Origin of the sequence: Streptomyces sp. NPDC006339 (genome assembly GCF_040612775.1) — a bacterium.
In the GTDB taxonomy this organism is placed as follows: Bacteria; Actinomycetota; Actinomycetes; order Streptomycetales; family Streptomycetaceae; genus Streptomyces.
Map to the genome: position 1 here is coordinate 55,765 of NZ_JBEXQW010000018.1, position 88,816 is coordinate 144,580.

Annotated in this window: 80 protein-coding genes, 3 tRNA genes and 1 pseudogene (1 of these 84 cut by a window edge); 42 read left to right on the plus strand and 42 right to left on the minus strand. The window is 72.4% G+C overall.

From position 1 onward, the window contains the following. Both ABZ135_RS16715 and ABZ135_RS16720 read left to right on the plus strand, forming a co-directional pair. A protein-coding gene (locus tag ABZ135_RS16715) for an RNA polymerase sigma factor SigF (protein WP_356696278.1) crosses the window boundary here: on the plus strand, positions 1–663 show its 3' portion. 378 nt of this gene lie to the left of the window's left edge; the window shows 663 of its 1,041 coding nt (coding positions 379–1,041); its start codon lies beyond the left edge, outside the window; its stop codon occupies positions 661–663. A 62-nt stretch (positions 664–725) separates the two neighbouring features. Then, a complete protein-coding gene (locus ABZ135_RS16720) occupies positions 726–1,508 on the plus strand; it encodes a hypothetical protein (RefSeq protein WP_356696280.1) in 783 nt (260 codons plus the stop codon). Here the strand turns inward: ABZ135_RS16720 and ABZ135_RS16725 are convergent. The 4 genes from ABZ135_RS16725 to ABZ135_RS16740 all read right to left on the minus strand — a co-directional run bounded on the left by ABZ135_RS16725 (position 1,489) and on the right by ABZ135_RS16740 (position 3,683). Then, entirely contained in the window at positions 1,489–2,379 is an 891-nt protein-coding gene (locus tag ABZ135_RS16725) for an alpha/beta hydrolase (RefSeq protein WP_356696282.1), read from the minus strand. The two genes, ABZ135_RS16720 and ABZ135_RS16725, sit on opposite strands and share 20 nt — an antisense overlap. Beyond that, on the minus strand, positions 2,376–2,948 hold the full coding sequence (locus tag ABZ135_RS16730; RefSeq protein WP_356696284.1) for a TetR/AcrR family transcriptional regulator: 573 nt from the start codon (positions 2,946–2,948) through the stop codon (positions 2,376–2,378). Before ABZ135_RS16730 ends, ABZ135_RS16725 begins: the two co-directional genes overlap by 4 nt. A gap of 69 nt (positions 2,949–3,017) precedes the next feature. Then, a complete protein-coding gene (locus tag ABZ135_RS16735; protein WP_356696425.1) occupies positions 3,018–3,263 on the minus strand; it encodes a hypothetical protein in 246 nt (81 codons plus the stop codon). Between the two features lie 36 nt (positions 3,264–3,299). Continuing rightward, positions 3,300–3,683, minus strand: coding sequence for a hypothetical protein (locus tag ABZ135_RS16740; protein ID WP_356696286.1), 384 nt, complete (start codon positions 3,681–3,683; stop codon positions 3,300–3,302). Between the two features lie 123 nt (positions 3,684–3,806). Here ABZ135_RS16740 and ABZ135_RS16745 point away from each other — a divergent pair, with 123 nt between their 5' ends. Further along, on the plus strand, positions 3,807–4,754 hold the full coding sequence (locus tag ABZ135_RS16745; protein ID WP_356696288.1) for a helix-turn-helix transcriptional regulator: 948 nt from the start codon (positions 3,807–3,809) through the stop codon (positions 4,752–4,754). Continuing rightward, positions 4,723–4,827, plus strand: a pseudogene (locus tag ABZ135_RS16750) (DUF397 domain-containing protein); the annotation flags it as partial. The gene ABZ135_RS16745 and the pseudogene ABZ135_RS16750, both read left to right, overlap by 32 nt. Before the next feature lie 1,301 nt (positions 4,828–6,128). Here ABZ135_RS16750 and ABZ135_RS16755 read toward each other — a convergent pair. Beyond that, complete coding sequence (locus tag ABZ135_RS16755) at positions 6,129–6,362, minus strand: hypothetical protein (RefSeq protein WP_356696290.1); 234 nt, start codon at positions 6,360–6,362, stop codon at positions 6,129–6,131. 199 nt (positions 6,363–6,561) lie between these two features. Here ABZ135_RS16755 and ABZ135_RS16760 point away from each other — a divergent pair, with 199 nt between their 5' ends. Both ABZ135_RS16760 and ABZ135_RS16765 read left to right on the plus strand, forming a co-directional pair. Next, positions 6,562–7,005 carry a MarR family transcriptional regulator gene (locus tag ABZ135_RS16760; RefSeq protein WP_356696292.1) on the plus strand — a complete coding sequence of 148 codons (444 nt, stop codon included), beginning with the start codon at positions 6,562–6,564 and terminating at the stop codon, positions 7,003–7,005. A gap of 28 nt (positions 7,006–7,033) precedes the next feature. Continuing rightward, positions 7,034–8,635: an MDR family MFS transporter gene (locus tag ABZ135_RS16765; RefSeq protein WP_356696294.1), complete on the plus strand. Its 1,602-nt coding sequence runs from the start codon at positions 7,034–7,036 to the stop codon at positions 8,633–8,635. A 94-nt stretch (positions 8,636–8,729) separates the two neighbouring features. On the opposite strand, the gene ABZ135_RS16770 is transcribed toward ABZ135_RS16765, so the two are convergent. The 8 genes from ABZ135_RS16770 to ABZ135_RS16805 form a co-directional block, all read right to left on the minus strand. After that, entirely contained in the window at positions 8,730–9,524 is a 795-nt protein-coding gene (locus tag ABZ135_RS16770) for a TetR/AcrR family transcriptional regulator (RefSeq protein WP_356696296.1), read from the minus strand. 36 nt (positions 9,525–9,560) lie between these two features. Further along, positions 9,561–11,180: an MFS transporter gene (locus ABZ135_RS16775; protein ID WP_356696298.1), complete on the minus strand. Its 1,620-nt coding sequence runs from the start codon at positions 11,178–11,180 to the stop codon at positions 9,561–9,563. Between the two features lie 105 nt (positions 11,181–11,285). Then, positions 11,286–12,032, minus strand: a complete 747-nt coding sequence (locus ABZ135_RS16780) for a response regulator transcription factor (protein ID WP_356696300.1) — start codon at positions 12,030–12,032, stop codon at positions 11,286–11,288. Positions 12,033–12,124: 92 nt separating this feature from the next. Next, positions 12,125–12,994, minus strand: a complete 870-nt coding sequence (locus ABZ135_RS16785; RefSeq protein ID WP_356696302.1) for an amidohydrolase family protein — start codon at positions 12,992–12,994, stop codon at positions 12,125–12,127. Then, positions 12,981–13,352, minus strand: a complete 372-nt coding sequence (locus tag ABZ135_RS16790) for an antibiotic biosynthesis monooxygenase (protein ID WP_356696304.1) — start codon at positions 13,350–13,352, stop codon at positions 12,981–12,983. Before ABZ135_RS16790 ends, ABZ135_RS16785 begins: the two co-directional genes overlap by 14 nt. Positions 13,353–13,586: 234 nt before the next feature. Continuing rightward, the gene (locus tag ABZ135_RS16795; protein WP_356696306.1) at positions 13,587–14,444 is read right to left on the minus strand and encodes a DUF2797 domain-containing protein; all 858 of its coding nucleotides are present in this window, start codon (positions 14,442–14,444) and stop codon (positions 13,587–13,589) included. A gap of 76 nt (positions 14,445–14,520) precedes the next feature. Then, positions 14,521–15,600, minus strand: a complete 1,080-nt coding sequence (locus ABZ135_RS16800) for a Bro-N domain-containing protein (protein WP_356696308.1) — start codon at positions 15,598–15,600, stop codon at positions 14,521–14,523. A 56-nt stretch (positions 15,601–15,656) separates the two neighbouring features. Further along, positions 15,657–16,298, minus strand: coding sequence for a histone deacetylase (locus ABZ135_RS16805; protein WP_356696310.1), 642 nt, complete (start codon positions 16,296–16,298; stop codon positions 15,657–15,659). 171 nt (positions 16,299–16,469) lie between these two features. On the opposite strand from ABZ135_RS16805, the gene ABZ135_RS16810 reads away from it, so the two are divergent. Then, entirely contained in the window at positions 16,470–16,880 is a 411-nt protein-coding gene (locus tag ABZ135_RS16810) for a hypothetical protein (protein ID WP_356696312.1), read from the plus strand. Positions 16,881–16,882: 2 nt separating this feature from the next. After that, a complete protein-coding gene (locus ABZ135_RS16815; RefSeq protein ID WP_356696314.1) occupies positions 16,883–17,176 on the plus strand; it encodes a hypothetical protein in 294 nt (97 codons plus the stop codon). Between the two features lie 23 nt (positions 17,177–17,199). Here ABZ135_RS16815 and ABZ135_RS16820 read toward each other — a convergent pair whose 3' ends face one another. Next, the gene (locus ABZ135_RS16820) at positions 17,200–17,601 is read right to left on the minus strand and encodes a DUF6578 domain-containing protein (RefSeq protein ID WP_356696316.1); all 402 of its coding nucleotides are present in this window, start codon (positions 17,599–17,601) and stop codon (positions 17,200–17,202) included. A 44-nt stretch (positions 17,602–17,645) separates the two neighbouring features. Between ABZ135_RS16820 and ABZ135_RS16825 the strand changes: the two genes are divergently transcribed. The 3 genes from ABZ135_RS16825 to ABZ135_RS16835 all read left to right on the plus strand — a co-directional run bounded on the left by ABZ135_RS16825 (position 17,646) and on the right by ABZ135_RS16835 (position 20,044). Further along, the gene (locus ABZ135_RS16825) at positions 17,646–17,915 is read left to right on the plus strand and encodes a hypothetical protein (protein ID WP_356696318.1); all 270 of its coding nucleotides are present in this window, start codon (positions 17,646–17,648) and stop codon (positions 17,913–17,915) included. 104 nt (positions 17,916–18,019) lie between these two features. Beyond that, positions 18,020–18,379 carry a hypothetical protein gene (locus ABZ135_RS16830; RefSeq protein WP_356696320.1) on the plus strand — a complete coding sequence of 120 codons (360 nt, stop codon included), beginning with the start codon at positions 18,020–18,022 and terminating at the stop codon, positions 18,377–18,379. A 492-nt stretch (positions 18,380–18,871) separates the two neighbouring features. Next, positions 18,872–20,044: an AAA family ATPase gene (locus ABZ135_RS16835; RefSeq protein WP_356696322.1), complete on the plus strand. Its 1,173-nt coding sequence runs from the start codon at positions 18,872–18,874 to the stop codon at positions 20,042–20,044. Positions 20,045–20,771: 727 nt separating this feature from the next. Here the strand turns inward: ABZ135_RS16835 and ABZ135_RS16840 are convergent. Beyond that, a tRNA-Arg gene (locus ABZ135_RS16840) sits at positions 20,772–20,844 on the minus strand. Positions 20,845–21,145: 301 nt separating this feature from the next. Further along, positions 21,146–21,239, minus strand: a tRNA-Ser gene (locus ABZ135_RS16845). Positions 21,240–21,449: 210 nt separating this feature from the next. Here ABZ135_RS16845 and ABZ135_RS16850 point away from each other — a divergent pair. Beyond that, entirely contained in the window at positions 21,450–21,914 is a 465-nt protein-coding gene (locus ABZ135_RS16850; RefSeq protein ID WP_356696324.1) for an SSI family serine proteinase inhibitor, read from the plus strand. A 153-nt stretch (positions 21,915–22,067) separates the two neighbouring features. After that, entirely contained in the window at positions 22,068–26,189 is a 4,122-nt protein-coding gene (locus ABZ135_RS16855) for a PAS domain-containing protein (RefSeq protein ID WP_356696326.1), read from the plus strand. A 258-nt stretch (positions 26,190–26,447) separates the two neighbouring features. On the opposite strand, the gene ABZ135_RS16860 is transcribed toward ABZ135_RS16855, so the two are convergent. From ABZ135_RS16860 to ABZ135_RS16890, 7 genes are all read right to left on the minus strand, one after another. Further along, positions 26,448–28,100, minus strand: a complete 1,653-nt coding sequence (locus ABZ135_RS16860; protein WP_356696328.1) for a long-chain fatty acid--CoA ligase — start codon at positions 28,098–28,100, stop codon at positions 26,448–26,450. Positions 28,101–28,306: 206 nt separating this feature from the next. Then, entirely contained in the window at positions 28,307–28,918 is a 612-nt protein-coding gene (locus ABZ135_RS16865) for a SigE family RNA polymerase sigma factor (protein ID WP_356696427.1), read from the minus strand. Positions 28,919–29,294: 376 nt separating this feature from the next. Further along, positions 29,295–30,461: a lipid-transfer protein gene (locus ABZ135_RS16870; protein WP_356696330.1), complete on the minus strand. Its 1,167-nt coding sequence runs from the start codon at positions 30,459–30,461 to the stop codon at positions 29,295–29,297. Beyond that, a complete protein-coding gene (locus tag ABZ135_RS16875) occupies positions 30,458–30,862 on the minus strand; it encodes a MaoC family dehydratase (RefSeq protein ID WP_356696429.1) in 405 nt (134 codons plus the stop codon). The genes ABZ135_RS16870 and ABZ135_RS16875 overlap by 4 nt, the downstream gene beginning before the upstream one ends. Before the next feature lie 119 nt (positions 30,863–30,981). Next, positions 30,982–32,172, minus strand: coding sequence for an acyl-CoA dehydrogenase family protein (locus tag ABZ135_RS16880; RefSeq protein WP_356696332.1), 1,191 nt, complete (start codon positions 32,170–32,172; stop codon positions 30,982–30,984). 1 nt (position 32,173) lies between these two features. Further along, on the minus strand, positions 32,174–33,286 hold the full coding sequence (locus ABZ135_RS16885; protein ID WP_356696334.1) for a bifunctional MaoC family dehydratase N-terminal/OB-fold nucleic acid binding domain-containing protein: 1,113 nt from the start codon (positions 33,284–33,286) through the stop codon (positions 32,174–32,176). Next, positions 33,283–34,467 carry an acyl-CoA dehydrogenase family protein gene (locus ABZ135_RS16890; protein ID WP_356696431.1) on the minus strand — a complete coding sequence of 395 codons (1,185 nt, stop codon included), beginning with the start codon at positions 34,465–34,467 and terminating at the stop codon, positions 33,283–33,285. The genes ABZ135_RS16885 and ABZ135_RS16890 overlap by 4 nt, the downstream gene beginning before the upstream one ends. Positions 34,468–34,689: 222 nt before the next feature. Here ABZ135_RS16890 and ABZ135_RS16895 point away from each other — a divergent pair, with 222 nt between their 5' ends. Then, positions 34,690–35,619, plus strand: coding sequence for a bifunctional DNA primase/polymerase (locus ABZ135_RS16895; RefSeq protein WP_356696336.1), 930 nt, complete (start codon positions 34,690–34,692; stop codon positions 35,617–35,619). Positions 35,620–35,714: 95 nt separating this feature from the next. On the opposite strand, the gene ABZ135_RS16900 is transcribed toward ABZ135_RS16895, so the two are convergent. The 4 genes from ABZ135_RS16900 to ABZ135_RS16915 form a co-directional block, all read right to left on the minus strand. Continuing rightward, positions 35,715–36,158, minus strand: a complete 444-nt coding sequence (locus ABZ135_RS16900; RefSeq protein ID WP_356696338.1) for a hypothetical protein — start codon at positions 36,156–36,158, stop codon at positions 35,715–35,717. Positions 36,159–36,255: 97 nt separating this feature from the next. Beyond that, the gene (locus tag ABZ135_RS16905) at positions 36,256–36,507 is read right to left on the minus strand and encodes a hypothetical protein (protein WP_356696340.1); all 252 of its coding nucleotides are present in this window, start codon (positions 36,505–36,507) and stop codon (positions 36,256–36,258) included. Next, on the minus strand, positions 36,504–36,905 hold the full coding sequence (locus ABZ135_RS16910) for a DUF5958 family protein (RefSeq protein WP_356696342.1): 402 nt from the start codon (positions 36,903–36,905) through the stop codon (positions 36,504–36,506). The genes ABZ135_RS16905 and ABZ135_RS16910 overlap by 4 nt, the downstream gene beginning before the upstream one ends. 191 nt (positions 36,906–37,096) lie before the next feature. Then, positions 37,097–37,183 (minus strand) — tRNA-Ser (locus ABZ135_RS16915). A gap of 211 nt (positions 37,184–37,394) precedes the next feature. Here ABZ135_RS16915 and ABZ135_RS16920 point away from each other — a divergent pair. Continuing rightward, positions 37,395–38,213, plus strand: coding sequence for a hypothetical protein (locus ABZ135_RS16920; protein WP_356696344.1), 819 nt, complete (start codon positions 37,395–37,397; stop codon positions 38,211–38,213). Positions 38,214–38,252: 39 nt separating this feature from the next. On the opposite strand, the gene ABZ135_RS16925 is transcribed toward ABZ135_RS16920, so the two are convergent. Further along, entirely contained in the window at positions 38,253–39,641 is a 1,389-nt protein-coding gene (locus tag ABZ135_RS16925) for a trypsin-like peptidase domain-containing protein (protein WP_356696346.1), read from the minus strand. A gap of 151 nt (positions 39,642–39,792) precedes the next feature. On the opposite strand from ABZ135_RS16925, the gene ABZ135_RS16930 reads away from it, so the two are divergent. From ABZ135_RS16930 to ABZ135_RS16940, 3 genes are all read left to right on the plus strand, one after another. After that, positions 39,793–40,614 (plus strand): glycerophosphodiester phosphodiesterase, encoded by an 822-nt coding sequence (locus ABZ135_RS16930; protein ID WP_356696348.1) that lies wholly within the window; start codon positions 39,793–39,795, stop codon positions 40,612–40,614. A gap of 193 nt (positions 40,615–40,807) precedes the next feature. Next, positions 40,808–41,413 carry an ATP-binding protein gene (locus ABZ135_RS16935; RefSeq protein WP_356696350.1) on the plus strand — a complete coding sequence of 202 codons (606 nt, stop codon included), beginning with the start codon at positions 40,808–40,810 and terminating at the stop codon, positions 41,411–41,413. A 401-nt stretch (positions 41,414–41,814) separates the two neighbouring features. Then, positions 41,815–42,801: a DUF5926 family protein gene (locus ABZ135_RS16940; RefSeq protein WP_356696352.1), complete on the plus strand. Its 987-nt coding sequence runs from the start codon at positions 41,815–41,817 to the stop codon at positions 42,799–42,801. Positions 42,802–43,031: 230 nt separating this feature from the next. Here the strand turns inward: ABZ135_RS16940 and ABZ135_RS16945 are convergent, their stop codons facing one another. Continuing rightward, positions 43,032–43,703: a hypothetical protein gene (locus tag ABZ135_RS16945; RefSeq protein WP_356696354.1), complete on the minus strand. Its 672-nt coding sequence runs from the start codon at positions 43,701–43,703 to the stop codon at positions 43,032–43,034. Positions 43,704–43,900: 197 nt separating this feature from the next. Beyond that, on the minus strand, positions 43,901–44,464 hold the full coding sequence (locus tag ABZ135_RS16950) for a bifunctional DNA primase/polymerase (protein WP_356696356.1): 564 nt from the start codon (positions 44,462–44,464) through the stop codon (positions 43,901–43,903). A gap of 1,419 nt (positions 44,465–45,883) precedes the next feature. Here ABZ135_RS16950 and ABZ135_RS16955 point away from each other — a divergent pair. After that, positions 45,884–47,290: a PP2C family protein-serine/threonine phosphatase gene (locus ABZ135_RS16955; protein WP_356696358.1), complete on the plus strand. Its 1,407-nt coding sequence runs from the start codon at positions 45,884–45,886 to the stop codon at positions 47,288–47,290. 145 nt (positions 47,291–47,435) lie between these two features. Beyond that, positions 47,436–48,908 (plus strand): aminopeptidase P family protein, encoded by a 1,473-nt coding sequence (locus ABZ135_RS16960; RefSeq protein ID WP_356696360.1) that lies wholly within the window; start codon positions 47,436–47,438, stop codon positions 48,906–48,908. A 151-nt stretch (positions 48,909–49,059) separates the two neighbouring features. On the opposite strand, the gene ABZ135_RS16965 is transcribed toward ABZ135_RS16960, so the two are convergent. Then, complete coding sequence (locus tag ABZ135_RS16965) at positions 49,060–49,521, minus strand: ATP-binding protein (protein WP_356696362.1); 462 nt, start codon at positions 49,519–49,521, stop codon at positions 49,060–49,062. A gap of 240 nt (positions 49,522–49,761) precedes the next feature. Here ABZ135_RS16965 and ABZ135_RS16970 point away from each other — a divergent pair, with 240 nt between their 5' ends. The 9 genes from ABZ135_RS16970 (at position 49,762) to ABZ135_RS17010 (ending at position 59,476) form a co-directional block, all read left to right on the plus strand. Then, positions 49,762–50,595, plus strand: a complete 834-nt coding sequence (locus ABZ135_RS16970; protein ID WP_356696364.1) for a hypothetical protein — start codon at positions 49,762–49,764, stop codon at positions 50,593–50,595. Between the two features lie 153 nt (positions 50,596–50,748). Continuing rightward, the gene (locus ABZ135_RS16975; RefSeq protein ID WP_356696366.1) at positions 50,749–51,534 is read left to right on the plus strand and encodes a YcnI family protein; all 786 of its coding nucleotides are present in this window, start codon (positions 50,749–50,751) and stop codon (positions 51,532–51,534) included. A gap of 31 nt (positions 51,535–51,565) precedes the next feature. Further along, positions 51,566–52,279, plus strand: a complete 714-nt coding sequence (locus tag ABZ135_RS16980; protein ID WP_356696368.1) for an SCO family protein — start codon at positions 51,566–51,568, stop codon at positions 52,277–52,279. Further along, the gene (locus ABZ135_RS16985; protein WP_356696370.1) at positions 52,276–52,776 is read left to right on the plus strand and encodes a copper chaperone PCu(A)C; all 501 of its coding nucleotides are present in this window, start codon (positions 52,276–52,278) and stop codon (positions 52,774–52,776) included. Before ABZ135_RS16980 ends, ABZ135_RS16985 begins: the two co-directional genes overlap by 4 nt. Positions 52,777–52,802: 26 nt before the next feature. Further along, on the plus strand, positions 52,803–54,770 hold the full coding sequence (locus ABZ135_RS16990) for a copper resistance protein CopC (protein ID WP_356696372.1): 1,968 nt from the start codon (positions 52,803–52,805) through the stop codon (positions 54,768–54,770). A 4-nt stretch (positions 54,771–54,774) separates the two neighbouring features. Continuing rightward, positions 54,775–56,061, plus strand: coding sequence for an iron uptake transporter deferrochelatase/peroxidase subunit (efeB, locus tag ABZ135_RS16995; protein WP_356696374.1), 1,287 nt, complete (start codon positions 54,775–54,777; stop codon positions 56,059–56,061). 40 nt (positions 56,062–56,101) lie between these two features. Then, positions 56,102–57,037, plus strand: coding sequence for a prephenate dehydratase (gene pheA, locus ABZ135_RS17000; protein ID WP_356696376.1), 936 nt, complete (start codon positions 56,102–56,104; stop codon positions 57,035–57,037). A 346-nt stretch (positions 57,038–57,383) separates the two neighbouring features. Continuing rightward, positions 57,384–58,673, plus strand: coding sequence for a serine--tRNA ligase (gene serS / locus ABZ135_RS17005; protein ID WP_356696378.1), 1,290 nt, complete (start codon positions 57,384–57,386; stop codon positions 58,671–58,673). Further along, positions 58,670–59,476 carry an HAD family hydrolase gene (locus ABZ135_RS17010; RefSeq protein WP_356696380.1) on the plus strand — a complete coding sequence of 269 codons (807 nt, stop codon included), beginning with the start codon at positions 58,670–58,672 and terminating at the stop codon, positions 59,474–59,476. The genes serS and ABZ135_RS17010 overlap by 4 nt, the downstream gene beginning before the upstream one ends. On the opposite strand, the gene ABZ135_RS17015 is transcribed toward ABZ135_RS17010, so the two are convergent. Together ABZ135_RS17015 and lpdA are read right to left on the minus strand one after the other, a co-directional pair. Beyond that, entirely contained in the window at positions 59,415–60,236 is an 822-nt protein-coding gene (locus tag ABZ135_RS17015) for a rhomboid-like protein (protein WP_356696382.1), read from the minus strand. The genes ABZ135_RS17010 and ABZ135_RS17015 overlap by 62 nt on opposite strands. Positions 60,237–60,305: 69 nt before the next feature. Next, complete coding sequence (lpdA, locus tag ABZ135_RS17020; protein WP_356696384.1) at positions 60,306–61,709, minus strand: dihydrolipoyl dehydrogenase; 1,404 nt, start codon at positions 61,707–61,709, stop codon at positions 60,306–60,308. Between the two features lie 135 nt (positions 61,710–61,844). Between lpdA and ABZ135_RS17025 the strand changes: the two genes are divergently transcribed. Both ABZ135_RS17025 and ABZ135_RS17030 read left to right on the plus strand, forming a co-directional pair. After that, positions 61,845–62,528, plus strand: coding sequence for an FCD domain-containing protein (locus ABZ135_RS17025; protein WP_356696385.1), 684 nt, complete (start codon positions 61,845–61,847; stop codon positions 62,526–62,528). A gap of 236 nt (positions 62,529–62,764) precedes the next feature. Next, positions 62,765–64,009, plus strand: a complete 1,245-nt coding sequence (locus tag ABZ135_RS17030) for an MFS transporter (protein ID WP_356696433.1) — start codon at positions 62,765–62,767, stop codon at positions 64,007–64,009. A 34-nt stretch (positions 64,010–64,043) separates the two neighbouring features. Here ABZ135_RS17030 and ABZ135_RS17035 read toward each other — a convergent pair whose 3' ends face one another. From ABZ135_RS17035 to ABZ135_RS17050, 4 genes are read right to left on the minus strand one after another with little or no spacing between them, the layout of a single operon-like run. Next, on the minus strand, positions 64,044–64,763 hold the full coding sequence (locus ABZ135_RS17035; protein ID WP_356696386.1) for an ABC transporter permease subunit: 720 nt from the start codon (positions 64,761–64,763) through the stop codon (positions 64,044–64,046). Between the two features lie 14 nt (positions 64,764–64,777). Continuing rightward, a complete protein-coding gene (locus ABZ135_RS17040; protein WP_356696387.1) occupies positions 64,778–65,689 on the minus strand; it encodes an ABC transporter ATP-binding protein in 912 nt (303 codons plus the stop codon). Positions 65,690–65,741: 52 nt separating this feature from the next. Beyond that, positions 65,742–66,638 (minus strand): ABC transporter permease, encoded by an 897-nt coding sequence (locus tag ABZ135_RS17045; RefSeq protein ID WP_356696389.1) that lies wholly within the window; start codon positions 66,636–66,638, stop codon positions 65,742–65,744. After that, a complete protein-coding gene (locus ABZ135_RS17050; protein WP_356696435.1) occupies positions 66,635–67,597 on the minus strand; it encodes an ABC transporter ATP-binding protein in 963 nt (320 codons plus the stop codon). Before ABZ135_RS17050 ends, ABZ135_RS17045 begins: the two co-directional genes overlap by 4 nt. A 225-nt stretch (positions 67,598–67,822) precedes the next feature. Between ABZ135_RS17050 and ABZ135_RS17055 the strand changes: the two genes are divergently transcribed. The 7 genes from ABZ135_RS17055 to ABZ135_RS17085 all read left to right on the plus strand — a co-directional run bounded on the left by ABZ135_RS17055 (position 67,823) and on the right by ABZ135_RS17085 (position 74,613). Next, on the plus strand, positions 67,823–68,686 hold the full coding sequence (locus tag ABZ135_RS17055) for a M24 family metallopeptidase (RefSeq protein ID WP_356696391.1): 864 nt from the start codon (positions 67,823–67,825) through the stop codon (positions 68,684–68,686). Then, positions 68,686–70,476: an SDR family oxidoreductase gene (locus ABZ135_RS17060; protein ID WP_356696393.1), complete on the plus strand. Its 1,791-nt coding sequence runs from the start codon at positions 68,686–68,688 to the stop codon at positions 70,474–70,476. The genes ABZ135_RS17055 and ABZ135_RS17060 overlap by 1 nt, the downstream gene beginning before the upstream one ends. Before the next feature lie 104 nt (positions 70,477–70,580). Next, positions 70,581–71,528, plus strand: coding sequence for a MerR family transcriptional regulator (locus tag ABZ135_RS17065; protein WP_356696395.1), 948 nt, complete (start codon positions 70,581–70,583; stop codon positions 71,526–71,528). Positions 71,529–71,617: 89 nt separating this feature from the next. After that, the gene (locus tag ABZ135_RS17070) at positions 71,618–72,166 is read left to right on the plus strand and encodes an RNA 2'-phosphotransferase (RefSeq protein ID WP_356696397.1); all 549 of its coding nucleotides are present in this window, start codon (positions 71,618–71,620) and stop codon (positions 72,164–72,166) included. A gap of 7 nt (positions 72,167–72,173) precedes the next feature. After that, positions 72,174–72,632, plus strand: coding sequence for a hypothetical protein (locus ABZ135_RS17075; RefSeq protein ID WP_356696399.1), 459 nt, complete (start codon positions 72,174–72,176; stop codon positions 72,630–72,632). 41 nt (positions 72,633–72,673) lie between these two features. After that, positions 72,674–73,576: an LLM class flavin-dependent oxidoreductase gene (locus tag ABZ135_RS17080; protein ID WP_356696401.1), complete on the plus strand. Its 903-nt coding sequence runs from the start codon at positions 72,674–72,676 to the stop codon at positions 73,574–73,576. Between the two features lie 185 nt (positions 73,577–73,761). Continuing rightward, positions 73,762–74,613: an HAD hydrolase family protein gene (locus ABZ135_RS17085; RefSeq protein ID WP_356696402.1), complete on the plus strand. Its 852-nt coding sequence runs from the start codon at positions 73,762–73,764 to the stop codon at positions 74,611–74,613. Positions 74,614–74,686: 73 nt separating this feature from the next. Here ABZ135_RS17085 and ABZ135_RS17090 read toward each other — a convergent pair whose 3' ends face one another. From ABZ135_RS17090 to ABZ135_RS17105, 4 genes are read right to left on the minus strand one after another with little or no spacing between them, the layout of a single operon-like run. Beyond that, a complete protein-coding gene (locus tag ABZ135_RS17090) occupies positions 74,687–76,399 on the minus strand; it encodes a GAF domain-containing protein (protein WP_356696404.1) in 1,713 nt (570 codons plus the stop codon). Between the two features lie 20 nt (positions 76,400–76,419). Continuing rightward, positions 76,420–80,310, minus strand: coding sequence for a thiol reductant ABC exporter subunit CydD (cydD, locus tag ABZ135_RS17095; protein ID WP_356696406.1), 3,891 nt, complete (start codon positions 80,308–80,310; stop codon positions 76,420–76,422). A 38-nt stretch (positions 80,311–80,348) separates the two neighbouring features. Next, a complete protein-coding gene (gene cydB / locus ABZ135_RS17100; protein WP_356696408.1) occupies positions 80,349–81,350 on the minus strand; it encodes a cytochrome d ubiquinol oxidase subunit II in 1,002 nt (333 codons plus the stop codon). 18 nt (positions 81,351–81,368) lie between these two features. Continuing rightward, positions 81,369–82,883, minus strand: coding sequence for a cytochrome ubiquinol oxidase subunit I (locus ABZ135_RS17105; protein ID WP_356696410.1), 1,515 nt, complete (start codon positions 82,881–82,883; stop codon positions 81,369–81,371). A gap of 202 nt (positions 82,884–83,085) precedes the next feature. Here ABZ135_RS17105 and ABZ135_RS17110 point away from each other — a divergent pair, with 202 nt between their 5' ends. Continuing rightward, positions 83,086–83,463, plus strand: a complete 378-nt coding sequence (locus ABZ135_RS17110) for a cyclophilin-like fold protein (RefSeq protein WP_356696412.1) — start codon at positions 83,086–83,088, stop codon at positions 83,461–83,463. Positions 83,464–83,514: 51 nt separating this feature from the next. Here the strand turns inward: ABZ135_RS17110 and hisC are convergent, their stop codons facing one another. Continuing rightward, positions 83,515–84,612 (minus strand): histidinol-phosphate transaminase, encoded by a 1,098-nt coding sequence (hisC, locus tag ABZ135_RS17115; RefSeq protein ID WP_356696414.1) that lies wholly within the window; start codon positions 84,610–84,612, stop codon positions 83,515–83,517. 378 nt (positions 84,613–84,990) lie between these two features. Here hisC and ABZ135_RS17120 point away from each other — a divergent pair, with 378 nt between their 5' ends. The 3 genes from ABZ135_RS17120 (at position 84,991) to ABZ135_RS17130 (ending at position 88,643) form a co-directional block, all read left to right on the plus strand. Continuing rightward, entirely contained in the window at positions 84,991–86,097 is a 1,107-nt protein-coding gene (locus ABZ135_RS17120) for a LacI family DNA-binding transcriptional regulator (protein ID WP_046908646.1), read from the plus strand. A 336-nt stretch (positions 86,098–86,433) separates the two neighbouring features. Continuing rightward, on the plus strand, positions 86,434–87,693 hold the full coding sequence (locus ABZ135_RS17125; RefSeq protein WP_356696417.1) for a metallophosphoesterase: 1,260 nt from the start codon (positions 86,434–86,436) through the stop codon (positions 87,691–87,693). Between the two features lie 161 nt (positions 87,694–87,854). Further along, on the plus strand, positions 87,855–88,643 hold the full coding sequence (locus tag ABZ135_RS17130; protein ID WP_356696419.1) for a hypothetical protein: 789 nt from the start codon (positions 87,855–87,857) through the stop codon (positions 88,641–88,643). Positions 88,644–88,816 lie beyond the last annotated feature (173 nt).

Consider the following 88,816-nt stretch of genomic DNA (forward strand, 5'->3'; position numbering starts at 1 on the left):
GAGCTCAACCTCCCCCTCGTGCGGTACGCGGCGGCCCGCTTCCGCTCCCGCAACGAGCCGATGGAGGACATCGTCCAGGTCGGCACCATCGGCCTGATCAAGGCGATCGACCGCTTCGACTGCGAACGCGGCGTGGAATTCCCGACGTTCGCGATGCCGACGGTCGTCGGCGAGATCAAACGCTTCTTCCGCGACACCTCGTGGTCGGTCCGCGTGCCGCGCCGACTCCAGGAGCTGCGCCTCGCCCTCACCAAGGCCAGCGACGAGCTCGCCCAGAAGCTCGACCGCTCCCCGACCGTGCCCGAACTGGCCGCGGTGCTGGGCGTGTCGGAGGAGGACGTGGTCGACGGGCTCGCCGTCGGCAACGCGTACACCGCCTCCTCGCTCGACTCCCCCTCCCCCGAGGACGACGGCGGCGAGGGCTCCCTCGCCGACCGCCTCGGCTACGAGGACACGGCCCTGGAGGGCGTCGAGTACCGCGAGTCGCTGAAGCCGCTGCTCGCCAAACTCCCGCCCCGGGAGCGGCAGATCATCATGCTCCGCTTCTTCGCCAACATGACCCAGTCGCAGATCGGCGAGGAGGTCGGCATCTCGCAGATGCACGTCTCCCGGCTGCTCACCCGCACCCTGGCCCAGCTCCGCGAGGGCCTGATCGCGGACTGAGTCGGGAGCGAATTCCCCCGTTTCGCTTCCTGGCTGACGCTACGTCAGCCACACTGGCGCCCATGTCCATGCGGCGAAGGAAGCGACCGGGACTCGTGGTGGTCGCGCTCTGCCTCGGCGGGGCGCTGACCGCGTGCGGAGCGGGTGACGACGGCGACGGCTACGCGGCGGTCGGCGCCGGCGCCGGGCAGAAGGGCGCCGTCCCACCCTCGGGATCGGTCACCCTGGTCCCCCTGGACCCCGCGGACCCCGGGCTGACCTCCAGCACCTCCCGCCCGTCACCGAGACCGACGACCGGCGACCGTGACGGCGGCGACCGTGACAGCGATCCGGGCGGTACGGCTCCGAGGCCGCCGGGCCCCGGCGGCGGTACGGCCACGGCCCCGCCCCCCGCGAGCGGCGGCACCACCCCGCCCCGTACCCCGGGAAGCCCCGCGAACCCGGCCGACCCCCACCCGACCGGCCCGCCCCGCCCGGGCACGACGACCCCGGCCCCCGGCCCCCCGTCGACGACACCACCGCCCACCCGCCCGCCGGCGCCCGCCCAGCTCACCCTCTCCGCGCCCGTTCTCACCGACACCGACCGCCGCTGGTGTGAGAACGTCACCGTCACCTTCCGCAACACCGGCGGCACGGCGGCCCGTTCGGGCACGGTCACCTTCACCACCCACGTCATCGGCGCGCTCGGCGTCCACTGGGCGACGCTCACGTCGAGCCAGCCCCTGCCGGCCCCCATCGAGGCCGGGACGACGCGGACGCAGACGTACAGGGTCTGCGTGGACTCCTGGCGGGTGCCGATCGGGATGCGCGTCGACACCCGGAAAGTCACGGCCGCATGGCAGTGACCGGGGAGAGCGTGCCGGGCGCGGCCAGCGTGGCGATCAGCAGCTCGGCGAACTCCTCCGGATGCTCGACACAGCCCACGTGCCCGCCCGGGAACGCGACCGTGGCGGCACCGGTCAGCTCCGCGAGCCGCCGGGCCGGACCGATCAGCGCCTCCTGACCGCCCGACTCGCGGCCGACGCCGAGGACCAGCTTCCCGGCGGCCGCGCGCAGCCCGTCGAGATCGGGGGCGGAGGAGGAGAAGGGGCACAGCACGTGCTCCAGGAAGACCGGCAGGTTGGCCGCCATGCGCGCTGCCATGGGCCGGATGGACGGCGGCAGCTCGGCGTCCTGCCGCTCGGGCCCCTGCCGGCGCCCGTCGGGCGTCTCGGCGAACCGGGCCATGGCGGGACCGAGTCCCTCGGTACGGAGGAGCTCGCGCACCTCGGCGAAGTGCTCCCGGTACGGGGCCGGGTCGGCGAGCAGCTCGACCAGGGGCGGCTCATGGGCGACGACCCGCGCGACGCGTTCCGGGTGACGGGCGAGGAGGTCGAGGGCGACGATGCCGCCGGAGCTGCTGCCGAAGACGTACGCGGGCTCATTGTCGGACACGACCGCGTCGAGGACGGCGAGGGCGTCCGCGCTCCACTCGGCGACCCGCTGGTCGCCGGCCGGCTCGTCGGGCGGCCCGTCGAGCGGGCTGCGGGACAGGCCGCGCTGGTCGTACGAGACCACGGTGTACCCGGCGGCGGCGAGCCGCCCCGCCATCCCCTCGAACAGCCCGGCGTCCCCGGCGCCACCGGGTATGAGGAGCAGGACGGGGCCGCTGCCGCGCGTCTCGTAATGGAGGGTGGCGCCCGGGACGGCGAGCCGGCCCGGCTTCACGGTGATCATGACGGGTTCCCCCAGTTCTCCAGGGTCGTGTGGAGCGCGTCGAGCGAGCGCGCCCAGGACGCGGCGACGGGGCGGGAGTGCGCGAAGCCGCCGCTCAGCTCGATGTGGATGTAGCCGTGGAAGGTGGCGCGCAGCAGGCGGCCGGCGTCGGTGAGGTCGGGTTCGTCGAGCCCGTAGCCGCGGAGCATCCCGTGGGTGAGCTCGACGGCCCGCCGGAAGACGGCGGTGTCGGCGACCTCGTCGAGCTCGATCCGCTGCTGGGTGGCCGCGTAGCGGCCGGGGTGGGCGAGCGCGTAGGCGCGGTAGGCGTCGGCGAAGGCGACCAGCGCCTCCCTGCCGGACCGGCCGGCCACGGCGGCACCGATGGCCTCGTTCATCTCGCCGGAGGCGAGGAGCGCGAGCCGCACGCGCAGGTCGCGGAGGTTTCTGATGTGCGAGTAGAGGCTCGCGTCCTTCACGCCGAAGCGGCGGGCGAGGGCCGAGACGGTGACCTTCTCGAATCCTTCCTCGTCGGCCAGCTCGGCGGCGGCACGGACGAGGAGGTCGGGGGTGATGCCGGCGCGGACCATGCGGGATCGGCTCCTTCCTAGGGGCTCTAGGTGAAAACCTAACACCCCTAGGAAGGCGGGCGAGCGGAATTACGGCCGGGGCGCGTCGGACACGTTGCCGTTGGAGCAGTTGTCGACGTCGTTGCCGGTCCACTCCCCGAGCGCGGGCACGACGGCCAGCTCCTGCAGACAGACGGCTCCCGCGGTGAAGTTCGAGTGGTCGGCGGCGTTCACTCCACCGCCGAAGTCGCCGCCCGGCTCGGGGGCGGCATGGGCGGGCGCGGCGAGGGCGAGGGCGCTGAGCGCGAGGGTGGCCGTGGCGGCCAGCTTCTTCATGGTCACGGCAGAGCCAACGATCCCGGGCCCGCCCTGTCACTCCGGGTGACCCGCCCGGAGGTGCCGGCGCAGCAGGACGTTCGCGTCCGTCTCGGCGCTCCAGTCGAAGCGGGCCCGGGCCGCGGCACGGGCTGCGGCGAGCTCGCCGCACTCGACACAGTGCGGCACGGGTACGGGCGGGCGGCTCAGGTCGTACGCCTTCCCCGCCCGCTCGTTCGCGGCGCGCACCCCCGCGCTCAGCCGCTCGGCCGGGGTCGCGGGCCGCACCTTCTCCGGGTCCGCCTGCCACTCCCGCCCCCCGCCGACCGGCCGCAGCATCGCGTACGGCCCGGCCTGCCCCCGGTACTCGCCGACCTTCCCGGCGACGAGGTCGTACAGGTACGCCCCCGGCTCGGCCCCGGACTTGGTGTGCCCTGCCATCCGTCGTTCCTCCCACGCTCACCCGTTCGGGCGATTACTCTCTGTGGTTCCAGCGTTGCTCAATGGGAGGTGTGGCCACAACGCCTGCCGCGTGCCAAGGGCCACTGTCACGAGGGGGACGAAGTGGCCCAGAAGAACGCGAGGGCGCAGACGGAGGCCGCGACGACGGCGGAGGTGTTCGGCGAACTCCTGAGGCACTACCGCGAGTCGGCCCGCCTGACCCAGAGCGCGCTGGCGAGCCGGATCCCGTGCGACCGCTCGATGGTGGCGCGGGTGGAGGCAGGGACGCGGGTGCCGACGTACGCGTTCGCGAGGACCTGCGACGAAGTGCTGGGAACGGGAGGGGTGTTAGCGAAGCTGTGGGGGAAGATCGACTGGTACCCGCAGGTCCAGCATCCGGACTGGTTCGGGCGCCGAGCGGAGATGGACGCCCAGACCGTGGCCCTGCGCGAGTACCAGGAGCAGTTGGTGCCCGGCCTGTTGCAGACGCCCGAGTACGCGCGGGCTCTCTTCTCCCGCGAAGTATCGGGCGCGGAACTGGACGACCGCGTGAAGGCGCGCCTGAGCCGCCAGCAGCGCTTCCTCACGGACGGCGGCCCGCTGTACGTGGTGGTGCTGGACGAGAGTTGTCTGCGGAACGTCCTGGGGAGCCCTGCCGTCATGCGGGACCAGTGCGCCCACCTGCTGGAGGTCGGGCGGCTCTCCAACATCCGCATTCACGTGGCACCGATCGGCCCCGACGGCATCGTCCGACCGAAGACGTCCATGTCGCTGATCACGCTCCCCGAGGGGGAGCACTGGGTGTACTCGGAATCGCTCGACGGCGGTCATTTCAGCGATGATCCAACCGTCATCAGCCGGCACAGCCGCACCTATGATGTGCTCCGAGCAGACGCTCTGTCAGCAGCCGAATCTGCCGCCTTGATCGGCGAGGCGATGAAGGGGTACGAGCACGATGCAGAGGATCGACCTGAGCTCGGCGGCCTGGATGAAGAGCAGCTACAGCGGAAGCGACGGCGGAAACTGCCTCGAAGTCGCCCCCGGATTCCCCGGCCTCGTCCCCGTACGTGACAGCAAGGCCCCGGAGGGCCCCGCCGTCGTCTTCGAGCGGGCGGCGTGGGAGACCTTCGTCCACAGCCTGTGACCGTACGGGCGGGCAGACCTCGGGGCGGGGGTTTCGTGGGGGCTTCTGGTCCGGCCGCCCTCTCTCCGAGCGTGGCCCCCTCCGCCCCCGCCTCAAGGGCGCTCCTTCGTCGCGTCGCTACGCGATTCCGCTGCGCTCCACCCTTGACCCGGTGACTCCGGGGTCCTTTTCACACTCGGAGGGCGGCCCGGGGGCGTGGCCACGCGGGGGACCGGGCATCGGCCGGGCGCCGTGGGCGGGGAGCGGGTCGGTGGGTGGGGGCTGGGCTCGTGGCGCGGGCCGGGGAGGATCTTTCCCGCCGTGAGGGGTGCGCGGCCGTGGAATGGGGCGGCCGAGGCCGGTTCGGCGGCCGACGGACGCCGTCCGGCCGAGCCTCATGCCCCGCTGGTCACGCCCGGTGGGCGGGACGGGCCGAGGGCGGTGCAAACCCCGCACTCCCGGTCGCCGGAATGCCTCTGGAGTCACACAACTCGCCTTCCGTCACACTCCGGCCCGCGAGTGACACCTTTGCACCGCCCGCAGTCCCAGTCGGCAGCCGGAGACGCCTCGCACGTCACAGAAGACAACTGACGTCCCACGACGGACCGGTGAGGGGCGGCTCGGCACCGCCGGGCGGTGCAAACGTCCCACTCGCGGTGCCGGAGGCACCTCCCCCGTCACAGCAGACCAATCCCGTCACACATCGGCCCGCGAGACGCACCTTTGCACCGCCCAACCCACACCGGCGGTGACCAGCGGGGCATGAACCCCAGCAGACCGACAGCCGACGGCCGCTGAACTCGCCCCGGCCGCCCCATTCCACGGCCGCGCACCCCCCACGACGAGAAGGTGCCCTCGGCCCCCGCCACAAACCGAGCCCCCACCCACACACCCGCACGCCGCCCACGGCGCCCGACCGCTGCCCGGCCTTCCGCCGGCCACGCCCCCCGGCCGCCCTCCGAGTGTGAAAAGGCCCCCGGAGTCACCGGGTCAAGGGTGGAGCGCAGCGGAATCGCGCAGCGACGCGACGAAGGAGCGCCCTTGAGGCGGTGGCGGAGGGGGCCACACTCGGAGAGAGGGCGGCCGCACCCCACGCCCCCACGAAACCCCCACCCCGACAAGCCAAGACCCGCACCCGAACCCGCACCCGAACCCGCACCCGAACCCGCACCCGAACCCGCACCCGAACCCGCACCCGAACCCGAACCCGAACCCCATCGCACCCCCATCCCCATCCGCCAACACGCGACCGGCCGCACCGGAGGCCCTGGTGGTAGGGCGTCCGGTCCGGCCGGTCACGGGTGGGCGAGGGGTCGGGGCGGTCAGCCCAGGGCGAGCCAGGCCACGCCCGCGAGGACGGCGATCGCGACGACGACGCCGACGATCAGGCCCACGCGGGGGCCGGAGGACTGGACCGCGGCCTGGTGCGGCTGCCGCTGCGGGGTGCCCTCGTCGACGAAGGCGCGGAACATCTGGGTGCTGCCGGCGGGGTCGTAGGAGCCCTCGGGGGTCTGTCCGCCGCCCTGGCCGTACGGTGCTTGGGGGTTGTGTGCCATGGGCCGGACCCTAGCGAAGTCCGGGTGGCGGTCCCAAGCCCCGCCCTCCCGCCCTGCCCCGTACCTGCACCTCCCCTCCCCCCTTTGCCGATTCTTTAGGACGCTTTGACCGATTTAGTTTGCCTGGAGCAACCATCCATCTCTATCGTTGCCCTAAGCAACAAGATGCCGAGATCCTTCCTGGAGCCTGGAGAAGTTCATGGAGACGAGGAGCCGGTACGAGGACCTGGCCCGCTCGGTGAGCGCGATCGGGGCCGTCAAGCGCGGGCTCGCCCGCGCGCTGCCCGTCGAGTGCCAGGGCGGGGCGGCGGCCGTCCTCGCCCTGGTCAAGCACCACGGCGACATGCGGACCAGCAGGCTGGCCGAGCTCATGGCCGTCGACATGTCCGTGTGCAGCCGCCATGTCGCCCACACCGTCGAGCACGGCTGGATCGAGCGGCTGCCCGACCCCGACGACAAGCGCTCCCGGATCCTGCGGCTCACCCCCGACGGCCTCGCCATGCTCGGCGAACTCGACCGGCGGGTGACCGACGCCTTCTCCCGCCACCTCGCGGAGTGGTCCGACGACGACGTCGAACTGCTCACCCACCTGCTCGTCCGCCTCCGCGACTCCTTCGGGGACTGCCGGGCCCACCACGCCTGAGACTCACGCAAAGGAAGCAAAGGAATTCATGGCAACCACCGCGCCTGACACGGGTGTACGGGAGGGCCGCACCGACACCGCCGGTGCCGACGCCTCCGGTGCCCCGATGACCCACCGGCAGATCATGGAGGCGCTGTCCGGGCTCCTGCTCGGCATGTTCGTCGCCATCCTGTCCTCGACGATCGTCTCCAACGCCCTCCCGCAGATCATCACCGACCTGGGCGGCGGCCAGTCCGCCTACACCTGGGTCGTCACCGCCGCCCTGCTGTCGATGACGGCGACCACCCCGCTCTGGGGCAAGCTGGCCGACCTCTTCTCCAAGAAGCTGCTCGTCCAGATAGCCCTGGTCATCTACGTCGCCGGGTCGATCGTCGCCGGTCTCTCGCAGAACACCGGCATGCTCATCGCCTGCCGCGTCGTCCAGGGCATCGGCGTCGGCGGTCTGACCGCCCTCTCCCAGATCATCCTGGCCGCCATGATCGCCCCGCGCGAGCGCGGCCGGTACAGCGGCTACCTCGGCGCGGTCTTCGCCGTCGCCACCGTCGGCGGCCCGCTGCTCGGCGGCGTCATCACCGACACCGACTGGCTCGGCTGGCGCTGGTGCTTCTACGTCGGCGTGCCCTTCGCGATCATCGCGCTGCTCGTCCTCCAGAAGACCCTCAAGCTCCCCGTCGTGAAGCGCCAGGTCAAGGTCGACTGGGCCGGCGCCCTCTTCATCAGCGCCGCCGTCTCCCTGCTCCTCATCTGGGTCACCTTCGCGGGCGACAAGTACGACTGGATGTCCTGGCAGACCGCCGCCATGGTGGGCGGCTCGATCGTCCTCGGCGCGTTCTTCGTCCTCGTCGAGTCCAAGGCGTCCGAGCCGATCATCCCGCTGCGGCTCTTCCGCAACCGCACGATCACCCTGGCCTCGCTGGCCTCGCTGTTCGTGGGTGTCGCGATGTTCGCCGGCACGGTCTTCTTCAGCCAGTACTTCCAGCTCGCCCGGGACGAGTCGCCGACGATGTCGGGCGTCCTCACCATCCCGATGATCGGCGGCCTGTTCGTCTCCTCGACCGTCTCCGGCATGGTCATCACCAAGACCGGCCGCTGGAAGGCATGGCTGGTCAGCGGCGGCGCCCTCGCCACCGGCGGCCTCGGCCTGCTCGGCACGATCCGTTACGACACGGAGTACTGGCACATCGGCGTCTTCATGGCGGTCCTCGGCCTCGGCCTCGGCATGATGATGCAGAACCTGGTGCTCTGCACCCAGAACCAGGTGGCCCCCTCCGACCTCGGCGCCGCCTCCTCCGTCGTCACCTTCTTCCGCTCCCTCGGCGGTGCGATCGGTGTCTCGGCGCTCGGCGCGGTCATGGCCCACCGGGTCACCGACTACGTCAAGGAGGGCCTGGCCGAGCTCGGCCCGAAGGCCGCGGGGGCCATGGGCCAGGGCGGCACCGGCGGCGGCATCCCGGACATGGACAAGCTGCCCGCCCCGATCCGTACGGTCATGGAGAGCGCGTACGGGCACGGTGTCGGCGACGTCTTCCTCTACTCGGCGCCGTTCGCGCTGCTGGCCTTCGTGGTGACGCTGTTCATCAAGGAGGTCGCGCTGAAGAGCAACACCGCGCAGACGGAGAAGGCGAAGTAACCGAACAAGGAACAAGGACTCCCGGCCGCGCTTCGAGCGGAGGCGCGGCCGGGTGGAGTACGGAGCGGCGGACAGGGGACGGTCCGCCGCTCCGTCATTGCTCGGTCGTCGCCTCCGTACGGCCGCGTTCCACCATGACCTCGATGCCCGCGATCAGGACCTCCAGCGCGTACGCGAAGTCGCGGTCCCAGATGTCGCTGACCTTGCCGTGCGAGGCGCGCTCGTCGAGGAGTTCCGCCATCGATTCGAGGTTCCCGATGAACTGCGGATCGTCCCGGAAGGCTTTGATCGCCTCGCCGTAGAAGTCGTCCTGCGACATCCCGGCCTCGTGGGCCTGGCGCTGGAACTGGGACTCGATCGTCCCGTACCCGTACACGAACTGGAAGACGGCCGACATCGCGCTCGGCTGCCGCTCGATCGGCAGCCCGGTGTCCCGGACCGCCTCGTGGATCTTGGAGCCGACGGCGATCGCGTGCGGGCCGATGTTCAGGTACTGGCCGGCGCACGGCGACATCCACGGGTGGCGCACCAGCATCCGGCGGTAGGCCAGGGCGAGCGCCTTGATCCGGTCCCGCCAGTCGCCGGCGGCGTCGACCTCGGCGAGGTCGATCTCCCCGTAGCAGGTGTCGATGGCGTACTCGATGATGTCGTCCTTGGTGTCCACGTACCAGTACAGGGACATCGCGGTGACGTTCAGCTCGGTCGCCAGCTTGCGCATCGAGAGCTTGGCCAGGCCCTCCTCGTCCAGCATCCGGATCGACGCGGCGACGATCCGCTCCCGGTCGAGCCCGGCCGGGCCGCCCCCGCTGCGGGCGGCCCGGTTGTCCCGGTTCTCCAGCCAGACGCTGGAACGCGCCGGGTTCTTGGCCCGATCGGCTGCCTTGACCATCGCGTTCCTTCCGTCCGTCAGTGGTCCGTGACCATGCTAGGCAGCCGGGGTCGGCTGGTCGGCCGATCCGGTGGTCCCGGCCGGCTCGCCGCCCTTGGTCCCGCCGCCCTTGGTCCCGCCGCCCTTGGTCCCGCCGCCCTTGGTCCCGGCACCGGCGTCGGCCCCGGCGTCCTGGGCCTCGGCGTCCTTGGCCTCGGCGCGCTCGGCCCGCTTCAGCAGGGCCGCCGCGACCAGACCGCCGGCGAAGACGGCGATCGCGCCGACCACCTGGCTGACCTGGAGGCCGGAGGCGAAGGCGTCGGAGATCGCCGCGCGCTCGCTCTCGCTGCCGGCCGCCGCGAGGGCCGCGGGCAGCGAGGTCGCGGTGACGGTGACGAGGGCGGCGAAGCGGGCGTTGAGGACGGCGCCGAGGACGGCGACACCGAGGCCGTTGCCGAACTCGGCGAGGGTGCCGTTGACGCCCGCGCCGACGCCGGCCTTCTCCGGCGGGATCGCGCTCATGATCGCGTTGGCCATGGCCGGGTTGGAGACGGCGAGACCGGTGCCCATGAGCACCAGGCCGAGCAGCATGCCCCAGTACGTGCCGTCGGTGCCGCCGCCGATCAGGGCGATCGAGCCGAGCCCGCCCGCCACCAGCGTCATGCCGACCGTGACGGTGAGCGGCGTGCCGAGCTTCATCACGATCCGCGGGCCGACACCGGTGAGGTTGAGCGCCACGACCGTCAGCGCGAGCGGCGCCATCCGCAGGCCGGCTTCCAGCGGCTCGTACCCGAGGACGAACTGGAGGTGCTGGGTGAGCAGGAAGAGCGAGCCGCCCATGCCGAACATGACCAGGATCGCGCCGGCGACCGCGCCCACGAACTTCTGGTTGCGGAAGAAGTGCATGTCGAGCATCGGATACGGGACGCGCAGCTCCCAGGCGGCGAAGGCGGCCAGCACGACGACGCCGATCGCGGCCGGGACCAGCACCTCGGCGGAGGTCCAGCCGTGCTCGGGGCCGGTGATGATCGCGTACACGGCGGCGGTCATGCCGATGGTGGAGAGCAGGGCGCCGACCAGGTCGGGGCGCTCGCCCTGCGGGTTCTTCGACTCGGGGACGAGCTTGAGGACGGCGATCAGGCCGATGAGCGCCACCGGGATGTTGATGAGGAAGATCATCCCCCACCAGAAGTGGTTGAGGATCGCGCCGCCGATCAGCGGGCCGGCGGCGAAGCCGAGCGAGCCGACGGTGGCCCACAGCGCGATGGCCTTGACCCGCTCGGAGTCGTCGAAGATCTGCATGACGACGGCGAGGGTCGTGGTCATCAGCAGCGCGCCGCCGACGCCCATGCCCGCGCGGGCGGCGATCAACTGCGCGGAGGACTCGGCGAGGCCGGCGGTCAGCGAGCCGATGCCGAACAGGGCGAGGCCGATGGCCAGCATCTTCTTGCGGCCGTAGCGGTCCGCCGCGTTGCCCGCGGTGAGCAGCAGGCCGGACTGGACCAGCGAATAGGCGTTGATCATCCACTGGATGTCGCTGGTGGAGGCGTGGAGTTCGGTGGTCAGCGAGGGGATGGCGACGCTGAGCACGGTGTTGTCGAGCAGCACGGTGAGCTGGGCGAGACAGATGACGCCGAGGATCAGCCAGCGCTGCGGGTGACCGCCGGTGGCCGTCATGGGCAACTCCTCTACGGTGTACGAGGCGCGAACTCGTACACCGTATAGGAATCTCTCTTACGCTGTATAGCGATAAGCCGTCCCCTCACGCGGAGGTCCGCCCGGCTACTCCCCCGGCTTGATCAGATAGCCGGCGCCACGGCGGGTGTGGATCATCGGGCTGCGGCCGGCGTCGATCTTCCGGCGCAGGTAGGAGATGTAGAGCTCGACGACATTGGCCTTGCCGCCGAAGTCGTACGACCACACGCGGTCCAGGATCTGCGCCTTGCTGAGCACCCGGCGCGGATTGCGCATGAGGAAGCGCAGCAGCTCGAACTCGGTGGCGGTGAGGTGGACGGACTCGCCGCCCCGGGTCACCTCGTGGCTGTCCTCGTCCAGGGTGAGGTCCCCGACCGTGAGCAGCGACTCGCCGCCGCGCGCCTGCGCGGCCCCCGACCGGCGGATGAGTCCGCGCAGCCGGGCCACGACCTCCTCCAGGCCGAAGGGCTTGGTGACGTGGTCGTCGCCGCCCGCCGTGAGTCCGGCGATCCGGTCCTCGACGGCGTCCTTCGCGGTCAGGAACAGCACCGGCACCTCGGGCAGCTCGCGCCGCAGCCGCCCGAGGACGGCGAGCCCGTCCATGTCCGGCAGCATCATGTCGAGCACGACGACATCGGGCCGGAACGCACGGGCCGTCCGCACCGCCCCGGCCCCGTCGCCCGCGCTGTGCACCTGCCAGCCCTCGTAGCGCAGGGCCGTCGACAGCAACTCGGCGAGGGATGCCTCGTCGTCGACGACGAGCACGCGGACGGCGGAGCCGTCGGGCCGGAACAGAGCGGTGCGCGAGCGGGGGGCGGGGGTGGTCGCTGTCATGACCGTCACGGTCCCGGGCCGCCCTGAGACACGTCTTTCGCTTGTCTGTGAATTCCCTGAGAAAGCCGGAAGCCGCCGCCGGCTTCGCGTCCTCAGAGGTGGAACAGCCGGGCGCCGTTGTCGTGGCAGACGGCCCGCAGCCAGTCGTCGCCGAGCCCGAGCCGTTCGAGGGCGTGGAGCTGGTGGACGTACGGATAGGGGATGTTGGGGAAGTCGGAACCGAGCAGGATCCGGTCGCCGAGCCCCTGCAGCCGCTTGAGCTCACCGGGCGGGAAGGGCGCGAGCCGCTCGCTGAAGTCGGTGAAGGCCATGGTGGTGTCGAGGTGGACGGCCTCGTACCGCTCGGCGAGGTCCAGGAAGTCCGCGTACTCGGGCATGCCCATGTGCGCGACGACCAGCCGCAGCCGGGGGTACCGGGCGAGCAGCCGTCCGACGTGCCCGGGTCCGGTGTACGCGCCGGGAGCCGGCCCGGATCCGCAGTGGATCACGATCGGGGTCCCCGCCTCGGCGAGGAGGCCCCACACCTCGTCGAGGAGCGGGTCGTTGGGGTCGAAGCCGCCGACCTGAAGGTGCACCTTGAAGACCCGGGCGCCGCGCTCCAGGGCCTGCCGGACGTAACCGGGGGCGCCGGGCTCGGGGAACAGGGTGGCGGTGTGCAGGCAGTCGGGCGTCCGGCCGGCGAAGTCGGCGGCCCAGTCGTTGAGCCAGGCCGCCATGGCCGGCTTGTGCGGGTAGAGCATCGAGGTGAAGGCCCGCACCCCGAACTCCCGGAGCAGCGCGACCCGGCGGTCCTCCTCCTCGCGGTAGGTGATGGGCCACTCGAGACCGGTGAGGGGCCCGACGGCGTCGAAGTAGGCCCACACCTTGTCGAGGACGCTGCGGGGCATGAAGTGGGTGTGGACGTCGACGAGCCCGGGGAGGCCGAGACGGCCGGCCCACTGCCGTACCTCAGTCGCGGTCATCGACCAGGTCCCGGTCGTGACGGCCTGCGCGGTCGAAGCCGTAGGTCCGCTCGACCTTGCCGATGTGGACGCGGTAGCTCTCGTACCAGTGCTCCCGGCCGTACCGCTTGGCGGCCATGTGCTCGGGGTGGTGCTGCCAGTGGGCGATCCCGTCGAGGTCGCGGAAGTAGGCGACGGTGATGCCGATGCCGCCGGGGGTGCGGGCCGCCTCGTAGCCCAGGAAGCCGGGGATGTCCCGGACGAGCTCGTTCAGCTTGGCGGCGGTCTCGGCGTAACCCTCGGGGGCGTCGGGCCGGATCGAGGTGAAGACAGCGGTGTAGTAAGGCGGTTCGAGGCCGCCCACGAGGTTCTGGGTCATGTGATCACCCTGCGGCGGGCCGGCGGGGGCTGTCCATGGATGCCGCCGGAAGGGATCCAAGACTTTACGGTTCAGCGCTTCGGCGGAGCTTCGGGCGGGCTTCGGCCGGGCTTCGGCCGTGCTTGGGCAGAGCTTCGGCAGGGCTTCGGCCATGCTCCGGCAGGGCTTCGGGCGGGCTTCGGCAGAGCTGTCTGCGCGGAGGAGCTGTGGGTCACCGCGTCGCCGCGCGGCGCCTCAGAAGAGCTGCTCCTGCCCGTGCCCGTCCTCGCAGCTCACCGGCACGGTGAGGGCCTGGTCCGGTGGCGCGGCCTCCAGGGCCCAGCCGCTCATGAGCCGGGTGTCGAGGGCGAGATGGCGCCCGCTCCGGTCGAGAAGATGCAGATCGGGCCCGGCGGCGGCGAGCAGTCGCCCGGCCACGACCCCGCCGGCGACGAGCTCGACGACGCTCCCGTCGTACGGGGGGAGGCCGGCGATCCCGAAGACCTCCCCGTGGTCGTGGACGCGGCAGGGCAGCGCCTCCAGGGTCTCGGCCCCGACGCCGACGCCGACGGCCCGCCCGTACAGCTCCGTGACCTCGCCCGCCCGCTCCTCGGCCGGCGGCAGCAGGTGCCGGACGGCCCGCTTGCGCGCGTACGGGATGCGGTCGGGCACGGCGAGGGCGTGCCGCAGCACCTCCTCGGTCCGCCGCGCGGCCATCAGCGGCCCACGCCCCAGCCAGGTGAAGGCGACCGCGCCCTGTTCGAGCAGGCGCGCGTCGCCGCGCCGCTCGGCGGTGATCCCGACCTTCACCATCCCGGGCCCGAACCAGGCGAGATAGACGCGGTACGGCCGGGGGTCGTCGGCGAGGGTGTCGGCCGCCACGGAGTGCGCCCGGTCGAGCCGCGTGCAGTCGGCGCACCGACCGCCGGTGCCGCGCCCGGGCACGGGAGCCGCCAGGGGGCAGGGATTCCCCCGGGCCCCGACGCACCGCCGCTCGCCGACGGCCCGGAAGGCGATGTCCCGCCCCCAGGTCAGCTCACTGACCCGGCCCCCTTCCCACCGCAGCCCGGGCACCCCGCCCCGCCACGAGATCCCGCCGCTCCGCCACACCATGGGTCCAGTGTCGTGCAGGGCACTGACAGGGGGGCGGGGGTGGGGGTGGGGGCGGGGCCGAGGGTGGGGGCGGTCGTCAGGGCAGGACGTACAGCAGACCGCCGTCGATGCCGTCGGTGCCGTCGATGCCGTCACCGGAACCGGAACCAGGGCCTCCGGCGCGGCGCATGCAGCCGTGGTCGACGAGGACGCGGACGCAGTCGCGGACGCGCTCGGCCGTGAGTCCGGTGCGGCGGGCCACGTCCTCCAGGCGGTAACGGACGCCACCGCGGACGAGCGCGGGTGCGAGGTAGGAGGCGACGGCGTGGACGTCGGCGCTCACGACGACGTTCCGGGCGCGCCAGGAGTCGACGAGTTGCTGGGGCGTGAGGGCGGTCCCGGGCCCCGGCCGGTCCGCACTCCCGTTTCGGTCCGCGCTCCCGCTCCGGTCCGCGCTCCCGCTCGGGGCCGCGCTTCCACTCCGGTCCTCGGAGCCCTTCTCGAGGAGTGCGTGCTGGGCGGGGAGCGAGCGCTGGGCGGGGACGGAGAGCCGTTCCAGCGACGCGGCGATCCGGTGGAGGTCACGCCCGGCCTGCCGCAGCAGTTCGAGGCGCTCGCTCTCCTCGTCCAGTCGCTCGCTGCACTCCTCCAGCCGTACGAGGGCGTCGAGGAGCGGCTGCGGCAGGACGAAACCGGCCGTGGGCACGGGGGACGGTTCGAGACCGTAGGACCCGTCGCGCTGTACTTCGGCGACGAGCCGGGCGACCCATGCCTTGAAGGGCGCGGCCTGTGCCTTCCTGGAGGCGTTGACGAGCTGGACGAGCCCTTCGAGGCAGACGAGCCGCGTCGACTTCTTGAGGCCGCGGGGGCGGGTCTTCGTTCTGCGGAGGGCCTGGTCGGGGTCGTCCTGGTGGTGGCGCTCGCCCCGCTGCCGGTCGTGGTCGACGTCATGGTCGACGTCGTGGTCGAGGTCGAGGGGGAGCTCGCCGAGCGTCGTGTGCAGGGCGTCCGCGACGTGCGCGCGGAGGGCCTGCCGCGCGCTGGCGTGACCGAGCTGACGGGCCACGTCCACGGCGGGGAACCAGTGCGATCCGTCCGGCAGCGTGAGCCTCCGCAGCCGCGCTCCGGTGGCGGCGTACACGAAGTCGTCGATGTCGATGGCGTCGACGGCGTTCATCGGACATCACCTCCACCCGCACGTTAGGCCGAGGGCATATTCAACTGACATGGAAATCAGTTCGGTTCACCCGAAGGTGTGGGTGGGAGACGGCCCGGTCCCCGGGCGAGGAGGGTGAGGACGTCGTCGGCGGTGAAGCGTCCGGCCGCTCCCGGGCAGCCGGCCAGATAGGCGGCGATCTCCTCGGGCGCCCAGGCCCCGGAGGCGTGCAGACCGGCGGCGATGCGCCGCACGTACGCCTCGGAGGGCTCCCGGAGTTCCACCTCGCCCAGGGCCCAGGGCGCGGTGAGGGTGAGCAGCGGGACGCCGTCGATGTCCCCGGCGCAGACCACCGTCTCGTACCGCCCGGGACCCAGCCTGACCCGCCCGCGGGCGACGGCCTCGGCCAGCTTGAGCTCCGTCTCCCGGTCCCGCGCGAGGGCGGTGCCCGGGAGGCGGTACATCTCCTGGGCGGCGATGTCGGAGAACTGCCCGGCGGTGATGAGATGCGCCCGCGCGTAGACGGTGCCGTGCGCCTCCGGATCGTAGAAGCCGCGTCCGCCGCCCCAGACGGGCGACTCGGTGGCGAAGTAGACGGCGCCGGGGAGCTCGACGGCCCGCGAGGCGAGGGGCGCGGCCGGTTCGCGGCACTTGAGGAGGTAGTGCGCGAGCCGTGCGCCGTCGGCGTTGGAGCCGTAGGCGGCGTACCAGACGTACATGCCGCCGGACGCTATCGGCTGCGGCGCGTGCGCCCTGCGGAACCGGTGGCCGCCCGCCTCACGGCGGCCCCGCACGAGGCGGGGGCCCGCCGGCACGGCCACCGGTCCATGTCCCCAAACTTGCGAGCACCCGGGGCCAGGGCAGCGTACGCCATCTGGGACAGTGATCCGGTGCTGCAGAACCCCGAGAACACCGTCTTCGTACGGGCCGCCACGCCCGTCCTCGTGCTGACCGAGGCGCCGATCCACGACGCCCTGCCGGCGCTGCCGGCCCTGCCCGAGCTGCCCGCGCCCGCCTCCGCGTCCGCCGACGGTGAGGTGCCGGTCTGCGAGGGCTGGGGCATCGTCCCGAGGCTCACACTGTGCGTGGTGGACGGGCCCGGCGACCACGGCACCATGATCCCGGCCCTGGCCGCCCCGGTCCTCGGCGACGGCGACCTGGCGGACTGGTGCGAGGACGCCGAACGCGCCGGCGGCGCCATCGTCGTCTCCCTCCCGACCCCGCTCCCGCCCCACTTGGACCTCCCCGCCCTCACCCGTCCGGGCACGTCCCGCGGCGGCTTCGTCCCCCTCCTCGGCTGACGATGGACCTGTCCGGCCGCGAGCTCCGTCTTCCCCTCGACGAGGCCGTCGCCGTCCTGCGCGACCTGGACGCGTTCGTGGTCTCCCTCGACCGCCTCGGCTCCCGGATGGCCTCGGGCACCGCCGACGCGCGCACGATCGGCGAGTTCGTCCTCACCCACGACGTCACCCGCCGCCTGTCCCACGCCCGCCACGTCCTCAGCGTCGCCCTGGACACCCAGCTCACCCCCGCCGAGAACGCCGCGATCGACACCCTCTGCGCCGAACCTCCCCTCCCCACCCCGGATCCCGACTGAGCCCCTACCCCGCCGGCCCCGCGTCACCGCCCGCGGGCCGCAGGCCCTTCCTCCTCCTCCGCCACCCGCCGGGCGGTCACCAGATACCCCGAGAAGCAAACGCCCGGCCGCGCCTTCGCCCACCCGTCGGCCTTCTCCACCGGCACCAGCACGGCAGTTCCGGGCACGGGGTGCGGCCCGGCGTCCGCCCCGTAACGGCAGTGGACCTCGGCGACCGCCAGCACCTCCAACCGCTCCTGCGCCCCCTGCGCATCCCCGTGATGCTCCTCGCGGAAGTCGATCCCCGCGGCCCGCTCGTCACCGACGATGTCGGCGTAGTCCTCCGGATCGACCTCCACCAGATTCCACGACACGACATCCCCCGGCGCGAAGCTCTGCCCGCAGCACTGCATCTGCCAGTCATCGACCCAGATCGTCACCGTCATCCCCCCATCGTCCCGCCACCCGCGCCCGGACTTACAGTTCGGCCATGCGCATCCCCATCGCGCCCTCCCACTGGCACGTACGCCTGAACAGCGGGGCACTGGCCCACATATGGGCTCTCGTGTACTCCGAAGAGGGCGGCGACTACCTCTTCGAGTCCCTCGCCGAGGACGTCTCACCCGAGGAACAAGCCGACCTCCAAATGACCGGCAAGGTCTCCCCGGACTCCACCACCGGCATGATCACCGTCGCCCGCCTCCCCACCCCCACCGTCCACGACATCCACACGGCCACCGCCGCCAACTGCTGCCCCTGAGCGCACTCGTCAGGATCCGAACTCCTGGCCCATAGCTCCAGCGATGACGCTTATGAGGGTTGCGGTATTGGCTGCTTTACCGCACGATCCGAACGGGGGTGACCATGGAACGGCATGTGCTGGAATCGCTGTTGATCGGCGATGACGAGGCGTCCGTGACAGCACTGGCCGCCCTCCGCCGCGGCGCGCCCTACTCGGTGGAAGAGCGGGTGCAACCCATTGGTGCGCATGCCGGAGTCTTCGAGCGCCGACTGCAACGCATGCGGATGCACGGATTCGAACCTCCTGGCCTGGAGCGAGCAGTGCAGCTCATCAGGGAACATGGCCGGCCTGTGCGCACCGCACTGATTGACCCTGAGAATCGGACACGATTCACCCTGCTCTTCCTCACCGAGGACGGCAGCGCGCTGGTCGCCGGCGTTAGCTGGCCCCTGCCGCCGGTTGCCAAGAAGCCACCGCTTTAGAGAGCGGGAGGGCGGTCCTGCGCCTGACCTGTGCAGACGCTGCAAGAGCTGATCGACACTCCAGTGCCGAACACTCCCCCCGTTCCCCATGGTTCACGCACGGTCCGGCACGGATATGGCACGGTCATGGCCCCGCTGGCTGCCAGTGCCTCGGAACAGCGTCCACCTGCGCACGCTCGGCATCCGAAGTGTCCAACTCTGTGGTGCATCTGCATCCCTGGCTTTGTCCGGGGACGGCCAGGTGTGAGCCCGGGACCCAACCGACGGTCAGGCTCCGCCGATGGCCAAGAGCGCCCTGCCAGCGCCGGCCGTTCGCACTCTTCCGACTCTGTTGGGCTGTTAAGGGGCCACTCCAGGGTCTGTTCAGCGGCGCGAGGTGGCGCAGTCACGTCGAAGCAGCGTCGCGCTCTAGTTCGGGGAAACTAGGGGCAGGAGCGAGACGTTGATGCTTCAATAGATCCGCAGTTGGCGATCTAGATTGGGGTGGACGGCATGGTCAAGGACACGCCGAAAATGCAGCGCTTCTTCAAGTTGGCGCAGGTTTTCACTCCCAGCGCCCCGGTGGCAAGTCGAAGCTTCTTTGCTGGCCGTGTTGAGCAGATTCTCGAAGTAACCACGGCGATTGCACAGCCTGGGCGCCACGTGATGCTCTATGGAGAGCGGGGGGTCGGCAAGACTTCCTTGGCAAATATTCTGCAGGAGATCCTGGAGCCCGTCTCCCCGGACTTCGGAAACGCCGTGCGAATTAACTGCAGCACACAAGATACCTTTCGAACCGTCTGGGTAAAGGTTCTCGAAGCAGCCGGGCAAGACGTCCCTGACTCTTGGGACCATGGAACTCCCGACCCTGACAGTGTGCGTGTCCAACTCCAGCGATTCCCGAAGCCAATCGTGGTAATCCTGGACGAATACGATCGAGTCGAAGATGACGAGTCCCTCTCGCTCATGGCAGACCTAATTAAGAGCCTTTCCGATCATCTGGTGCCAACGAAGCTCGTGGTTGTAGGTGTTGCAGACTCCATTGACCAGTTGTTCGGGGAGCACCAGTCGATTCAGCGAGCAGTTCAAGAAGTTCGAATGCCTAGAATGTCCCAGCCGGAATTGGCGGACATTGTAGATACTGGCCTCAAGGCGGTGGGAATGGAGATCGAAGATGTAGCTCGACAGCGTATCAGTCGACTCTCCGAGGGGTTCCCTCACTACGTTCACCTCTTGAGCCTCTATGCGGGTCAGAATGCTGTCGCCGATGATCGTCTAATCGTCACCAAGGGTGATGTGAGCGCGGCAATCAATCAAGCTATCGAGAAGCACTCCTTGGTGCGGGAATACCAGATGGCAATCCAGAGTCCTCGCCCTGGCACTCTCTTCTCTCGTGTACTAGCGGCATGCGCTTTGGCGGAGAAGAATCGACTCGGGCAGTTCACTGCCAGCGCAGTTCGGGAGCCGATGACTAAGATCATGGGGCGCCCGTACGAGATCCCCGCATTCGCCACCCATCTCAAAGCCTTCACAGAGATCGATCGCGGCTGCGTTCTCCGCCGAGAGGGTACGGAACGCCGGTACACCTACCGTTTCAATAACCCTCTCCTGCAGTCGTTCTCCATCCTGACGTCGCTTGCCGAGGGGGAAATCCCCGAGGATTACGCGGCGGAGATATTCGACTAGATCCTCGGGCGAGCCGTTGGGCGGGGCCGCAGAGCGGATGCTTGAACGGGTCGCCAGCAACCTAACCCCCCACTCCCGTTCCGCCTGCGTCGACCCACACACCGTGGAGCAGGCGCGGTGCCGGGCGTCCAGGTGGAGCACGCCACTTTACGAACGACCTGGACGCCCGGTGCCGTGTCTGCTCGGCTCCGCCTGGGTCGATGGCAGGCGGGACGGGAGTTCCCCCACCGCCACGCACCACCGGCCGGCACCCGCGTACGGCCCCCTTCCATCCCGGAGCCGGAGCGCCCCCGCCGGAGGCATCGCCTTGAGCCGCACCGGCGTACCGCCTTGGCCACATCGTGAGTTCGTCGCCCATCAACCCGAGTTGTCAGGCGTGCGGGCGGCGGCCGGGCTGGGGTGGGCGTAGGCAGGAGCGCAGGCCCGGGTGCCGGGCCGCGCGCGCCGCGCTGTGCGCGGCGGGTGTCTTGATGAGGAGCTCGCCCCGCGGCTCCCAGAGAGGAGGGACGGGCCGCCCAATGCCTCCGAGAGCCGCATCGCGAGAACCTCGGTCGGGCCGTGTCGGGGGTCGGTGAGCGTCGGTCGCGTTCCCCGCCCGCTGCCTCCCAAGCGCTCCGGATGCGACCGGCAGGCTGTCCGAAGGTGATCAGCACGGTCGCTGTACTTCGCTGCTGTACAACCCAAAAACGCAAGAGGCCCGGACTCTCGTCCGGGCCTCTCACCTGTGTGCACTCGGCAGGATTCGAACCTGCAACCTTCTGATCCGTAGTCAGATGCTCTATCCGTTAAGCTACGAGTGCTTGTCTTTGGTTTTCGTCTCCGCTCCCCGACCTTTCGGCCCGCTCGCGGCGACAGGAAGAACATTACATGACTGCCGCCGTCATGTGAAATCCATTGGCCACACCCCTTGTGACCTGCGAAAACGCCCGAGTCGATCAAGACGGGCGCCAGCCCGGCGGGTGCCGCCGGGGGGTGGTGGAGTGGCCGGAATGAGCGAAATGAGACCGGGGTCACACGCGGTGGGGGCGATGGCCCCGAGTGGCCGGCGCGGCCGGGCCGGGAACGGTTGAAGCCCCGGTCCAGGGGACCGGGGCTTCGTGGTGGCGGAGGCGGAGGGATTTGAACCCTCGATGGGCTTTAAGGCCCAAACCGCATTAGCAGTGCGGCGCCATAGACCGGACTAGGCGACGCCTCCATGCACCCCGCGCGTACGCGAGTGGTGCGTGCAGATGATGACACAGACGAGCCGGGTGCCACCAATCGCTTTCACCGTACTAGCCACCGGGGGCCCAGGGCAAAGCCCTCGCCCGGCGCATCCCGGTTGCGCAACGGAGCGCCGCCCGGAGCGTTAGGGAGGGAAGAACGCCCCGTCCGCCGTCCTCCGCCGCCCCGCCCAGGAGTCCGAATGCTGCGTCCCCTCCTCCTCGCGACCTTCGCGACCGTCACCTCCTTCGCGACCGCCCTCCCCGCCACCGCCACCCCCGCCGGCGCCGCCGGCGTGTTCGGACCGCTCCCCCCGCTGCCCCTCCTCTCCTCCCCCGACACGCTCACCGTGAGCATCGAGCGCAGCGGGCACGCCGACGCCGACGGCACGTTCGAGCTGGAGTGCGGCGGCACGCCCGGCGGGACGCACCCCGTCGCCGAGAAGGCATGCAAGCGGCTCGACCAGTTCGCCCAGGCCGGCGAGAACCCCTTCGCGCCCGTGCCGGAGGACCGGATGTGCACGCAGCAGCACGGCGGGCCGGCCACCGCGCACATCACCGGAAGCTGGCGGGGCCGCACGATCGACGCCCACTTCTCGCGGGCCGACGGCTGCGAGATCGACCGCTGGGAGAACCTCCGGCCCGTCCTCCCCCGCGTCAAGGGCTGAGCACAGAACCCCCACCCCATGTCCAGAGGCGGAGCCCCTCCCTCCCTTAGACTCCCTCCGTGACAGGCCGCGGGCCGAGGGGCAAGATGGGGCCGGCCGGCCACTAGGCAAGGGCTGCAGGCACATGCAGTGGTTTCAGGGAGGAAGCGTCTCGTGAGCAGCAGGCCATCCCGAGGCGCTGCTCGCCTCGCAGCCATACTCGACGCGCTCCCCGACGGCCTCGTGCTCGTCAACTGCAACGGCACCGTCGTCAACGCCAACACCATCGCCCTCGGCATGTTCGAGACGCCCGGCACCGCCCTCGTCGGCCGCGGGCTGCTCGACCTGCTGCCGGACTTCGACTCGCGCCTGATCCCCGGTTCGATGCGCCGCCCCGAGGCCGCCGACGACCGGGGCCGCACCCGCCCGACCCGGATGATGGCCCGCCGCACGGACGGCAGCGAGTTCCCGGTCGAGGTGACCAGCGCCAGCCTGGAGGACGGGCGCGAGGCGTACGACTCGTACAGCGGCTACACCGGCGACGAGCTGCTCATGCTGGTCGTACGGGACCTCACCGGCACCCTCGACACCGAGGCGGAACTCGCCCGCTCCCAGCGCCAGACCGAGATGATCCTGCGCGCCGCGTCCGAGGGCGTCGTCGGCACCGACACCGACGGCCGGGTCGTCCTCGTCAACCCCGCCTTCGCCCAGGTCCTCGGCTACCGGGCCACCGAGCTCGGCGGCGCCGAGCTGCACCCGCTGATCCTCGCCAAGCGCGCCGACGGCGAGCCCTTCCCGTACGAGGAGTCCCCGCTCGCCGACACCCTCAAGTCGGGCCGCAAGCACCGGGTCCGCGGCCAGGTGCTGTGGGCGAAGAACGGCGACCCGGTACCGGTCGACCTGACCACCGCGCCCGTACGGGACGGGGACCAGCTCGTCGGCGCCGTCATGACCTTCACCGACCGCAGGCCGTACCAGCAGCTCACCGAGCAGCACGCCGCCGAGCTCGCCGCCCTGGCCGAGCGGCACACGGCGGAACTCGCCGACCTGGCCGAGCGGCACGCCGCCGAGCTGGAGCGGCGGGCGGCCGAGCTGGCGGAGGAGAAGGAGCGGTACGCCGCGCTCTCCGCCCGGCACGAGCAACTGACGGCCGTCCTCGGCGGGTCGCTGCGCGGGCCCCTGGAGGAGCTGCGCACCGAGCTCGCCACCCTCGCCGCCGACGACGCCGGCCAGCTCTGGCCCGAGGCCAACCAGCTCCTGCACCACCTGGCCGCCGGCTACGCCCGGATGACCACCCTCGTCGACAACGTCCTCGGCTACCAGCGGCTCGACGCGGGCACGGAGTCCCTCGACCGGGGCGTGGTGCTCCTCGACGCGGTCGTGACGGCCGGCATCGACGGGGCCGTGGAGCTGATCGGGCCCGGGCGGGCCCAGTTCGCCGTGCACGCGCCGCCGATCGAGGCCGAGGTGGACACCGCGCGGCTCACGACCGCCCTCGCGCACCTCGTGGCGGACGTCGCCGGCGTCGACGCGACCGGCAAGAGCAGCAGGGCCGCGCAGGCCGGCGGCGTGGGCGGGGCCGGTGACACGACGATCGTCGTCGCCGCCGCGCAGCGCGGTGATGTCGTACGGATCGAGGTCCGCGGCCCGTACGCGGGTGGCGACCCCGTCCATCAGCCCATCGTGCGCGGCATCGTCGCCGCGCACGGCGGCGTCGTGCAGACCCACGAGGTGCCGGGCACGACCGGCAGCGCCTACGTGGTGGAGGTGCCGCTCGGCGCCGGGCGCGGGACCGTCGCCGCGCCCGAGCAGCCGCAGCTCCCCGAGGCGACCCGGGGCGCGCCGGCCCGTCCCGTACGTCCCGCCCTTCCCGCGCAGGTCTCGCCCGCCGCCCCGGCGCACCCGGCCGAGGGGGGCGCCGCCCCGGCCGAGGGTGACCACGCGACCGGCGGCGAACACGCGTCCCACGGCGGCCACGCGTCGGAGGGTGACCACGCGCCCCACGGCGACAACGTGACCGGCGGCGGGGGGCGGCGGCGCGCCCGCCGGGCCTCCACGGACGCCTTCCTGGACAGCCCGCTGACCCCGGAGGCCGGCGCCCTGCCCGAGCCGACCGGTCGCCGTCGCGGCCGCGGCCGCGCGGACGACACGCCCGCCGGTGGTACGCCGGGGATGCCGGGGGCGCCCGGGGTGCCGGGTGCGCCGGGCGCGCAGGAGATGACAGGTGCCGCGGGGGCTCCGGGGGTGCCCGGGGCTGCTGCGATGCCGGGTGCTGCGGGGATGCCGGGTGCGCCTGGGACTACGGGGACGCCGGGCGCTCCCGGGGCCTCTGGGACCCCGGTCGCCCCCGGGACTGCCGGCACACCCGGGATTGCTGGGGCTGCTGGGGCTGCTGGGGCTGCTGGGGCTGCTGGGGCTGCTGGGGCGACGGTCGCCCCCGGGGCCGCCCCTGGAACCCCCGTCGGCCCCGGGACCCCTGCCGACCTGATTCCCGCCCAGAACGTCCGCGGGTCGGCGGCGTCTTCCGGCACCGGCAGGCGCCGTGGCCGGCCCGCCGAGGGCTCCGTCGTGACCGCCGCCGAGAGCGCCCAGGGGCGTCCGGCGCTCGGGGACACCGTTCCGCCGCAGGGCGTGCCCGTCGAGGCCGCCCCCGCGTCGGCGCTCGCGCTGCCCGCCGTCGCGTCGCCGGAGCCGCCCGCGCAGCAGCCGACCGGGCGCCGGCGGCGTGCCCTGGCGGCCGCGCAGGAGCGGGCCGCCGCGGCCGAGGCGGGACCCCGGACGCCGTTCGCGCTGCCGCCGGCCGACGCCGACCGCGACGCCGACCAGGCCGCCGGTCCGGACCACGGGGCCGTACGGGCGCTGCCGGAGGACGAGCACGCGCCGCCGCAGGCCCACCCGCTCCCCGCCCGGCCCCTGCCCACGGCCACCCCCATGCCCGCGCCCGCGGCCACCACCACCGGGACCGGCACCGGCTCCGTACCGCTTCCGCCGGAGACCCCGGTGGCCGGTCCGTCGACCGGGCCCGCGCCGAAGGACTCCACGCAGGGGCGGGCGTTCAGCGTCCGTACGCTCGGCCAGGGCGTGCCCTTCGTCCCGCCGCCCGCCCAGCCCACCGGCCGGCCCTCGGCCCAGCCGCCCTCGGTCCAGGGACCCCAGACGGCCCCGCCCGGCTCTCAGCTCGGCCCGCAGCGAGGCCCGCAGCCCGCGACGCCCACGCCGCCGCCCGCCGCTCCCTCCGGGCGACGGCGCAAACTCGGCAACCCCGCCGAGGAGACCCGTACGACGGACGCCACGGCCACGCCGGCCCCGGGCACGGCCACGCCGGCACCGGCATCCGTACCGACACCGCAACCGACACCGACACCGACACCCACACCGGCGCCCACGTCCGCGACGACGCCGGCAGCGGCATCCGGGCCCAAGCTCACCCCGACGCCCGCGCCCGAGGGCCGTGCCTACGCCATAGGGGCGCCCGCCGAGGGTTCGGCGGAGGGGCCGGAGCCGCTGGACGGCCCCGGTGGCGCCGTGGAGGTGTCGAACCAGCCGCTGCCGCAGCCCGTCGACGACGAGCTGCCGCCGGAGCCGCTGGACAACCCACGCCGACTGCTCGTCTGGCCCGCCCCGGACGTCGCCACGCAGCAGGCGCTGAGCGACCGCGGCTACCGCCCGGTGATCGTGCACTCCCGCGAAGAGGTCGACGCGCAGATCGCCGCCTTCCCCGCCGCGCTCTTCGTCGACCCGCTGACCGGTCCCATCACCCGTACCGCGCTGCAGTCGCTGCGCCAGGCGGCCGTCGCCGCCGAGGTGCCGGTGCTGCTCGCGGCCGGGCTCGGGCAGGCGACCCGGGAGGCGGCGTACGGCGCCGATCCCGCCGTCCTGCTCAAGGCGCTGGCGCCGCGCGACAGCGAGCAGCACCCGTCGCGCGTGCTGCTGATCGAGGAGAGCGACGACATCGCGCAGGCGCTCGCGGCGACGCTGGAGCGGCGCGGGATGCAGGTGGCGCGGGCGGCGACCGACACGGAGGCGGTCACGCTGGCCGCGCAGATGCGGCCGAACCTGGTGGTGATGGACCTGATGCAGGTGCGCCGTCGCCGGGCCGGGATCATCGACTGGCTGCGCGCCAACGGCCAGTTGAACCGCACCCCGCTCGTCGTCTACACCTCCGCCGACCTCGACGAGACCGAACTGCCCTCGCTCTCCTCGGGCGAGACGGTGCTGTTCCTCGCCGAGCGGTCGACCAGCGCCGAGGTGCAGGCCCGGATCGTCGACCTGCTCGCCAAGATCGGCACCAACTAGCGAGACCGGCGGGCGGCGGACGGTGGTCGGCGGTGGCGGGCGGCGGACGGTGGTCGGCGGTGGCGGCCAGCGGGCGGTGGTCGGCGGGCGGCGGCGGCGGGCGGTGGTCGGCGGGCGGCGAGCCGCGACAGGCGACCGGCGACCGGCCACCCGCGACCGGCTCGTCGCCGTACGGACGGACACGCAGGTGTACGGGGAGGGCCGCGGGCTCCCGCCACCCTCCCCGTACACGCGACACACGGCCCCCGCTGCGGATCGCTAGAGCTGCGTCACGTCCAGCTCGCCGTCCGCGTACTGCTTGCGGATCACCTTCTTGTCGAACTTCCCGACGCTCGTCTTCGGGACGGCCGGCACGATCGCCCAGCGCTCCGGGAGCTGCCACTTGGCGATGCCGCCCTCGCCGGCGAGGAAGGCGCGCAGCTCCTCGTAGTCCGCGCTCGTGCCCTCCTTGAGGACGACGGTCGCCAGCGGGCGCTCGCCCCACTTCTCGTCCGGGACGGCGACGACGGCGGCCTCGGCGACGGCCGGGTGGCCCATGAGCGCGTTCTCCAGCTCGACGGAGGAGATCCACTCGCCGCCGGACTTGATGACGTCCTTGGCGCGGTCGGTGAGGGTGAGGTAGCCGTCGGCGCTGATGACGCCGACGTCGCCGGTCTTGAGCCAGCCGTCCGCGCTGAACTTGTCCTCGGGCCGGAACGGTTCGCCCTCGGCGCCGCCGTAGTAGGCGCCGGCTATCCAGTTGCCGCGGACCTCGAGCTCGCCCGCGGACTCGCCGTCCCAGGGCAGGATCTCGCCGCCGGGGCCGACCAAACGGCCCTCGACGCCGGCCGGGAAGCGGCCCTGGGTGACGCGGTACGGCCACTCCTCCTCGGCGGTCAGGCCGGCCGGCGGGTGGGCCATGGTGCCCAGGGGGGAGGTCTCGGTCATGCCCCAGGCGTGGCAGAGGCGGACGCCCAGCTTGTCGTACGCCTCCATGAGGGAGGGCGGGCAGGCGGCGCCGCCGATGGTGACCTGGGCCATGGAGGACAGATCGCGGGGGCGGGCGGTGACCTCGGCGAGCAGGCCCTGCCAGATGGTGGGGACGGCGGCGGCGTGGGTCGGCTTCTCGCGCTCGATCATCTCGGCGAGCGGGGCCGGCTGGAGGAAACGGTCCGGCATGAGCATGTTGATGCCGGTCATGTAGGTGGCGTGCGGAAGCCCCCAGGCCAGTACGTGGAACTGCGGTACGACGACCAGGGTCGTGTCCCTGTCGGTCAGGCCCATCGACTCGGCCATGTTGACCTGCATCGAGTGCAGGTAGATGGAGCGGTGGGAGTAGACGACGCCCTTGGGGTCGCCGGTGGTGCCGGAGGTGTAGCACATGGCGGCGGCGGCGCGCTCGTCCAGCTCCGGCCAGGCGTACGCGGTGGGGCGGCCGGCGATCAGCTCCTCGTAGTCGTGCACGCGCGGGGCCACGCCGTCGAGGGCGGAACGGTCGCCGGGGCCCGTCACGACGACGTGCTCGACGGTCGGGAGGTGCGGCAGCAGCGGGGCGAGAAGCGGGAGGAGGGAGCCGTTGACGATGACGACCCGGTCGGCGGCGTGGTTGACGATCCAGGCGAGCTGCTCGGCGGGCAGACGGAGGTTGAGGGTGTGGATGACCGCGCCCATGGCGGGGATCGCGAAGTACGCCTCGACGTGCTCCGCGTTGTTCCACATGAGGGTGGCGACCCGCTCGCCGGCGGTGACCCCGAGTTCGTCGCGCAGGGCGTGGGCCAGTTGTCCGGCGCGGGCACCGGTCTCCGCGAAGGTGCGGCGCTGCGGCTCGGCCTCTCCGGTCCAGGTGGTGATCGTGGACTTCCCGTGGATCCGCATCCCGTGCTCGAGAATGCGGGTGACGGTCAGTGGTACGTCCTGCATGGTGCTCAGCACGGCGTCCTCCCGGTGGGCGCTACGCGGCAGTAGGTGATGTGGGGGTGGGGAGATTCTGCGCACGTACCGAGCGGTATGTCACTACCCGAGAGTAGGGAAATTGCCAGTGATTGCTGGCACGGCCGGGGGAACTGTCGGTAACCCCCGTGGCCCCTGGAGTCCGGGAGGGTCCTACCGTACGTGGCCCCTTTGAGTCCGGGAGGGTCCTACCGTACGGGCGACAGCTCCGGGTCCTCGCGGAGCTTGCCCAGGGCGCGGGAGACGGCGCTCTTGACCGTGCCCACGGAGACACCGAGCACCTCGGCGGTCTGCGCCTCGCTCAGGTCCTCGTAGTACCGGAGGACGACCATCGCCCGCTGCCGGTCGGGGAGCTTCATCACCGCACGCCACATCGCGTCGTGCAGCACCTGCCGCTCCGCCGGGTCCGACTCCGCGACCCCGGTGGGCTCCGGCAGCTCCTCGCAGGCGAACTCGTCGACCTTGCGCTTGCGCCACTGCGACGTCCGGGTGTTGAGCAGCGCCCGGCGCACGTAACCGTCCAGGGCCCGGTGGTCCTCGATGCGCTCCCAGGCGACGAAGGTCTTGGCGAGCGCCGTCTGAAGCAGGTCCTCCGCGTCCGACGGGTTCGCGGTCAGCGAGCGAGCGGTGCGCAGGAGCACGGGCCCGCGGGCCCGCACGTACGAGGTGAACGAGGGGTACGCGGCATGCGGCGCCGCGGTGGTGGTGGTCGCGGTGCCGCCGTTCGCGGTGCCGTTCGCGGCGCCTTTCGCGGACCGGGGCGTGGGACGCGGGGCGGTACGGGTCGCCGTACGGGGCATGGAATGGGGCGCCGTACGGGGCGTGGGGCGGGTCGCGAGGCCGGCGGCGGAGCCGGGCGCGGGGCCGGTCTCGGGGCGTCCGGTGGCCGGGCGGCCGGCGACGGTCGAGGCGCCGGTGCAGACGGGGCCAGGGGGCGGCGGAGTCATGGCTCCACGCTATGAGCGGGCGGCCACCCCGGGGATCGGCCCCAGGTCCCGAACCGCACTCCCTCTCAGGTTGTAGGGGTAGGCCCTGCCGCACCTCCTGTAGGTGGAGCCGGGAGGCGCGGACCTCAGGGTCCCGAGGGGCCCCGGCGCCCCGCGCAGCTCCAGGGAGCCCCCGGGCAGCCCGCCGGGACGCCGCCGTTCGCAGCCCGCCGGGGCAGCCCGCGGGGCGTCAGGCGTCCGTGCCCAGGATCAGTCCGGAGGTGGGGACCCCGGTGCCCGCCGTGACCAGCGTCCGGGCCGCCCCGGGTATCTGGTTCACGGACGTGCCGCGCAGTTGCCGGACCGCCTCCGCGATCCCGTTCATCCCGTGCAGATACGCCTCACCCAACTGGCCCCCGTGGGTGTTCAGCGGCAGCGCGTCCGCCGCCACGAAGTCGGCCGCCTCGCCCGGCCCGCAGAAGCCGAACTCCTCCAGTTGCATCAGTACGAAGGGGGTGAAGTGGTCGTAGAGGATGCCCACGTCGATGTCCCCGGGCCCGAGCCCGGAGCTCCGCCACAACTGCCGGGCCACCACGCCCATCTCCGGCAGCCCGGTCAGCCCGTCCCGGTAGAAGCTGGTCATCGCCTCCTGGTTGCGTCCGGCGCCCTGGGCGGCGGCCACGATCACGGCGGGCGGGTGGCGCAGGTCGCGGGCGCGTTCGGCGGAGGTGACGACCACGGCCTGGCCGCCGTCGGTCTCCTGGCAGCAGTCGAGCAGCCGCAGCGGCTCGGCGATCCAGCGGGAGGCGGCGTGGTCGGCGAGGGTGATCGGCTTGCCGTGGAAGTACGCGGCGGGGTTGGTGGCCGCGTGGCGGCGGTCGGTGACGGCGACATGCCCGAAGGCGTCCGGGGTGAGCCCGTAGGTGTGGAGATAGCGCTGGGCGATCATGGCGACCCAGGAGGCCGGGGTGAGCAGCCCGAAGGGCAACTGCCAGCCGAGGGCCGCGCCCTCCGCGGAGGGCTCCCGGTGCTGCACGCCGGAGCCGAAGCGGCGACCGGATCGCTCGTTGAACGCCCGGTAGCAGACGACGACTTCCGCGACCCCGGCGGCGACGGCGAGGGCAGCCTGCTGGACGGTGGCACAGGCGGCGCCCCCGCCGTAGTGGACCCGGGAGAAGAAGGACAGCTCACCGATGCCGGCCGCTTGGGCGACGGTGATCTCGGGGCTGGTGTCCATGGTGAAGGTGACCAGGCCGTCGACATCGCCGGGGACGAGCCCGGCGTCGTCGAGCGCCGCCTGCACGGCCTCCACGGCGAGGGTGAGCTCGCTGCGGCCCGAGTCCTTGGAGAACTCGGTGGCGCCGATCCCGGCGATCGCCGCCCGGCCGCCGAGCGTGTCGCGGGTGCGGACGCTCATCGCTCGCCCTCCCCCGGCAGGTCGACGGTGACCGTGCCGGTCACGTGGTGGCCGAGGCCGTTGGCGCCGGTCACCCGCACCCGGACCGTGCGGCCGTCGACCTCCGCGACCGTTCCCGTCAACGTCATCGTGTCGCCCGGGTAGTTGGGCGCGCCGAGCCGGATGGCGACCTTGCGGAGGACGGCGGCCGGGCCGAGGCGGTCGGTGATGTAGCGGCCGACGAGACCGTTGGTGGTGAGGATGTTCATGAAGATGTCCGGTGAGCCCTTCTCCCGGGCCCGCTCGGCGTCGTGGTGCACGTCCTGGTAGTCGCGGGAGGCGACGGCTCCGGCGACGATCAGGGTGCGGGTGATGGGGATCGTGAGCGGCGCCAGCTCGTCCCCTGGCTTCACGGGCGTCATGGGGTCCATGAGCGTCATGGGATTCATAGGCTTCTGGGGGTTCATGGGATCCGTGGGGTCCACGGGGTGGTCCGTGGGGGCCGTGGGGTCCATGGACTGCGGCACGGGCTTCGTGGGTTTCACGCGGGCTGTCCTTTCGCGAGCAGGTCGCCCAGTTCGGCGAGGAGTTCGGTGCCGCAGCCCAGATACGCGTCGAGCTGCCGTCCCCAGAGGAAGTGCCGGTGGACGGGATGGTCCAGGTCGGCGCCCATGCCGCCGTGCAGGTGCTGCCCGGCGTGCACGACCCGCTTGCCCGCCTCGGAGGCCCACCAGGCTGCCGTCAGGGCGTGCTCGGCGCAGGGCAGTGCCCGGTCGTACCGCCAGGCGGCCTCGTAGGCGGTGAGCCGGATGGACTCCGTGTCCATGTAGGCGTCGGCGGCCCGAAGCTGGACCGCCTGGTTCGAGGACAGGGGGCGCCCGAACTGCTCACGCTCCGAGGTGTACGCGACCGCCCTGGCCAGCGAGCCGGCGCAGACCCCGGCCTGCAGCCCGGCGAAGGCGATCCGCGCGGCGGCCAGCACCTCCTCGTACGCCTCGGGCCCCGGGCCGCCGAGGGGCTCCGCCGGTGTCCCGTCGAGGACGAGCCGCCCCGCGGACCAGGGCGCCGTGAGCTCCACGGCCTCCACCGGCCCCGCGTCCTCCCTGCGCACCAGCCACAGGCGGCGCTCCTCGTCCGGCACGAGCACATGGGTGGCGTCCCGCAGCCAGGGCACCCACGCGACGGTGCCGGTCAGCCGCCCCCGTCCCCGCGCCCCGGCCCGTACCGCCGAGTCCGGCAGCGCCCCGTCCCCGCGCCCCGCCCGGGCGTCGGCCCCCGCCCGTACCGACGCGTCCCCGTCCCCCGCCCGGGCGTCGGCCCTCGCCAGGCCGCCGGCCCCCGCCCGTATCGCCGAGGCCCGGACCGCGGCCGCTCCCTCGGCGGCGGGGAAGGCGCCCGTCATCACCGTCGTGCCGTCGCGGAGCCCCGGCAGCAGCCGGGCGCGCTGCTCCTCCGTACCGTGCCGGGCGACGGCGAGGAGTCCGTACGCCATGCTCGCCGTGAACGGGACCTGCGCCGTCGTGCGCCCCTGCTCCTCCGCGAGCAGGACGAGGCCGAGCAGTCCGGTCTCCTCGACGGCCTCCGGCAGGCCCGCCGCGCACAGGGCCTTCCACAGCTCGGCATCCGTACCCGTGCCGGCGGCGGCGAGCCGCTCGTGCGTGGCGAGGTCGCCGAAGATGCGGGCGGCCAGTTCCCGGGCGGCCTGCTGCTCCTCCGTGGGCGTGAAGTCCATGTCAGTCGTCCTGCCCTTCCTGCCCTTCCGCCCGGAAGACGGGGAGTTCAAGGTCGTCGTCCACCCGGAGGAACTCCAGCCGGACCGGCATCCCGATCCGCACCTTGTCGTACGGCACCCCCACCACGTTGCTGACCATCCGCACGCCCTCGGCCAGCTCGATCAGCCCCACCGCGTAGGGCGGGTCGAAGGCCGGGAAGGGCGGGTGGTGCATCACCACGTACGAGTAGACGGTCCCCTCGCCGCTCGCCTCGACCGTGTCCCAACGGCGGGCCCCGCAGGCGTTGCATCCCGGCAGCCAGGGGAACCGGAGGGTCGCGCAGTCGCCGCACCGCTGGATCAGCAGCCGGTGCTCCGCCACGCCCTCCCAGAAGCCCGCGGTGTCGCGGTTGACGACGGGCCGCGGCCGCCTGGCCCGGGCGGGTGGGGTGGGTGCCGGGTCCGCGGCCGGTGCGGCGGGGCGGGCGGCCGGCGCGTATTTGAGGATGCGGAAGCGGTGCGTGCCGGCGAGCTCCCCGCCGGCCCGGACGTCCATGCGGGTGGTGACGAAGTGACCGGTGCCGAGCCTGGTGGTCTTGCGCGGCGACACGGACTCGATGACGGCGTCGAAGGTGATCGCGTCCCCGGGGCGCAGGGGCCGCAGATACTCCTGCTCGCAGTCGGTGGCGACGACCGAGGTGTACCCGGCGCCGTCGAGGAGGGCGGACAGCTCCTCGTACGCCCCCGAGCGGTCCATATGACCGGACAGGCCGCCCATCGTCCACGCCTGGAGCATGGTCGGCGGAGCGATCGCGTCCGGCCCCCGGTAGGCGGGGTTGGTGTCGCCCATGGCCTCGCACCAGTGCCGGATCATGGGCTCGTTGACGAGGTCCTTGCCCACGCCGGCGGTGACGGCGGCCTGGCCCTCGTACGCCTTCAGCCGCTCGTGGAGGAGATCCCGCTCCTCGGAGAGGCCGTGCTCCTGGGAGGGTCCGTGCTCCTCCGAAAGGCCCTGTTCTTTGGAGACGCCCGGCTCCGCGGAGAGGTCCCGCTCCTCCAGGTCCCGCTCCTCCAGGTCCCTCCGTGCCAGCCGCCCCCTCTGTTCGCTCCACCCCCTCCCCTCCGTGGCGCTCATCGGCGCCTCCTCCCCTTCGGCCCCTTCGTCCCCTTCATCCCGAGCCGCATCGTCGCGACGATCTCGCGTTGCACCTCGCTCACCCCTCCCCCGAAGGTGTTGATCTGGGCGGCCCGGTTCATCCGCTCGAGCTCGCCGCCGTCGAACGCTCCCGGCGACCCCGCTCGGACCAGTCCGGCCCCGCCCGCGATCTCCTGACACATTCGGTACACCTCCACCGCCGATTCGGTTCCCGCGAACTTCACTCCGCTCGCGTCGCCGGGGGCCGGTCCACCCGCCCCCACATCCCCCACCAAACGCCAGTTGAGCAGGCGCGTTGCCGCCAGCCGTGCATGTGCCTCGGCGGCCCGGATCCGGATCCACGGCTCGTCAATCCGGCGCTTTCCCGTCACCGGATCGGGTGTACGGGCGTGGCGGAGGGCCGCCGCGTAGAAGTCCTCGGCCTGCATGCCGATCGCGGCGAGCGCGACCCGCTCGTGGTTGAGCTGGCTGGTGATGAGCCCCCAGCCGCCGTTCTCCTCCCCGACCAGGTTCCCGGCGGGGACGCGGATCCCGTCGTAGTAGGTCGCGGTGGTGGTGAGCCCGCCGACGGTCTCGATCGGGGTCCAGGAGAAGCCCGGCGCGTCGGTGGGGACGAGGACGATGGAGATGCCCCGGTGCGGGGGCGCGTCGGGGTCGGTGCGGCAGGCCAGCCAGATCCAGTCGGCGTTCTGCGCGTTGGAGGTGAAGATCTTCTGCCCGTCGACGACCCAGGAGTCGCCGTCGCGCACCGCCCGGGTGCGGAGGGAGGCGAGGTCCGTACCGGCCTCGGGCTCGCTGTAGCCGATGGCGAAGACGGCCTCACCGGCGAGGATGCGGGGCAGGAAGTACGCCTTCTGCTCGTCGGTGCCGTACGTCATCAGGGTCGGGCCGACGGTGTTGAGGGTGACCATGGAGATCGGTGCGCCGGCGCGGTATGCCTCGTCGAAGAAGATGAACTGCTCGTCGGCCCCGCGACCCCGGCCCCCGTACGCCTCCGGCCAGCCGAGCCCCAGCATGCCGTCGCCGCCGATGCGGCGCAGCAGCGCCCGCTGGGCGGCGGCGTCGGTGGCGGGCGGCGGTCCGTCGGGCATCAGGGCACGGAAGTACGCGCGGAGCTCGGCGCGCAGGTACAGGTGCCGTTCGGTCGGGGCGAGGTGCACGGCGACGCCTCCCGTCGTGGCTTCTTCCACCCGTACAAGGTTTCTGACTGTCCGTCAGGTACGGGAGACCTGTCAAGGTCGCTGCACGTCGCCGGGATCGGCCGCACCAAGGGAAGGTTCGCCGCGGAGACGGGCGCGGCCTGCGCGGCGGCGAGGAGCAGGGCAGCGACGAAGAACCACCACCCCCTTCCTTTACTCGAACTTGTGTACGAAAATGAATCCATGGCCGCTTCTGCCCGGCAGACCGCCGCCCTGAACCACGCCCTGGCCCTCGCCCACGCCCTGGCCGCGGCGGAGCGCGGGCTCCCCGTCATTCCGCTGTCCCGCAGCAAACTGCCGGCCCTGCGCTCCCCGCACCGGGGTGAACGCCGCCATGTGCCCTGTCGCGGGGAATGCGGTCTGCCGGGCCACGGTGTCCACGACGCGACGACCGACCCGTCCGCCGTACGAGCCCTCTTCGCGGCGGCCCCTTGGGCCTCGGGTTACGGGATCGCGTGCGGGCGGGCGCCGCACCGGCTCATCGGCGTGGACCTCGACGTCCGGGAGGCCGACGACGAGACGCCGGACGGTACGGATGGGGTGGCCGCGCTCCGGGATCTGGCCCGGCGGCACGGGTTCACCGTCCCGCCGACGGTCACCGTCCTCACGCCCGGCGGCGGCCGGCACCTGTGGCTGACCGGCCCGCCCGACGTCGTGGTGCCCAACTCGGCGGGCCGCCTCGCCCCGGGCGTCGACATCCGGGGCTGCGGCGGCTACCTGGTCGGCCCCGGCTCGATCACCTCGCGCGGCACGTACCGTCTGGCCGCGGGCTCGGCCGACCTCGCCCCCGCGCCGTGCCCGCCCGCGCTCCTCACCCTCGTCGCCCCGCCCCCGCCGCCGCCTCCCCCGGCCCCGGACCACCCCTCTCCACCGGGCCCGGCCGCCGCCGAGGGCCTGATCCGCTTCGTCCTCGCCTCCCCGCACGGCCAGCGCAACACCCGCCTCTTCTGGGCCGCCTGCCGCGCCTACGAGAACGGCGCCCCAGCCCCTCTCCTCGCCGCCCTCACCACCGCGGCGCTCACGACGGGCCTCCCGGAACCCGAGGTCCACGCCACCCTGGCCTCCGCAGCCACGATCACCTCCCGCCCGCCACCGCCGGGCCTCCCGGCCTGACCGGCCCGGGCCTGGACGAGGCGGGCACGGCGAGACGGGCACGACGGCGGCGGGGGCGGGGGCGGGGACAACGGTGACGCGGCCGCCCTGGCGAATCAGTCGCCGGAGCAGCCCCAGAAATAAATCTCTTCGGCCCGCCCCCGGTCGTCATGGAGCACGGCACACCGCCCGTACCAACGCCACTGGTCGAACTCCTCGAACCGTGGCACATCCGCCCGCGTGAGCTTCCTCGTCCCCAGGACCCGCAGCGCCTCCTCCTCGGTCACCTGCTTCATCGCGCCGTAGTCAGGCTCCTCGTCCTGCGCGATGATCCGGAAGATGTCGAGGATCGAGTGCGTCCCGGCCTGCTGCACGATCTCGTTCTCCCACAGCTCCTCCTCGGTCTCGGGCCACGGCAGCCGCTCCTCCTCCGGCCGCCAGTCGCCGCCCGGGGCCCAGTAGTAGTCCCGCTCCTCGAAGACCTTCCGCCGCAGCGCGCCGAACGCTCCGCCGAGATCCTCCTGATACGGCACCGAGTAGTCCCACCCCGACGCGCCCACGTGCATCCCTCCCCTCCCCGCACCGCAGTGCTGGATGGACCGGACGCTAGCAACGGCCACTGACAACCACCCCGGAGTCCGGTCACACAGCACGGCATCAGGGCGATTCGGCGGCGGTTTCCTCATGGTCGCTCGTCGCCGCACGGGGTTCCGAGGCCCGGCGCAGGGTCGTTACGAGGCGGTACAGGAAGCGGACGGTCATGGCGAGCGCCAAGAGAGTGGACAGCCCGAAGAAGACCAAGAAGGCCGTATCGGCAATGTCCGTGTTGTGCCGGTGAGGGGCGGCCTTGAACCCCAGCAACAGCCAGCACCCCCACCCCACGGCGAGTGCCTTAGCTTCGTTCTTCACGCCCCATCCCCCTCCTGCGGCTGAGCTGACAAGTTGTGCCACGCGTGACCGCATCCGCCGGCGCAGTGCAACTCCCGCCTACGGGTATCGGCGATGCTGAAGAGGGCAACGAGCAGGCGGAATGACTTCGTGAGTTCATAAGCCGGAAGGCTTTCCATCCCGAAGCGCCACTTCATGAGCATCACCGCAGGCGTGTGAGTGGGACGAATGCCAGAGCGCGCGATGCTCTCAGGCACATCGTCCTCTCTCGCGCGAGCCTGACCGCAGAACAGCACCAGAGTGTGCAAGACCTTGCGCTGCTCATCTTCCGGCAAGCCCTCGAACCATTCGACACCCTCAGCCATGGGGCTGCGCCCCTGTGCGAGTTCGTTCAGGATCACCTCGTGGGCGTACAACACAGCCCCCCCTTCCCGTGATCAGGCCGACGGTACCGCCACGACCACCCGCGAGCAGCACGTTTCCGCGCGTTCTGCGTGCCTCTTCCGCGCCCGACCGGACAGGGAACAACCGGGAAAACCAGACGATCGAAGCGATCGGCCAAGCAGACGGCCCCTGACCGTCGTTCCTGGTCAGGGGCCGTTCGTTCGTGCGGTGGGTGTGGGATTTGAACCCACGGAGACATCGCTGCCTCGACGGTTTTCAAGACCGTTCCCTTAGGCCGCTCGGGCAACCCACCCACGCCCCGCCTCACCGGCGCGGAGCGGCTACAGCCTACCGGCTGGACGGCTCGGGCAGGGCAGCGCGACCGGAGGCCGGCCACGGGGCGTCGGCGTCTGTTCGGAGACGACGACCGGTCGGCGTGCCGCTTCGTCGAAAGCCGCCCTGCGAGGGCTGAACCGCTGCCATCATGTCGATCCGTCCACTCGGGGAGGGGGAGGGACCTATCGATGGGACGACAGGATGACGCGGATGCGCTCGACGCCGAGCTGATGAGGCGTCGCTTGCCGCCTTCCGCCGTCGAGGCGGTGGCGAGCTGGTTGGCCGGGCCCGGGGCGCGTTACGTGGCGGGCGTCGGCGGCCACTCCGTGACGTACGTGCCCGCGCACTGGACCGGGGTGGAACCGTGGCCCGCTCGACTCGCGGGGCAGAAGCATGCCCAGGTCATGGCGATCAGCCGGTCCCAGGTCGTCGACGCCGTACGGGACGCGGTCGGGCGCGAGGCATGGTCCGAGGCGCTCGTCGCGCCGTATGTGTGGGGGCAGGGAAGGGCGGGATACGGGCCGCACCGGCTCAAGAAGATCTTGGCGGCCTCGCACGTCGGCGACGCGGTGGCCGAGGCACGCGCGGCCCTTCGCGAGAAGGGAGCGGTCGCCGGATACCGCGCACTGTACGGAGCGGTGAGCGGCCTCGGCCCGGCCTTCTTCACCAAGCTGCTCTACTTCCTCGACTCCCTCCACTTCCTCGACCTCACGGCCGGTGATCCGCGCTCACCCCGTGCGCTGATCCTGGACCGGCGCGTCGCCCGTGTCGTGCGCGCCCATGCCCAGCGGGTCGGGCGGGACATGGGGCTGGACTCCGCCGCCGACGTGGCGGGCTGGGTCTGGTCGGACGGTGGCTGGACACCTCATCGCTACGAGACGTACATGGGGTGGATGGCCGCGGCCACACAGCAGTTGAGGGAGGCGGGCATCGGGTGGCCGCCCGAGGCGCAAGCGGACCTGCTGGAGCTGGCCTTGTTCGACGGCGTGTGGGATCCCGCCGCCTGACGCCCGGAGCGGGGCGCCGGCGACAGGTGCGTGTCGGCGTCAGTTGTCGCCCGTGCGTTCGCCGAGGGTGACGGTGGTGGTGGCGGTCTTGCCGGCGCGTTCGTAGGTGATCTTGACGGTGTCGCCGGGCTTGTGGGTCCAGATCTCGCTGATCAGGGTCGGGCCGCTGTCGATCTGGCGGTCGCCGAAGCCGGTGATGACGTCGCCCGGCTGCAGGCCGGCCTTGGCCGCGGGGCCGTTCGGGGCGATGGCGGGGGTGCCACCGGAGCCCTGGTCGGCGATGGTGGCGCCCTCGCCCTTGTCCTGCATGTTCACCGTGGCGCCGATGACCGGGTAGACGGGCTTGCCCGTCTTGATGAGCTGCTCGGCGACGTTCTTGGCCTGGTTGACCGGGATGGCGAAGCCGAGGCCGATGGAGCCGGCCTGGGACTGGCCGAAGCCGCTGCCCGCCGACTGGATCGCGGAGTTGATGCCGATCACCGCGCCGCGCGCGTCGAGCAGCGGGCCGCCGGAGTTGCCCGGGTTGATCGAGGCGTCGGTCTGCAGGGCGCTCATGTACGAGTTCTTGCCGCCGGAGCCGTCGCCGGAGGCCACCGGGCGGTTCTTGGCGCTGATGATGCCGGTGGTGACCGTGTTCGACAGGCCGAAGGGCGCGCCGATCGCGATGGTGGAGTCGCCGACGGCGACCTTGTCGGAGTCGCCCAGGGGCAGCGGCGCGAGGTTCGACGGGGCGTTCTTCAGCTTCAGTACGGCGACGTCGTAGCCCTCGGCGCGGCCGATGACCTCCGCGTCGTACGCCTTGCCGTTGGAGAAGGTCACGGAGAGCGTGCCGCCCTCCGCCGCCGACGCCACCACGTGGTTGTTGGTGACGATGTGGCCTTCCTTGTCGTAGACGAAGCCGGTGCCCGTGCCGCCCTCGCCCTCCACGGCTCCGGACTTGGCCTGGATGGTGACGACGCTGGGCAGGGCCTTGGCCGCGACGGCGGCGACGGTGCCCGGGTCGCGCTTGAAGGAGGCCGGGGAGTCGCCCACGGAGACCGTGGTCGAACTGGTCGTGCCGCCGTCCCGCTCGGACGCCGCCCAGTAGCCGACGCCGCCGCCGACACCGCCGGCGACCAGGGCCGCGACGAGGACGGCCGCCACCAGGCCGCCGCCGCGCTTGCGCGGCGCCTCGGGGGCGGCCGGCGCGGCCCAGGCCGGCGTCACGGGCGGGGCGGGCGGCCAGCCGCCGGCCGAGGCGGGAGCCGGGCCCGCCGGGGCGGGGGTCGGGGCAGGGGCGGGCACCGGCTCCTGGACCGCCGTCACCGGTTCGGCGGCGGGCTCGGCCGCCGGGGGAGTCGGAGGCGTGGGGGGCGTGGGGGGCGTGGGAGGGGTGGACGGGGTGCTCCGGTCCGCCGGAACCGCCGCGCCCTCGTTCTCGGTGCTCACAGCTCTCTCCTCGTTCACTGGCCACGTCCACTCGTCGCACGGTCGCTGCAGTCAGCTTTTCCCACAGCGCGTCAGGCCACTGTAAGCCGGAGCTGTGCGTCCGCACCCGATTGTTTACATAGGGCATAACGGGCGCCCGTACCATGACGCGGTGACCCACGCACCGCAGCAACCGAACCGCCTCCCCATCCAGGTGGTCGCCCACCGCGGAGCCTCCGAGGACGCCCCGGAACACACGCTGGCCGCCTACGTGAAGGCCATCGAGGACGGCGCCGACGCCCTGGAGTGCGACGTCCGGCTCACCGCCGACGGCCACCTCGTCTGCGTCCACGACCGCCGCGTCAACCGCACCTCCAACGGCCGCGGCGCCGTCTCCGCCCTCGAGCTCGCCGATCTCGCCGCGCTCGACTTCGGCACCTGGAAGGGACGCGAGGAGGCCGGCGAGGGCCCCGACTGGGGGGACCCCGGAGCCACCTCCGTCCTCACCCTCGAACGGCTCCTGGAGCTGGTCTCCGACGCCGGCCGCCGCATCGAGCTGGCCATCGAGACCAAACACCCCACCCGCTGGGCCGGGCAGGTCGAGGAGAAACTGCTCCAGTTGCTCGACCGCTTCGGGCTCGCCGCACCCGCCGCGCCCGAGGACTCCCCCGTACGCGTCATGAGCTTCTCGCCCCGCTCGCTCCACCGGATCGCGGTGGCCGCGCCGACCATGCCCACGGTCTCCCTCTCCCAGTTCGTCACCCCGCGGCTGCGCGAGGGACGGCTGCCGGCCGGGGCGCGGATCGCGGGACCGTCGATCCGGATCGTGCGCCACAACCCCGCCGTGATCCTGCGCCTGCAGAAGGCCGGTCACCCGGTGCACGTGTGGACCGTGGACGAGGCGGAGGACGTGGAGCTGTGCCGGCGGCTCGGCGTGGACGCGATCATCACGAACCGGCCGAAGCAGGTGCTGTCCCAGCTCGGCCGTCTCTAGCCCGGAGGCCCCTCGCCGCACCGCCGCACCGCCTCGTGCAGGCGCCACACCGCCTCGCCGCGACCGCCTCGCCTCAAGCGCCACACCGCCGCGCCGCACCCGCACCCTGTGGCCGCGGTGTCCCTTGTGCACCATCCGTCACACGGGTGAGGGGAGTGCACCGGCGCGTTCGGAACCTACTCGATCGTCACGAGTGCGTCACCGGAGGCGGACTGGCCGGTTTCCGGTCCAGGCCATTGGGGCATTCACCACGTGGCGTGGGGCAAAGGAGGTCTCGGGGGTGGCGTTGGTGGTGGCACAGGAGGTGCCCACGTCGTCGAGCATGGCCGTTCCCCATGGCCCTGCGGGCGTGGGTGAGGCGCGACACCGGATGCGGGAGCAGTTGAGCCGCAACGGGATGTCCGAATCGGTCGTCGACGACGCGGTACTGATCCTTTCGGAACTGCTCAGCAACGCCTGTCGGCACGGGAGACCGCTGGGCCGCGACGCGGACGTGGGCGAGGGTGACGTCCGTGCGGCGTGGAGCATCGACAAGGCCGGTGGCCTGAGGGTCGAGGTGACGGACGGCGGTGGTCCCACCCGGCCCGTCCCGGCCACCCCGTCGGTCACCGCGCGCGGCGGCCGCGGGCTGAACATCATCAGCGCGCTCGCCCAGGACTGGGGCGTACGGGACAGCGCGACGGGTGAGGTCACGGTGTGGGTGCTGGTCACCGAGGGCCACCGCCGCGAGGACTTCGCGGCGCGGGTCGGCGGCGGCTCCGGACTCGACTTCCTGGACGCGTACGACGAGCTGGAGTGAGGCCGAGGTCCGGCACAAGGCCCGGGCCGCACCCCTAGGCAGGGGCCCGGCCCCGGTGGCGGTCCCCGCTCCGGCTCCGGCCGCGACCCCGGTGCCGGCCGCGACCCCGGTGCCGGTGACCGACAGCCGACCTGGTGCCGGTGCCGGCCGCGACCCCGGTGCCGGCCGCGACCCTGGTGCCGGTGCCGGTGACCGACAGCCGGCCCGGTGACAACCACCGGTGCCGGTTCGGAATCCGACAGCCGGCCCGGTGACCGACAGCCGGTGTTCGTACGGCCGTTCCGGCGGGCGGGCCTTGTCGCCCGCCCGGTGGAAGGCGTCCGGCATCCCGGCATGCGGGACCGCGTACGGCTAGGCTCGCGCCCGACACAGCACCGCCGCGATCGGGAGAAAGCCACACCATGGCCAAGAAGCGCCCCCAGACGAAGCCCGGCAAGGCCGGCACGACCGGCCAGGGACAGGTCACGAACGGGGAGATCCCGGTCGTCGGCGCGCGCGAGCCCTGCCCCTGCGGTTCGGGTCGCCGTTACAAGGCGTGTCACGGCCGGGCCGCCGCGCACGCCGTGACCGAGCTCGTCCAGCGCCCCTTCGAGGGACTGCCCGGCGAGTGCGACTGGGTCGCGCTGCGCGAGCTGGTCCCCGCCGCGACCGCGCCGCTCACCCTCAAGGGCGGGCTGCCCGAGGGCGTGCCGTCCGTGACGCTGGCGACCGTGCTGCCGATGGCCTGGCCCGCGCTGCGCCGCGACGACGGCTCCGTGCTGATCGCGCTGCAGAACGACACCTCGTCCGGCGACCTGGCCCGCGACCTCGCCGACACCCTGGAGCGCGCCCTGGTGGCCGAGCCCGGGACGCCGGTCGCCGCCCGTCGCGTACCGGCGGAGGGTCCGCGACTTCAGGATCTGCTCGACCTGGACAGCGATTTTGCGCCGGACGTGCACTCCGGTTTCGAATTCTGGATTCCGGAGTCGGCGGACAATTCCAACCCGGAGGTCGCCGCCTCCCTGGAGCGCGCCAACGCCGCCGCCATCCCCACCGTGAAGCTGGCCGGCGTCGACTCGGCGTACTGGTGCGAGACCCCGGACAAGAACCACCTGCGCTGGGTCATGCCGCACCCCGAGGAGAAGCTGCTCGACGCGCTGGCCCGGCTCCAGGCCGCCGGCACCTCCTCGCTCGGCCCCGACACCCGCCTCGTGGGCTCGTTCCGGGCGCACGGCCTCATGGTTCCGGTGTGGGACCTGCCGACCACGATGACGGCGGAGGACTGCGAGAAGCCCGCCGCCGAGTTCGCCGAGCGGCTCGCCGCGGCCCTTGCCTCGGACGCCCCGCTGAGCACCGAGGAGCGCCGGGCGCGCGGCGGTCTCACCAACCGTCAGGTGACGCTGAGCTGACACCCCGGGCGGGATCGGTGACTGACAGACCGACCAGTCGGTGACGTCCGCCACAACCCCTCGTCCGAGGGGCTAAATCCCTGTCCGAATAACCGAGATCGAATTTGCGAACGGCAGATCTCTTGTTACCGTTCTTGAAGCCCGGTCGCTGGTGCATCCCCCGTCGCCAGCGACCGGGTCTTCTCATGCCCGGGAAAGCTCCCGGAAGGCCGCGGCGCTCGGCGCGCGGCTCAAATGCCGTCGGACTCCGGTGCGTTGCTGCCCGAGCGCAGGAGCAGCGGTGCCTCGCCGTCCTCTCCCGCCCCGGCGAATTCCGACACGGCCGAATATGCCTCGGCGGCCCCGCGACCGCGTTCCCTCGGCGTCTCGCACGTCCCCGGTTCGTCCCGCGCCTCGACCGCGCACCGCACCTGTACGGTCCGCCCGCCGGGGGCCATCAGTGTGAGGACCGCGTCGAGCTCCTGGCCCGTCGTGTTCCGGTAGTACGTACGCGCCCAGGTGTCGGCGCCCTCGGTCACCACACAGGTCTGCGCCTCGACGCCGTCGGGTGAGGCGAGTTCCGGTCCGCAGCGCGTGGCGGAGGGAAGGGGAGCGGCCTGCGCCTCCCCCTCGGAAGCCGCGGAGGGCGGGAAAGCCGGGGCGGCCGGGGAGGCGGGGGAGGCGGGGGAGGCGGGGCGGGAGTCGCCGGGACGGTGGTCGCCGAGGTCCAGATCCGAGAGCAGTTCCTTCGGCTTCGCGTCGTCGGCGGCACCGGAAGCGCCGGACGTACCGGAAGCACCTGAGGCACCGGACGACTCCCCGGCCCGTTCCGCGGTGGGGCCGGCCGACGCGGCGATCGGTACCAGTACGGCGATCACCACGGCGGCCCCGAGCCCCAGACCACGAAGCTTCGCCGGACTCATGCGCCCCATACGTCGGCCCACCCGCTTCTCCGGTCCTCCGGTTCTCCGGAACGGATCCTCGGATCCTCGGATCCTCCGTACGGATCCTCCCGGCGAAGATAGCCGCGGCCGGCGGACTCCCGGCCGGCCGCGCGGCCGTTTCCCCTGGATGTCGGGGCGTTCCACACCCGTTCGGGTGAACGGGTGCCGGGAGGACGTCAGTACGCGAGTCTGCTGCCGCCGCCCGGCGTACTCGAACTCGCCTCGACCAGCGCGTCCACCACGGCCTCCACGTCCGGCAGCCACGGCCGCGCGGAGCCCTCCAGCGGCGCCCGCTCCCAGCGGACCTGACCGGTCCCGGTGGTCGGGGGCGGCAGCGGCAGATAGCCGCCCTCGCCGTGGAAGCGCAGCGAGCTGGGCACGCTGTCCTTCGCGTAGAGGAGGTCCCCGAGCCGTTCGAGGTCGTACGGGGCGACGAGGATCGCCCAGCGGGTGGGCGTGGCGACGACCGGGCCGAGCCGCATGCCCTGCGCGTCGAGCGCGGCGAGCGCCCGGGCGCCGGCGACGGCCGGCAGGCTCACCGCGCAGGGGGCGCGGCCCCCGGTGGCGAGCAGGACCGGTGCCTCGGGGCGGCTGCTCCACCACCAGCGGATCATGCGGGCGTCGGTGGTGGCCGCGAGGAGGCCGGGGTCGAAGGGGTGGGCCCCGGGCACCACGCACTCGGGGTCGGGACAGGCGCAGCTCGCGGCGGCGGCCGCGCGGGAGGCGGCGCCCACGGGCACCTCCGCCGCCGAGCCGGACCCCTGAGACCGGGACCCCGTGGCCCCGGCGCCCGCAGCCCCCCTGACCGCCGAGCCCGAGCCCGAGCCCGTAACCCCGGATCCCGCAGACCCGGCGCCCACAGCCCCCGAGCCCCTGGTCCCCGAGCCCGTAACCCCGGACCCCGCAGCTCCCGCACCCGTCCATCCGGTCGCCGAAGCGCCCGCCCTCAGCCATCCGGAAGCCCATGATCCGGGGCCCCACGTTCCGGCAGCCCATGATCCGGAGCTCCGCGCAAGGGCCGCCCGCAGTCGCAGCACCCGCGAGGTGGCCACTGGGCCGATCGCCGGACCGTCCGCCGGACCGTCCGTCGGGTCCACGCCCTCGGCCCCCGCGGTCCCCGATGCGCTCGCCGCCCCGGGTCCGCTCGATGTCACCGATCCGGTCGTCCGCAGGCCCACGCCGGGCAGCACCGGCCAGTCCCAGGCGGTGGCGTACAGGAGCGCGGCGTCGGCGGAGCCGGGGGTGGCCCGTGCTCCGCGGTCACCGCGCCGCCTGCGCGGGGCCCGGCCCGTCCGCCGCAGGTCCTGCGCGCCGGGCGCCTCGCGTGCGCCCTGCTCGGCACGCGCACCGCGCGCACCGCGCACGCCCTGGGGCTCCTGGTCGCCTTGCGTGTGCTTCGCGCTCTCCATGCCCTCCGTGCCCGCCTCGCGCTTCCCGCGCCCGAACCGGAGCCTGCGTCGCCTTCCGAGGATCTCGCGCATGAGCGCTCGTTCCTTTCCGTTGAACGCCGAATCCACATCACACCCGTGCACCACGTGTCGTCTCGCATCACACCACGTGCACGCGTCTTCACCGTGCGTATCACCGCGCGTCAGCGCGTACGAGCTGCGCCCGAGCCGGACTGCGCTCCCGACGATCTCTCCCGACGATCTTTCCGGCGATCTTGCCGGGCGATCCATCCGAACGATCTTTCCGGGCGGTCCGGGCGGTCTTTCCGGTCGGTCTTTCTCAGGCGTCGTTCCTGGCGGTCGTTCCTGGCGGTCGTTCCAGACCGAGGTCCTGCCGGAACACGTTCCCCGCCACTCGGGTAGGGGTGCTGCCTGCGGCGATGAGGACGCCCGGGTTCCGCGTCCGTATTCAGGGGCGTGTCCAACTGCCCCTGCCCGTCACCGATTACGTACCCGTCACGCTCGAAATGACGCTCTTTCAAACGACGCCAGTCGACCGCAAATGGTGCACACCGGGGGCAATTTTCGGCCAACTTCCCCTACTCTTCAACCCTCTCGTCACATCTCACGGACACCAGAAGTCCCATGGTGACAATGCTGGACATCGATCCACATGTGCGTGTAGATGTGGATCGATGGATAGCGGCGCAGAATGACTTGGGGGTTTGCGATGCTATTGCATGAAACGCGCAGGTCGGAAAGCCGAGTGCCATGACTACACCTCGCGCGCCGAAAGTGGCCGGAATCGATTCCACTGTTCCTTCTCCCCCGCACACTGCGGCGCCCGCCGCCCCCATCCCGCCGCTGCCCTCCGGAGACCTGGCCCCGGGCGGGCCGCTCCAGGACCGCCTCGCCGGCTGGGTCTCCGATCTCACCCTTCTCCACGAACACACCGAGTCCCTGATCAGGACCACCGCCCTCGACGACGCCCTGCACGAGGTGCTGCGCGCCGGCGCCTCCCTCGTCGGGGCCCGCCGCGGCATGGCCGTCCTCGAACCGGCCGACGGCCTCGGCCCGGCCACCACCGTCGGCCTCGGCCTCGCCCACGCCGAGCTCGGCACCATCGAGACCGTCCCCCGCAGCGTCACCTCGTACGGCCGCATCCTCGACGGTCTCGATCCGTTGCCCGAAGGCACCCTGCCGCGCCCCATCGCCATCCCCGACCTGCGCGGCGAGCGGGACCTCGACCCGCGCCACCGCGAGGTCGCGGCCCGGCTCGGCTACGCCGCCAGCTACGCCCTGCCGCTCGCCACCGAGGAGGCCGGGAAGCTCGGCGCCGTCGTCTGGCTGTACGACGAGCCCGCCGAGCCCGCCGAACGCCAGCGCCACCTCGTCGGCCTCTACGGCAGGTTCGCCACCGAACACCTGGCCCGCCTCCTGGAGGTCGAGCGCGCCCGCGCCCAGGTCGCCACCGTGGCCGCGGAGCTGCTGCCCAGTCGGCTGCCCCGGGTCGCCGACGTACAGCTCGCGGCCCGGCACCGCACCGGCCCGCGCGGCGGCGGCGACTGGTACGACGCCCTTCCGCTGCCGGAGGGCGCCCTCGGTCTCGCCGTCGGCTCGGTCAGCGGCAGCGGGCCGAGCGCACTGGCCGCCATGGGCCGGCTGCGGGCGTCCCTGCGCGCCTACGCCGTGATGGAGGGCGAGGACCCGGTCGCCGTCCTCTCCGACCTGGAACTGCTGCTCCGCCTCACCGAACCGGCCCGCTCGGCGACCGCGCTCTTCGCCTACTGCGAGCCGCAGGCGCGCCGGATCGTCCTGGCCGGGGCCGGGCACACCCCTCCACTGATCGTCGGCGAGCACCGCACCGAGTACGTGGAGACCTCGCTCTCCGCCCCGCTCGGCATGCTGGCCTGCTGGGAGGCGCCCAGCGTCGAGCTGTCGCCCGCGCCCGGAGAAACGGTGCTGCTGTACACCGACGGGCTGCTCCGGCGGACCGGCGATCCCATGGACCGGGCCTTCGCACGACTGCACGCCGCCGCGGCGAGCGTGCCGGCGGCGGACCGGGCCGACCCGGGCGCCGTCGCGGACCACGTCCTGCGGACCGTGCTGCCGGAGGGCCTGGACGCGCCCGCCGCCGACGGGGAGGACGTGGTCCTGCTCGCGGCACGCTTCGAGTGAGCGGTGAGCACGGCCACCACCGCCCCCGCCCCGCACCGGTGCCCCACAGGTAAGAGGTCTTCCGCCTCTGGGACCCTTCCGCACGACCGTACGATGGTGATGGTTCAGTGTCGTACCACTGTCGTACCCACAAGGAGGCAGACCCGTGGCCGAGGAGCTCACGCCGGAGAACCCGGAGACCCCGGAGGAATCCGAAGAGCAGCCGATCAAGCAGCGCAAGAACGGCCTGTACCAGGGCGTCTCCGACGAGCTCGCCGAGAACATGAGGTCCGGCTGGGCCGACACCGAGCTGCACGGCCTGGAGCCGATCGCCCAGGCCGCCCACACCGCCGCCCGGCGCGCCGCGCTGTCCGCCCGCTTCCCGGGCGAGCGCCTGGTGATCCCGGCCGGCAACCTGAAGACCCGGTCGAACGACACCGAGTACAGCTTCCGCGCCTCCACCGAGTACGCGTACCTCACCGGTGACCAGACGCACGACGGCGTGCTCGTGCTCGAGCCGGTCAAGGGCGGCGGTCACCAGGCCACGATCTACCTGCTGCCGCGCTCGGACCGCGAGAACGGCGAGTTCTGGCTCGACGGCATGGGCGAGCTGTGGGTCGGCCGCCGCCACTCCCTCGCCGAGGCGGAGCAACTGCTCGGCATCCCGGCGAAGGACGTCCGCGAGCTGCCCGCGTGGCTGAAGGAGGCCACCGGCCCGGTCCGCAACGTCCGCGGCCACGACGCCGGCATCGAGGCCGCGCTCGTCGACAAGGTCACCGCCGAGCGCGACGAGGAACTGCGCGTCTACCTCTCCGAGGCCCGCCTCGTGAAGGACGCGTTCGAGATCGCCGAGCTGCAGAAGGCGTGCGACTCCACCGCCCGCGGCTTCGAGGACGTCGTCAAGGTCCTCGACAAGGCCGAGGCGACCAGCGAGCGCTACATCGAGGGCACCTTCTTCCTGCGCGCCCGGGTCGAGGGCAACGACGTCGGCTACGGCACCATCGCCGCCGCCGGCCCGCACGCCTGCACCCTCCACTGGGTCCGCAACGACGGCCCGGTCCGCTCCGGCGACCTGCTGCTGCTCGACGCCGGCGTGGAGACCACCGAGCTCTACACCGCCGACGTCACCCGCACCCTGCCGATCAACGGCCGGTTCACGGACGTCCAGCGCAAGATCTACGACGCCGTGTACGAGGCGCAGGAGGCCGGCATCGCCGCGGTGAAGCCCGGCGCCGCCTACCGCGACTTCCACGACGCGGCGCAGCGCGTGCTCGCCGAGAAGCTGGTCGAGTGGGGCCTGGTCGAGGGCCCGGTCGACCGGGTCCTGGAGCTCGGCCTGCAGCGCCGCTGGACCCTGCACGGCACCGGCCACATGCTCGGCATGGACGTCCACGACTGCGCCGCCGCGCGCACCGAGGCGTACGTCGACACCACCCTGGAGCCGGGCATGTGCCTGACCGTGGAGCCCGGGCTCTACTTCCAGGCCGACGACCTGACCGTGCCGGAGGAGTACCGGGGCATCGGCGTCCGGATCGAGGACGACATCCTCGTCACGGAGGACGGCAACCGGAACCTCTCGGAGGCGCTGCCGCGCCGCTCCGACGAGGTCGAGGCGTGGATGGCGGGCCTGAAGGGCTGATCCCACCCGCGCGCCGTACGACGCCGCCGTCCGAGGCCCCCGCCGACCGTCCGTCGGCGGGGGCCTCGCACGTCAGCTCAGGGCGCAGGGTCCGTACGTCACGTCAGGGCGCAGGGTCCGTACGTCACGTCAGGGCGCAGGGGTCCGTACGTCACGTCAGGGCGAGCGGGGCGTCCGCGCGCCACTTGATGATCTTGTCGAAGCTGACCAGCGCCCCGCCCCGGCCCGTACGGCCGAAGTGGACGTGGTCGGCCAGCTCCTCGATCAGCCGCAGGCCGCGGCCGTGCTCGGCGTCGTCCGCCGCCGCCGCGGCCGTACGGCGCTCCACCACCGTGCCGGAGAAGCCGGGGCCCGAGTCGGCCACCTCGATGCGGCAGGTCTCGCCGTCGAGGTAGGCGGTGACGCGGTACGCCTCCGAGGCCGCGCCCCGGCCCTGGGCGTCCCGGCCGCCGTGCTCGACGGCGTTCGCGCACGCCTCGGTCAGGGCCACCGACAGCTCGTAGGACACGTCGGGATCGACACCGGCGGTCTCCATCGTGCCGAGCAGCAGTCGCCGGGCGAGCGGGACGCTCGCGGCCTCGCGCCGCAGATGCAGGGACCACCAGATGCTCATGCTTCAGCCTCCTGGCTGCGGCTCGACATGCTGCGGCACGACATACCGATACGTATTGCCGTGCGGGGTGACTCGTAAGCCCCGGGGAGCCGCAAGTGCGCTCGTTCGGCGGATGCACTCGCCCCGTGCGGGGTGTATGTCGCCCGCCTGTGGGGTGTATGTCGCCCCGAAGGCGCCCAAGCGTGACCTTCCGGACCTGCCGCGTGCGGGGGCAGGGGCTGGTGCGATGATGGGCCCGCCATGTCTGCCCCCGCGCTCGCGCCACGCATGCTGAGGGCCGCGGTGTTCACCGCGGTCTGTGTCGTGCTGTCCGGGCTCGGGCACGCGCTGGCCTCGTGCGCGGGGATCGCCGCGTGGTCGCTGGTCGCCGGCTTCCTCGGCGTCTTCGGGATCACGGTGCTCTTCGCCGGGCGGGAGCGTTCGCTGCCCGCCGTCGTCGGCGCGCTGGCGGGCGGTCAGCTCGCCCTGCACGCCCTGTTCGGGCTCGGGCAGCGCCGGTTCGTCGCCGGCCCCGGGACGAACGAGACCCTGATCCGGCTCGCCGCCAAGCTGGTGTGCGGACGCGGCACCGCCGCCCTGAGCCCGGCCGACGCGGCCCGGATCGTCGGCGACGCGGGCCTCGCCCCCACCGCCCCCACGGCGGCCGGGGCCGGGGCCGCGGCCGGGGTCCATGACCACCTGGCCGGGATGACCGGCCTGCCGGGCGCGGCGGGCGCGACCGCGCGGACCGCCGAACTGGTGCCCAGCCTGCCGATGCTGCTCGGCCACCTGCTGGCCGCGCTCGTCACCGGCTGGCTGCTGCGGCGCGGCGACCTCGCCCTCGGCCGGCTCGTCGCCCTGTCCGGGCAGGGCGCCACCGAGTTCGCCGAGTGCGCGCTCGTACGGTCCCTGCGCGCCGCGCTCCACCTCGTACGGGCCCTGCTCGCCGGTCTGCCGGGCGTTCCGGCCGACGGGCCGGGCGGCCCCGCCCGTACCGCCTTCGACTCCTCACCGCCGCCAGTGGCCGCGGTGCTGCTCGCGGACACGGTGATCAGGCGCGGCCCGCCGGCCGCCTCCTGCGTCCTCGCAGCCTGACGCGGACCGCTCCTCGAGGGGTGGGTCCGCGGTCGTCCGCGCCCGCGCGCGGAACGCACACCCGCCTTTCGACGTCTTCCGGACGCCCGTCCAGGGATCTCTGTCCGGCGGATGTCTTCCGCACCTCTCCTTGGAGTTGGAGTGTCTTCTGCCATGAGCGTTCTCCGTACGCACCCGTCCCGTACGTTCCTCGCCCGCGCCGCCGTCTCCGGTGGTGTGGCCGTCTCCTCCGCGCTGCTGCTGTCCGGCACCGCCTTCGCGCACGTGAGCGTGCAGCCGCAGGGCGAGGCCGCCAAGGGCGGCTACGCGACCGTCAACGTCAAGGTGCCGAACGAGCGCGACAACGCCTCCACCGTGAAGGTCGAGATCAACTTCCCGACCGAGCACCCGCTGGCGTCCGTGATGCCGCAGCCGGTCCCCGGCTGGAAGGTCGAGGTCACCAAGGCGAAGCTCGCCAAGCCGCTGGAGATCCACGGCAAGAAGATCAACGAGGCCGTCGCCAAGGTCACCTGGTCCGCGGACGGTTCGAAGATCGGCCCCGGCCAGTTCCAGCAGTTCCCGCTGTCCCTCGGCAGGCTGCCGGAGGACGCCGACCGGCTCGTGCTCAAGGCGATCCAGACCTACGACAACAACGAGGTCGTCCGCTGGATCGAGGAGCCGAAGGAGGGCGCCGCCGAGCCCGAGAGCCCGGCCCCCGTCCTGAAGCTGTCCGCCGCGGCCGACGACCACCACGGTGGCGCCGCCACGCCCGCCACCGGCGACGACCAGGCCGACAAGGCCGACAAGAGCGAGAAGGACGGAAAGGGCGACGGGCACGAGGAGGCCGCGGACGCCGGCTCGACCGACACCGCCGCCCGCGTGCTCGGTGTCGTCGGCATCCTCGTGGGCCTCGCCGGAATCGCCTTCGGTGTCCTCGCCGGGCGCCGCCGCTCGGCCTGACGGCCTCCGCTCCTCACCCGAAAGAAACACCATGTCCGACACCACGAAAGACGGCGGCCGCCCCGGCCGCCGTGCCCCGCTGATCGTCGCCGCCGTGGCGATCGTCGCGGCGATCGGCATCACGGCCACCGTCGGCCTCGGCGGCGGCGACGACCGGACCCCCGGCACCGGCACCGCTCCCGTCGCCGAGGTCTCCGGCGGCACCGACCCCGCCAAGGCCGCCACCGTCCTCGACCGGCCCTTCACCAAGCCCGACCTCGTCCTCACGGACACCAAGGGCCAGAAGTACGACCTGCGCGAGCGCACCAAGGGCAAGCCGACGCTGATCTACTTCGGCTACACGCACTGCCCGGACGTCTGCCCGCTGACCATGAGCAACATCGCCATCGCGCGCAAGCAGCTCCCCAAGGCGGACCAGGACAAGCTCCAGGTCGTCTTCGTCACCACCGACCCGGAGCGGGACACCGCCGCCGAGCTCGGCAAGTGGCTGCCGGCGGCCGGCGACCCGTCCTTCGTCGGACTCACCGGCGACTTCCCGGCGATCCAGGCCGGCGCCCGCTCCATCGGCATCGGCATCGACCCGCCGAAGAAGGAGAAGGACGGCTCCGTCGTCTCCATGCACGGCGCCCAGGTGATCGCCTTCTCGCCGACGACCGACCAGGGCTATGTCCTGTACGGCGAGGACACCACCGCCGAGCAGTACGCCGAGGACCTGCCGAAGCTCATCAAGGGGGAGAACCCGTGACCCGCCGCACCACCGCCCTGTCCGCCGCCGTCGCCCTGGCCGCCGCGCTCGCGCTGACCGGCTGCTCGTCCGAGGACGGCTCGTCGGCCGGCTCGTCGGGCGGCGCCTCGAACAGCTCCTCGAACGGCAAGCCCGAGCTCAAGGTGAGCGGCGCGTTCATGCCGCAGCCGGTGATGGACATGGCCGGCGGCTTCCTCACCATCACGAACGACAGCGCCACCGCCGACAAGCTCACCTCCGTCACGAGCCCGATCTCGGACGACGTCCAGATCCACGAGACGAAGGACCAGAAGATGCGGCAGGTGAAGTCCTTCGACATCCCGGCCAACGGCGAGCTCAAGCTCGAACGCGGCGGGAACCACATCATGTTCATGGGCCTGAAGCAGAAGCCCAAGCAGGGCGACAAGGTCGCCGTCGAGCTGCACTTCGAGAAGTCCGACCCCATCAAGGTCGAGCTTCCCGTCGAGGCGCCCAACCACAACCCGAAGCAGCACTGAGCTCGCCCAAGGAAGTGACAGAACCCATGACGACCATCGCCCCGCGCCTCGGGCCGGCCCTCGCCCGGCTGCTGCTCGTCGCCGCCGCGCTCCTGGGGACGCTGCTCGCCACCGCGGGCCCCGCGTCCGCGCACGCGGCGCTGACCGGCAGCGACCCGCAGGACGGGGCGGTGGTCGCCACCGCCCCCAAGGAGGTCAACCTGACCTTCTCGGAGCAGGTCGCCATGAGCGACGACTCCATCCGGGTCCTCGACCCGGCGGGGAAGCGCGTCGACACCGGCGAGATGCGCGACCTGTGCAGCGGCTCGATCGTCCGCTACGGGGTGGCCCTGCGGCCCGGACTGCCCGACGGCACCTACACCGTGGCCTGGCAGACCGTATCCGCCGACAGCCATCCCATCGCCGGAGCCTTCACCTTCTCCATCGGCGCCCCCTCCACGACCGCCGTCGCCCTGCCCGACACGGCCGTGGGCGGCGGCCTTGTCGGCGCGCTGTACGGGATCGCGCGCTACCTCTCGTACGCTGCCTTCGTCGTCCTCGTCGGCGGCGGCGCCTTCGTCCTGGTCTGCTGGCCGCGCGGGGCCGCCGTGCGGCCGGTGCAGCGGCTGGTGGTCCGGGGCTGGCTCGCGCTGACCGCGGCCACCCTCGCACTGCTGCTGCTCCGTCACCCGTACACCCGGACGGGCCGGCTCGGGGACGTCCTCGACCTGGGCGGTCTGCGGGCCGTCCTGGAGACCAAGACGGGTGCCGCGCTCTCCTCACGGCTGCTGCTGCTCGGCGCGGCGGCGCTCTTCGTGGCCGTGCTGTTCGGCGCGTACGCCCGGCGGTCGGACGAGAAGGAGCACCGGGACCTCACGTTCGGGCTCGCCATCGGCGGCAGCGTCGTCGCCGCGGGCATCGCCGGTACGTGGGCGCTCGCCGAGCACGCCTCGACCGGGCTCCAGCCGGGCATCGCCATGCCGGTCGACATCCTGCACCTGCTGGCCGTCGCGGCCTGGCTCGGCGGACTGACCGCCCTGCTCGTCGCCCTCCAGTGGGGCCCGCCGGTGGAGCGGTCGGCGGTCGAGCGCTACTCGAGGCTGGCGTTCGGCTCGGTGGTCGTCCTGGCGGTCACCGGGATCTACCAGTCCTGGCGGCAGGTCGGCACCTGGTCCGCGCTGACCGACACCCGGTACGGGCAACTGCTCCTGGTCAAGATCGGCCTGGTCGCCGTCCTCGTGGGCATCGGCTGGGTGTCGCGGCGCTGGGTGCGGCGGCTCGGGGAGGCGGCGGAGCCCGAGCCCCGGGCGGAGACCGGGGCCGAGACCGAGCGCGAGCCCGAGACGGAGACCGAGCGCGAGCCCGAGACGGAGACCGAGCGCGAGCCCGAGGCCGAGGCCGAGGCCGAGGCCCCCGTGGCCGCGGACGCCGTCGACCCCGAGCGGGCCGAGCAGCTCGCGCGTCAGCGGGCCGCCGTCGCCGTCGCGCGGCGGAAGAAGGAGCGGGACGCCGACCCCGAGCGGGCCGGACTGCGCCGTTCCGTGCTCACGGAGGCCGCCGTCGCCGTCGTCCTGCTCGCGGTGACGACCGTACTGACCTCCACCGAGCCCGCCCGCACGGAGGTGGAGGCGGGCCGGGTCGGCTCTCCGGCCGGCGCGGCCGCCGTCCCCGACCGCCCCATCGACGTGCGGCTGCCCTTCGACACCGGCGGCGTCGACGGCAAGGGCACCGTGCAGATCACCCTGGACCCGGGCCGGACCGGAGCCAACGCGCTGCACCTGTACGTGCTGCGGCCCAACGGCCGGGCGCTCGACGTCCCCGAGGTGAAGCTCGCCTTCACCCTCAAGGAGAAGGACGTCGGCCCACTGCCCGTGCTGCCCGACCGGATCCAGACCGGACACTGGACGGCGAGCGGCGTCCAGCTCCCGATGCCGGGCGAGTGGCTGATGCAGGTGACGATCCGCACCTCCGACATCGACCAGACCACCATCGAGAAGAACGTGAAGATCGGCTGACCCCGTGAGCAAGACAGAGACAGAGACCCGGTCCGAGGGCGACGACAGCGTGGAGATCTCCCGGCGGCGCGTGCTCGGCACCGTCGGCGCGGCCGGCGCGGCCGGGCTGGTGATCGGCGCGGCCGGCGGGGTCGGCATCTCCGCGGCGACGTCCGACGGCGCATCCCCCTCCTCCGGTGCGCCCGCCCTCACCACGGTCGGCGCGACCGAGGTGATGTTTCACGGGAAACATCAAGCGGGGATCACCACTCCGCTTCAGGCCCGCGGCCATCTGGTCGCCTTCGACCTCGTCCCGGGCGCGGGTCGCAAGGAGGCCGCCGCGCTGCTGCGCCGCTGGTCGGCCACGGCCGAGGCGCTGATGGCGGGCAGGCCGTCGACCGACGACACGGGCATCGCCCTGGACGCCGGCCCGTCGTCCCTCACGGTCACCTTCGGCTTCGGCCGCACCTTCTTCGACCGCACCGGTCTCGCCGCCCGACGCCCGACGCAGCTCGACCCGCTGCCCGCCTTCTCCTCCGACGCCCTCGACCCGAAGCGCTCGGAGGGCGATCTGTGGGTGCAGATCGGCGCCGACGACGCGCTGGTCGCCTTCCACGCGCTGCGCGCGCTCCAGAAGGACGCGGCCGGGGCGGCCCGGGTGCGCTGGCAGATGAACGGCTTCAACCGCTCGGCCGGTGCCACCGCCCGCCCGATGACGGCCCGGAACCTGATGGGCCAGGTCGACGGCACCGGCAACCCCAAGCCGTCCGACCCGGACTTCGAGCGCCGGATCTTCGTGCCGCAGGGCGCGACCGGCGCGCAGGACTGGATGGCGGGCGGCTCCTACGCGGTGGTCCGGCGGATCCGGATGCTCCTGGACGACTGGGAGAAGCTGCCGCTGGACAAGCAGGAGAAGGTGATCGGCCGGCGGAAGGCGGACGGTGCCCCGCTGACCGGCGGGACCGAGACCACCGAGCTGGATCTGGACCGGATCGGCCCGGACGGCAAGGCGGTCATCCCCGACAACGCCCACTCCCGGATCTCCGCCCCCGAACAGAACGGCGGGGCGGCGATGCTGCGCAGGCCGTTCTCCTTCCACGACGGGATCGGGCCGGACGGGACGCCCGACGCCGGGCTGCTCTTCATCTGCTGGCAGGCGGACCCGCTGCGGGGCTTCGTCCCCGTGCAGCGCAAGCTCGACCGGGGCGACGCGCTGTCCCCGTTCATCCGGCACGAGTCGAGCGGTCTGTTCGCGGTGCCGGGCGGGGCGGCGGAGGGCGAGTACGTGGGGCAGCGGCTGCTGGAATCCTGACCGGAGGCCGCCCCGGACCGGCTGCCATTAGGGTGACCGTATGTCAGCCACCCGGTATACGTATCTCGGTCCCGAAGGCACCTTCACGGAGGCCGCGCTGCGTACGCTGCCCGAGGCCGCGACGCGGGAGCTCGTGCCGATGGTCTCGGTGCCGGCCGCGCTGGACGCCGTGCGCAACGGCGAGGCGGCGGCGGCGCTCGTGCCGATCGAGAACTCGGTCGAGGGCGGGGTCACCGCGACCATCGACGAGCTGGCCTCGGGCGAGCCCCTGATGATCTACCGCGAGGTGGTCCTGCCGATCGCCTTCGCCCTGCTCGTACGGCCCGGGACCACGCTGTCGGAGATCAAGACGGTCACCGGTCACCCGGTGGCCCAGCCGCAGGTGCGGAACTGGCTGCGGGCCCATCTGCCGGAGGCGGTGTGGGAGTCGGCCGCCTCCAACGCGGACGGGGCCCGGCTGGTCCAGGAGGGCCGCTTCGACGCGGCCTTCGCGGGCGAGTTCGCGGCGGCGACCTACGGTCTGGAGGCCCTGGTCACCGAGATCCACGACGCCGAGAACGCGGAGACGCGGTTCGTGCTCGTGGGCCGGCCGGCCCGCCCGGCGGCGCCGACCGGGGCGGACAAGACCTCGGTGGTGCTGTGGCTGGGCGACGACCATCCGGGCGCCCTGCTGGAACTCCTCCAGGAATTCGCGGTGCGCGGGGTCAACCTGATGCTGATCCAGTCGCGGCCGACGGGGGCCGGAATCGGCAACTACTGCTTCGCCGTCGACGCCGAGGGACATATCGCGGACCGCCGGGTCGGCGAGGCCCTGATGGGTCTGAAGCGGATCTGTCCGAAGGTGCGGTTCCTCGGCTCGTATCCGCGGGCGGGCGTCTCGGTCGAGGACGTACGGGCGCTGCGGCGCGGGACCTCGGACGCGGAGTTCACGGCGGCGTCCGACTGGCTGGCGCGGATCCAGGACGGCCGGGCCTGATCCAGACCGGGCCTCAGCCGGACGGGGCCTGATCCACAGAGTTATCCACAGGCATGGGGGTCGGCCTGGGGACAAGTCGACAAGCGCGCGGCGCCGGGTCGACAAATCGCTGTCACCCCTGGTCCGAAAGGCCACCCCTGGGGAGAACAATTCCCACTCGAAGGGGTGGGAAAATGCCGGGGAAGATCGACGATCATCACCGTCCACAGATCTTTCGCACACCCTGTGGATAACTCTTCGCCTTATCCCCGAGCGAAATCCATGAAAAGCAAAGCAATTCGGGCAAAGCGACACGCATGGTTATACGGGGTGGGGCCGGTACCAGCCGCACCGGTAGCCTGGTGGGGTGATTGACCTTCGCCTGCTCCGTGAGGACCCCGACCGTGTTCGCGCCTCCCAGCGCGCCCGTGGAGAGGACGTCGCGCTCGTCGACGCCCTGCTCTCCGCCGATGAGCGGCGCAGGTCGTCCGGCGTCCGCTTCGACGAGCTCCGTTCCGAGCAGAGGGCGCTCGGCAAGCTGATCCCCAAGGCCACCCCCGAGGAGCGCGCCGCGCTCCTGCAGAAGGCCGAGCAGCTCAAGACCGACGTCAAGGCCGCCGAGGCCGAGCAGAACGAGGCCAACGAGACGGCCCGTACGCTCCTCCTCCAGCTCGGCAACATCGTCCACCCGGACGTGCCCGTCGGCGGCGAGGAGGACTTCGTCGTCCTCGAGACGCACGGCACCATCCGCGACTTCGCGGCCGAGGGCTTCGAGCCCAAGGACCACCTGGAGCTCGGCGAGGCGCTCGGCGCCATCGACGTCGAGCGCGGCGCCAAGGTCTCCGGCTCGCGCTTCTACTACCTCACCGGCGTCGGCGCGCTCCTGGAGCTCGCCCTCGTCAACGCGGCGATCGCCCAGGCCACCGAGGCCGGCTTCATCCCGATGCTCACCCCCGCGCTGGTCCGCCCGCGCGCCATGGAGGGCACCGGCTTCCTCGGCCAGGCCGCGGAGAACGTGTACCACCTGGAGAAGGACGACTACTACCTGGTCGGCACCTCCGAGGTCCCGCTCGCCGCGTACCACATGGACGAGATCATCGACGCCGACAAGCTGCCGCTGCGGTACGCCGGCTTCTCGCCGTGCTTCCGCCGCGAGGCCGGCACGTACGGCAAGGACACCCGCGGCATCTTCCGCGTCCACCAGTTCGACAAGGTCGAGATGTTCTCGTACGTCGCTCCGGAGGACGCCGAGGCCGAGCACAAGCGCCTCCTGGACTGGGAGAAGCAGTGGCTGACCTCCCTGGAGCTGCCGTTCCAGGTGATCGACGTCGCCACCGGCGACCTGGGCGCCTCCGCCTCCCGCAAGTTCGACTGCGAGGCGTGGATCCCGACCCAGGGCAAGTACCGCGAGCTGACCTCCGCCTCCAACTGCGACGGCTTCCAGGCCCGCCGCCTGTCCGTCCGCATGCGCGACGACAAGGACGGCAAGAAGGTCGTGCAGCCGCTGGCCACCCTGAACGGCACGCTGTGCGCCGTCCCGCGCACCATCGTGGCGATCCTGGAGAACCACCAACTGGCCGACGGCTCCGTGCGGGTGCCCGAGGTGCTGCGCCCCTACCTCGGCGGCCGTGAGGTCCTGGAGCCGATCTCCAAGTGAGCTCCTTCCCCTACCGCCTGGTCGCGACGGACCTCGACGGCACGCTGCTGCGGTCCGACGAGTCCGTCTCGGCCCGTACGCGGGACGCGCTCGCCGCCGCGACGGCGGCGGGCGCCGCGCACATCGTGGTCACCGGCCGGGCGGTGCCCTGGACCCGGCACATCCTCGACGACCTCGGCTACGAGGGGCTCGCGGTGTGCGGACAGGGCGCGCAGGTCTACCACGCCGGCGAGCACCGGCTGCTGACCTCGCTGACCCTCGACCGGCAGCTCGCCGGGCTCGCCCTCTCCAAGATCGAGGCGGAGGTCGGGCCGCTGGCCGTGGCCGCCAGCCGCGACGGTCTGGAGGGCGAGGTGCTGATCGGCCCCGGCTACCGGACCCAGGAGGGCCCGCTGCCGTACGTGCCGTACGAGGACCCCGCGGAGCTGTGGTCGGCGCCGCTGACCAAGCTGTACGTCCAGCATCCGACGCTCGGCGACGACGAGCTGGTCCGGGCCGCCCGTACGACCGTCGGCGCCCTCGTCGACGTCGTCATGGCGGGCGCGGGCATCGTCGAGATCCTGCCGCTCGGGCTCAGCAAGGCCACGGGTCTGTCGCTCGCCGCCCGTCGGCTCGGCGTGAAGGCCGCGGAGACGATCGCGTTCGGCGACATGCCCAACGACATACCGATGTTCGGCTGGGCGGCCCACGGCGTGGCGATGGCCAATGCCCACGAGGAGCTGAAGGCGGTGGCCGACGAGGTCACGGCCTCGAACGAGGAGGACGGCATCGCCGTCGTCCTGGAGCGCCTGCTCGACTCCTAGAGGCGTCCGTACGTGGAGCGGGGCGGCCCGCGCGGTTCGCCTCCGCGCGCTCGAAGCGGCCGCCCCGTTCCCGTACCCCTTCAGTGTGCGTCCGGGCGCCCCGCCCCCACCAACGGTTTTCGTCCGTGTTGGGGCCGTGCCGGGGCCGGGTGAGCGGCCGGAACGCGAGCCCGACGACCAGCGAGATCGCGTGGCCGAGATCGGTGTACGTCCGGGTGGTGACCAGCGGCACGGTGAAGAAGCCCACCGCGGCCGCCAGGTAGAGCCGGCGCCAGTGCGGCCGGGCGAGGCGGTAGGTGAGGACGCCGGCCGAGGCGGCGAGGCCGTAGCTCACCCCGATGTCGACGACGTGCGCCATGCTGCGCGGCACGTCGTGGTCCCGGATCGCCTCCAGGACCACCGTCTGGCTGATGAGGGTGGCCGCGATGTGCGCGGTGGCGACGACGGCCAGCCACCTGAGCGTGCCGAGCCACCGCTCCACCGGCGCGTGGAAGACCTCGAACAGCACGGCGTAGAACAGCAGGCTCTCCGGGTTCTCGATCCAGAAGGCACTGCCGAGCAGCGCGCGCACCGGATGCCGGGAGAGCTCGTACAGATTGCTGCTGTGGCGGTGCAGCAGGGTGTGCCCGAGGCCGTCCGGGGAGAGCGCGACGACCAGACTCGTGAGCGCGATGACGGCGAGCCAGAGATGCGTACCGGGTGACGAACGCACCCACGACCTGATCGGCCGGGACGGTTCGCCACCCGGGGCACGAGACATGAGGAGAAACCTCGGAAAGCTCGGAGAGGCTCGGGAGAGCTCGGGAAAGTCCGGGAGACCTCGGCGGACTCAGAAGTTGATCATGTGTCCGGCGATGCCGTGGATCGCTTCCTTCACGGCCTCGCCCAGCGTCGGGTGGGCGTGGACGTTGCGGGCGACCTCGTGGACGGTGAGGTCCCACTGCTGCGCCAGGGTGAGCTCGGGCAGCAGCTCGGTGACGTCGGGGCCGATCAGGTGGGCGCCGATGATCTCGCCGTACTTGGCATCGGCGACGATCTTCACGAAGCCGGTCGAGTCGCCGAGGCCGTGCGCCTTGCCGTTCGCCATGAACGGGAACTTGGCGACCTTGACGTCGTAACCCTTCTCGCGGGCCTGCGCCTCGGTGTAGCCGAAGCTCGCGATCTGCGGCTGGCAGTAGGTGGCGCGCGGGATCATCGCGTAGTCGAGCTCCATCGTCTCGGCGTCCGCGATGGTCTCGGCGGCGATGACACCCATGGCCTCGGCGGTGTGCGCGAGCATCAGCTTCGCGGTGACGTCGCCGATGGCGTAGATGTGCGGCACGGAGGTGCGGCAGCGGCCGTCGACGTCGATGGCGCCGCGCTCGGTGAGGGCGACACCGGTGTTCTCCAGGCCGTAGCCGGAGACGTTCGGCGCGAAGCCGATGGCCTGCAGGACCTTGTCGGCCTCCAGAACCTTGCTCGCGCCGTCCTTGCCGGTGACGGTGACGCGGACCTGCGGGCCGGACTCGTCGATCGCCTCGACGCGGGTCGAGGTGAGGACGTCGATGCCGAGCTTACGGTACTGCTTCGCCAGCTCCTTCGACACCTCCTCGTCCTCCAGCGGGGCCATCCGGTCGAGGAACTCGACGATGGTGACCTTGGTGCCGTAGTTGTTCAGCACGTACGCGAACTCGATGCCGATCGCGCCGGCGCCGGCGATGACGATCGACTTCGGGGCGTCCTCGGCGAGGATCTGCTGCTCGTAGGAGACGACGCGGTCGCTGAGCGAGGTGCCGGGCAGCAGGCGCGGGGAGGCGCCGGTGGCGATGATGCAGTGGTCGAACGCGATCGTCTGCGTGGTGCCGTCGGACTTCGCCACCTGCAGGGTGTTCGCGTCGAGGAAGGTGCCCCGGCCGTCGAACTCGGTGATCCCGTTCTTCTTCATGAGGAAGTGGACACCCTTGACGCGGCCGTCCGCGACCGTGCGGCTGCGGCGGAACGCCTCGCCGTAGTCGAAGGAGACGGTGCCGTCGACCTTGATGCCGAACGTCTTGGCCTCGTGGTGGAAGATGTGGGCCAGCTCGGCGTTGCGCAGCAGCGCCTTGGTGGGGATGCAGCCGACGTTCAGGCAGACACCGCCCCAGTACTTCTCCTCGACGACCGCGACCCGCTTGCCCAGTTGGGCGGCGCGGATGGCGGCGACGTAGCCGCCGGGGCCAGCTCCGAGTACGACGACGTCGAAGCGGTCTGACATGACTGACTCCCGAGGGTGGTGAGGGTGTTCGGTCGCGTACGAGTCCAGCGAGTCCACGTACGAGGCAACAGTAGTCCTGGAGCGCCCGAGCGTCAGTTGTAGGATGACTGGGCAAGCGGACGAATGAGGGTGGACATGGCACTGAAGGCGGCGGGACGGACCTCGCTGGTGGACTCGGTCGTGGAGCAGTTGCGGGCCCAGCTCGCGGAGGGCGCGTGGGCGGTCGGCGACCGCATCCCGACCGAGCACGAGCTCGCCCAGACCCTGGGCGTCGGCCGCAACACCGTCCGCGAGGCCGTACGGGTGCTGGTCCACTCCGGGCTCCTGGAGTCCCGGCAGGGCAACGGCACCTTCGTCAGGTCGACCGCCGACCCGGCGGCCGTGCTGCACGGCGTCCGGCACGCGGGCGCCCGGGACGTCCTGGAGCTGCGGGTCGCCCTGGAGGCGGAGGCGGCCCGGCTCGCGGCGGCCCGGCGGGACACCCACGACCTGCTGCGGCTGCGGGCCGCGCTCACCGGGCTGCGCGAGGAGGGCGACCGCGACGCGGACGCCGACCTCGCCTTCCACCTCGCGGTCGTCGAGGCCACCCACAACACCGCCTTCCGCGAGGTCTACCGCTTCTTCTCCGCCCAGGTGCACGAGGTCCTGGTGCACGCGCTCGGCGACCGCGCGATGCCGCCGGTCGACATCGACGCCCACGAGGCCCTCGTCGCGGCGATCGAGGCGGGCGACGCGGACGCGGCCGAGGCGGGCGCGCGCGAGCTGCTGCGCGTGCCGATGGAGACCGTGGCGGCACTGGCGACGGAGGCCGCACGGTGACGCCCTCGGACACGAAGCCGCTGTCCGAGAGCGAGGGCGGGGAGCAGGCGTACGAGGGCGAGAGCGGGGTCCGGTCGCACGAGGGCGGGGGCGGGTCGTACGAGGACGGGGGCCGGCTCTCGGAGGGCGGGGGCGGGTCGTACGAGGGCGGGGGCCGGCTCTCGGGGGGCGGGGGCCGGCTCTCGGGGCGTGGGGGCCGGTCGTACGAGGGCGGGGGCCAGCTCTCGGGGAGCGGGATCCGGCTCTCCGGGCGTGGGGGCCGGTCGAACGCCGTGGGGGCGGCCGGGCGGCGCGTGCTGCTCGCGCACCCGGTGCTGCTGCTCGTCGGCATCGTGCTCGCCTCGCTCAACATGCGGGCCGCGCTGGCGAGCGTGTCGCCGCTGGTGAGCGAACTGGCGGAGACGTACGGGCTGTCCTCGGCCGCGAGCTCCCTGGTGACCTCGGTGCCGGTGCTCTTCCTGGGGCTCGGCGCGCTGCTGGCGCCCTGGCTCGGCCGGCGCCTCGGCGCCGAACGGGTGCTGTTCGCCGCCCTGCTGCTGCTCGGCGCCGGGATCCTGGTGCGGATCCTGCCGTCGGCGGCCGCGCTCTACGGCGGCGGGGTGCTGGTCGGCACGGCCATCGCCCTGCTGAACGTGCTGATGCCGGGCCTGATCAAGCGGGACTTCCCGGACCGGGCCGCGTCCATGACCTCCGTCTACACGGGCGCGATGATCGCGGGCGCCACGGTCGTCGCGGCGGCCTCGGTTCCGCTGGAGCGGGCCCTCGGCGGCTGGCGGGCCTCGCTCGGCTTCTGGTCGCTGCTCGCGGTGGTGGCGGCCGTCGCATGGCTGCCCCAGGTCCTGATCGCCCGGGGCCGTACGGGACACGGGGCGCGGGGCGCCGCGGGCGCCGGCACGGTGCCGGGGCCGGTGCGGTCGGTGTGGCGGTCGGCGCTGGCCTGGCAGGTGACCCTGTTCATGGGGCTCCAGTCGCTGTGGTCGTACGTGCTGATCGCCTGGATGCCGACGATCTTCACGGACCACGGGATGAGCCGCTCCACGGCCGGGGTGATCTTCGCCTTCAACAACCTGATCCAGGTCGCTGGCGCCTTCGCCGTCCCGCTGCTCGCCGGCCGGATGCGCGGCCAGCGGCCACTGGTCGTGCTGGTCACGACCCTGGTCGCGGCGGGGTACGCGGGACTGATGATCGCGCCGGTGGAGGGCGCCTGGGTCTGGTCGGCGGTCCTCGGGGTGGGGCAGGGCGGGGCGGTCGGCCTCGCGCTCACCCTGATCGTGCTGCGCTCCGGCGACGCGATGACGGCCGCCCGGCTCTCCGGGATGGCCCAGACCGTCGGCTATCTCCTCGCCGCGGTCGGGCCGCTGGCCGCCGGCGCCCTCCACCAGGCCACCGGTTCCTGGACGCCGCCGATCGTCGCCGTCCTCGGCGTGTGCGCCGCGGCGCTGGCGGTGGGCCTGCTGGCGGCCCGGGACCGTACGGTCTGAGGAGCCGTACGGTCCCGGGCCGCCAGGCCGCCCGCTACTCCTCGCCCGCCAGGGTGAGCGTGCGCAGCTTGTGGCCCGCGAACCAGGTGGCCGCGACCGTCACGCCCGCCAGCAGCACGACCGCCGTCGACAGGCCGACCTCCGAGGAGATCAGGCCCTCGCCGGTGACCTTCTCGGCCAGGGCGAGCGCCCACTGCTGGACGCTGAGCGTCTTGGCGCCCGAGATGAGGGAGCCGAACAGGGCCTCCCAGACCAGGGCGTAGACCAGGCCGATCACGACGGCGTGCCGGCTGACCGTGCCGAGGAGGAGGAAGAGCGCGCTGTACGCGATGGAGGCCACCAGGGCCGCCACGGTGTAGGCCACCGCCACCTGCTGCCCGTTGCCGTTCAGGATGAACCCGGCGAGGAGGGTGGGCAGCGCGGAGAAGACCATGGTCACCGCGATGGCGACGATCAGCTTGGTGAAGATGATCGTCGGCCGCTTCACCGGCTTGGCGAGGAGATAGACGATCGAGCCGTCGTCGATCTCCGGTCCGATCGCGCCGGTGCCGGCGATGACGCCGATCAGCGGCACCATGGTGGCGAGCGCGAAGCCACCGAGGACGTCGGCGGCGACTTGGTCGTCGGCGCCGTTGAACGCGCGGATCGCGGCCGCGATGACGAGCAGCAGGGCGGGCAGGGCGAAGAGGATCAGTGCCCGGCGGCGGCCGAGCAGGGCCCGGTAGGTGAGCCGTGCGACGGTGGGGTTGTACATCGGTCGGGCTCCTTTCAGGCCGTGACGAGATACGAGAAGACGGATTCGAGGGACTCGTCCGAGGGCGAGACCGTGAGGAGCCGGATGCCGCGCTCCCTGGCCACCTTCGGCAGCAGTTCGGTGAACCGGCCGAAGTCCACGGCCTGGACGCGCAGTCCGCCGTCGACGTGGTCGATCTCGATGCCGGCCGTCGACGGGTCGGCGATCAGCGCCGCCGCCAGGGACCGGTCGTCGCTGGAGCGGACGAGATAGCGGTGCGGCCGGTCGGTCATCAGCCGGCGGATGCGGCGGAAGTCGCCGGAGGCCGCATGGCGTCCGGCCACGATCACCTCGATGTGCGAGGCGAGCTGCTCGACCTCCTCCAGGATGTGCGAGGAGAACAGCACCGTGCGGCCCTCGGCGCCCATCCGGCGCAGCAGGTCCATCAACTGCATGCGCTGGCGCGGGTCCATGCCGTTGAAGGGCTCGTCGAGCAGCAGCACGGACGGCTCGTGGACGAGGGCCGAGGCCATCTTCACGCGCTGCCGCATGCCCTTGCTGTACGTGGCGATCTTGCGGTCCTGGGCGTACTCCATCTCCACCGTGGCGAGGGCCCGCCGGGCCTCGGCGTCGCCGAGGCCCTGCAACTCGGCGTTGGCGACGACGAACTCGCGGCCGGTGAGGAAGTCGTACATGGCCTCGCGCTCGGGGACGACGCCGATCTGCCGGTAGACCGACTCGTTGCGCCAGATCGTCGTCCCGTCGAGGGTGACGGTGCCGGTGGAGGGGGCGAGGAAGCCGCCCATCATGTTGATGAGGGTGGACTTCCCGGCGCCGTTGGGACCGAGGAGACCGGTGACGCCGGGGCCGATGGTCATGGTGACGTCGTTGACGGCCACGACGTTGCCGAACCAGCGCGAGACGTGGTCGATGGAAAGAACGCTCATGGGCGCAGCCCATTCTTTGGAAGGGTGGTGGTGGGCGACGGGAGGGCGGCGGTCACAGCCCGACCTTTCGGTAGCGGCGCATCAGGACGCCGTACGAGCCGGCGATCAGGGCGAGCACGGCCAGCAAGTAGACCGCGCCGACGCCGGCGCCGGGGGCCGCGGCCTCTCCGCCGGGGAAGGGGGTGGGCGCGCCGAGGAAGGCGGCCTGCACACCGCCGATGAGGGTGAGCGGCGAGAACAGCCCGATCCACTTGACGGCGTCGACGTTGTCGGTGCCGTAGGCGATGCCCTGGAGGGTGGAGACCGCTCCGTAGGAGATCACGAGCACGGCGATGACGGCGGCGACACCGAAGCCGCGGCGCGGGGTGAGGGCCGCCATGACCAGGCCGATGCCGCCGAAGAGCAGCGAGAGCAGTGCCACGGAGGTCAGGCCCTGGCCGAACAGCTTGGTCTGTTCGGCGAAGTCCATCTTGGCGAGCAGCGCGCCGATCCACATGATGAGGAGCGGGGCGGCGGTCAGCACGAACAGCGCCGAGGCCATGGCCCCGTACTTCGCCAGGACGTAGTCCACGCGCTCGATGGGGCGGGAGAAGTACAGCGGCACCGTGCGGAAGCGGAGGTCGCGGGAGACGGACTGCGGGGCCTGCGCGGCGACGAAGATGGCGATCACGAGCTGGAGGTAGATCGCGTACTGGGTGTACTCGATCGACAGCTTGTTCTGCTTTCCGACGACGGCGACCGCGACGATGATGAGCGCGGGCACGCACATCACCGCGAAGAGGATCATCGGCAGGACCTTCGACTTGGCGCTGCGGCCCAGTCCGTAGGCGCCCCGCAGGGACTGCGAGAACAGCGACCGGCGGGCGTAGGCCCGGCCCAGTCGCGGCCCGTCGTACTTCCGGTAGCCGATGTTGTGGATACGGGTGGTGTCGGGAGCCGGGGAGCTCATCGGGCCGGCACCTCCTCCTGCTGCTGGCCGTCGGCCTTGAAGACCTCGGCGATGTGGTGGCGGCGCTGCTCCATGCGCACGAGTCCGAGGCCGAGGCCGGCGACGGTGTCGCGGACGAGGTCGTAGGTCTCCTCGCCGGACGCCTCCAGGAGCAGGATGTGCCCGGCGCCGGGCAGTCCTTCCTCCACGCCGGCGTGGAGGGTGACGCCGGCGGCGGCGAGGGCGGCGCGGAGCGCCTCCGTGCCGTCGGGGTGGGCGTCGGAGTCGGTGACCTCGACCGCGAGGGTCGTGGTGGACCGGGTGAAGTCGCTGGTGGAGCTGGAGCGCAGGAGCCGTCCGCCGTCGATGACGACGACGTGGTCGCAGGTGCGCTCCAGCTCGCCGAGCAGGTGGGAGGTGACCAGGACCGAGATGCCGAAGTCCGTCCACACCCGCCGGATCAGGCCGAGCATGTCGTCGCGGCCGACGGGGTCGAGGCCGTTGGTCGGCTCGTCGAGCAGGACCAGTTGCGGGTCGTGGACGAGGGCCTGGGCGAGCTTCACCCGCTGCTTCATGCCGGTCGAGTAGCCGCCCATCGGGCGGTAGCGCTCCTCGTACAGGCCGACGTGGCGCAGGGTGTCCGCGGTCCGCTCGCGGGCGGCGGTCGGGGGCAGCCCGGACATGCGCGCCATGTGGACGACGAACTCGGTCGCCGAGACGTCGGGCGGCAGGCAGTCGTGCTCCGGCATGTAGCCGACGCGCTCGCGGATCTGCGGGCCGGAGGTCGCGACGTCGAGTCCGAGGACTTCGGCGCGGCCCTCCGTGGCCGGGGACAGGCCGAGCAGGATTTTGATCATCGTGGACTTGCCGGCTCCGTTGGCACCCACCAGTCCGGTCACACCGGGCCCGATGTCCAGGGAGAGCCGGTCGAGTGCGGTCACCCGGGGGAACCGCTTGCTGAGGCTTTCGGTGGCGATCACAGTCACGCTTCGACGGTAGTGGCGTGCGTCACGGCGGTCGTCAGCCCAACGGCTCGATCCGTGTCCGACCTCAGGTGTACGGACCCGTAGGGGAGCCGATACCTAAGTCGTTTTCCACAGGCTCGTGCACGCCCCTTGACGCCGCCGCCGGGCATTGTCACATTCATCAGTGGCAAGTTACGGACACGTAGCGCTACGGGTGCTCACACGGGACGGACGGGTGGCATGACCCCAGCAGTGACAAGCGAGACGGCCGCGGAGCTGCGCGGGTTCAGGGAAGTGCAGCGTCTCTCCTACGCGTGCGCGGAGGCCGTGGCGGCGCAGCTCAAGCCGGGTGTGACCGAGCGCGAGGCGGCGCGGATGCAGCGCGAGTGGCTGTACGAGCGGGGGGTGAGGGACTGGTTCCACCGGCCCTTCGCCTGGTTCGGCGACCGCACCGCCTTCGTCGACTTCAAGATCCCGCTCCAGTTCTTCCCGACGAACCGGCGTCTGGAGGCCGGGATGCCGTTCATCCTGGACATGGCGCCCGTCTACAAGGGCTACACGGCGGACATCGGCTACTCCGGCTCCCTCGGGCTCAACCCCGTCCAGGACAAGCTGCTCGCCGACCTCAGGGAGCACCGCGAGCTGATCCTGCGCGAGGTGCGCGAGCGCCGCACCCTGCGGGAGATCTACGAGGACGTGGACCGCCTCATGGTCCGCCAGGGCTATGCGAACCGGCACCGGGCCTATCCCTTCGGCGTCATCGCCCACAAGATCGACCGGGTGAAGGAGCGCCGCTGGTCGCCGACGCTGTTCGGCTTCGGCACCCAGTCCCTCAAGGGCCTGGCGAGCGACGCCCTGCACGGCCACCGGGACGGCTGGTCGCCGCTGTGGTCGCCGTACCGGTTCTCCGACCACCCGCCGAAGCCGGGCCTGTGGGCGGTCGAGCCGCACCTCGGATTCCGGGGCACGGGCGCGAAGTTCGAGGAGATCCTGGTCGTCACCGACTCCAAGGACCCCGAGCAGAGCGCGTTCTGGCTGGACGACGACCTGCCGCACGTGCGGCGCTGGAACGAGTACGCGACCGAGGAAGGGGCGGCGGCCTGATGACGGGTACGGCAGGGCTGAAGGGGGCGCGGGAGCGCCGGGTCCGCACGGGCGGGATAGAGCTGTGCGTGGCCGAGCTGGGCGACGCGGGCCGGCCGACGGTGCTCCTCGTCCACGGCTATCCGGACTCCAAGGAGGTGTGGTCGGAGGTCGCGACCCGGCTGGCGGAGCGGTTCCACGTCGTCCTTTACGACGTCCGGGGCCACGGCCGGTCGACGGCACCGACCCCGCTGCGCGGCGGGTTCACCCTGGAGAAGCTGACGGACGACTTCCTGGCCGTCGCGGACGCGGTCAGCCCGGACCGGCCGGTCCATCTCGTCGGCCACGACTGGGGATCGGTGCAGTCCTGGGAGTTCGTGACCGTCCCGCGCACGGAGGGCCGGATCGCCTCCTTCACCTCCCTGTCCGGGCCGTCGCTCGACCACTTCGGGCACTGGATCAAGAGCCGGATGGCCCGGCCCACCCCGCGCCGGGTCGGCCAGCTCCTCGGCCAGGGCGCCAAGTCCTGGTACGTGTACCTGCTGCACACCCCGGTGCTGCCGGAGCTCGCCTGGCGCGGGCCGCTCGGCAGGCGCTGGCCGAAAATCCTGGAGCGGGTCGAGCGGGTGCCGGCCGGTGACTATCCGACGCCCTCCCTGCCGAGTGACGCGGCGCACGGCGCCTGGCTCTACCGGGACAACGTGCGGGCGCGGCTCTCCCGGCCGCGGGCCGACGCGTTCGCGCACGCGCCGGTGCAGTTGATCACGCCGACCGGTGACGCCTTCCTCTCCGAGCGGCTCTACGACGACCTGGCGACCTGGGTGCCGGACCTGACCCGGCGCACCCTGCCGGCCAAGCACTGGGTGCCGCGCACGCGCCCGGACCAACTCGCCGCGTGGATCACCGATTTCGTCGAGGCGAACGAGGACCCCGCGACCAAGGCGCCCCGGACGGCCGCGAAGAGCGGCGTGCGCCCGGAGTACGCGGAGCGCTTCGGCGGGCAGTTGGTCCTGGTGACCGGCGCGGCCAGCGGCATCGGCCGGGCCACCGCCTTCGCGTTCGCCGAGGCCGGTGCCCGGGTGGTGGCGGTGGACCGGGACGGTGAGGGCGCGGCCCGTACGGCGGAGATGGCCCGGCTCATCGGTGCGCCGGGGGCCTGGGGCGAGACCGTCGACGTGGCCGACGAGCAGGCGATGGAGAAGCTGGCCGCGAAGGTGGCGAGCGAGTACGGCGTGGTCGACGTGCTGGTCAACAACGCGGGGATCGGCCTGAGCGGCTCGTTCTTCGAGACCACGACCGAGGAGTGGAAGCGGGTCCTCGACGTCAATCTGTGGGGTGTCATCCACGGCTGCCGGGTCTTCGGCGCGCAGATGGCGGCGCGCGGCCAGGGCGGCCACATCGTCAACACGGCCTCGGCGGCGGCCTTCCAGCCCTCCCGCGCCCTGCCGGCGTACGGCACGTCCAAGGCGGCGGTCCTGATGCTCAGCGAGTGCCTGCGGGCCGAGCTCGCCGACCAGGGCATCGGGGTCTCGGCGATCTGCCCCGGCATCGTCAACACCAACATCACGGCGACGGCGCGGTTCGCCGGCGTGACGGACGAGGCCGAGGAGAAGCGCCGCCAGAAGCGGGCCTCGCGGCTCTACGGGCTGCGCAACTATCCGCCGGAGAAGGTCGCGGACGCGATCCTGGGCGCCGTGCTGCACGACCGGGCCGTCGTCCCGGTGACCCCGGAGGCCCGGGGCGCCCATCTGTTGTCCCGGCTCTCGCCGGGGGTGCTGCGGACGCTGGCCCGCTGGCAGCCGCCGGCGTAGGCCGGCCCGGCGCCGTAGGGAGTCCCGGCGGAAGGCGGTCGTACGATCCCCTCGCAGGAAGGCGCCGCGACAGCGGGGCGCAGGAGCGGTCGGTGGGAGCGGGTTTGTCCGAGCAGTCAGCACAGCCGGAGTACCGGATCGAGGATCTGGCCCATCACAGCGGGGCCACCGTCCGGACGATCCGCGCCTACCAGGACCGTGGTCTGCTGCCCCGCCCGGAGCGGCGCGGCCGGTCGAACGTGTACGGGGACACGCATCTGGCCCGGCTGCGGCAGATCGCCGATCTGCTGGAGCGCGGCTACACCCTGGCCTCCATCAAGGAGCTCCTGGAGGCATGGGACGCCGGGCGCGGGCTCGGCGGGGTGCTCGGCCTCGTCGCCGAGGTGGAGGGGCCGTGGACCGACGAGGAGGCCGACCGGATCTCGCGCGCCGAGCTCGACGCGCGCTTCGGCGGCACCCCCGACGAGGAGGCGGTGCGGGAGGCGATCGAGCTCGGTGTCCTGGAGCGCGTCCCGGACCGGGAGACCGAGGAGTACGTGGTCCCGAGCCCTCAAGAGCTCGCCGTGGCGGCCGAGTTGCACGCGGCGGGCGTGCCGCTGTCCGCTATCACCGGGCATCTGCGGGAACTTCGGGGCCAGGTCGAGCACATCGCCGCCCGTTTCCTGGAGTTCACGACCGAGCACGTCTTCGCCCGCTATCTGGAGCACCGGCCTCCGACGGACGCGGACGCGGCGGAGGCGGCGACGATGGTGCGCCGGCTGCGGCCGCTCGCGCAGCAGACCGTCGACGCCGAACTGGCGCGGGCCATGCGCCTGTTCGCGACCCGCCACCTGCAGTCGCACCTGTCTCCGGACAGCCCCCTGCCCGAGGACCGCGAGCCCCGTTCCGTAGCGCTTCCGCCGGCCACGATCCGGGCCGTCGAGCGGCTCGTTGGCGCCGAGAACGTGGCGGCGTTCGTCGCCGCCGCAGCCGAACGAGAGGTGCAGACAAGGACATTGGACACCCTTGCCGCAAATGCCGCCAATCACAGCAAAATTGATCAAGAGCCTTGAATTCCCAGGCTCGTTGTCCACAGGATCATCAATTCCCCTGTGGATAAATGCAGTTGGCTGTGGAACAAACCTGCGGCTTCAATGAATTCATGAATGACGAGAAACGCACCGTGAAGGTGTCGAAGTACCTCTCGAAGCACCTGCGGCACCAGCCCGAACGCATCGGGCTCGTGCTCGACCCGCACGGCTGGACCGAGATCGACGCGCTCCTGCGGGCCGCCGCCGCGCACGGCTTCCCGATCACCCGCGCCGAGCTCGACCACGTCGTCGCCACCAACGACAAGAAGCGCTTCGCGATCGAGGGCACCCGCATCCGGGCAAGCCAGGGCCACACCGTCCCCGTCGACCTCGACCTGCCGGCCGCCGAACCGCCCGCGTACCTCTACCACGGTACGGTCGCCGCCCGGCTCCCCGCCATCCGGACCGAGGGCCTGCGCCCCATGGCCCGCCACCACGTGCACCTCTCGCCCGACCGGGAGACCGCCACCCGCGTGGGCGCCCGCCGGGGCCGGCCCGTGGTGCTGAGCGTCGACGCCGGCGCCCTGCACCGGGCCGGTCACGTCTTCCACCTCAGCGCCAACGGCGTCTGGCTCACCGACGCCGTACCACCGGAGTTCATCCGCTTCCCTGAGGCATGATCGCCCCATGGGAGCCCACCACCCGCACCTGCCCACGACCGAGTCCGCCGTCGCCGCCCTCCGCGAGATCGCCCGGGACTACGGCCTGGAGATGACCGTGACCGACGACATCGGCGCGGACCAGACCTCCCGCCGCACCTCCGCGGGCGCCTTCACCGTCCTCGACCCCGACGGCTCCCTCCCCCACGAGGCATTCGTCGAGTTCGGGGGCACTCCGGCGGTCTCCGTCCGCCTCTACCCCGAGGACGACGCCAGGATCACCGTCGAGGGCGTCGACTTCGAGGACGTCCCCCGCGACACGGTCCCCGCCTTCCTCCGCGCCGTCCACGACGGCCTCGCCCACGTGAAGAGCCGGCTCTTCCCGCCCGGCTGGTGGCTGATCGTCCCGCTCCCCGGCGACGAGACGTACAAGGAACTCGTCACCCCCGCCGCGATCACCCCCTGGCTCTCCCGGAACGTCCGCTGACCCCGGCCGGCCCCGGCCGCCCCCGTCGTACGCTCGTCCGTATGACCCTGCGCCTGAGCACCGTGATCCTTCCCGTCGACCGCTGGCACGAGGGCGGCCGTGCCGCATGGCAGCGGGCCGAGGAGCTCGGCTTCCACGCCGGCTACACCTACGACCACCTGTCCTGGCGCTCCTTCCGGGACCGCACCTGGTTCGGCGCCCTGCCCACGCTCACCGCCGCCGCGACGGCGACCGAGCGGCTGCGCCTGGGCACGCTCGTGACCTCGCCCAACTTCCGGCACCCGGTGACGCTCGCCAAGGAGCTCATGTCGCTCGACGACATCTCCGGCGGCCGGGTCACCCTCGGCATCGGCGCGGGCGGCAACGGCTTCGACGCCACCGCCCTGGGCCAGGAGGCATGGACCCCGCGCGAGCGCGCCGATCGGTTCGCCGAGTTCGTCGCCCTGCTCGACCAACTGCTCACCGAGGAGGCCGTCACCCGGCACGGCACCTTCTACTCGGCGGACGAGGCCCGGAACATCCCCGGCTGCGTGCAGCGGCCCCGCCTGCCCTTCGCGGTCGCGGCGACCGGCCCGCGCGGCCTGCGGCTCGCGGCGCGCCACGGACAGGCATGGGTGACCACCGGCGACCCCAAGCTGTACGAGGACGGCACCCCGGAGCAGTCGCTGGCGGCGATCCGCGGCCAGATCGAGAAGCTGGGCACGGCCTGCGCCGAGATCGGCCGCGACCTGACGGAACTGGACAAGATCCTCCTCACCGGCTTCACCCCCGAGCAGAACACGGTCCTGCGCTCCCTGGACGGCTTCGTCGACTTCGCCGGCCGCCACCGGGAACTCGGCTTCACCGAGATCGTGATCCACTGGCCGATCCCCGACTCCGACTTCGCCGCCGACGAGACCGTCTTCGAGAAGATCGCCACCGAGGCGATGGCCCAGCTCGGCTGAGGGCAGGGCGCCGCGCAGCGGGGCGTGCGCGGGAAGCCAGGGGGCGCGCAAGGGAGCTCCTGGGGCGCGCGAGGAGAGCGCGGAGGCGCGCGAGAGGGCCGCAGGAGGACCGCGGGAGACCTAACCGGCCACTCAGATGTGCGCACCCTCGCACGCCCGTGCACTTCGTACGGAACAATGGATCGGTGACCTCAACCCGAACCGCGCGCACGCGCCTGATCGCCACCGACCTCGACGGCACCCTGCTGCGGGACGACAAATCCGTCTCGGAGCGCACGGTCGCCGCCCTCGCCGCAGCCGAGCGGGCCGGCATCGAGGTCTTCTTCGTCACCGGCCGCCCGGCCCGCTGGATGGACGTCGTCAGCGACCACGTCCACGGCCACGGCCTCGCGATCTGCGCCAACGGCGCCGCGGTCGTCGACCTCCACTCCGGTGGAACGTTCCTGGAGGTCCGCCCCCTGCGGCGGCCCGTCGCCCTGGACGTCGTGCGCGCCCTGCGCGTCGCGGCCCCCGGCACCAGCTTCGCCGTCGAACTCACCACCGGCATCCACTACGAGCCGGAGTACCCGCCGTTCTTCCTCGACCCCGGCGCCACCGTCGCCACGGCCGAGAAGCTCCTGTTCGAGGAGAGCCCCGGCGCCGCCGCCCCCGTCCTCAAGCTGCTCGCCCAGCACCCCGAGCTCGATCCGGACGACTTCCTCGCCACCGCCCGCGCGGCCGCCGGCGACCTGGCCTCCTTCACCCGCTCCAGCCCCACCGCCCTCATCGAGATCAGCGGCCTCGGCGTCTCCAAGGCGTCCACCCTCGCCCACTGCTGCGCCGAGCGCGGCATCACGCCGGAGCAGGTGGTGGCCTTCGGCGACATGCCCAACGACATCGAGATGCTGAGCTGGGCCGGCCGTTCCTACGCCATGGGCAACGCCCACCCCGACGTCCTCGCCGCCGCCTCCGGCCGCACCGCCGGCAACAACGAGGACGGCGTGGCCGTCATCATCGAACAACTGGTCGCCGAAGCCGTCGAGGACCTGCGGCTGTAGCGCCGGGCAGGACGGGCGGGCCGGTGCGGTCCGTGGGGCATGTGGGGTACGTGGGGTACGTGGAGGGCCGCCGCTAGAGCGGGGCCTCCCAGATCACCGTCGTACCGCCGCCCGCCTCGCCGATGCCCGGGCCGCACCAGCTCGCGCCGCCGAGGGACTCGGCGCGGCGGGCCAGGTTGCGCAGGCCGCTGCGGCGGCCGCCCTCGGGGAGGCCGATGCCGTCGTCCGCGACCGAGAGCCGCACGCCCTGGCTGCCGTCCGGCAGCGTGACGGTCGCGTCCACGACGACCTCGATGCGGGTGGCCGCCGCGTGCCGGAAGGCGTTGGAGAGCGCCTCGCGCAGCGCGGCGATGAGGTTCTTGCCGGTGAGGTCGCCGACCGCCGCGTCGATCACGCCCACGAAGCGGTGCGTGGGCGTGAAGCCCAGCGGCACCGCCGCCATGTTGATCTCCCGCAGGACCCGGGTCCGCAGCCCCGACGGCGCCTCCGCCGGTCCCTGCTGGAGCGCGAAGATCGCGGTACGGATCTCCTGGATCGTGACGTCCAGCTCGTCCACCGCCTTGCCGACGCCCTCCTGCACGGCCGGCACGACGGACTTGCGCTGGGCGCTCTCCAGCATCATCCCGGTGGCGAACAGCCGCTGGATGACCAGGTCGTGCAGATCGCGGGCGATCCGGTCGCGGTCCTCGTAGACGGCGAGCCGCTCCCGGTCCCGCTGCGCCTCCGCCATCATCAGGGCCAGCGCCGCCTGCGAGGCGAACTGCGTGGCCAGGGTCCGCTCGGCCTCCGTGAACTGCCGCGCCCCGCGGCTGCGCGGGGTGGCGAGCGCGCCGAGGACCCGGCCGCCGCTCTGCAGCGGCAGCAGCATCGCCGGCCCGTAGGCGGCGGACAGCCGGTGCACCATCCGCGGATCGCTGGAGACGTCGGCGAGGAACACCGCCTCCCCCTCCATCAGCCGCTCCACCACCGCGCTCTCGGGCGCGATCACCACGCCGAGCGCCTTCGTGGGGCGGGGGGAGGAGACCGCGACGATCTCCAGGCCGCCGTCCTCCGCCGGCAGCAGCACGATGCCCGCGGCGGCGTCGGCGAGCCGGCGCGCCTGCTCGGCGACGACCGTGAGCGCGTCGTCGGCGTCGCCGCCGGAGAGCAGCGCGGTGGTGACGGCGACGGAGCCGTCGATCCACCGCTCCCGCTGACGCGCGGCCTCGTACAGGCGGGCGTTGCCGATGGCGATCCCCGCCTCGGTGGCGAGCACCCGGACCATGTGGACGTCGTCGTCGCTGAAGTCGCCGCCGCCGTTCTTCTCGGCGAGGTAGAGATTGCCGAAGATCTCGCCCTGGACCCGGATCGGGACGCCGAGGAACGTCCGCATCGGGGGATGGCCGGGCGGGAACCCGGCCGCGCGCGGGTCGGCCGACAGATCCGCGAGCCGGATCGTCCCCGGTTCGCGGATGAGCGCGCCGAGGAGCCCGGCGTGCCCGTCCGGCCGGCGCCCGATGCGGCGGGCGACCTCCTCCCCGACGCCGTACGTGACGAAGTCGGACAGGCCGTCGCCCTCGTCGTCGACCACGCCGATGGCGGCGTAGCGGGCGTCCGCCAGCTCGGCGGCGGTCTCGCAGATCCGGTCGAGCGTGGAGTGCAGTTCGAGGCCGGTGCCGACGGAGCGCATCGCCTCCAGGAGCTGCGGCACGCGGGCCGTGAGCTCGGTGGACAGGCCGTGCAGGCTGCGCGCGGCCTGCGTCGCGGCTTCGAGCGGGTCCGGGGCGTCGGGCACGGCGGCGGTCATGCGCCCGAGCCTAGTAAGTCCTATTTGGCGAGAAAAGTCGGGGTGTCTCCCGTCGGGGTGTCTCCCCTCGGGCTGTCTCCCGCCGGGGTGCTTCCCGTCAGCAGCAGATCGCTCGCCCGTTCCTGCTCCAGCATCCGCCGCAGCGGCCCCTCGGCCGCCGCCAGCTCCGCGTACGCCCCGCGCTGCACGGTCCGGCCCCGGTCCAGGACCACCACCTCGTCCACGGCGTCGAGGCCGTGCAGACGGTGGGTGATCAGGACGGTCGTACGGCCCTCGGTGGCCCGCAGCAGGTCGACGGTGAGCGCGTCGGCGGTGGTCAGGTCCAGGTGCTCGGCCGGCTCGTCCAGGACGAGGACCGGGAAGTCGGCGAGGAGGGCCCGGGCGAGCGCCAGGCGCTGCCGCTGGCCGCCGGAGAGCCGTGAGCCGTGCTCGCCCACGAGGGTGTCGAGCCCGTCGGGCAGCCCGTCCACCCAGTCCAGGAGCCGGGCCCGGCGCAGCGCCTCGCGCAGCTCGTCGTCGCTCGCGTCGGTGCGGGCCAGCCGCAGGTTCTCCCGGAGCGTGCTGTCGAAGAGATGGGCGTCCTGCGCGCACAGGCCGACCAGACGGCGTACGTCGTCCCCGTCGAGCTCCCGCGCCGGCGTCCCGCCGAGCCGGTACGTGCCCTGCTCGACGTCCAGGAAGCGCAGCAGCACCTGCGCGAGCGTCGTCTTCCCCGAGCCGGACGCGCCGACCACGGCGACCCGGCGCCCCGCCTCCAGGGTGAGCCCGAAGTCCACCAGGGCCGGCCGCTCCTGCCCGGCGTGCCGCGCCGACAGACCGGCCAGCTCCAGAGGGAACGGCCCGGCCGGGGCGACGGCGGGCACGACCGGCTCGTGTACGGGCACGGGCGCGTCCAGCACGTCGAAGACCCGCTCGGCGCTGCGCCGGACCCGCTGCCGGTACTGGACGGCGAGCGGCAGTCCGGTGACGGCCTCGAAGGCGGCGAGCGGGATCAGCACGACGACCGCGAGCGCCACCCCGTCCAGGCGGCCGTCGCGCACCGCCTGCACGCCGACGACCGCCGCCGCCACGACGGTGAGGCCGCAGACCAGGGCCGAGAGCCCGGCGCCGAGCGCGGTGGCGGCGGACTGCCGGGAGGCGATGGCGGTGAGGGCGCGGTCGGCCTCGGCGGCCCGGGCCACGCGGTTCCTGAGCGCGCCGGCCACGGTGAGTTCGGCGCAGCCGCGCAGCAGGTCGACGACGGCCGTGGTGAGCGCGCCCCGGGCGGGGGCGAGCCGCCGTTCGGCCCGTCGGGAGAGCGCCGCACCGGCCAGCGGCACGGCGACCCCGGCGAGCACCAGCCCCACGGCGAGCACGGCGCCCGCCTCGGGCAGCAGCCAGGTGGTGAAGCCGACGGATCCGGCACCGACGACGAGCGCGGCGCCCGCGGGCAGCAGCCAGCGCAGCCAGTAGTCCTGGAGGGCGTCGACGTCCTGGACGAGCCGGGCGAGCAGATCGCCGCGCCGGGTGCGGCGCAGCCCGGCCGGGGCGATCCGCTCCAGGCGCCGGTAGACGGCGACCCGCAGATCGGCGAGCATCCGCAGGACGGCGTCGTGCGAGACGAGCCGCTCGGCGTAGCGGAAGACGGCCCGCCCGATCCCGAAGGCGCGGGTGGCGGTGACGGCCACCATCAGATGGAGCACGGGCGGCTGCTCGGACGCCCGGGAGATGAGCCACCCGGACACGGCCATGAGCCCGACGGCGGACCCCAGCGCCAGGCTGCCGAGCAGCAGCGCGAGCCCCATGCGCCCGCGCAACGCCCCGGCCATCCCCCGCACCCGCCCGAACACCACGCGCGCGCCACGGCCGCCGACCACGCCGACCGCGGCGCCTCCGGCCCGCTCGTCGGCCCCGGAGCCCGTACCGCCGCCCGGCGCCGGCCGGCCCCTCTCACCGGCCGCCCCCGCGCCGACGCCCGGGGCGCTCGCGGGAGCCCCCACGGCCCCGCCGGCCCGGGCACCCGTCGAACCGGCGACATCGGCGGCATCAGCGGCATCGGCGACCGACGCGGGCCCGGGCCCACGGGAGGCGGGAGCCGTCCCGGCCTCGGCCCCGGCAGCGGAGTCCGGCTCTGAGGCGGAGTCCGCGCCGGAGTCGGAGTGCGGGCCGGAGTCGGCGGCCGTGGTGCCGCGTGCCGCACCGACCGGCGCGCCGTCCGCCAGCAGCCCGGCCACGCGCGGACCGGCCGCGCCGGCCGCGGCGGGCGCCGTCGCGCCGTCGGCCGACTCGCCCTCCTCCCGGCGCGTCAGATGGACGACACGGTCCGCGACCGCGAGCAGGGCCGGGCGGTGGACGACCAGGAGGACCGTACGGCCGGCGGCGAGGCGGCGGACGGCCGTGACGACGGCCGCCTCGGTCTCCCCGTCGAGCGCGGCCGTCGGCTCGTCCAGGAGCAGCAGCGGACGGTCCGCCAGGAACGCCCGGGCCAGGGCGAGGCGCTGGCGCTGGCCGGCCGAGAGTCCGGCGCCGTCCTCGCCGAGGAGGGTGTCCGCGCCCTCCGGCAGCTCGGCGACGAACCCGTCCGCTCCGGCGTCCGTCAGTGCCTGCCGTACCGCCTCGTCGGAGGCGTCCGGCCGGGCCAGCCGTACGTTCTCGGCGATCGTCCCGGCGAAGAGATAGGGGCGCTGCGGCACCCACGCGATCCGGGTCCGCCACTCCTCCAGGTCGAGCGAGGCCAGGTCCGCGCCGCCGACCCGGACCGTGCCGCCCTCCTCGGGCGTCGCGAAGCCGAGCACCACGTCGAGCAGGGTCGACTTGCCGACGCCGCTCGGCCCGACCAGGGCCACCGTCTCGCCGGGCTCCACGGTCAGGGTGGCCGCGTCCAGCGAGGGTGCGGCGCGCCCGGGGTGGCGTACGGTCACCCGGTCCAGTTCGAGTCGTACGGACGCGGGCACCGCTCCCGTACCACCGGCCGGCAGTGGGCTCTCCAGGACCTCGAAGATCTCCTCGGCGGCCGCGAGCCCTTCGGCGGCCGCGTGGTACTGCGTCCCCACCTGCCGCAGCGGCAGATACGCCTCGGGCGCGAGGATCAGGATGACGAGCCCGGTGTACAGGTCCAGGCCGCCGTGGACAAGCCGCATGCCGATGCCGACCGCGACCAGGGCGACCGACAGGGTCGAGAGGAGTTCCAGCGCGAAGGAGGAGAGGAACGCGATCCGCAGGGTCCGCATGGTCGCCCGCCGGTACTCCGCGGTGATCGACCGGATGTTCTCGGCCTGGGCCTTGGCCCGGCCGAAGACCTTCAGCGTCGGAAGTCCGGCCACCACGTCGAGGAAGTGTCCGGAGAGCCGGGAGAGCAGCTTCCACTGACGGTCCATCCGGGCCTGGGTGTACCAGCCGATCAGGATCATGAAGATCGGGATGAGCGGCAGCGTCACCACGATGACCGCGGCCGAGACCCAGTCCTCGGTGACGATCCGGGCGAGCACCGCCACGGGCACCACGACCGCGAGCCCGAGCTGGGGCAGATAGCGCGCGAAGTAGTCGTCGAGCGCGTCCACACCCCGCGTCGCGAGCGCGGCCAGCGAACCGGCCTTCTGCCCGCTGAGCCATCCCGGCCCGAGCCGCGCGGCATGCTGGAGCAGCCGGCCGCGCAGTTCGGACTTCACCGCCGCGCTCGCCCGGTGGGCGGCGAGTTCGGTGAGCCAGGAGACGAGCCCGCGCCCCGCCGCCACTCCGGCGAGCAGCAGCAGGGGCGTGGTGAGTCCGGAAACCGACAGGCCCTTTTGAAAGGCCCCCACCACGATCTCGGCGACGAGCATCGCCTGGGCGACGATCAGCGCGGCCCCGACGAGGCCGAGCGCGACCACCGCCCCGAGGAAGAAGCGGGTGGCCCTCGCGTAGCGCAGCAGTCGCGGATCGATCGGTTTCACGTGAAACATGCTCCCCTGAGACGGCCGACCGGGGTCGGCTAGTGAGCCTCGGCGATGTGCTGGGTGCCGATCCGCTTGCGGAACACCCAGTAGGTCCAGCTCTGGTAGAGCAGCACCAGCGGGGTCGCGATGGCCGCACACCAGGTCATGATCCTGAGGGTGTACGGGCTCGACGACGCGTTGGTGACCGTGAGGCTCCACGCGGGGTCGAGCGAGGACGGCATGACGTTCGGGAAGAGCGTCAGGAACAGCATGGCCACCGCGGCCGCGATCGTGACACCCGACAGCGCGAACGACCAGCCCTCGCGGCCCATCCTGATCGCCCCGACCGCCCCGACCAGGGCCACCACGGCGATCAGCATCGCGACCAGGCTCGCGCCGTCGCCCTTGTCCATCTGGGTCCAGAGCAGGAAGACCAGCGCGATCACCGCGGTGACCAGGCCCAGCTTGAGCGCCAGGGCCCGCGCCCGGGTCCGGATGTCACCGACCGTCTTGAGCGCCGCGAACACCGCGCCGTGGAAGGTGAAGAGGGTGAGCGTGACCAGTCCGCCCAGGAGGGCGTACGGGTTGAGCAGGTCCCAGAAGGTGCCGACGTACTCCATCCGCGCGTCGATCTTCACGCCGCGCACGATGTTGCCGAAGGCCACGCCCCACAGGAAGGCCGGGAGGAGGGAGGTCCAGAAGATGGCCTGCTCCCAGTTGCGCTGCCAGCGCTCCTCGGGCCGCTTCACCCGGTACTCGAAGGCCACACCGCGGATGATCAGGCAGACCAGGATGAGCAGCAGGGGCAGGTAGAAGCCGGAGAAGAGCGTCGCGTACCACTCGGGGAAGGCGGCGAAGGTCGCGCCGCCGGCGCTCAGCAGCCACACCTCGTTGCCGTCCCAGACGGGGCCGATGGTGTTGATCAGCACCCGCTTCTCCGGACGGTCACGGGCGAGCAGCTTGGTCAGGACGCCGACTCCGAAGTCGAAGCCCTCCAGGAAGAAGTAGCCGATCCACAGGACGGCGATGAGCACGAACCAGACGTCGTGGAGTTCCATGTCTCGCTCTCCTGAGCCTCAGTACGAGAAGGCCATGGGCCGGTCGGGATCACGGGTGTCCCCGCCGATCCTGGTGGGCGGGTTGAGGTCGTCCTCGGTGAGCTCGGGCGGGCCGGCCTTCACGTACTTGACGAGCAGCCTCACCTCGATGACGGCGAGGACGGCGTAGAGGAGGGTGAAGACGATCATCGAGGTGAGCACCTCGGCCGTCGAGACACCGGGGGAGACCGCGTCCCGGGTGCGCAGCACGCCGTAGACGACCCACGGCTGACGGCCCATCTCGGTGAAGATCCAGCCCCAGGAGCTGGCGATCAGCGGGAAGGCCATGGTCCAGAGGGCGACGGTCCAGTACCACCTGCCCAGGCGGGGGCTGAGCGGCTTCCGCCTGAACAGGACCAGATGCGGCACCTCGTCGTCACCGGTCCGCAGGCCCGGTGCCAGCAGGAACTTCTTGCGGGTCAGCCAGAGCCCGACGACACCGATGGTCAGCGAGGCCATGCCGAAGCCGATCATCCAGCGGAAGCCCCAGTAGGCGACGGGGATGTTGGGCCGGTAGTCGCCGGGCCCGAACTTCTCCTGCTCCGCCTTGTTGATGTCGTTGATGCCGGGGACGTGCGAGGTGAAGTCGCCGTTCGCGAGGAAGGACAGCACGCCCGGGATCTCGATGGCGACCTTGTTGTGGCCCTTGTCGACGTCGCCGTAGGCGAAGACGGAGAAGGGCGCCGGCGCCTCGCCGTCCCACAGGGCCTCGGCCGCGGCCATCTTCATCGGCTGCTGCTTGAACATGACCTTGCCGAGCAGGTCACCGCTGATCGCGGTGCCGAGACCGGCGATGATCAGGGTGATCAGGCCGAGCCGCAGCGAGGTCCGCATGACCGGGATGTGCTTCTTGCGTGCCAGGTGGAAGGCGGCGATGCCGACCATGAACGCGCCGCCGACCAGGAAGGCCGCGGTCATGGTGTGGAAGAACTGGGTGAGCGCGGTGTTCTGGGTCAGCACCAGCCAGAAGTCGGTGAGCTCCGCCCGCATCCGGCCGCCCTTCTCCACCATCCGGTAGCCCACCGGGTGCTGCATCCAGGAGTTCGCCGCGAGGATGAAGTACGCGGACAGGATGGTGCCGATCGACACCATCCAGATGCAGGCGAGGTGGATCTTCTTCGGCAGCTTGTCCCAGCCGAAGATCCACAGGCCGATGAAGGTCGACTCGAAGAAGAAGGCGATCAGCGCCTCGAAGGCCAGCGGAGCGCCGAAGACATCGCCGACGAAGCGCGAGTAGTCGGACCAGTTCATGCCGAACTGGAACTCCTGCACGATGCCGGTGACCACACCCATCGCGATGTTGATCAGGAAGAGCTTGCCCCAGAACTTCGTGGCCCTGAGGTACGTCTCCTTCCCGGTGCGCACCCAGGCCGTCTGCAGCCCGGCGGTGAGGGCGGCGAGGGAGATCGTCAGCGGGACGAAGAGGAAGTGGTAGACGGTGGTGATGCCGAACTGCCAGCGCGCCAGAGTCTCTGGCGCAAGAGCGAGGTCCACGGCGTCTTCTCCTTACATCGCGTGGTCACACGGCGGCCTGCCCTCCTTGAATCCACCCATCTCGGGAGGAAGCAGGGCACGCTTGTGAACGCGTTCACATTCACAAGCATTATGGCTTATACGAAATCCGTACGTACAGGCGGGGTCCCTATGCCGAAGGTCACCTCTTCCCAAGACCTTCAACATATTGTTGAATCCGGCCATGAACCTTCGGATACGCATCTCCTGGCCCGCCGGCCACACCACGGCCACCATCGACGAAACCCCCACGAGCAAGGCGCTCGCGGGGGCTCTCCCGATCTCCTCCACCGCCCGGACCTGGGGCGAGGAGGTCTATTTCGACACTCCGGTCTCCGTCGCCGTCGAGGACGACGCACGACAGGTCGTCCCCCCGGGCACGGTGGCCTTCTGGACCGAGGGGGACGCTCTCGCCCTCCCCTACGGCCCCACTCCGATCTCCCGCGGCGACGAACCGCGGCTCGCGAGCCCCTGCAACATCCTGGGCACGCTCGACGGGGACCCGCGCATCCTGGCCACCGTCAGGGACGGCGACCCGATCCGCGTGGAACTCGTCGACTAGAGGACACGCTCAGGGCCGGCCACCCGGCCGACCTGACGGACTACACCCGTTCTACGCCTCCTTGCGGAAGCCCTCCGCCGCCTTCAGGAACAGATCGTTCGCCTCGCACTCACCGATCGTGACGCGGACGCCCTCACCCGCGAACGGCCGCACCACCACGCCGTGCCGCTCGCACTCCGCCGCGAAGTCCATCGTCCGCTCGCCGAGCCGCAGCCACACGAAGTTCGCCTGCGTGTCCGGCACCGTCCAGCCCTGGGCCACGAGCCCCGCATGGACCCGCTCGCGCTCCGCCACCAGCGAGCCGACCCGCCCGAGCAGCTCGTCCTCCGCCCGCAGCGAGGCCACCGCCGCGTCCTGGGCGAGCTGGCTCACCCCGAACGGCACCGCCGTCTTGCGCAGCGCCGCCGCCACCGGCTCGTGGGCGACCGCGAAGCCCACCCGCAGGCCGGCGAGGCCGTACGCCTTCGAGAAGGTCCGCAGCACCGCCACGTTCGGCCGGTCGCGGTAGAGCTCGATGCCGTCGGGGATCTCGGTGTCGCGGACGAACTCCCGGTACGCCTCGTCGATCACCACGAGGACGTCGGAGGGCACCCGGTCGAGGAAGCGCTCCAGCTCCGCACGGCGCACCGCGGTGCCCGTGGGGTTGTTGGGGTTGCAGACGAAGATCAGCCGGGTCCGGTCGGTGATCGCCGCCGCCATCGCGTCGAGGTCGTGCACCTCGCCCTCGGTCAGCGGCACCTGCACCGAGGTGGCCCCGCTGATCTGCGTGATGATCGGGTACGCCTCGAAGGAGCGCCAGGCGTAGATGACCTCGTCGCCCGGCCCGGAGGTGGCCTGGAGCAGGGACTGCGCCACGCCCACCGAACCGGTGCCCGTGGCCAGGTGGGACACGGGCACGCCGAAGCGGTCGGCGAGCTCCGCCATCAGCCCCGTACAGGCCATGTCCGGGTAGCGGTTGAAGCTGCCGGCGGCGGCCAGCGCGCTCTCCATCACGCCCGGCAGCGGCGGATACGGGTTCTCGTTGGAGGACAGCTTGTAGGCGACCGGACCGCCCGCGGCGGCCGGCTTGCCCGGCTTGTAGGTGGGAATGCCGTCCAGCACGGCGCGCAGCTTCGGGCTGGTCCCGCTCGTCCCGCTGGTCTCGCTCACTGTGGTCCTCCTCGACCGTCCGTACCACCAATACTCCTCACCTTATGAGGATTCGCCTCCGCTGCGAATGGCCTGTGGACAACGGAGCGGCAACGGCCCGAAGGCTGTGGACAACCGGGGGAGCGCGCGCAGGGGTGGCGCGCGCCGGTGGCGGGCGCCGTGGCGCGCATCCCCCGTAGAGGTGAGTTGAGACCTCTTCGAGACCTCGCCCCCACACCCGGTGCACGGGCGTGGACGACCACGAGTCCCATGCCGATGACCTCAACCACCTTGGGATATCGGCTTCTTGAGCCCGGATGATCATGCAGAAACGTGCCTGTCAATGCCTGCATATGCGACCGGCCCGACCCGCTCCCCTCGCCCTACTATCGGCTCGCCATGACAGCAGCAGGGAAGCACCAGGTGAGCCGGGCACAGACCCGGGGAAGCCGGCAGGGCCGAGCGGGCATCCGGGACGTGGCCGCCGCCGCCGGAGTCTCCATCACGACTGTCTCCGACGCGCTCAACGGCAAGGGCCGGCTCCCGGACGCCACCCGCCGTCACGTCCGCGAGGTCGCAGACCGACTGGGCTACCGCCCGTCCGCGGCGGCCCGCACCCTCCGTACCGGCAAGTCGGGCCTCATCGGCCTGACCGTGACCACGTACGGGGATGAACCTTTCACCTTCACCGAATTCGCGTACTTCGCGGAGATGGCCAGAGCCGCCACCTCGGCCGCGCTCGCCCGGGGCTACGCCCTGGTCATCCTCCCCGCCACCTCCCGACACGACGTCTGGTCGAACGTCGCCCTCGACGGCACCGTCGTCATCGACCCCTCCGACCACGACCCCGTCGTCACCGAACTCGTGCGCCAAGGGCTTCCCGTCGTCTCCGACGGCCGCCCGGCCGGCACCCTGCCGGTCACCGCCTGGGTCGACAACGACCACGAGGCCGCCGTCCTCGACCTGCTCGACCACCTCGCCGCCGCCGGCGCCCGCAGGATCGGCCTGCTCACCGGCACCACCACCGACACCTACACCCGGCTCTCCACCACCGCGTACCTCAACTGGTGCGAACGGGTCGGCCAGGACCCCGTCTACGAGGCATATCCGGCGCACGATCCGTGCGCGGGCGCCGTCGCGGCCGACCGGCTGCTCGCCCGCCCCGACCGTCCCGACGCCGTGTACGGCCTCTTCGACCCCAACGGCACCGATCTGCTCGCCGCCGCCCGCCGCTACGGACTGCGGGTGCCGGACGACCTGCTGCTCGTCTGCTGCAGCGAGTCCACCGTCTACGCCAACACCGAACCGCCCATCACCACCCTCTCGCTCAAGCCCCGCCGGATCGGCACCGCCGTCGTCCAGCTCCTCATCGACGCCATCGAGGGGATCGAGACCGACGGACCGGTCGAGCAGGTGATACCGACGGAGCTGATCGTCCGCACCTCCTCCCAGCGACGCTCGCCGCGCACCACGGTGAGCCCGCCCCGCTCTCCCTCGAAGGACTGATCCGACGGAGGGTGATCCCGCGGAGGCCGATCCCACGGAGGGGGAGGGATCGCATCCGGCGGACCGGATGACCGGGACCCCCCGTCGGGTCCCTCATCGGGTTCCTTCAGGGGAGGGGACGGGCGTAAACCTCGGGGCAGCCCGGCCCCTCCCCTGGCCTGGACCTTCCCAATTCGGGCGAAACAACCGGTGAACCCGGAGTGGACCCGGATTCACCACCCCTGGTGCGTCACACAGGAGGACCCTCATTCCTATGATGGGCGGACGACACCGCGGACCACCACGACCAGGCCGGTCCGCGATGTGCAGGGCATCGCGACGGTGGTGGAGGGGTCGATGACACAGGGGGACGGGCAGGAACCCGTGGTCCGCACGGCGACGTTGCGTGACTTCCGTGTACCTCCGTACGCCCGCGTGCCCGTCCAGGGACACACGGTCGAGCCGCTCCCCGCGCCTGCGCCCGCGCCCGGGTCCGGGGCTTCGCACGGGTCCGCGCCCGGGTCCCCGTCCGGGTCCGGGGCCGAGTCCGGCCCCATGGCGGCACCGGTCCCGGCGCCCGTACCCGCCGACGCCACACTCCGTCTCGGCGGCCACGCCGCGCCGTTCGGCTCCGCCGGGCACCCCGGCAACGCCTTCCCCGACGACGAGCCGCCCGAGGGGTACACCCCGACCGAGCGCGACCTCCCGGTCATCAACCGGGGCGACACGGTCCAGGTCCACGTCACCCCCGTGCCCCCGCCGGCCACCGCTCCCGCGCCCGCCTCCGGCGACGGCCGCGGCCCGCTGTACGTCGTGGGCGACGTCCACGGCTACCTCGACGAGCTCCTCCAGGCGCTGCACGCCCAGGGCCTCATCGACGAGAACGGCGTCTGGTCGGCCGGCAACGCCCGCCTGTGGTTCCTCGGCGACTTCACCGACCGCGGCCCCGACGGCATCGGCGTGATCGACCTCGTGATGCGCCTGTCCGCCGAGGCCGCCGCCGCCGGCGGCTACTGCAAGGCCCTCATGGGCAACCACGAACTGCTCCTCATCGGCGCCAAGCGGTTCGGCGACACCCCGGTCAGCTCCGGCGCCGGCACCGCCACCTTCCAGGCCGCCTGGCTGCTCAACGGCGGCCAGAAGCAGGACATGGACCGCCTCCAGGACGTCCACCTCCAGTGGATGTCCCGGCTCGACGCCGTGGTGGAGGAGGACGGCCATCTGCTCCTGCACTCCGACACCACCGCGTACCTGGAGTACGGCGGCACCATCGAGGACGTCAACGACAAGGTCCACGAGATCCTCAACCGGAACGACGCGGACGAGGTCTGGGACCTCTTCCGGAAGTTCACCAAACGCTTCGCCTTCCGCGACGAGGCCGCCGGACCGCAGGCCGTCCAGGAGCTGCTCGGGACGTACGGCGGGCGCCGGATCGTGCACGGCCACAGCCCCATTCCGTACCTTCTCGGCCAGGTCGGCACGGAGGACGGCGAAGAGGGCGAGCGTCCGGTCGTCGACGGTCCGCACGTCTACGCGGACGGCCTGGCCATCGCGATGGACGGGGGAGTGACCATGGCCGGAAAGCTGCTGGTCGTCCAACTCCCGCTGCCCGCCTGACGCATAACACTCCGCATCCGGGGAAGTCGATTTCCCGAAACACCCTGTCACCGGGCGCCGTAAGCGCAATACCATCGGCTCATCCGTAGCAGGCTCTCCTCCGTTTCCGCCCGACCTGCCGTTCCCGACGGCCGGTTCCGGCCCCTACGGAGCATCGGGGGATGCACATGAACGTGGCTCCGCACCTGCTGACCGAGGACCGCGCCGAGTTCGAGCGGATCCTCGACGACGCACTGCGCAACGCGCCCGACCATCCGGAACTGGCCGAGGTCGGGAAGCGGCTCACCACCGCCCAGCTCCGCTCCATGGCGCTGAACGCGACGGCGCTGATCACGGCACCCGCCGCGATCGAGTACGACCACTTCGTGAAGGTCCGCGAGCAGGTCCGCTCGACCGCTCCCGGGACGGGCGAGATCCTGGGCGACTCGGCCGGCGCGGGCGCCGTCGCCGTCGTCACCGTCCTCGCCCCGATCCTCGCGGGCACCGCGGCGGTCATCCTCCTGCTGGTGGGCGCGGTCCTGAAGATGCTCGACCCGGCCCCCGCGTTCGCCGACACCCTGCTCACGGCGGGCCTCCTCTTCGGCGCCGTCGGCGCGGCCGGCCTCCTCCTCGCCGCCGGCGGCCTGCTCATGACCGCCCTGCGCAACAGCGCCACCTCGGTCCCGGCCCCGTCCCCCGACGACGAGCTGTCGCGCGCGAAGGACGCCTGGTGCCGGGCCCTCCTGGACCGCGGCGTCCTCCCCTTCCTCCGCGACGCCCTCGCCTCGGCGTCCGACGTCCCACCCCTCCCGAAACAGTCCCCGCCCCCCTCCGGCCGCATCCCCAAGGTCGGCTACAGCGGCCCGGACTTCACCAGCCCCAACGAGGGCCCCCCGGCCCCCCGACCCACCTACTCGAGCCCCGACTTCACCGGCCCGGACTTCGGCTCCCCGGAGACCCGTTCGGAATGACAGCGGACCGCCGCCCGGGCGACCGGGCCCGCCGCCCCGACCTCGGCGCGACGGCCGGCTGACGCCTCCCCCGGGGGCGGGGGGCGGGCGGCGCCCGGGTGGGGGGGGACGCGGAGGTGAGGACGCGGGGGTCGTCGGGGGTCTGGAGCCCGCGCTCGTCGGCGGTGAGGACG

Excerpts from the sequence above, each read along its gene's own strand:
- ABZ135_RS16730 (WP_356696284.1), bottom strand. The coding sequence starts at position 2,948 with ATGGTCCGCGCCGGCATCACCCCCGACCTCCTCGTCCGTGCCGCCGCC.
- ABZ135_RS17055 (WP_356696391.1), top strand. The coding sequence starts at position 67,823 with ATGACCCCAGCAGTGACAAGCGAGACGGCCGCGGAGCTGCGCGGGTTC.
- ABZ135_RS16800 (WP_356696308.1), bottom strand. The coding sequence starts at position 15,600 with ATGAACGCCGTCGACGCCATCGACATCGACGACTTCGTGTACGCCGCC.
- ABZ135_RS17015 (WP_356696382.1), bottom strand. The coding sequence starts at position 60,236 with ATGTCTCGTGCCCCGGGTGGCGAACCGTCCCGGCCGATCAGGTCGTGG.
- ABZ135_RS16970 (WP_356696364.1), top strand. The coding sequence starts at position 49,762 with ATGTCTGCCCCCGCGCTCGCGCCACGCATGCTGAGGGCCGCGGTGTTC.
- ABZ135_RS17090 (WP_356696404.1), bottom strand. The coding sequence starts at position 76,399 with ATGACCGCCGCCGTGCCCGACGCCCCGGACCCGCTCGAAGCCGCGACG.
- ABZ135_RS16725 (WP_356696282.1), bottom strand. The coding sequence starts at position 2,379 with ATGATCACCGTGAAGCCGGGCCGGCTCGCCGTCCCGGGCGCCACCCTC.
- ABZ135_RS16885 (WP_356696334.1), bottom strand. The coding sequence starts at position 33,286 with ATGAGCGCCACGGAGGGGAGGGGGTGGAGCGAACAGAGGGGGCGGCTG.
- ABZ135_RS16770 (WP_356696296.1), bottom strand. The coding sequence starts at position 9,524 with ATGGTCAAGGCAGCCGATCGGGCCAAGAACCCGGCGCGTTCCAGCGTC.
- ABZ135_RS16945 (WP_356696354.1), bottom strand. The coding sequence starts at position 43,703 with ATGAGTCCGGCGAAGCTTCGTGGTCTGGGGCTCGGGGCCGCCGTGGTG.
- ABZ135_RS17125 (WP_356696417.1), top strand. The coding sequence starts at position 86,434 with ATGACACAGGGGGACGGGCAGGAACCCGTGGTCCGCACGGCGACGTTG.
- ABZ135_RS16775 (WP_356696298.1), bottom strand. The coding sequence starts at position 11,180 with ATGACGGCCACCGGCGGTCACCCGCAGCGCTGGCTGATCCTCGGCGTC.
- ABZ135_RS16955 (WP_356696358.1), top strand. The coding sequence starts at position 45,884 with ATGACTACACCTCGCGCGCCGAAAGTGGCCGGAATCGATTCCACTGTT.
- ABZ135_RS16880 (WP_356696332.1), bottom strand. The coding sequence starts at position 32,172 with ATGGACTTCACGCCCACGGAGGAGCAGCAGGCCGCCCGGGAACTGGCC.
- ABZ135_RS17035 (WP_356696386.1), bottom strand. The coding sequence starts at position 64,763 with ATGTACAACCCCACCGTCGCACGGCTCACCTACCGGGCCCTGCTCGGC.
- ABZ135_RS17130 (WP_356696419.1), top strand. The coding sequence starts at position 87,855 with ATGCACATGAACGTGGCTCCGCACCTGCTGACCGAGGACCGCGCCGAG.
- ABZ135_RS17110 (WP_356696412.1), top strand. The coding sequence starts at position 83,086 with ATGAACCTTCGGATACGCATCTCCTGGCCCGCCGGCCACACCACGGCC.
- ABZ135_RS16760 (WP_356696292.1), top strand. The coding sequence starts at position 6,562 with ATGGAGACGAGGAGCCGGTACGAGGACCTGGCCCGCTCGGTGAGCGCG.
- ABZ135_RS17045 (WP_356696389.1), bottom strand. The coding sequence starts at position 66,638 with ATGAGCTCCCCGGCTCCCGACACCACCCGTATCCACAACATCGGCTAC.
- ABZ135_RS16975 (WP_356696366.1), top strand. The coding sequence starts at position 50,749 with ATGAGCGTTCTCCGTACGCACCCGTCCCGTACGTTCCTCGCCCGCGCC.
- ABZ135_RS16815 (WP_356696314.1), top strand. The coding sequence starts at position 16,883 with ATGGACCTGTCCGGCCGCGAGCTCCGTCTTCCCCTCGACGAGGCCGTC.
- ABZ135_RS16825 (WP_356696318.1), top strand. The coding sequence starts at position 17,646 with ATGCGCATCCCCATCGCGCCCTCCCACTGGCACGTACGCCTGAACAGC.
- ABZ135_RS16720 (WP_356696280.1), top strand. The coding sequence starts at position 726 with ATGTCCATGCGGCGAAGGAAGCGACCGGGACTCGTGGTGGTCGCGCTC.
- ABZ135_RS16920 (WP_356696344.1), top strand. The coding sequence starts at position 37,395 with ATGGGACGACAGGATGACGCGGATGCGCTCGACGCCGAGCTGATGAGG.
- ABZ135_RS16740 (WP_356696286.1), bottom strand. The coding sequence starts at position 3,683 with ATGGCAGGGCACACCAAGTCCGGGGCCGAGCCGGGGGCGTACCTGTAC.
- ABZ135_RS17025 (WP_356696385.1), top strand. The coding sequence starts at position 61,845 with ATGGCACTGAAGGCGGCGGGACGGACCTCGCTGGTGGACTCGGTCGTG.
- ABZ135_RS16820 (WP_356696316.1), bottom strand. The coding sequence starts at position 17,601 with ATGACGGTGACGATCTGGGTCGATGACTGGCAGATGCAGTGCTGCGGG.
- ABZ135_RS16805 (WP_356696310.1), bottom strand. The coding sequence starts at position 16,298 with ATGTACGTCTGGTACGCCGCCTACGGCTCCAACGCCGACGGCGCACGG.
- ABZ135_RS17080 (WP_356696401.1), top strand. The coding sequence starts at position 72,674 with ATGACCCTGCGCCTGAGCACCGTGATCCTTCCCGTCGACCGCTGGCAC.
- ABZ135_RS16940 (WP_356696352.1), top strand. The coding sequence starts at position 41,815 with ATGGCCAAGAAGCGCCCCCAGACGAAGCCCGGCAAGGCCGGCACGACC.
- ABZ135_RS16875 (WP_356696429.1), bottom strand. The coding sequence starts at position 30,862 with ATGACGCCCGTGAAGCCAGGGGACGAGCTGGCGCCGCTCACGATCCCC.
- ABZ135_RS16790 (WP_356696304.1), bottom strand. The coding sequence starts at position 13,352 with ATGACCCAGAACCTCGTGGGCGGCCTCGAACCGCCTTACTACACCGCT.
- ABZ135_RS16870 (WP_356696330.1), bottom strand. The coding sequence starts at position 30,461 with ATGAGCGTCCGCACCCGCGACACGCTCGGCGGCCGGGCGGCGATCGCC.
- ABZ135_RS16835 (WP_356696322.1), top strand. The coding sequence starts at position 18,872 with ATGGTCAAGGACACGCCGAAAATGCAGCGCTTCTTCAAGTTGGCGCAG.
- ABZ135_RS16850 (WP_356696324.1), top strand. The coding sequence starts at position 21,450 with ATGCTGCGTCCCCTCCTCCTCGCGACCTTCGCGACCGTCACCTCCTTC.
- ABZ135_RS16830 (WP_356696320.1), top strand. The coding sequence starts at position 18,020 with ATGGAACGGCATGTGCTGGAATCGCTGTTGATCGGCGATGACGAGGCG.
- ABZ135_RS16780 (WP_356696300.1), bottom strand. The coding sequence starts at position 12,032 with ATGACAGCGACCACCCCCGCCCCCCGCTCGCGCACCGCTCTGTTCCGG.
- ABZ135_RS16785 (WP_356696302.1), bottom strand. The coding sequence starts at position 12,994 with ATGACCGCGACTGAGGTACGGCAGTGGGCCGGCCGTCTCGGCCTCCCC.
- ABZ135_RS17120 (WP_046908646.1), top strand. The coding sequence starts at position 84,991 with ATGACAGCAGCAGGGAAGCACCAGGTGAGCCGGGCACAGACCCGGGGA.
- ABZ135_RS16735 (WP_356696425.1), bottom strand. The coding sequence starts at position 3,263 with ATGAAGAAGCTGGCCGCCACGGCCACCCTCGCGCTCAGCGCCCTCGCC.
- ABZ135_RS16895 (WP_356696336.1), top strand. The coding sequence starts at position 34,690 with ATGGCCGCTTCTGCCCGGCAGACCGCCGCCCTGAACCACGCCCTGGCC.
- pheA (WP_356696376.1), top strand. The coding sequence starts at position 56,102 with ATGTCAGCCACCCGGTATACGTATCTCGGTCCCGAAGGCACCTTCACG.
- ABZ135_RS16990 (WP_356696372.1), top strand. The coding sequence starts at position 52,803 with ATGACGACCATCGCCCCGCGCCTCGGGCCGGCCCTCGCCCGGCTGCTG.
- ABZ135_RS16795 (WP_356696306.1), bottom strand. The coding sequence starts at position 14,444 with ATGGTGTGGCGGAGCGGCGGGATCTCGTGGCGGGGCGGGGTGCCCGGG.
- ABZ135_RS16755 (WP_356696290.1), bottom strand. The coding sequence starts at position 6,362 with ATGGCACACAACCCCCAAGCACCGTACGGCCAGGGCGGCGGACAGACC.
- lpdA (WP_356696384.1), bottom strand. The coding sequence starts at position 61,709 with ATGTCAGACCGCTTCGACGTCGTCGTACTCGGAGCTGGCCCCGGCGGC.
- ABZ135_RS16980 (WP_356696368.1), top strand. The coding sequence starts at position 51,566 with ATGTCCGACACCACGAAAGACGGCGGCCGCCCCGGCCGCCGTGCCCCG.
- ABZ135_RS16865 (WP_356696427.1), bottom strand. The coding sequence starts at position 28,918 with ATGCCCCGTACGGCGACCCGTACCGCCCCGCGTCCCACGCCCCGGTCC.
- ABZ135_RS17075 (WP_356696399.1), top strand. The coding sequence starts at position 72,174 with ATGGGAGCCCACCACCCGCACCTGCCCACGACCGAGTCCGCCGTCGCC.
- cydB (WP_356696408.1), bottom strand. The coding sequence starts at position 81,350 with ATGGAACTCCACGACGTCTGGTTCGTGCTCATCGCCGTCCTGTGGATC.
- ABZ135_RS17070 (WP_356696397.1), top strand. The coding sequence starts at position 71,618 with ATGAATGACGAGAAACGCACCGTGAAGGTGTCGAAGTACCTCTCGAAG.
- ABZ135_RS17040 (WP_356696387.1), bottom strand. The coding sequence starts at position 65,689 with ATGAGCGTTCTTTCCATCGACCACGTCTCGCGCTGGTTCGGCAACGTC.
- ABZ135_RS16965 (WP_356696362.1), bottom strand. The coding sequence starts at position 49,521 with ATGAGCATCTGGTGGTCCCTGCATCTGCGGCGCGAGGCCGCGAGCGTC.
- ABZ135_RS17060 (WP_356696393.1), top strand. The coding sequence starts at position 68,686 with ATGACGGGTACGGCAGGGCTGAAGGGGGCGCGGGAGCGCCGGGTCCGC.
- ABZ135_RS16765 (WP_356696294.1), top strand. The coding sequence starts at position 7,034 with ATGGCAACCACCGCGCCTGACACGGGTGTACGGGAGGGCCGCACCGAC.